Origin of the sequence: Alicyclobacillus suci, from assembly GCF_017329615.1 — a bacterium.
Lineage (GTDB): Bacteria > Bacillota > Bacilli > Alicyclobacillales > Alicyclobacillaceae > Alicyclobacillus > Alicyclobacillus suci.
Genome location: NZ_JAFMTW010000001.1, coordinates 1 through 113,269, shown reverse-complemented (window position 1 = coordinate 113,269; position 113,269 = coordinate 1). Strand labels below are relative to the sequence as shown.

Sequence of the window (113,269 nt, the reverse complement as noted above, 5' to 3'; positions counted from 1 at the left end):
CGACGTTTGGAAGCACTTGGTGCAAACGTTCGTCCCGTGTCCATCCCGATGTTGTCGAGCGGCGCGTTGACAGATTGTGCGGCCGCGTTATCTGGAGCTGGGGTCGGGGGTCAGAGAGCGCTTCGAGAGGAGGCACCTAGTGTCGTCCAATACGTTCAAGCTCAACAAGCCCGGTCGCGCTTGCGCGCACAGATGAATCGCGCGTTCGGCTCAGTAGACGTGTTGGTAGCCCCGTCGTTGACCGTCCATCCGTCCGATGTGAAGTCTGCGGTAGAAGGCGATGTACGTGGAGGGGCACAAGCGTGGCTGCACCAGTTGCAACCTGCGAAGTGGACCGGTTTTCCGAGTTTGCATGTCCCATATGCACGGCGGGACGGTGCATCGGTCAGTGTGCAACTCATCGGCCCGGCATTTCGTGAGGGCTTACTACTCAAAGTCGGTTACGCGTTGGAAAAGAGCAGGTCTCAGGCGGGAGCGGATGAAGCTGTTGAAATGCAGACTGCATGACAGCGCTGAGATATAAAACGGCGCCCAAGGAGGAAACTCCAAGGGTGCCGTGTTTGTCTTCCATTTGACAGGTATTGGCGTAACAGCCGTCAGGACGGTTGCTGCGTTGTCTTGGCATGTTCGGTTGTAGAGTCGTTCGTGAGATGGCTTAAGTTCACGTCCGGCATGCGGCGGCTGAGAAAGGCGCGCCGGGCTAGTGCCTCTGTATCGTCCGCTAGGGGTTCGAGTTCCGGGGAGTGCCCTGCGTACGCCAATGCCGTGGCGAGCACGGCGTCGGCGAACTGCGGATTTTTCGGAAGCAGCGGTCCGTGAATGTACGTTCCCCAGACGTTCATGTGGTGAACGCCCTCGAAGCCGCTCTCGCCATCGTTGCCGTGCCCGTGCAGCACTTTTCCCAAGGGCTCGTGATGGTGGACTGTGCGTCCGCCATGGTTCTCAAATCCCAGGACGATACCGTATTCTGTTTCAATTGCGACATTGCCGATCAGTCTCGGGAGACCTGTTCCAGCGCTTGTATACATGTCGAGCACGTCCAGCCCCGGGATTTTTCGGCCGTCCGGCAACTGGTAATACGCGCCAAGCAATTGATACCCACCGCAAATGGCCAACACCGGCAGCCCATTTGCGATAGCTCGCGCGAATTCGTCTTTGTGCTTGGCCAAATACGCTCCGACAATCTCTTGCTCTCGGTCAGAGCCGCCGCCCAACAGCACGAGGTCGTATGCAGCGAGGCGTGGCTGGTCGTGGTGTGTCACCTCGTGGACCACCGCTTCAATGCCGCGCCACCGCAGGCGCTGCACAAGCGTCAAAATGTTGCCGCGGTCCGCGTAGAGGTTCAATAAATCAGGATACAGATGCGCGATATTCAGCGTTCGCTCGCTCATTTTCTCTCGCCTTTGCCGTTAGATTGTGTACCGTCTTGTGCAGCAGGGTGTAGGTACAGATTGCAAAGACCGGTACGTGTTGGTGTTTGGCCGACTCAATCGCCGCTGCCACCGCTTCGTCCATGTCTTCGATAATTCGGATGCGCGACGTGTCGACGCCGGCGTATTTTAACCGCAGCGCCATATCTTCCGCTCGAAAGCCACTCGTGATGAACGAGACAATCTCCTCGTCCTCTGCAAACAGTTCAAAATCCGCGTCCCACAGCCAAGAGACGTCGCGGCCGTCGGCGGCGAGATCATTAATGCCAATGACGACCAGCTTTTGGCCAGGTTCCGATGTAATGGCTTGGATCACGCTGTCACAACCGGTTGGATTCTTGACTAGATTCAGCGTGACAGGCGCCGCCGTGTCAAACGTCTGCATGCGGCCATCCGGCGGGTTGTAATCGGCCAGCCCTTCGTGAATAGGGCCTGCCCACAAGCCGGCTACGCGCGCGCCACTGGCCGCTGCCAAGACGTTGTACGCGTTGTAGAGACCTTGTACGGGCATGGTCAACTCGATGTCTGGCACTTCCTGTTCGCGAAGCGTCAACGACTTGCCGCGGTAGACGCCGATGAATTCCGGGTGTGGCCGCGAAAAATCGCACGCCGGGCAGCGGTAAAGCCCTAATTGGCCATACCAGAACCCGTCGTAGGTCAGTTCGTGGCCGCAGTTCATGCAGAACTGCCCGTCGCGCATTTGGCGGCGTAAGCCGGTGCGGGCCGTGTCGCGGGACATGCCGTAGTAGAACGTCTTGCGGCTCGCGCGCAGGCCGAGGTTGCGGCAAATCGGGTCATCTGCGTTCAACACCAGGCAGGCGTCCGTCTTGCGGATGGCGGTGAACAGTTTTTCGACTGTGACGTCCAGCTCTCCATAGCGGTCAAGCTGATCTCGAAACACGTTCGTCACGATAATCAGCACAATTGGGAGACTGTCCGCGATGCGTGGGAATGTCGCCTCGTCGACTTCCAGCACGGCTGTTTTTGCACGCAGTCGCCCTGTCCAGCTGGTGTGCTGCAAAAATGCCGTGGCGATGCCTTGCACGAGGTTCGCGCCTTTATGGTTGGTGATGACAGGTTCCTCGTGTTGCATCATCGCCGCTAAGAGTGAGGTGGTCGTCGTTTTGCCATTGGTACCGGTCACCACAATCACGCGCTCTAGCCGTTTGCCAAACCACGCAATCAGGCGCGGGGAAACCTTAAGCGCGATTTTGCCGGGAAAACTGGTGGCATCCATCCCGCGCATACGCAGAAGCCAGGTAACCAATTTGCCTATCCAAATGCCGAGCATGACTGTCGTCCTTTCCGAACAATCGGTGTGTCAGTGTTTCCGCATGTAGTCGAGTACCAACCGGTCGATGGTGGCCTCCTCTGTCCAGCGGTCGTCAAAGTTCTCTGTCAGGAAATACTGCTGCAACTGCGACTGGGTCGTCTCGTCGTACTCCGCTCCCGCTCCCGCCTCGTACCCCTTTTGCCGCAGCAAGTCGCGGACTTCGTCCAGCGTTTCGCCCGTGAGCGGGATGACGTCTTCTGGTTGCGTGCGGCCAAAGTACAGGCGCTGCAGATGCAAAAGTCGGTCTAATTCGTGGATGGGGTCGGCGTGGTCGTCTACGCGAAGGTCGATAAAGCGGTCATTCAATCCGCCGTAGCCACCGCCTTCCTTCGCGATGTAGAGCGCCGCGGATTGCATCCCACGCTTGTCCCCGCCTGCGGCTTGTGCGAGTGACAGGGCCCGAATCATCCGATCCGCCAGCGCCCCCTCAGATTGAATGCCTTTGACGAGGCCTTCGACGACTGCGGCGGAGGCGAGGATGTTCCCTTGAGCGGCAAACCCTACACCGGCGACTCCGCCTGCGTACGCGAAGCAACCGCTCCCAGTATAGGTTGCGCTTTGCCCCTTTGCGTCGACGATGCCAACTTGGCGGGATGCGCTGTCCGCGTCGTCTCGAATTAATTCGTCAATTACCGCCGAAGGGTGCATGCCGCGCTCGAGTCGTTCGAGTCCGCGCGGCCCGTAAGTCGTATTGGCCCAGCTTTGTGTGGCGATGGCGCCAACGCCAGCTTTGACCCACGGCACGACAGAGCCGACAGCTAAAAATTTGGATTGCACGCCGACGCCGATTTCACCTGTGGCGGTATCGACAGCCACGATGGAGAAGGTGGCGACGGCGGGTACTTGATTGCGTTTGGGGGTTCTCGACAAGACGGTCAGCTCCTTCGTACGACCTTTCAGGTGGATTATACTATAATATAAGGACCGAAAGCGTCGGTGAAAGGATGAAGTCTACATGTTTACGGAATCTGCTATTGAGGTAAACAATAAACAGCAATTTTACAACCAACTAGCTACCCAACTTCATCACCTCATCACTGGCGAGGCAAACGCCATTGCCAACTTGAGCAATGCGTCGTCCTTGTTGAATGTGTATCTGCAGGATATCAATTGGGTTGGATTCTACCTCTGGAGCGAAGCTGACAATGAACTAATTCTTGGCCCTTTTCAAGGGAAGCCAGCGTGCATCCGCATTCCGGCGGGCAAAGGTGTCTGTGGATCAGCCGTCGTATCCCGGCAAACTATGGTCGTGGAAGATGTGCACGCGTTCCCGGGGCATATCGCGTGTGATCCGGCGTCGAGGTCAGAAATTGTCGTACCGATTGTCGTGCAGGATAAGTTGATTGGCGTGCTCGATATCGACAGTCCGCGCGTGGGTCGCTTTGATGAGGAAGATGCCACGGGCCTTGCGCAAGTGATGGAGGTTTTGTGCAAGCACACGCAATTTTGAGGTAATCGCCCGATGGGTTGACACCTTTAATGGGTACCTGAAGGAGGAGTATTTGTGGTTTTATATGGCTACCGCCGTTGCTCGACTTGTCGCGATGCGCTGAAAACCTTGCAGGAAAGCGGCGCACAGGTCGAGTTTCACGATATTGTGGACATGCCGCCGAGCGAGGAGATGATTCGCACGTGGATGGACAAGTCCGGGCGCCCGATTGAGGATTTTGTCAACACGCGCGGCATCGTGTATCGCGAACGAGATCTCAAAAACGCCAAGTTTACAGAGGATGAGTGGGTTCGCGAACTATCGCAAGACGGCAAGTTGCTCAAGCGCCCGATTTTGGTCACGGACCAGGAAGTATTCGTCGGCTATCACGAGGGCGCTTACCGCCGAATCGCTTTGGGGGCGGGCGCGTAAGATGCCCCGGCTTTTTTTCGGCCTCGAGTTGCCCGCCGACTGGAAGTCCAGCTTGCATCAGGTGCAGACGAGCCTCCAGGCGCGCCACGTCCACGCGAGCGCCTGGAGCAATCCAGAACTCTTACATATCACGGTCTTGTTTTTGGGCGTAGTGGAAGACGCCGACCAGGACGCCATTGTTGAAGCTGGCGAGCAGGCCGCGCGCCTGGTCACGCCCATCCGGCTGACCACCGGCTCACTCGGCCAATTCTCCCGCAACAAGGTGTTTTGGCTCGGCCTCTCCCGAAACGACTCTGACTGGGACAAACTTCAGGCCCTCCACCAGGCAGTCAAGGGGGCGGTGTTAGAGCGTCTCCCGCTCGATCTCGACGAGAAGCACTATCGCCCCCACATCACCCTGGCTCGCAAGCTTTCTACGCAGGTCGACGTCGAGCGGCTACCCACGCCGGCGCCACTGTCGGCGGTCATTCCCGACCTGTGCTTGTTCGAATCGACGCGCATCGACGGCCAGCTCCAGTACCCCGTGCGGGCCCGCTTCGCGCTGTCGGCTGCTGCGCCAGCCCAAGGCCATGGTGATGCCGCCTCGGGCTTACGCTAGTTGCGCTATTCCAACTCTATGCGCGTAGGTGCGTATAGGAGATGTGGGACATCGTCGTAGGGTACGGTAGTGAAGAATAGAGCATCGACAGATTCATGCTCGAAGGTTCTTGTGAGCATGTAGTAGTTCCAATAGACTAAGAGAGGCGTTACACAGAGGATAGTCACCACCAACCAAAGCGCCACAGTGCAAACACCCGCTTTCTTGCAGAATGCTGACAGCCCCAAACCATCGCTGCCAGCGATGACGACCACGGATGTCGTCCCTACCTACGGATAATCATATATACTCAGTGTTGCAATCCTGAGAGAATTCCGTGAACCCCGTGTAAACGGTATGTGAAAAATTGGTGTTTTGCACGTGTGGCAGGCCTCGCTGGCCGCCCATTCGTGCGGACGTTACGACGGATTCTGCGCGCGCTGCTGCGCCGCTGCGTAGTAAATCAGGCCCATGGCGTCGAGGCGGATGTCGATGTCGAGTGCGTCAAGATTCGGAGGGAAGTGTCCTTGGGCTTCGACATCGGCCATGAGAAGGCGCCGCAGCTCGTCCATGACTGTTTCCAGCCCGATGCCTGGCATGTAGATTTTATTAATCATCGCCGCATAGGCGTCTGCCAAGCGACGGGTATCGTGAATCGCGGCGGCTTTGGCCGAAGCGCCGAAGTGGGTGTGATAGACCCAATCGAAGGGTAAATCTTGCAACATGGTGAGGGTGTGGTGGATGGCAGTGGGATCGAAATCGACAGGCGAACTCGACGGTGCGATGAATTCAAACGGGAACCCGGTGAATCCGGTGCGATAGCGGATGCCCACAGCGTCACCGGCAAAGAGTACACCGTCCTCTTCGCTGAGGATGGTGAAGTGGTGCTTGGCGTGGCCGGGGGAATCGAAGAATCGAAGCGTCCGGTTGCCGATGGACAAGGTCTCTTCGTGATGGCGAACCAAAATGTTGGCTTGCGGGACTGGCAACATGCTGCCGAAGAGTGCATCTGTTTGCCGCCCGTAGACCTGCGCGGCACTAGCCCAGAGTTTGCTGGGATCCGCCATGTGTCGGGCGCCGCGCGGGTGTACGACCAATTTCGCCTGTGGGGCGAGGGTGAGGAGGTGGCCAGCGCCGCCGGCGTGATCGAGATGGACATGCGTCACAATGACGTACGCGAGGTCCTTGGGCGCCAGACCTAGTGCCGCAAGGCCGTGGCACAGGGCATCGTGGGACGGGGCCGCGCCCGTCTCGATGACTGTCGGGCGTTCGTCGAGAATCACGTAGGCCCCTGTGCGACACGGTCGGCCCTGCTCCAGCAGATCAATCTGCCAGATGTCCCGACACATATGCACCGGTTGGGGAAACGCCTGAATTTGCATCAGCGACACTCCTATCTGCCACTTGATTGAGCGATTCGTTAACGTTTATTCTTCCGACTTCCTTTATTTCCATCGCGCTCTCGCTGTCCCGACCGCCCCTGTCGACTCGCCGCTGATTCCTGCTGGGCTTTCCAGGTGAGCGAAATGTTTCGCCGAACAGGCTCCTGTGATGCTTTTTGCCTGCCCGTTGACCCGGCGTTGGATTGCCATGGTGACAATCTCCGCGAGGACAGCGCAGTCACCTGCGCGGGGCGCGATTTCGATTTCTGATTCCGCTGTTGTCCAAGCCTTGGCAACGGCTCGCCTCTATCCGCTCGAAACGCATCTACGGACACAATTTCGGCCAGCGAATCGACGTCTGTCGCGGTTTCCAGCGTCTCGCGCGAGACGCTCATGAGGATACCCATGGCGAACAAATTGAGTACGATAGCTGTCCCGCCGTAGCTGATAAACGGCAGTGGGATACCGGTGACCGGCAGCAGCCAGGTGACTGCAGCGAGGTTGATAGCCGCCTGAATGATAATGGTGCTTGTCAAACCGATGGCGAGCAGCGCCCCGAATCTGTCCCGTGCGTAGCGCGCAATTCGAAATCCTCGCCATACGAGTACGGCGAAGATAGCGAGCAGTCCGGCGTCGCCGAGCCAGCCCCATTGCTCTGTGAACACCGAGAAGATGAAGTCGGTGTAAGCTTCCGGCAGATACCCGGTGGCCATGATGCTGTTGTCGAACCCCCGACCCGTCAGCCCGCCGTTGGCGATGGCCGTGAGCCCTTGAATCAATTGGTAGCCGGAGGTGCTTTGCACATTCGGGTCAAACGGATGAAAAAACGCATCCAACCGACTGCTCCGATATGACGCCAAGCGAATCATTAGGTACCCCACAGGCGCCAACACGCCGAGCGTCACAATAATCGGCCGCATGCGCAGCCCGGATGCAAACATCAACACAATCGCCGTGCCGAACAGCGCCATCGACGTCCCCATATCGGGCTCGATGAACACCAGCCCCGTCAGCATCAGTACCACCATAATGGCGGGGCGGAATGCTCGACGCGAATTGTGCAGAACGGTCATTTTCTTCGTCAGCAAAAACGAGAGGTAGATTACGGCCACGATAATCGCCACGGCAGACGGCTGTAAGTGGATGCTCGACGCACCCAGCCAACGCGTCGCACCGTTACTGCTGTGGCCCACACCTGGCACTAACACAATAATCAAAAGTCCCGTGGCGATAAGCAGCAACTTCGGCGCGTGCCTGAACCACGTGTGATAAGGCACATATGTGATGACCCCGAAGACGCCGAGGCCAAACAATCCAAACGCGAGTTGCCGGATAGCCATATGCGCCGCGGAGGTATCATGCTGCAAGTCATAAACCGTGCTGGCGGTAAAGACGGTGATTATGCCGATCCCGGTGAGCATGAGGACCACTATCATGAGTATGTAATCTGGTTGATGTCGTTCGGTCCGCAAATGGAACACCACCTTGTCACGCAGACAGTCCAATTATCTTTCGACATGCAGCGACGTTTTCCCTTCCAAACGGCGGCGCGATTTCCACATCAATTGCGAAGTGTGGCAGATACGCTGTTGCGTTTGCGAAAATCTGCGGCTGAGGAGACGAGGCGCTGCCGGGATGGCATGTGGCGCCGGGCGTGTCGGGCGCCATAATGCCGCAATCCCGATGCGGTCCTATTGTGCGGGGGGCCTTGGTGGGCACGGGCTCAAATCGCGCATGATTTCTGCATGATTTGCGCACATCGGCAGATGCAGGGCACATAGTGCATGAATTTTGTCTTATTCCCGCCACTGCCGCCCACCAACGCCCGCTACCTCCACCGCCGTCCTGACCACCCTACCACCAGTGCATGCCGATGGCTGTAATCCCGATGATGGCTGCGAGGGGAATCGCGATATGCCAACCACCGCCTCCACCTGGTGGTGGTACTGGAGGGCCGCCAGGGCCGAGCGGCATTTGCCGCAGGGCTGCGTCTGGCTGCAAATAGGACATGGGTAGGGCGCCAAGTTGTGGATTTCGCGCTGGGACGTGCCCAAGGATGATATGATGTCTGTTGAGATGAACAATCACGCCTTCAAAACGACCGTATCGCGTATGCAAGTGAACGTGCTTGCCTAGGTATTCGCGCACGTGACGATGCGTAACCATGGATATACGCCTCCTTTTCGACACTGCCTAGCTTATGGGGCACGTATCCCGGATGTATCGGCGAACGCACAGATTGTCCGGTGTGGCACGACGTCCTGCACAGACTGTCCGTCGTCGTTTATAATTGGGAGGGATTGCGCAATGTCCGCGCATCGGCGCACTGAGACTGCGGAGTTTCTGACGATGGCGCACCGCGGAGCGTCACGCGTGGCGCCTGCGAATACGTGGCCAGCGTTTGAAATGGCGATAAAAATGGGCGCCAATGTCATCGAGACAGACGTCCATTGGACGAAGGATGACCAATTGGTCATCTGTCATGATCCAATGGTTGATGGCGTCACGGAAGGCACCGGCTATATTCGCGATTTAACGTATGCGCAGCTGTGCGCGCTCGACTTTGGCTACCGATTCACACGGGACGGCGGGGAAACTTTTCCGTTTCGCGGAAAAGGCGTTCGCATTGTGCGCTTTGCAGAGCTCTTGGAACGGTTGCCTGACGTGCGGGTCAATGTGGATTTAAAGCCGGCTCGGCCACGGGTAGCCGCGTTTTTGCAAATCCTCGATGAGCACAAGGCATTTGAGCGCGTGATGTTGGCGTCGTTTTCGCATCAGACACTGGTGGAGGCGCGAGCGCGGAATGCGCGTATCGCGACGAGTGCATCGACGCGCGAAGTGCTGGGGTTTCTCCTGCGCGGGCCGGAACTTCGGCGGGCCATGGGGTATAAGGCGAAGGTCCCGTATTTGGCGTTACAAGTGCCGCGCACAGTTTGGGGGCGGCCGCTGGTCAATCGCAACTTTGTCAGGCGTGCACATGCCATCGGCGTCCAGGTTCACGTGTGGACGGTCAATGACGCGCGGCAGATGATAGATTTAATGGAGGCGGGCGTCGACGGAATCGTCACGGACTGCCCGGATATTTGCAGGTCTTCGCGTGCGAAGTTTTTGGCCGGTTTGGCCAGATGCTCTAAATGAACGGACATTATCCGACTCGAACACGGAGGTAACTGGTTTGGAAATGCTGCGTCGCAACATTCGTGATTTGGACTTCACCGTGTTTGGCGTCCTTTTGTTGCTGGCGGCATATGGCACGATTGCCATTGACGCTGCGACACATAGCCATGCGAATCCCTATATTCCAAGTCATATTATGGTCAATCAAATTGTCTACGAAATCGTTGGCGTGCTTGCGCTATTGGCGACGACCGTCTTCGACTACCGGGTACTGCGCAAGTATCGATGGTGGCTGTATGGGATATCTAGCTTTTTGCTCCTGGTCGTCTTTGGTTTGCCAGCGCGCAACGGCGCACACTCCTGGATTGACCTCAAAGTCGTCACCGTACAGCCGTCGGAGTTGGCCAAAATCGCGCTCATTATCTGGTTGGCCGCGTTTATGGCGGATATCGATGAGAGCGAGATGCCCGACTATCGCCTGCGTCGCGTTTGGGTTTTGGCGCCCATCGTGCTCGTGCCGTTCGCGTTGACCTTCGAAGAGCCAGCCTTGGGACAGGCGTTGGTTATCATTGCGATGTCCTTGACCATGTACACGGTGTTCGCGAAGCGGACCCACTTTGCGATGATTATGCTGCTCGTGCTGGTTGTCGTCATCGGCTTCAGTGTGGCGGCCGTGATGTTTTCGCAGCAGTCTGAGGTGTTCATCAACCAAGTACTCGTCGATAAGCTGCATATCTTGAAAAGTTATCAGGCGGATCGAATCACGACCTGGCTCGACCCGAATTACGACGTGCGCGATGCTGGTTACAATATCCATATGGCGCAAATCGCCATCGGTAGCGGCCAATTGTTTGGTGAGGGATTGTTTAATGGCATTGAGACAAAAGGTGCTTGGGTGCCGAATCAGTGGACAGATTATATCTTCTCAGCGATTGGTGAGGAGTTCGGATTTGTCGGGGCGGCGGTGCTCGTTCTCTTATTCCTGATATTGATGTATCGTTTAATCAAGATTGCGGCGACGACGGATGATCCGTTTGGAATGTACATGGCCATCGGTGTCATCGGCATGTTTTCCTTCCAGGTGTTTGAGAACATTGGCATGGACATGTACCTGAGTCCGTCGACGGGTATCACGCTGCCCTTTATCAGTTACGGGGGTACTTCGCTCGTCATTGACTATGTGGCTGTTGGGCTGGTGCTCAGCGTTGGTGTGCGACGTCGTAAATTACGCTTTGATTAAGGTGAGAAATCAGGGGTAAGGAGAGAAAGCAGTGGATATCCGCCTAGCAGAACGAATCAATCGATTGCCCGCGCAATTTTTTGCGGCATTGACCAAGCGCGTCGCCGAAGTGCAGGCGCTTGGTCACGATGTCATCAACCTCGGACAGGGGAATCCGGATTTGCCGACGCCGAAACATGTGGTTGAGGCGTTGCGTACAGCCGTGTTAGACCCTGCGACCCATCGCTATAGCCCGTTTCGCGGACTGCCGCGCTTAAAGCTGGCGGTTGCGGATTTCTATGCGCGCACCTACGGCGTCGAGTTGAATCCGGAAGAAGAAGTTGCCATTCTCGTCGGCGGGAAGACGGGCCTCGTGGAGATTGCGGAATTGTACCTGGACAAGGGAGATCTGGCGTTAGTGCCTGATCCCGGTTATCCCGATTACTTGAGCGGCATTGAGTTGGCGGGTGGAACGGCAAGGCCGATGCCAATTACGGCGGATAACGGCTACTTGCCAGATTTGGACGCGCTGTCGCCAGCGGAGTGGGCGCGGGTGAAGGTCTGGTATTTGAACTATCCGAACAATCCAACCGGGGCAGGGGCCACGCCGGAGTTTTTCGATGCGGTGATTGAGCGGGCGAAGGCACACGATGTCGTCGTCGTGCACGACTTCGCTTACGGGGCCATTGGCTACGACGGCGTTCAGCCACTTTCGTTCTTGCAAAGACCTGAAGCGAAAACGGTCGGCGTCGAGATTTACACCATGAGCAAGACTTACAACATGGCCGGTTGGCGCGTGGCGTTTGCGGTAGGCAATAAAGATGTGATTGCCCATTTGAATCTTATCCAAGATCACTACTATGTCTCGATTTTTCCGGCAGTTCAGGAGGCGGCTGTGGCGGCTTTGACGTCAGATCAGGCGTCGGTTGAAAAACTGGTTACCACCTATCAACGCCGTCGCGACGCATTCATCGCTGAGGCTCAGCGGCATGGGTTGTTGGTGCCCGCGCCAGCGGGCTCATTCTTCTGTTGGCTGCCGATTCCCAAGGGCGTCGATTCAGTGATGTTTGCCGAAGAATTATTGGTCGGGGCACACGTCGCAGTCGCGCCTGGTCGTGGGTTTGGCGAACACGGTGAAGGGTATGTGCGCGTAGGGCTTCTCAATACGGAGGAGCGGTTGCGCGAAGCCGCTGCTCGAATCGCGGAGTTTGTACATAGACGCTATGTGTAGGCGGGCGTTGGCCGTCATAAACACGCGTCGCGACAGGCCCAGGCGGGTGCCAGGGGCTGTCGCGACGGATACTGAAGTACGCGGGTATCGTTCGTGTTAGATGTGCTCGTCGTCATCCGGATCCCACGTGCGTGGCGGTTTGATGGAGAAAACGAGGAAAAGTATCCCCACGATGAGCATCAAAATTCCCCACCAGAGGTTCAAATTGAACGATATCGCCCGCGGTTGGTGCGCAGTGACCAGTCCGTAAATGCCCAAGAGCAATCCGTAAAATGTGAAGATGATGCCGAGTAGCCGGCGCAAATCGAGCATAGCTGGTTTCTCTGAATCGTTCATGTTGACTCCCCCTTACCAGAAGATGATGTCCAAGGCGACGAATAATGCCAGCGAGATACACGCTAAATACCCAGGGCGCTTATACCACCGCAAATGTTTGTAAGAAGGGTACTTTTGCACGCCATAGACGATACCTTTGAGTTCTTCGTCTGTCTTTGGCTTGGTAAATAGGCTGACGAGAATACCAATAGCGGTTGCGACCACCCAAACCCAGAACGACTGCCAGAACGTCTTTGCGTTTGGCGTGGCAAAGTGAAACGGCAGTGCCCAGTAGAAAATACAGGCGAAGATGATGCCGGACACCAGTGAACTAAATCCGCCCCACGCGGTGGTGCGCTTCCAAAACATGCCGAGTAGGAATGTCGCGAAAATCGGTACGCTGAAGAAGGAAAACAGCGTTTGCATGTAGTCCATAATACTTGGGAAACTGCCAGCGATAAACGCGGTGAAAATCGACAAGATCATGCCGACTGTCATCGCTAGGCGACCCATCCAGACATAGTGGCGGTCGGACGCCTTTTTGTTAATGTACGCTTGATAGATGTCGTACGTCCACACGGTCGTAAAGGCGGTGATGTTGCCTGCCATACCCGTCATGAAGCTGGCAAGCAGTGCCGTGATACCCAGTCCAATCATGCCGGTTGAATAGTATTTCGCCATGAGCATTGGCAGTGCCATGTTATAGCTCGTTCCGTCGTGTCCAATATGCGGGAAGACGGCGAGTGCAACTAACCCGACGACAATGTCGACGAGGGGGACAAACACTTTAATGAATGATGCGTATATGGGTGTGACCTGCGCGGCCCGCATGCTGCGCGCGGCAAAGGTGCGTTGGACGACGAGAAAATCCGTGGTCCAGTAGGCGAATCCCATCACGAAGCCCAGGCCAAAGACGACTGCAAACCAGTTCGTTCCCAGTGCGTTGTGAGCGGTGCCGAGATCGGCCCAAACGTGGCCATAGTTATGCGGAATATGAGACACCAGTCCGTGCCAACCGCCGAATTTCACTAAGCCGATAATGGTGAGGGGCAGAATTCCCAGACAGATGAGAAAGAACTGCGTCACCTCGGTGAAAATGGAGGAGGTCAGCCCACCTAGGAAGACATAGGCGAGGACGACGACCGCAGACACGATGATACTCACGACCAATGACCAGCCTAACAATGCCTGTAGCACAATGCCCATGGAATAAAGGCCGATACCGGAGACCAATACGGTCATCACGGCAAACGAAAAAGCGTTTACACCACGTGTCGCCTCATTGAAGCGGAGTTTCAGGTACTCGGGTACTGATCTCGCCCGGGACGCCCAGTAAAATGGCATCATGTAAAGACCCATGAAAATCATCGCGGGAATGGCGCCAATCCAGTAAAAATGCGTCTCAATCATGCCATATTCCGCGCCGCCGGCACTCATGCCCAGCACTTCCTGCGAACCTAGATTGGCCGACATAAAGGCAATACCGGTAATCCAGGCCGGAAGTGAGCGGCCGGAGAGGAAAAAGTCTTCACCGGTTCGGGTGTATTTGCGGAGCAGCCACCCGACCATTAAGACAAACACAAAGTACGCGAGAATGATGACATAATCGATAGCGCTTACGTGAAATAAACCTTGCAATTGGGATACATCTCCTTTCAGTTGTAGTTCGACAATGCGGTGCGTCAAGCAGTAGACTGAATTTCGTGGAAGCGCTTCAATCAGCAACACTATATCATATATTTTCAAGTTATGATCTATTCTTGGATAATTTCTGATTGATAAATGATAATTTATGCTGATTACATGAAAAAACAAATCGAAAACATGAACAAAGGTGATAACATATGATTAAAAGTGATAATCGAAGTCGGGGGTGGATGCATGTATCCGGCGCAACGTCGTGACGCACTTGTTCGGTTGCTATCTACAGAAGGGTTTGTGTCCATTCACGATTTGGCCACGCGATTCGACGTCTCGGAAATCACGATTCGGCGCGACCTCAAGGTATTGCAACAACAAGGGTTGGTCGAAAAGGTCGTGGGCGGCGGACAGTTGACCAAGAGCGCGAATGAGCCGACTTTTATGCATAAACGCGTCCTTCAGCAAGCGGAGAAGGAGCGCATTGCGACTGCGGCACTGACGCTCATTGAGTCCGGTATGACTATCGGACTGTCCGCAGGGACGACTACCTGGACACTTGCGAACCGTTTGCGGTACGGCATTCGTGGCATTGAGCACCTGACATTTGTCACCAATTCTACGAATGTCGCGATTGCGCTGAAATCGAACGGATGGGATGACATCCACTTGACCGGCGGCCATTTTCGCACCCCGTCTGACGCGCTTGTCGGTCCATTGGCGGAGGAGACCGCGAGAAGGCTACACACGGATCTCCTGTTTCTTGGCGTTCACGGTGTCGATCTCGTCGCGGGCGTGAGCACGCCCAACTTGCAGGAGGCTTCGATTGACCGGGTGTTGATGGAGCGCACCGAAACGGTTGTTTTAGTGTTTGATCACACGAAATGGGGCATTCGCGCGCTCGCACATCTGGCGACATTGGACGAAGTCGATGTCGTCGTGACAGACGAAGGGGACAATGCGCGCGAAATTGCTCAACTTCGTCAACTAGGTCCGGAAGTTTTGACCGTTTCAAGCTCGCAATCGGAAGGAGTCGACAACCATGGCAGAACTGCGTTTTAATCCATTGTTGCGGGATTGGACAATGGTCGCTTCAAACCGGCAAAAGCGTCCGAATATGCCGAAAGGCGACTGTCCGTTTTGTCCAGGGTCAGGCAAGGTCCCTGATCACTACGACGTATACAAATACGACAACGATTTCCCTGCGTTATCGCCGACGCCACCTGAACCAGATGAGGTTGCCACAGGTTTGTATCAGACCGCCCCGTCGTATGGCAAATGTGAAGTAATTTTGTATTCACCAGACCATCACGCCACGCTGCCGCAGTTGCCGGTTTCGCACATTCGCAAGCTGGTGGATTTGTGGGCGGACAGGTTTCAAGCACTTTCTCAGGACAATCGCCACAAATACATCTTGATTTTTGAAAACCGTGGACCAGAGGTCGGCGTGACGATGCCGCACCCACATGGGCAAATATACGCCTACCCCTATGTGCCACAAAAGTTGCGCGTGGAACTTGAATCCTGTCGAGACCATCATGCACAAACTGGACATTGCCTCATCTGTGACATTAACCACGAGGAGGCGTCGTTCGCCGAGCGGATGCTTATCGAGACGGACGCGTTTGTCAGTTACATTCCATTTTTTACGGATTATCCGTATGGAGCGTTCATCTCCAGTAAGGCCCATCAATCGAACATTCTCGATTTCACGGACGCAGAGCGCGACGACTTGGCGAAAATACTCAAACTCGTGACGGCTGGGATGGATGCACTGTTTGATCGGGAGTTTCCATATATGATGGTCTTGCACCAGAGCCCGGTCAATCTTCCCAATGGGTTGGATGCGCCAGGTTTTGCGGCGCCGGTTCAAGTGGCGAGTGAGGATGGGGAAAAATCGGTCGAAAGTGAGGTTGACACCTTTTACCATTTTCACATTGAGTTCTATCCGCCGCTGCGGGCCAAGGATAAGTTGAAATATCTTGCGTCGTCCGAGACAGGGGCGTGGGCGCCGTGCAATCCGCTCGCAGTAGAAGACACGGCACGCGTTTTGCGTGAAGTTATCATGCGGAAGAAGGAGGAGCTTGGGATTGATTAACGAGACGGCGGTCATGCAACAATTGGCGCATGCCAAATCTCGATTTTTAACGTGGTCGCCCGGTGGCGTGGGGGATGTCCGCGTGTTTTACGCACCGGGTCGCGTGAATTTAATTGGGGAACACACGGATTATAACGGTGGTTACGTGCTTCCGGCGGCGCTCGACATGGGAACGTGGGCATTCGTCCGGGCGCGCGAGGATGGTGTCATTCGGTTTGCGTCGACCTCTTTCGCGCCAATCGTGGAGACGCCCGTGGAACAGATAGTCTATCGTCAAGCGGATGATTATGCGAACTACCCAAAAGGCGTCATTCACGAGTTTCAGAAACGGGGATTCGCGGTACCGGGGTTTGACGTGTTATTTCATGGAAACTTGCCGAACGGCGCTGGCCTGTCGAGTTCTGCGTCGATTGAGGTCGTCACGGCGGCAATCGTAAATGCGTTGGTGCGCGCGAACCTGTCGCTTGAAGAAATGGCACTCGTGTCGCAGGCGGCGGAGAATCAATTTGTCGGTGTCAACTGCGGCATTATGGATCAATTTGCGGTAGCCATGGGTAAACAAAACCACGCGATTTCTCTTAACTGTGACACGCTTCACTACCAGTTGGTGCCTGTCTCACTCGATGGAGTGACCGTGGTTATTGCCAATACGAATAAGCGTCGCACGCTGGCGGACTCAAAATACAATGTGCGTCGGAGCGAATGCGAACAAGCGCTGCGGGAACTGCAAAAAATCCGTCCGGAACTCAGGACACTTGCGGATATTGGCGAAGAGTGGCCAGAACTCGAGCCTTATATAACGGATACCACGCAAAGACGGCGCGCGCGTCACGTGGTGCTCGAAAATCAACGTGCGAAACGGGCGGTGCCGGTGCTGAGGGCGGGTGACACAGCGCGTTTTGGAGAGATGATGAACGCGTCGCACCAGTCCTTGCGCGACGACTACGAGGTGACCGGGCCGGAGCTCGATGCATTGGTCGAGGCGGCGTGGTCGGTCGAGGGTTGTATCGGATCGCGAATGACAGGCGCCGGTTTCGGTGGGTGTACGGTCAGCCTAGTTTCGACTGATTGCCTGGAGAAGTTTATGGCAGTGGTCAAGGCACAATACGTCGCGAATATTGGCTATGAGCCTTCGTTTTATGTAACCGGTGTCGGGGATGGCGTTCAAGAAGTCACGGAGGAGGTCTTACAATGTCTGTCTTAGTTACGGGTGGAGCAGGCTACATTGGGAGTCATACCGTGGCCGAACTCGTCGCGCACGGCGAAGCGGTTGTGGTGGTCGACAACCTGTCGACAGGTCATTCGGGTGCCATTTATGCGCTGGGGGTCCCTTTTTATCACATGGACATTCGCGAGACGGAGCGCCTGCGTGAAATTTTCAGTCGACATGCGGTTGACACGGTGGTACATTTTGCCGCCAATTCGCTGGTAGGCGAGAGTGTAGAAGACCCTCTGAAGTACTATGAAAACAATGTTGCAGCGACCGGACGGCTGCTTATGGCGATGGTCGAGTCTGGCGTGCAAAACATCGTGTTCTCCTCGACGGCCGCGGTCTATGGTGAGCCAGCGCGTGTGCCGATTGCAGAAGCTGATGCGACTTCGCCGACAAATCCGTATGGCGACACGAAATTGACGATTGAGAGAATGCTCGATTGGTCCTATCAAGCGTATGGGCTGAAGTCGATTCGCCTCCGATATTTCAATGCCGCAGGCGCACACCCAACGCTGCCGATAGGGGAAGATCACCGACCGGAGACGCATCTTATTCCAGTGGTGTTGCAGGTAGCTTTGGGGCAGCGCCAACACGTCGCCATCTTTGGTGACGACTACGATACGGAAGATGGGACTTGTGTGCGCGACTACATTCACGTCATGGATTTGGCGAGTGCACATCGCCTGGCTATTGAGCGGCTGCGCAGTGGCAAAGGAACTGCGGAGTCATTCAATCTGGGCAATGGGACAGGCTTTTCTGTTCGCCAAGTGGTTGAGGTATCGCGGAAGGTGACGGGGCACCCGATTCAAGCAGTGATTGCTGCCCGTCGCGCAGGGGACCCGGCCCGCCTTGTCGCCTCATCCAGCCTGGCACAGTCCACGCTGGGTTGGACGCCGCAGTTCGCTGATTTGGAGACGATTGTCGCGAGCGCGTGGAACTGGCATCGTGCACATCCACAAGGTTTTGGGGAGTGAATGATTCACTCCCCGTTTCCTTCTATAAAAAATAGGGTCACCCTATTCCGTGCCTTACAGTCCTCTTCGCGACGCTTATGGCCGTTCCGGACCTTCGCCTATCTGGGACTTTTGTCGGAACTTATCTGCTAGTTGAATCAACCAGATGTGGTGATATGGCTCTTGGTAGAGCACGGGTTCAATTCTTCGGTCTCCTGGGCCAATTTTGTACATCCAGACCGTCGTTTGCTGACGAATGCCTTCGTGCATGCGGATACCGAGGTGAATGGAATCACGGTATCCGTTTTTATACACAATCACGCCCAATTGTCCATGTAGTTCCGCGACCATTGGACGGTACCGCGGGTTGCGAAAGACGGGTGCGCTAAACCATGGCGTGTAGCCATTCGCATCTGTGCGCAACCGCTGTTCGGTCTCAATGACGACGACTTCTGCATTCGAGATGGGCTGGCGAGACCTGCCGTCAATGACACGCACGCGCAATTCGGCGGTCTTCCGCTGGGTGTACCCCCAACTTGCAGGGCCGTGCGGTGCTCTTCCGGTTCCCTGGCCAATCGACGCTGAATTGTTATTGTTTGCAGATCCGGCCCCCGGTGTAGTGCTATTTTGCCCGCCCGTGGCGCCCGGTGGTGTAGTGCTATTTTGCTCGCCCGTGGCGCCCGGTGGCGTAGTGTTATTTTGCCCGCCCGTAGCCCCCGGTGGACGGCCTGTGCTGTTGTTGGTTGGTTGTGTCGGCGTTTGCCCGTTCGCCGCGTTGTCCGTGCCGTTGCCAATGGTTGCGATGGCGCCTGTGAGGCGGTGTGCGGACGGATGTGGATTTGCCGGTATGGAAATCGCCACCAACGCTGCCGCAAAGCCGCAAAGAAGTACCGTCTTCATGGAAGGAAAGCGTTTCATCGGCTGTGACTCCTAACTTACTGAATTCTGTATAACGAGCGATTTACGTAGTAAAACTGCAAAATTTGCTGGAAGGTTTGCCCTCGTTCTGCCCAGTATTGAGATCCCCATTGCGCCATTTTTTGTGCGTTGCGGTACTGCCAGTTCGGATCATTTTCAATACCCGCGCGGTAATTTAACTCGATAATTTGACCCCCATTGTCGGCGTAGGCTTGGTTCTGAATCGCATCGAATGCCGCGTTTGTCGTCGGTTGTGCAGATAGATAACGAAAGTGTTGGAAATTTGTCGTGTTGTCCACGTCAAAGGTGAATCCATCAATGGTCACCGGATGAAGATGGTGGTACCAAGCGAACATTTTGATGGCCATGGCGCCGGCCTTCAGCGATTCGGGGTTCCACGATGGGAACCACTCATTTGGCAAAACGTCCTCACAGTACTCTAGGAACGGGACGGATTGGACGTAGATGATGCGCCCACGCGGATCCGGCTCTCCGCTTGGGTTGTTTTCTCGAATGGCTACGCGCATCACGGACGGCACACTTGTATTCCAAATGGTCTGTTGTTGGGCTTTCGCCTGTGGCATCGCGCCGACCGTCAGCGCCGCGACGGATGTCCCTGCGACACTGAGTGCCACTGCTACTTTCGCTGTACGGGTAGACACGTCTTTTCCCTCGCTTTGCTGGGAATTTTGATGTTACTTTACCCAGTGCGTCTCCCCTCATACATTTTGGTTTGAAGAAATGTGACATTGAATTTTGCAAACGGTAGAATGAGTGCAAACGTCGCGAAATGAGGTGCCGTGTCATGCAGAAACTCAATCTTACAGGTAGTGCTAAACACCAGACGGATGATCAGATGAAAGGCCTCTCCGCAGTCTTTATCGACGGGGATGAGGTGTTTGTAGATAACGGTGCAATTCACGCTAAAAGTAGACTCGAAGTCGGAATCAAGTTTGTGTCTTCGCTAGAAGAAGTTCCGAATCCAAGGCATATTGAGGGAATTTGGATCACGCTCAAACGTCAAGCAAACGGCCTAGGCTACACGGGGGCTATGCCATTTGAATTATGGATTGACTCAGACAGCAAGTTGGGGTACAAAAAACTGTCGGATCATGTGAATCAAATGGATAAAGCGGTTCGTGGGAACGTCGATTTATCGAGACTGTCAAAGGAAGCGGTCGTGAAGGCCGGGCAGTTTTTACAAACCGTTCGGGCCGATTTGTGGGAAAATGCGACAGATGCGTTTCGAGCTGCGTTTTCTCAGGCCGAAGACTAGGAGGCAACGGAGTTTTTGAATCAGAACGAAACACCGCTATTTGATACTTTACTTCATCATGCACAGCGCAAACCTGTGCAATTTCATATCCCGGGCCATAAACACGGGCGCGGCATGGATGAGCGATTTCGCTCCTTCGTGGGTGATCAGGCGCTGTCTTTGGACTTAATAAACATCGCACCGCTCGACGACTTGCATCATCCAACCGGTGCGATTAAACGCGCACAGGACTTGGCTGCACAGGCGTTTGGTGCGGATTATACATTTTTTTCGGTACAGGGGACGAGCACGGCCATCATGGCAATGGTGTTGTCCACGGTTGGCCCTGGGGATAAAATTCTCGTGCCGCGAAACGTTCACAAATCGGTGCTGACGGCCATTATTTTGGCCGATGCCCGGCCAGTTTTCCTGCTTCCGGAGCTAGATCACGAGTTCGGTATTTCGCATGGCTTGTCGGTGGAGGTTGTCGCAAATGCGCTGGTCGAGCACCCAGACGCACGGGCACTGGTGGTCATCAATCCCACCTACTTCGGGATTGCGGCGGACCTTGAGCGCATTGTCGAGGTGGCGCACAGCTATGGTGTGCCCGTGCTTGTGGACGAGGCCCACGGGGTGCATACGGGGTTTCATGGGGCGCTGCCGCTGTCAGCGATGCAAGCGGGTGCTGATATGGCAGCGACCAGTGTGCATAAATTGGGTGGGTCGATGACCGGATCGAGCATCTTGAACGTGCGTGAAGGCATGATTGACCCGCGTCACGTGCAAGTTGTGATGAGCATGTTGATGACGACATCGACGTCTTATTTGCTGCTCGCTTCACTGGACGTGGCGCGCAAGGAACTCGCTGAGCACGGACAGGAGCGAATCGCGGCAGCAATCGATTTGGCGTTGCAGGCGCGGGGTCGTATCAATGAGATCCCAGGCTTGCACTGTCTAGACGAGTCGCGCCTCAACAGTTCTGCGGCGTTCGCGCTTGACCCGACGAAGTTGACTGTCTCTGTTAAAGACCTTGGGGTCACGGGCTATGATGTCGAACGAATGCTGCGGGAGAACTACAATATTGAGGTTGAATTGAGTGACTTGTATAACATCCTTTGCATCATCTCTTGGGGCGATGAGCAGTCGGACATCGACGCTTTGGTCGAGGCGCTGACGGAAATTGCCAAGACGTATGAAGAGCGCCATGGCAAACGCGAGGTCGTCGTGCAACTCCCGTCGATGCCGACGCTCAAAATGTCGCCGCGGTCGGCGTTTTACGCCAAGACCGAAGTGGTTCCTCTGCAAGAGGCGGTCGGCCGTACAATGGCGGAGATGGTGATGGTGTACCCACCAGGCATCCCAATTTTGTTGCCAGGAGAGGTCATTACGCAGGATAATATTGACTATATCGAGGCGAACTTGCGGGCGGGTCTACCTGTTCAAGGGCCGGATGACCCGGAAATCCGCATGATTAAAGTGGTGAAAGACGACAAGGAGGGGTAGCGATGACGGAGTTACACGTGGGCGACGCCGCGCCAAATTTTTCTACCATCGACCAAGATGGAAATACGGTTACGCTTGAAGGGCTACGTGGACAAGTTGTGGTGCTTTATTTCTATCCAAAAGACGATACGCCGGGCTGCACGAAAGAGGCCTGCGCGTTTCGCGATTTGAATGCGGCATTCGCGGAAGCTGGCGCTGTTATTTACGGCGTCTCGCGTGATACGGCCAAATCACATACCAAATTTCGCGAAAAATACGGGTTGAATTTTCCGCTACTCGCCGACGAAAACAGCGAGCTGTGCGAGGCATACGGCGTGTTGAAGGAAAAGAATATGTACGGCAAAAAAAGTATTGGTATTGAGCGCACGACGTTCATCATCGATGGCGCGGGCAACATCGCGGCGGTTTTCCCAAAAGTGAAGGTAGATGGGCACGTGGATGAGGTATTAGCCAAAGTTCGCGAGTTGGTTGGATAGGCTGTGGATGCACTGACGCGCATCCGCGCGTATAATAGGAGGAGAAAGGGGAGTGACGAGATGATTACGCTCACGGAAAGTGCGGCAGACAAGCTGCGTGAGATGATCGAATCGCAGGGACCCGAAGAGGATGCGCTTCGCTTGTACACGAAGCTAGGCGGTTGCACAGGCTATAGTTATGGGATGGCACTGGACGCTGCGAAACCGGATGACCACGTGTTCTCCATTCACGGCGTCAAAGTCGTGATTGATTCGGAAAGCCTCGAACTACTCGATGGTTCGGAGGTCGATTATATTGATGATTTGACCGGACAGGGCTTTAAAATTAACAATCCGAATGCGACCTCCATGTGTGGGTGCGGATCGAGTTTCCGCACGGCTACGAAGGCGGGTCAACCCGGATCTTGTGACTGAACAAATTTGTCGTACGAGAAGGGCCTGTGGGCGAATCGCCCTCGGGCCCTTCTCGTATCTGGTATGGAGCGATGATTCGTGTTTGAGAAAGTCTTAAAAGACCCTGTGCACGATGAGATTCTATTTGATGACCCGCTTTTGTGGAAGTTGGTCAACACATCGGCTGTTCAGAGGCTTCGTCGCATTCGGCAATTGGGCACGTCCTATATGACCTATCACGGCGCGGAGCACACGCGCTTTGCACATTCGCTTGGCGCGTATGAAACGATGCGACGGGTACTGATTCATCTCGAACGCGAGTGTGGGTGGCCGAACGAACAAAGGCACCGGCAACTCGCGCTTGCGGTCGCGCTGCTCCATGATTTGGGACATGGTCCGTTCTCGCATACATTTGAATCGATTCTCGGTGTCCATCACGAGTTGTGGACACACCGCATTATGTTGGAAGACGAGCAACTGCGAACGGTACTCGACTCGGTAGATTCGATGTTTGCGAAAGATTTGGTTTCCATTCTAAAGAAGGACGGCCGGTTTCCGGCAATTGAAGCTCTCGTGTCCAGTCAGTTGGATGTCGACAGGATGGATTATATGTTGCGCGATGCGCTGTCGACAGGTGTGTCGTATGGGCAGTTTGAGTTAGCTCGTCTGATTCGCTCCCTGACGGTGCGAGATGACCATGTCTATGTGAAGCGGCAATCCCTGCATACGGTGGAACAATATTTGCTTGCGCGGTATTTTATGTATGTGCAGGTGTATCTGCACCCTGTGACGGTCGGGAGCGACGTATTGGTGGAAAACATTTTACGGCGTGCCAGAGACCTGGTGAGCGAGGGAATTTCGATTGAAATCCCGGGGGCGTTGCTCGCGGTTTTAATTGGCAAAGACGTATCTGTCGACACCTATCTACAACTAGACGAATCTGTACTGTTGTATGCGTTTCACCAGTGGTCCCGCTCCGATGACACCATTCTGGCGGATTTGGCGGATCGCTTCTTAACGCGCAGACTGTTTGCACCGATTGTGCGGGACGAGCCATCCGTGAGTGAGTGGGCATCGCTGCGCACCATGGCGAAGGCGATGGGATTTCCTCCTGACTATTACGTCACTGAACGCGTGTCTACGATACCGGGATACGAGGTGTTAGGGCAGGGGCTGACCTTATTGGATGACTTTGACGGCTACTCAGACTTGAGTCAAGTGTCGAAACTGATTCGAACACTTGTCCCAAGTCAAGAACACCGGTTGTTTTTGCCAAAAGAGATGTTGGAGAGCGAGAATGAATCGCTGTCAAAGCGGGTTCATTCCATCGTGTTTTTGCGACCCTGAGGCTTTTTCCGCCGAAACCAGAACCAGACCACGGCGGCTACTAAGATCAGCGCACCAGCGTATGTAAGGGGTTTTAGTTTCTCGTCAATGACATCCCAATGTGCATGTAATTGGAAGCCTGCATAGGTCATGGCAAAGTTCCATGGAAGCGAACCCAATGCGGAGAACACGAGAAAGCGCCAAACAGACATGCTGGCAAATCCGGCGGGCAGCGAGACGAAGGTGCGAACGGCTGGCACCATTCGACCAAAGAATACCGTGAGTTCACCAAAGCGGCGAAACCAGGTTTCCGCGCGCTGCAGGTGCTCAGGACTGAGTAGGACGTAGCGTCCGTACCGCAGAATCAGTGGGCGTCCACCGTAACGGCCGATGGCATAGGCAATCAGTCCGCCTAGCACGTTAGCAACCGTACCAATGACGATAACCCACCAGAAATTTAAGGTGCCTTGCGCCGCCATAAACCCGCCGAACGACATGATGACTTCGGACGGGATTGGAATGCAGATGCTTTCAATCAACATCAGAAGAAAGATGGCTGTATTTCCGTAATGGGAGATCAGCACACTAAGGCCGGACAAGTTGAATCCTCCGTTTCCTGGATATCCTAGTAACCAGACTTGGTTATCGTACCGCATCTTTCGGAAAAAGTGAACGTTTCGCCCAGGGGCGCCTTCGACAAGAATTGACGTTGACAAGGGTTTCGATTATCCCCAAAATGATGAGGATGGCTTGGAGAATTTAATGTCAGCACGCTCCACGTCTTGAGGCTGACGCAGAAAGTTGAGGGTTAATGCATGTCCCTGCTTCACGGTATTTTGAATGTCGTGTACGTGTTCATGCAGATTTTCACCGGGGCTATTGGCGTCTATCAGATTGTCATGTCTGTATTTGGAATTTGGCACCGGCGAGAAAAGGTGATTCACGGTCCTAAAAAACGCTTTGCCGTCGTCATTCCTGGCCATAACGAAGAGCGGGTTGTCGGTTCGCTCATCGACAGTTTGAAGGCACAGGAATACCCGGCTGAATTGTTCGACGTGCATTTGATTGCAGATAACTGCACAGATCACACGGCGGACGTCGGGCGCCTCCACGGTGCGATTGTGCATGAACGGACGGACAAGGAGAAGCGGGGTAAGGGTTTCGCAATAGAATGGATCTTGGAGAAATTCCAGGCATCTCACAAAGACTATGATGCGATTGTCATGTTTGATGCGGACAACCTAGTCGACCCTTCGTTCTTGACCATCATGAACGACAAATTATGCCGCGGTCACAAGGTGATTCAGGGGTACTTAGGGGTAAAAAACCCGTTTGATTCCTGGGTCAGCGTCTCGATGGCTATCTCTTATTGGTTCAGTAACCGCATGTGGCAAAAGGCTCGACAAAATTTGCGTTTGTCGTGCTCATTAGGTGGCACTGGCCTATGTATTGATTACAATTTGTTGCAAGAGATGGGTTGGGAAGCAACTGGATTGACCGAAGACCTAGAATTTGGCGTCCGCTGTGTCGAGCGCGGTGTCGTGCCGATTTGGGCGCACGATGCCAAGGTGTATGACGAGAAACCCACCGATATCCTGTCGTCTTTTCGACAACGCCTGCGTTGGATGCAGGGTCACTTCCATTGTGCGCGGTACCATATGGTTCCCTTGCTGAAACAGGGAATTCGAGAGCGCAATATGGTAAAACTTGACGCCGGCATTTATTTGTTTCAACCTGCACGGTTTTTGATTTTGTTCTTGACGTCATTGATGATGCTGTTACAGATTTCCACGCCAAAGGATACGGTGATGAGTCACATCACGAATCTTTTACCAACGGACTTTTGGGTAGGCGTCAACGTTTTTATGTACTTGCAGATGCCATTGGCGCTGCTCTTGGAACGAGTCAACTGGCGCGCATATTTCGGTTTGGCAATTTTACCACTGTTTTTGTGGACATGGGGTCCTGTGACATTACAGGCGTTCTTCACCAAGGCCAACCGCAAGTGGTCGCACACTGTGCATAAACGGGCTATTCGGCTAGACCAAATCCGTAGCCGATAATCCCATCGGAGGACTTCGGTACGCTTTTCAGAGGGACGCACCACATGTTGTGGTGCGTCTCTTTTTCATTGTTGCTCGTTGTTGGACCCTGCTGCACCGATGCGCGCGAGCGCCTCGGTCACGGCCATGCCAGGGGTTATGCCGAGCGCTTCGGCGGCCTGCGTGCAACTTTCTACCTTGCCGTCCAGTAATTCCTGCATGGTTTTCACACCAACCGCGCGAGCCGCGATGATGCCTCTGCTCGCTAGTGTTTCGCGAAGCAGGGTAATATCTAGAGCGCCGCACATGATATAACCGACTTGATTGCTGACGACAAGCAAATTGGTCTTGGGCAAGGCCACATGAGTGGCTGTAAAGCGATATCCCTGTACCTCAATGGGGGTAATGTTCACCATGTGTATTCCTCCTTCGCACTCTGTTGTAACGTATTCCGTGCAATGCGTCGCCGTTTCCCGTTTTGCAAGTGTTTTGCACCTGTTCGAATGCGAGAGATGTGGTACCATAAGCCTGTTGTAAAATTTCACGAAGTTTGAACAAATGGGGGGAGCCGAAGTTGAGTTCGCGTATTCAAGTGATCCAAGAACTGTGCGACGTGCATGGCATTTCAGGTTATGAGTCGAATGTGCGAAAGGTGTATGAGAAGTTGTTAGCGCCATTGTCGGATCGAATCGAGCGCGACAACATGGGCGGCATCGTCGGTGTCAAAGAAGGCGATGCCAATGGCCCACGGGTGCTTATCGCAGGTCATTTGGACGAAATCGGGATGATGGTCACGAGTGTGACGGATGAAGGTTTCCTCAAATTTCAAACGGTCGGCGGCTGGTGGTCGCAAGTGATGTTGTCGCAGCGTGTTGTTGTGCAGACGCGCAAGGGGGACATCATTGGCGTGACCGGATCGAAACCACCTCACATCCTGCCGGCGGAGGAGCGGAAAAAGGTCGTTGAAACAAAGGATATGTTCGTCGACATCGGGGCGTTTAGCCGCGAGGAGGCGGAAGCGATGGGCGTTCGTCCAGGCGATGCGATTGTCCCCTGGAGTCCGTTTACACAGATGGGCAATTCAAAGATGTTCGTCGCCAAAGCGCTCGATAATCGGCTAGGCTGTGCCACTGCTGTCGAAGTCTTGCGTGAACTGCAAGGGACACAGCATCCGAACGTCCTGTTTGCAGGTGCCACAGCTCAGGAAGAAGTTGGTCTGCGGGGTGCGAGGACATTGATTCATCGCGTGCAACCCGACATCGCGATTGCACTGGACGTCGGGATTGCCGGGGATACACCGGGGATTCCGACTGACGAACGGGCGCATTTGGCGGACGTCGGAAAAGGTCCGCTGTTGATGTTGTTTGATGGCTCGATGATTCCAAACAACCGGTTCCGCGATTTCGTGTTGGATACTGCGAGCGATGCCAAGATTCCGGTGCAATACGAAACTTTGAGCGGTGGCGGTACGGACGCGGGTGCGTTCCACCTACATGCTTCTGGGGTACCGAGTGTTGCCATTGGCCTGGCTACCCGATACATACACAGTCATAATGCCATTTTCCACGAGGATGATTTTGAACACGGCGTGCAGTTGCTCACCGAGTTAGTCAAGCGTTTGGACAGTACAGTAGTCAAGGATATTCAACAATGGTAAAGTGATTGTGGATAAAAGGGCGCCCGTGAGGCGCCCGCCCTATCGGGGAGGGCAACACATTCATGTCAAATGTCCCGCACTTTGTGCATGGTCTATGGAGCAATTCGCCGCTGATGGCTGCACTTTGTGCTATTTTAATCACGCAATTCCTCAAGGCGCCGATTCATTTTGCGCGCACGCGTTTGTGGGATGCCCACAAAATGATCGATGCAGGGGGGATGCCGAGTTCACACGCTGCGGGCGTCGTGGCACTCGCTGCAGCGCTCTGGTTTGTCGTGGGACCCCAGTCGCCAGTGTTCGCGACTGCAGTCGTGTTTGCCGCCATTGTCTTGTATGACGCAGGGGGAATTCGTAGGCATGCGGGCGAACACGCGACGTTGCTCAACCGTATCGCCATGGAGTTTGCACAGCGTCAGAGTCAGGAACCTGCAGCCACAGAACAGACGGAAGGCGAGCAGTTAAAAGAAATTCTCGGGCACGAACCGATGGAGATTTTTGTTGGTGGTTTGATTGGCCTTGCCATTGGCATTGGTTTTGGTAAGTGGTGGTGACGTGCATGCGTGAACAGATGAAGCCATGGCCAAAGGCCTTCGGGTTTCACATGGATGAGGACAAGGCGCGAGCACGGCCACATTCTGTACTCGTCTTTCCTGTGCTTTTTCACAATATAGTTTGGGTGCATCATTCACGACGCGGGTGGGAGGTACCAGGGGGGAAGTTGGAGTCCGGTGAGGACGTTTTGAGCGCCGTACGCCGTGAGTCGTACGAGGAGGCGGGGCTCACCTTGGGCCACATCAGTTGGGTTGCAGAATATCAGATTCTCGTCGAGGGACAAGCCGTTCCCAAATGGGTGTATTTGGCTGACGTCATCGACGTCCAAGCCCGGCCTACGTGGTCCGAAATCGACGATGTGCGCTTGTTTCATCCAAACCTGAGCCCGGATATGGCTAAGGTGTTTGACTACATAAGCCCCATCATGAAAGACATCGTCTATGAGCGCGCTTGGCCTGTAGTGGCCCGCGCGGCGAAGATAGGGAGTGTCGAGGAAGCATGTTTATAACCGTTGCACACAAGGAGCAGATTCAGAGTTGGTTAAATGGACTCGACGAGCGCACGCGGTGGATGCTTGCGCTTCGCCAGCGAGAAGACGCTTGGGAGGAAGACTTGACGTGGCGGCTCGCTGCCGAGCGAGCCTTACATACGAGTGTCGAATACGCGACGGATATTGCGTCGCTCATTATCGACGCGCTCGTCATGCGTGACCCCGGCGGGTATGCGGATATTTTAAAAGTGCTCGTCGAGGAAGACGTATTGCCAGCGCAGTGGTTCGACGACATCAGCGGGATTTTTGATTTGAGAGCTCGTTTCATTCGCGACCACGCCAACGTCAAGCCACCAGAAGTCCGGCAGGCAGTTTCGGCGTATGCGCCCTTGTTTCCGCCGTTTGCTGAGCACATCCGCCGCTATGTTCAGCTGTGATGAAATTGTGTATGACTAATTGGATGGACGTCGGTTCCTGCGACCGGCGTAAAGACCTCGACTTCACAGTTGTGTTTTACGCCAAATTTGAGCGCAGTCGAGCGGCTGTCGACCAAGACGTCGATGTGGTGGCCGCGAATGGCGCCACCCGTATCTTCGGCGACTCGCCAGCCTACGCCTTCAATGTGTAGGAGCGACCCATAGGGAATTACGTGTGGGTCGACTGCTACGGTTCTGTCGGTCGATGCAAATGTTCCCGTCGCCGTAATGCCGTATCCAGGTTCTCCAGGTGATTTGCCTGTGGACTGCCGATCCAAATTGTATGCCGTAAGCAAGAATGTGGATCTCGTCGGACGGTATTGATCTAAGTCGTATGCCTTGCCATCCACGACAACCGCCCGCTCCGCGAAACTGAGATTTCGTTGTGTTTGAGCGGATGCCACGTGACCAGGGACATCTACCAGGGTCGCCGTAAGGAATGTGAATGCAAACCAAAACTGACGTGTAAATCCCTTCTGTATATCCATATCTCTACAATTTCCAGATTGGATGGCATCATACAAACCAATTTGTGGAAATGTGAAACTTGTGTGGCAGTTTTCTGTGCCAAAAATCCCCGTTACGATTTTAAAGAAAACTTGTTATACTTCTACTTGACTTGTTTAACCGTTATGCGATTTTATTAAACTTATGCAGATACTCTCTTTGGCCTCTCTAATATTTTCCATACATGCTTGCTACGCTGTTAGATAGGTCTGATGATGGTTTTAAGGGAAAGAGGGGAAAATTGTGTCGAAAGTGCTCGAATCGACAGACTTACAGAATGTACTTGAAGTGAAAGACTTGCAGATTGAGTTTAAGGTCGATGAACAATACTACAAAGCTGTTCACGGTGTGAACTTTCACATCGCGCCAGGTGAGACTTTGGGTCTTGTCGGCGAATCCGGCTGTGGTAAGAGTGTTACGTCGATGTCCATCATGCGTTTGTTGAAGGATCCAACCAAGGTAAGCGGACAGATTATCTATCAGGGACGCGATTTGCTGAAATTGACAGAAAATCAGATGCGTCAGGTTCGAGGCAACGAGATTGGCATGATTTTTCAGGAGCCGATGACTTCGCTCAATCCCGTTCACAAAATTGGCCGACAAATCGGAGAAACGTTGCTTTTGCACCGTGGCATGAGTGCTAGCCGCGCACGCAAAGAATCGATTGAAATGTTGAAACGTGTCGGAATTCCGCGAGCGGAGCAGATTGTTGACGAATATCCTCACCAACTATCCGGTGGGATGCGTCAACGTGTGATGATTGCCATCGCGATGGCGTGCAACCCGTCGCTGCTCATCGCCGACGAGCCGACAACAGCGCTCGACGTGACGATTCAGGCGCAGATTCTCGAATTGATGAAGCAGTTGGCCAAGGAAAATGGCACGTCAATTTTGCTCATCACTCACGACTTGGGTGTCGTGGCTGAGACCTGTGATCGCGTTGCCGTCATGTACGCTGGCCGAATTGTTGAAGAAGGTTCAGTTCGTAAGATCTTTAAAAATCCACAGCACCCGTACACGCGGGGACTGCTCAACTCGATTCCGAAATTGACGGGCGAACGCAAGCGCCTCGAGCCGATTGAAGGCAACGTGCCATCGCTTCGCAACATGCCTGACGGTTGCCGGTTTGCACCACGCTGTCCGTTCGCGATGGACAAGTGTGTAGCGCATAACCCAGAACTGTTTGAGGTGGAAGATGGTCACCGGTCGCGTTGTTTCTTACAAGAGGGGGGTCAATAATGGCGCAGGGAACACCACTTTTGGAAGTCCAGGGATTAAAAAAGTACTTCCCGATTAAACGAGGCGTGTTCCGCCACACGGTCGGACACGTACGCGCCGTCGACGGCGTGGATTTCACGCTGCGGGCAGGCGAGACGCTGGGCGTCGTCGGGGAGTCCGGTTGCGGAAAGTCGACGATGGGGCGCAGTGTCCTTCGCTTGATTGAACCGTCCGCAGGTAATGTGATATTTGAGGGCAAAGACGTCACGAAGTTGTCTAAGTCGCAGATGCGGGCCATGCGTCGAGAGATGCAATTGGTGTTCCAAGATCCGTATGCATCGTTAAACCCACGCAACACGATTGCACAGACGTTGATGGAGCCAATGCAGATTCACAACATTGGTACCCGTTCTAGTCAGATGGAGCGCGTTCGTTCCTTGCTCGACCGGGTCGGATTGGACCCAGAATACGCGAACCGCTATCCACACGAATTTTCTGGTGGTCAGCGCCAGCGTATTGGGATTGCGCGAGCGTTGACACTGAATCCAAAGCTCATCATCCTCGACGAGCCTGTCGCCGCACTGGACGTCTCGGTGCAAAGCCAGGTGCTGAACTTGCTGGATGACTTGCAAGAGGATTTTAACCTGACTTATATTTTCGTCGCGCACGATTTGAGTGTGGTTCGCCATATCAGTGACCGCATCATGGTTATGTATCTTGGAAACATGGCGGAGTCGGCCGACAGTGATGAACTGTTTATTGATCCGCTTCATCCATACACACAGGCGCTTTTGTCGGCTGTCCCGATTCCTGACCCAGACGCAAAGCGCGAACGCATTATTCTGCAGGGAGATTTGCCGAGTCCTGCGAATCCGCCGAGCGGCTGTCCGTTCCACACGCGTTGTCCGATGGCGATGGACGTCTGTAAGCGAGAAAAGCCAGTTTGGAAGGAAGTCAAGCCAAATCACCAAGTGGCCTGCCACCTATACTAAACAGAGTTTATCTCGGTGGGCGTAGGTACCAGGGTAAAGGGAGGTAACATTATGTCGACAAATGTAGGTGCAGTGGTACAGGCACCGACGAAGGCTCGGACAGGAAAGTTTAAGAAATCATTGAAGCGTTATCCGCTCGTTTATCTCGGAGCGCTCATTATCGTCATTATGGCGCTATTAGCGATTCTTGCGCCGTGGATTTCGCCGCATAGCCCAATTGCGACATTTAACAATGCGCTTAGTGAGCAAGGCATTCCGGTAGGACCTTCGCGAGAATTTCTTTTAGGCGCTGACGGCAACGGTCGCGACGTACTCTCTCGCGTGTTGTGGGGCGGACGAATTTCGCTTTTGATTGGTTTATTGTCGATGATCATTAACTTGGTCGTAGGTACTGTTTTAGGGCTCATCGCCGGCGTGTTTGGCGGTTGGGTGGATGCGCTCGTCATGCGTATTACGGATACTGTGCTCGCCTTTCCGTTCTTGTTGTTCGCTTTGGCGCTCGTCGCAATCCTTGGCTCAAGTCTTTGGAACATCTTGTTGACTATCGGTATCCTCGGTTGGGGCGTCATGGCCCGCGTCGTTCGTGGACAAGTGTTGCAGGTGCGTGAGCTTGAGTATGTACAAGCCGCACGGGCACTGGGTGCAACAGAGTGGCGCATTATGTTCCGCATCGTTCTGCCGAACGTCTTCGGCCCAGTGATTGTCTTGTCGACGTTGCAAGTGGGTGCGAACATCTTGGCAGCTGCAGGTTTGAGTTACTTGGGTATGGGCATTCAGCCGCCAACACCAGATTGGGGCGGTATGATTCAAGATGGTTTGACCACGTACACCTACGCGCCATGGGAGATGTACAGTGCAGGTATTGCGTTGGTTATCACGGTTGTCGGATTTAACATGTTGGGAGACGGACTCCGCGATATTCTTGATCCACAGTCCGCGACCCGTCAATAAGGTAGGAAGGAGGCGTCCACGTGGGTGCATATATTATTCGCCGCATTGGGCAAGCGATTATCGTGCTCATCGGTATTTCCATTATCGCATTTTTGTTGCTCTACGCAGTTCCTGCAGACCCAGCTCGCATTATCGCAGGTCCACACGCAACTCCGGATGTGGTGAATCAAATCCGTATCAATCTCGGTTTGAACCTTCCAATTTGGGAACAGTATTTGAAGTATATGGGCAATTTGCTGCATGGTAACTTAGGAACGTCCTATATCTTCCATACGTCTGTTATGTCGCAAATTAGTAGCCGCATGGGCCCAACCGCCGAGTTGGCGCTCGGTTGTTGGATTATGGAACTCATCATCGGGATTCCGCTTGGCATTTACACGGCGCGCCACGCGAACAAAGTTCGCGACGTCGTGATTAGCGCCTTGGCCCTGATTGGGATTTCGCTTCCGGTTTACTGGCTGGGATTGCTCTTACTGTTTGCCTTCGGCTTTAAGATTCAAATTTTTCCGCTCGGTGGAACGGGTGGGATTTACTACTTGATTCTTCCGTCCATCACCTACGGTATCACGGGTGCCGCGTACTACATGCGTCTGCTGAAGTCCACGATGTTGGACGTCATGAACCAAGACTATGTTCGTACGGCGCGCGCCAAGGGTGCTAGTGAACGGCGTGTCATTTATCGCCACGTGTTGCGTAACGCACTGATTCCAGTGATCACGTTTGCGGGTATTGACATTGGTACCTTGCTTGCCGGTGTCGTGCTGATTGAGGAGACATTCAACTGGAACGGTATGGGTATGTTGGCGTATCAGGCGATTGGTAACCAGGATATCCCTGTCATTATGGGCACCGTGCTTTTGCTTGCCGTATTCGTGGTCTTGTTCAACTTGATAGTTGATATCGTATATGGATTTGTTGATCCCCGTATTCGCTACGACTGACACATTTCGACAGCAACAAAACCGAGCCAAATTGGCTCGGTTTTGTTTTTTTCTTATTAAGCCGGAATAAATGGAATCGACAAAAGTGACAGATTTCTACGAAAAAATACTTGAGTAGCAATCATACTTAATTTATAATTTAACCAGTTTTGATGATTGTAATCTTCGGTCAATTTTCCTAGTATGCGTATGATATCTACGAAACTTGGATGACATTCACAGAAGGTTGCACAGGACACGATATAGAAATGGGGGAAATGTGATGTCGTTGTCATGGAAGAAGGGGCTCGGCACAGTGGCTTCCATCGGGATGATTGGGGCACTGTTGGCTGGCTGTGGCACAAACAGCACCTCGCCAGCGAGTAGCAATGGAACGAGTGCCGGTGGGACATCGTCGGACAATTCGAAGCCAGTCGAGGGTGGTTCCATTACACTAGATAGCACCCAGGCTGTGCCTGATTTAGATCCGGCAGTGGCGTTTGATACTACATCTGCTGAAGTAGACTATGCCGTCTATCAACAATTGGTTACGTATGATAAGGGAAGCTATAATATCGTAGGTGACCTGGCTAAGAACTGGGAAGTGTCCCAGGACGGCAAGACATATACGTTCCACTTGCGGGATGACGTGAAGTACTCGAATGGCGACCCGATGGTCGCATCCGACTTTGTCTTCGAGCTAGAGCGCCTGCTTGACAAGAAAATGCAACCGAAACCATCCCCAGGCAGCCAATTCTTCCTGGACATCGAAGGCGCACAAGCCTATTACGACGGTCAAGCGAAGACCATCAGTGGTGTGAAGACGCCGGACGACCACACGCTCGTCATCACGTTGGTCAAACCAGAGCAGTTCTTCCTCAAGATTCTCGCCATGCCGTTCCTCTCGGCTGTGGACCCGAAATTTGTGAAACAGGTAGGCAACGCCAAGCTGGACACCAGTGAAGCGATGGGTACGGGACCGTTTGAGGTGCAAACCAATAACCAAAACGAAGTTGTGTTAGTCCGTAATCCGAATTACTGGCAAAAGGACAGCGACGGAAACAAGCTTCCGTATCTTGACAAAGTCACCATCAACGTCAATAACAACGAACAGGTCGACGCACTGCACTGGGAGCAAGGACAGACTGCGTTTATGAGTCCATGGCTCATGGGTGGAGATGGTATCCCGCCTTCCGCGTACCCAACCATCATGACCAAATATAAGAACGATGTCTTAAAGCAACCTCAGAACTCGATTTACTATATCGGATTGAATATGAAACCGACGCTCGATGGGAAGCCAAATCCGCTGAGTAACCTCAAGGTTCGTCAGGCCATTGAGTACGCGACGGACGACAGCCAGTTCATCAAAATCAATAACGGCGCTGTCGAAGGGCTCAACCAACCGCTTCCGAACACGATGGAGGGTTACGTCAAAAACCTTGATCCGAGCGCGACCTATAAGTACGACGTCAGCAAGGCGAAGGAGCTCATGAAAGAAGCAGGGTATGCTAACGGGTTTACGGCGGAATATTGGAACGAAAACAACCCGACGGACAAGAAGGATGACCAAGCTTTCCAATCCATGTTGAGCCAAATTGGTATCAAGTTGGATATCCACGAAGTGACGTGGAAAGACTTCCTGACAAAGGCGATGTCCGGTACAGCGCAAATGTACTGGTCTGGCTGGCAGCAGGACTTCCCAGATCCGTCGGACTTCTTGAACACCTTGTTCAACTCGAACCAGATTGAGCCTGGTAACAACATGAACAACTACTCCAACCCACAGGTCGACCAATGGTTGAACGAGGCGGAATACTCGACCGATTCACAGCAACGCGACGAACTGTACGCGAAGGTCATCAACAAGGTGATGTCCGACGCCGCGTGGGTACCGACCATTCAGAACGTCGGCTATTACACGATTCAACCTTGGGTACATGGCTTCTACACCAGCCCAGTCATGTATGACCCATTCGGCACCATCTGGGTTGACCCAGGTCACAATAGCTAATCTTTGCAACAAAGTATAAAGTATCACAAAAGTCGGCTCCGCTTGCGGGGCCGACTTTCACATTGGTCGTATATCCAGTACGCTTTAGTGCTACATGAATCTTACCTTTCACACATGAGCCATTAGCTCAGTCGGTAGAGCACCTGACTTTTAATCAGGGTGTCCCGCGTTCGAGTCGCGGATGGCTCATTCCGCAATTCCACACCATTCATAGTTGACATCAAGCCTACCCATCTTGTATATTATCTATTGCAGTCTTTGATTGCTTACTTTTGCGGAAGTGGCTCAGGGGTAGAGCATCGCCTTGCCAAGGCGAGGGTCGCGGGTTCGAATCCCGTCTTCCGCTCCATACATGTCGTGCTCCATGCACGACACCACCGTGGAGAGGTGGTCGAGTGGTTTAAGGCAGCGGTCTTGAAAACCGCCGTGTTCGCAAGGGCACCGTGGGTTCGAATCCCACCCTCTCCGCCAAAAAACATTGATATGACGCGGTTTTTGAGCATTCGTTCATCGCCGCGTCTTTTCATTTTTCAATGTACTTCTACCTTTTTTCTACCCTTCGTGTCTCGAAATAGTTTTTCTGATATTCGTGTTGCGTAGTAGTTCGCCAAATAGATCGGCCGCTTGGCGCTGCAAGCCTGGGAGTACATGGCTGTAGGTATCGAGCGTGATTTGGACCGTTGCATGGCCTAGCCGTTCGGACACGATCTTGGGGTTAACACCCTGTTGCAGCATCAAACTGGCATGGGTATGTCTCAGGTCGTGGAATCGAATTCTCGGAACATCAACGTTCTGCAGGGCGCGGTACCATGCGGTATTTACTGAGTTGGGAGACAACGGATCCCCAAGCTCATTGGTGAATACCCAATCGCTTACCTTGTAACCTGAACCGATCAAGAGTCTGTCCTGAGCTTGCATTGTTCGTTGAGCGCGTAGAGCTTCGACAGCCTGCGATGGCAGTGCGATGTATCCGGCGGCTGCGGTCTGTCTTGAGTTCCTTCACCACCGGCTGCTTCTTCACGTAATCCAGGGTTCGTTGCACACTAATGTATCCGCGTTCCATGTCCACGTCTGGAATAGGCACTTGCAACACCACTCTTCTAACTCTATCCTAGGGTTTGGTTAAGAATCCTGGGGAGATGAGAGAGGATGTTGAAAGTGCCACAGCAACAGTATATCAAGTTTCTCTACAAAAATGGGTGTCAACATCGGATTTAATTCCTCAAAAAAATCGGGTAGATTTCCCCAAAAACATCGGTTTTGATTTCCTCAAAATCATCGCGTAAGATTCCCCGGACATATGTTCGGTTAGTCTCTCACCTCTTCTCGCAGGGCATGGGTCACGCCCGCCTTGAGTTTATCCTTCATTCGGTAACTATTCCCGCGTATGTTGACCGTTGTCGCGTGGTGAAGCAAGCGATCAAGTAAAGCCGACGCCAACACCTGATCCCCAAACATGGCCCCCCAGTTGGTGAAACTTGTATTGGACGTGATAATCATCGCCCCTTGTTCATACCGCTCCGAGACCAGACGAAAGAAGTTTGCTGCATCCAGCGCGTCCAGTGGCAGATAACCAACCTCGTCGCAGATGAGGAGTTTCGGTTGGATGTACACCTTCAATCGCTTCTCTAAGCGGCCCTCCTGATGTGCTTTTCGTAAATTGGCGACCAACCGCTGCATGGTGACGAAATACACACTCATTCGGTTTTGCAAGTCCTCCATCCCCAGTGCCACAGCCAAATGTGTCTTCCCATTATGGAAGAATTTCCATAACGGGAAGACCCACTTGGCCATTGCCTGAGGAATGGAGGCTTGTCGACGAGGTCATGAGGTCCGGTTTTTCCGGGTACACGACTTGGTGGCCACGCTGCAGGACAAGTACCAAGCCGGCACGCTGCGTCGGTTCCTGAGTGAACTGCAAAAGGCGGAACTGCTCATTCTGGACGAAATGGGCTTCGTGCCCTTTCACAAGCTGAGCTGCTGTTCCACGTGATCGCCGACTGCTACGAGCAACGCAGCGTGATTGTGACGTCAAACCTCGAGTTCGGACAGTGGGACACTGTCTTTGGGGACGCCAGGCTGACCGCTGCCTTAGTGGATCGCCTCGTGCACCACGCACATGTACTGGCTTTCACAGGCGACAGCTACCGTCTGCAGCATGCGCTATCTGAGACAAAGTCGTCGTAATTTTCTGTACTGCAGTGCCTATGCACAAATCCGTGTCGTTTCTCTGCATTTTTTGCTTGCGAAAAACATGTATTTTTCGTTGGATGTAAATATAGACCGCGGCAAATCAGGCGCGTATAATTTTGACGTGAAAGCTACTTGGTCAGGATTTGAAAGCGTTTTCTATTTGGGCTGGAACACTGAGTTAAACGCAAAGGAAGTGATGAAAGTGCAGGCTTCGTTGTTGTATGGAAAACAGGAACTCGCCGTAGAGGTCCCTAACGGATCCGTGATTATTGAACCAAAAGATCTAGCGAGTTTAGAAAATGATAAAGAAGCAGTACAACAAGCATTGAGACATCCCATCGGCACGCCCGCATTACGAGAAATGGTGAAATCCACGGATAAAGTTGCCATTGTGATTAGTGATATCACACGCCCAACCCCAAATCACAAACTGGTTCCTTGGCTGCTCGAGGAGTTGTCACATGTTCCGTTAGAGAACTTTGTGATTATAAACGGCACGGGAACGCATCGTGATCAAACGAGGGAAGAGTTTGTGCAAATGCTGGGAGATGAGGTTGTCGACAAGGTAAACGTCATAAACCATCATTGTCACAATAAGGATGAGTTAGTCAATGTTGGACGAAGCCGTTTTGGTTGCGATGTCTATCTCAACAAAGCATATGTAGAGGCAGACTTTCGCATTGTCACAGGGTTTATTGAGCCGCATTTCTTCGCGGGTTTCTCCGGAGGCCCGAAGGGTATTATGCCCGGTATTGCAGGTATTGAAACGATTCTTACGTTTCACAATGCCAGAATGATTGGTAATCCACTGTCGACGTGGGGAAATATGGTGAACAATCCACTGCAGGAAATGGCTGGCGAGGTCAATCGGATGTGCAAGCCGGATTTTCTGCTCAATGTTACGTTAAATAAATCGAAAGAAATCACAGGGGTTTTTGCAGGGGAGTTGTTTGAAGCGCACCGCCTTGGATGTGAGTTCACGAGGCATCATTCCATGATTCCAGTTGAGCATCGATTTGATGTGGTGTTGACCTCAAATTCTGGATATCCACTTGACCAGAATTTGTATCAGGCCGTAAAGGGAATGAGCGCGGCTCAGAAGATTGTCAAACATGGGGGGACGATTATTAGTGTATCTGAGTGTTCAGACGGTATACCCAATCATGGGAATTATGCTCAAATCCTACAGATGAGGAAGACGCCAGCTGAGATCCTGGACTTGATTAATGACCCCAGTTTCCAGGAGTTTGATCAATGGCAAGTGCAGAAGCAAGCGGTAATTCAGGTGTGGGCCGACGTATATGTGTATTCGTCCCTGCCAGACGAAGATGTATGTAAAGCCATGTTGCGCCCCACGCATGATATTGAAAAAACGCTTCGTGAGCTAGAGCAGAAGTATGGACCTGAGATGTCGGTCGCGGTCTTGCCTTTGGGACCACTGACCATCCCGTATGTAAAAGGAGAGTCGTAATTCGCTCGTTTGTTCGCGTGAAGTTTTCGAGAAAGTTGGTGTGAATTGTGAAGATTAAGCGATCGATTGAGCGTGTGCCTGGGGGGATGATGCTCGTCCCTTTATTATTTGGTGCAGTAATTCGTACGCTGTTTCCTCATCTAGCTGACAATGCCGTGTTCAAGTCATCGTTTACTGGTGGGTTATTGACCGGCACGCTTCCGCTTCTTGCCGTGTTTTTCATGGCTGTTGGAGCGAATATGCGGATTCAAACAGCGGGGTACGTGCTGAAGAAAGGCATTGCAATGTGGGCAGGAAAGGTGTTGTTTGCGGCACTCATTGGCCTTGTCATACGGCTGGTTGTACCGGACCAGAATCACATGTTTCTGGGGTTGTCTGCACTCGCGATTATTGCTGCGTTTACCGACACCAATGGTGGTATGTTTATGGCTCTCATCAATCAATATGGTAAGCGCAAAGAAGATATCGCCGCGTATTCAATTATGTCACTCGAGTCAGGTCCTTTTTTTACGATGGCAATTTTAGGGGTGGCTGGTCTGGCAAACTTTCCTATCCTAGCATTTGTTTTCGTTCTCTTACCTATGCTTGTTGGCGTGGCACTTGGAAATTTGGATGAAGAAATGCGTGTGTTCCTGGGGAAGGCGCAAGACACCATGATTCCAATGTTCGCACTCGCCATTGGGTTTGGTATTAATTTTCGACAAGTCGTGTCGGCCGGCGCCGCAGGTATTGTGTTAGGGTTAGGTGTGATTGTGTTGACTGGAGGGCTGTTGTGGATACTCGATCGCGCTACTGGAGGCAACGGCGTTACCGGGATTGCGGCTGCTACGACGGCTGGCAATGCTTCGGCTGTACCGGTGGCGGTTGCTGCGAGTTATGCCGGATATCGAGGGATTGCATCGGAGGCGACCGTGCAAGTTGCGGCCGCCATCATTGTAACGGCGATTTTCGTTCCAATCATAACAGGTTGGTTTGCGCGTAGGGCAGAATGCGTAGAGGCGAGTAAAACAATTGGGAAAAGCTTGGTGGATTGAGCATGAACGCTGCAATGTCACGCGCATCCGTCTTATGTGGTAGGTTGAATCTGCGTCGGGCAATCGATTTCGGTTCGTTTCATACTTTTGAAGTAAAGGGTGACCTTCAGTGAAGGTAGTCATTGCACCGGATTCATTTAAGGGTTCTTTGTCTGCACAAGCTGTTGCTGGTGCGATGGCTGAAGGCGTTCGTAAGGTTTCTCCATGCGCTGCAGTCGAACTTGTTCCGATTGCAGACGGTGGCGAAGGAACAGTCGACTGTCTGCTTGCAGCAATTGGTGGGGAAAAGGTCGAGGTTCAGGTGCATGATCCGCTTGGAAGACCCGTCCTTGCGCATTACGGGATACTCAAACACGGAACTGTTGTGCTTGAAGTTGCGGTGGCTGCGGGGCTGGGGTTGATTAGCGATGGGGAACGTGATGTCCTGCACGCGAATACGGCTGGTGTTGGGGAATTGATTGCCCACGCTTTGGATGCTGGGCGTACTTCGTTTGTGATTGGACTTGGAGGCAGTGCAACGAATGATGCTGGTATTGGCATGCTTCACGCGCTTGGGGCTCGGTTTTATGATGTAGAGGGTCGTGAGCTACCGCCAACACCAGAGGCGTGCCTTCGATTGGCGCATATCGACACAAAAGGGATGCATCCCAAACTAAATGATGCGACCATTCGCGTCGCATGCGACGTGTCGAATCCCCTATGCGGCCCGCTGGGTGCAACCGCAGTGTACGGTCCGCAAAAGGGCGTGACGCCCGATTTGCTTCCAATTCTCGATAAAGCGCTCGAGCAGTTTGCTATGGTCGTGCAACGGGATTTGGATTTTCCTATTTTGGATTTCCCAGGGTCTGGCGCTGCGGGCGGTCTGGGCGGTGCGTTTGGCGGTGTCATGAAGGCCGAACTCGTACAAGGCATTGATTTGATTCTACAAGAGTGCGCTTTCGATACAACACTTGTCGATGCCGATTTCGTACTCACTGGTGAAGGGAAGACGGATAGCCAGACTGTCCACGGAAAAGCTGTTCAAGGTGTTGCCATGCGAGCGAAGCTACAGGGCATTCCGGTCTTTTGTGTCTCAGGCGCCGTTGCGGAAGGGACGAATGAGTTGTATGAATGTGGTGTTACAGCGCTGTTTTCCATTACCCCCGGTCCAGTGTCACTTGTGGAATCAATGAATTCGACCTATGAATACCTGGTTCGAAGTGTTGAAAATATTACGCGCGTATATTTGGCAGGCCGGCATTAACGCGCACCGCACTGTGCACCGCCAAAGGAGGTGGCGGCATTCAAATCGTAGCGAGTATGAATTGTAAAGCTTTTACGAGCAAAATGACTTCGTGTATGATTATATTGTTTCACCCAAAAGGTGCTCCTTCCTAGCGAAGATGTGGTTCTTGACAAACTCATCTGAGCCATACGGGGAGCACCTTTTCAATGATTCACACCAATTCATGAGGACACAATCGTCGAAATCCGGGTTCATACATCTTTTTATGGGAGAGTAGATATGCATAGGGTTCGCTTGGGATCTTTAAACCTATTACTCGACTATCCACAATATTCCAAAAAGGTATTGAGCCGAATGCTAGCAAGTCTAGGAGACCAAATCGGATGGATAGCATTAATATGGCTTGTTCTTCATGTAAGTAATAACCCATACAGTATTGGCATAGTAACATTACTGTACCAAGTTCCGCAGGCTATAATGAGGCCTTTTGCGGGGCTTGTTTTGGATAGATATCCCCGTGCTCAAATTATGGCACTCACAAATATTTTGGTAGGCATTTTATTCCTTTTAATTCCATTATTGGCATCCAAAAACGATTTAATGGGCATTTATCTAATAACGCTGTTCATTGGGGTTTTCCTGCCATTCGATACCACTGGAGTAGAGTCCCTAACAAAGGAACTAATACCAAAGGACAAGCTTTTGCAGGCTAATTTTATCAGCCAGTCTGAGTGGCATGTTGCTTATTTAATAGGACCAGCTTTAGGTGGAGTCTTGATCTCACGTATTGGAAGTTCCTGTGTCTTGTATGTTGATGCTGGTACGTTTTTTTTTGACAGCGATACTATTAGGGACGATTAGATGTAAAAAATTCAATTTACACAAACAAAAACCCCAATCAATTCGGACTGAATTTCTTTCAGGATTAACATATCTGCGCAAAAAGCCAGCACTGATATCTCTTGCTTCTATTACCTTCATGTTCAATTTTTTCTATGGGCCATACGAGGTAGTTCTCCCCTATGTTGTTTTCCGCAACTTAAAAATGCAGAAAAACGCGGCGCTCCGATATACCGCGTTTTGCATAAAAATACAGGATTGGACAGGTGTCACTGTTGAACATAAGCCCCCTTTAGTACAACAAGAGTGACGGCGATTCTAGGGGTGAAAAGCGGACACCGTAATGGTTGCCCGCTGAACAATCCAGTAGAGTCATGTCCACATCGGTAGCAGCGTTTCTGTACGGTCCGTTGCAGGCGCGGGAGTAACTGAAAGCGAAGATATTTCATCACGCCACTCTGGCGTCATGTCCACATCGATCGCAGCCAGCGAATCCTCAAGCTGTTCCAAATTTCTTGCCCCGATAATGGGTGCTGTGATTGCAGGATGGGACATCACCCAGGCAACTGCAAGTGTTGCGGGTTTTATGCCATGTTCCGCAGCATAGGCAGTAAATCGGTCAGCTACAACAAAATTCATTTCATCCGCATAGCGATCCTTAAATCTTTTATCTTCAACCAACCGTCCTTGCTCTGGTCGTTTATTCACCCCATATTTTCCTGTAAGGAGTCCGCCTCCTAAAGGACTATATGAAATAACTCCAATTTGTTCGGAAAGGGCGAGAGGCAAAATTTCGACCTCAGCTTGACGTTTCACCAAGTTATACATAGGTTGTATTAATTCGAAACGAGCAAGCTGTTCTTTTGCAGAAATCCCTAATGCCTTGGCTATTTGCCAGGCTGCCCAATTGCTTACCGCTGGATAGAGAATCTTACCTTGTGCTTGAAGGTCATCAAGTGCACGAAGTGTTTCTTCCATAGGAGTATTCGGATCAAAAGAATGCACAAAGTAAAAATCAATGCGATCCGTTTTTAAGCGTCGTAAGCTCTTTTCAACTTCAAGCATGATATGACGACGGGAAAGTCCCCCAGCATTAATGTCTTTTCCAGCTGGGAAAAAAACTTTTGTAGTGAGTACAATTTCATCCCGACAATCCGCAATACACTCCCCAAGTATTTCTTCAGACTGCCCTTGGCTATAAACGTTTGCAGTATCAAAAAAGTTAATACCGGCCTCACGACAACGCTTAAACATTGCTTTTGATGTTTCTTCATCAGCGTTTCCGCCAAAAGACATCGTACCAAAACATAAACTGGAGACCTGAATTCCTGTTTTCCCTACTGTGCGATATTTCACAACAAGCCCTCCTCATGCAACCGTTTGTGAACACATGGGGTCCAGCATTACCAGCAGCCCCGATGGTTACACGGTTTCCATCGTGCTGATGTCGATCACGAACCGATACCGCACGTCGGAAGCCAGTACTCGCTCGTAGGCCTCGTCGATTTTGTCGGCCGAGATGACCTCGATCTCGGGGGCAATGTGGTGTCGGGCGCAGAAGTCCAGCATTTCCTGGGTCTCGCGGATGCCACCGATCATCGAACCGGCGAACGACCGGCGCTGGCCGAGGAGAGAAAACACGTTGAGTGACAACGGCTCCGCAGGAGCACCGACGTTGACCAAGGTGCCATCCAGAGCCAGCAGCGAAATGTAGGCATCGATGTCGATCTTCGCGCTCACCGTGTTAATGATGAGGTCAAAGGAACCGGCAAGCTTCTCAAATGTCTCCGGGTCTCTCGTGGCATAGTAGTGATCCGCGCCGAGCCGCAGACCGTCGTCTTTCTTCTTCAGCGATTGTGACAGGACGGTGACCTCAGCGCCCATAGCGTGCGCGAGCTTAACGGCCATGTGACCGAGCCCGCCGAGGCCGACGACCGCTACCTTCTTGCCGGGTCCGGCTCCCCAATGGCGCAGCGGCGAGTACGTCGTGATACCGGCGCACAGCAGAGGTGCGGCGACGTCGAGCTCGATACCGTCAGGGATTCTGAGGACGAAGTCCTCGGTCACGACGATGTGGGTGGAATAGCCGCCCTGGGTGCGCTGGCCGTATTTGTCGACGTCGCCATAGGTAAGGGTATTTCCCTTGAGACAGTACTGCTCCTCGCCCTTGCGGCAGTTCTCGCATTCGCCACAGGAGTCAACCATACAGCCGACACCGACCCGGTCGCCGACGACGAACTTTGTGACCTCGGTGCCGACCGCGGCGACAATTCCGGCGATCTCGTGGCCGGGAACGAGGGGATATTCCTCCGCCCTCCATTCTCCGCGAGCATGGTGAATGTCAGAATGGCAGATGCCGCAGTACTTAATCTCAATGAGGACGTCATGGGGGCCGAGATCACGGCGTGCGATCGTGGTCGCTTTGAACGGCTCTCCCGGACCAAAGGTGGCGCGTGCGTTGGCAGTTATCATAACAAACAAACCTCCTGCTATCGCTTTTATTTCCCTTTCGAAAACACTTCTTTTGCGATCATAATGGCAGACATCGCCTTCGGCCATCCGGCATAAAAGGCAAGATGGGTAATCACTTCAATGAGCTCTTCTTCCGAAAGTCCGTTTTCTTTTGCTTTGTTCAAATGGAATACCAGTTGTTCTGTACTTCCGCTTGTTATCAAGCTGGCGATGGTAATCAAACTGCGGTCCCGTGGGGAGAGCCCCTTGCGCTCCCATACATCACCAAACAAAACATCATCGGTTCATTGCACAAGTTTCGGCGCAAAATCTCCAATCATTTTCTGTGCACCAGAAGGTTCTTTTGAATTTGACATCTTAAATGTCCTTCTTTCATTTTTTAACGCTTGTTCTGTCGCCAGCCAAGATTAGAGCTCTTGTCGCGTAGGACGAATAATCATCTCATTAATGGCCACATCAGATGGTTGTTCAATTGCAAAAGCAATGGCACGAGCGATGCTCTCAGCATCGATAGCACCTTTATAAATTTCATCAATTGCAGATTTTAGTTCTAAATCTGTAATCGTTTCGGTTAACTCAGTGCTAACTGCTCCTGGTGAGATAATGGTTGTACGAATATTGTTGGCAAACTCTTCTTTACGGAGACCTTCCGTAATCGCACGTACAGCAAATTTTGTACCACTATAAACCGAACCTGCCGGTCCTATTAAGTGTCCTGCTATTGAGGACATATTAATAATATGTCCTTCTTTTCTTTCCCTCATGGAAGGAAGCACAGCCGCAATACCATAGAGTACACCTTTAATGTTGACATCAATCATCCGGTCCCATTCGTCGATTTTTTTCTGATAAAGAGGTGATAGTGGCATTAATCCGGCGTTATTGACCAAGACGTCGATTTTTCCAAACTCTTTCAGAGCAAACTGAGCCAGCTCTTCCATTTGTTCATACGAAGTCACATCGGTCACTTTATAAACCGCTTGACCACCTTTGCTTTGAATTTCTTGTTGCAGTTTTTGTAAACGGTCTTCACGACGAGCCGCGAGAACCAATCTCGCGCCTTTAGAAGCAAGTTCTTTTGCAGTAGCTTCGCCAATTCCGCTGGAGGCACCGGTAATAATGACAACTTTCCCTTGAATATTAGACATAAGAGCTAACACGATCCTTTCTTGTAAACACTGACAAATTTGGATGTACAATAATTAACTTCCCTATATCCTAGATGCCCATTCATACAATGAACAACGACGCATTACTGTACATCTGTACATTATTATAAATGGGTGCATAATGCTTGCAATGGTTAAATGAACGGCATTTGTTCATTAATGAACAGTTGAATTTCAATTGTTCATTATCAACTTTTTAATGAAAGTCCGATCACACCAACAATGATCAGCACTGTAAAAAATATTTTACTGACGTTAATCGGTTCTTTAAAAAAGAGCATTCCCATAACGGCAGTGAACGCAATGCCAAGTCCCGACCAAACAGCATAACCAATAGATACGTCAATTTTTTTTAAAGCGAAGTTCCAGGTAACCATGGATCCTAAATAGAAGACAAACATCAAAACAGAAGGAAGAATTCTTTCGAATCCATGCGATAATTTGGTGCTAAGTGTACCTAGAAATTCAAGCACGATTGCAAAAAATAACAGTAACCAACTCATTCCCTTTGTTTCCTCTCCGGGGATTTTGCCACTACCGTCACTTCGTCGCCACGCGCTTTGAGAACGTACGGGTAAGCCCGAAGGATACGGATGCGATGAAGAAAGCGATCGCGACCGCAGCGGCGCCGATCCAACAGATCGCCAGTATCGACGAGCCCACGGCGATTCCCCCGATGGCGGCACCTGCGGCAAAGCCGAGCTGCACGAAGGAGCTGTTCAGACTAAGCACGATGCCGGAGGCTTCCGGAGCGAGTGAGAGTAAGTTGAAGTTCTGGGTCGGTCCGAACGTCCAGGTAGCGATCGCCCAAAGCATGAGCAACGGGATGGCGACGACGGTCGATCGGGCGACGATGGACAAGAGCGCGAGAATGAGGGCGTGTACGACCATATCGCCGACGAGCGTGCGGGCAGTGCCGATCCGATCTGACAGGAAACCGCCAAGCTTGGATCCGATCAGGCTCGCGATGCCCAAGGCGAAGAGAATGACGCTCACTTCCCGTTCATCCATCGCCATGACGGAGGTCAGGAAGGGCGTGATATACGTATTCATCACCGAATAGCCGATAAACACGAAGAACGTCACGCCGAGGGCGACAGCGATCTTTGGATTCTTTAATAGGGCGAATTGCTTGCCGAGAGGGACGGGCGCTTCGCCTTCCTCAGATGGAATCGCCCGTGCGACGGCGAAGATTCCAAGCAAGGTGAAGAATCCAATTCCCCAGAAGATCACCTTCCAATCGTACGCCGCAGCGACCACGCGCCCGATGGGAACGCCAAAGACGAGGGAGGCACTGAAGCCCAGTGAGACGTTGGACATCGCTCGACCCTGCCGCCCGGGAGGCGCCAGATTCGCAGCGGTGGCATAGGCGGTGACGACGAAGACGCCCGTTCCCACCCCGAGTACGACGTACGAGACCATCAGGAAGCCAAAGCCCGGAAGGGCGACCGTCGAAACGATGCCTAGTAATATGATGGCGAGAGCCAATAGCAATCGCTTGTGTCGATCCATCTTCGCCGTCGCCACCATGACGACGGGCGTGCCGATTGCGTTGGCAAGCGCGAATACGGTGATAAGCTGTCCCGCCGCCGATACCGATACGCCGACGGAAGCAGCGACTTTGTCTAGAATACCCACGATGACGAATTGTGACGTGCCAACCAAGAAGCTGATCAGGGTTAGCATGTAAATTTTCCAGGTGTTGTTCATTGTCTCCAACCTACTCCTCACGATTTTGCAAACGAAAAGCGGACAACCGTTTGGGTGTCCGCTGGACAATCCATTTGTGGAACTATGTCCACATCGACAGTAGCGCGTTTTAAATAAATCAACCAAAACCTGACTACCCGTTATTTGCCCGTTCTATTTGCGTATTCTGAACCTGCCGGATAGCGATCTCCCGCAATCTCGATTTTCGAGAGCGCGTCGTTCAAATCACTTAGTTCCTCGGGAGTCAGCACAACGTTCACTGCACCAAAATTTTCTTCCAGGCGCTCCAATTTGCGCGTGCCGGGAATCGGAACAATCCATGGCTTCTGGGCAAGCACCCATGCGAGTGCGATTTGAGCCGGCGTTGCGTTTTTCCCTGCAGCAATCTTCTTTATCAGTTCGACCAAAACTTGATTTGCTTCGAGATTCTCCGGTTTGAAGCGAGGAACAATGCTGCGGAAGTCGGATTCAACGAATGTTGCATTCTTATCAATTGTTCCGGTAAGGAAGCCCTTGCCCAGCGGGCTGAATGGAACGAAGCCGATTCCGAGTTCCTCAAGCGTAGGCAACAGTTCTTCTTCAGGAGTTCTCCACATCATTGAGTATTCACTTTGAATTGCAGTGAGCGGCTGAACTGCGTGTGCACGGCGAATCGTTTGCACTCCTGCCTCCGAAAGCCCCCAATGCTTAACCTTACCTTCCTGGATCAGATCTTTCACGACTCCCGCTACCTCTTCGATTGGCACCTCCGGATCAACTCGATGCTGATAGTATAGGTCAATCGCTTCAACTTTAAGGCGTTTGAGCGAGCCTTCGACGGATTGCCGAATGTGCTCCGGTTTGCTGTCAAGCACCTGCTTGCCATTTACCATTTTGATACCGAATTTGGTGGCGATGACCACCTTTCCCTTGAATGGGGCAAGCGCTTCTCCTACGAGCTCTTCATTCGTGTATGGTCCGTACACTTCGGCAGTGTCAAAGAAAGTAACGCCACGGTCAATCGCCGCATGGATCAGCGAAATCATCTCATTCTTGTCTGATGCCGGACCATAACCATGACTCATTCCCATGCAACCGAGCCCGATAGCAGAAACTTCGAGTCCACTTTTTCCTAATTTACGTTTTTGCATCATTTATCTTCCTTTCTGTTGACAGGCAATTTACCGCTCTTGACGCGTAGGACGAATAATCATCTCATTAATCGCGACGTCAGATGGTTGTTCTATTGGACATAACAGATGACACGATCCTTTCTGGCGCATATTGAATGCACAGTAATCGACTTCCCTATATCCAGCTTCCCACACATAATGAACGTTGATTAATTAATGTACGACTGTCCAATATTATAAACGCACGCATGATGCTTGCAATGGTTAAATGAATGCGATTTGTTCATTAGTGAACAGACGAATGATAATTGTTCATAAACCTCACTGCACCCAAAAAAGGCACACCAATATTTTGGCGTGCCTTCTCGTCAACTCATTAACGCACAGGTTTGTTTACCCCCAAGCTGCGACGAACTTCCAATTCGGGCGATGTAGCTAATTTAACAACCAAGGCTGCAACACTCTTACGCGATACTTCATGCCCTTTGAATGGTTCGCCTTTCTGAGTTGTCTCGTAATCAATTTCATCTTTATTGGTAAACCATCCGGGTCTCAAAATCGTATAGTCGAGGTCTGATTCTTCAATAATAGTAGCTGACCTTCGATATGGTTCTAATATGCTTCCATACTTTTCTCCCGGGACTTCATCATAAATTCCCATTGAACTGATCCAAATTAGACGTTTAACGCCAGTCGCGTTCATTGCCTCCACAATGTTTTTTGCCATTGGTTCCAGATTGCCAGCTAGATTGGCATAGACAACATCCTGTCCAATCATGACTTCTTTTAATTTTTCAATATCCATAACATCGCCTTCGATGATTCGAACGCGGTTTGAATCAATGTTTCTGAGTCTGCGCGAGTTACGCAGATAAAGCGTCAACTGGACATCCGTTTCGTTTAGAAATAAATCAATAGCAATCCGTGCGATTCCGCCGTTTGCTCCAAGGATCAAAACATTACTCAAATTCAAAACTTCCTTTCAATAATTTGGATGTACATGAATCGACTTCCTCATATCCTGCTTGCCGATAAAAAGACAATCCTGATTGGCTTGCCTCTTCTTCGCACTTCATTTCGTTGTGTTGTATATGAGCACTAAATATCAAGTTTACGGTTACTGAGCCATTTCACGATTTCAGGATCGTTATGTGAAAAGAACAAGCTCTTTTTCGTACTTGGGACACTTAGAACACGGGTCATAATAGTCATGTTTTTTCTCACTCCTTAGCACTGGTAAAGCCAAGCTACTCACATATAATGGACATTGATATTTTAATGAACACCTGTGTAGTATTATAAACAGATGCAGGATGCTTGCAATGGTTAAACAGAGCACATTTGTTCATTAATGAACAAATGTATTATAATTATTCATAATCCTAAAGGAAGTTTGGTGACCCAAAGTGGATAGACGAATACTCAAAACTCAAGAAGCGTTAAAGAGAGCGGTTATTGGACTAATGGCTGAAAAAAACTTTGATGACATTACGATACAGGATATTTCCGACAGGGCAAACGTTAGCCGAGGAACCATCTATCTTCATTACGTTGATAAATTCGATCTACTGGATAAGCTTATTGAAGAACACATTAACGAACTCCGGGAAATCTGCGAATCGGCAGATGAAATGGATTATAAAGATGCGAATCTGCCCTGGTTCGAATACCTTGAACGTAATTATTTATTCTTTTCGACGATGTTGGCCAGCAAAGGTGCCCCTTATTTTCGTAATCGGTTCGTTGAGTTTCTCATCGAAGAGTTCAAGGATGAAGTGGATACAACAAAAGGAATAAATCATGGATTAAATGAAGATGTTGTTCTTCAATTTATCGTGACGTCTTATGTAGGGGTAGTGGAATGGTGGATCACGAATGGAATGCTTTTGCCACCTCATGTTATGGCAGAACAAGTGGGGTTATTGTTAGAGAGGAATCTATAAGTTAGAATGGTTTTTTCACCTCGAATCTCACTGCTAATCGTCTCATCTGTCCTGCGCAAGGCTGCCAATCCGGCAGCCTTGAATTCCGATTGTGTATTGATACTCACCTATGATTGGGACCCCTTCTGTCGCTAAACTGCCCTATAACGCAATAAGATGTCACTATGCTTTTGCATGGATATGCAGAATACACGAATAAAACAGCACGGCGTTGTTCTGCAAATTAGAACCGCGGAAAACACCCCTATGTCTCGACAGTATTGTTCAGTGGACCGACTTCCTTGGGTCTTTTATGGACGTTATTTGCAATAGGCGCTGCATCGGGGAGCTTCGTCTTTTCCTATAAAGAATGGAAATTTTCTACTACAAAATCATTATTAGTTATTATTATACTTTGGGGAGTTATTACATTGGTTTTTGCATATGCATCATCTTTGCTTCTTGCATCAATCTGTATGGTTATCGCCGGAGTAATTTTCTCGCCTTGGGATGCTCTTGTTACCACTGCAAGGCAAAACTCAATTAGTTTGGAATTACAGGCTCGAGTTTATGGAGTTACGAGTTCCATTACTACTCTAGGTATGCCTTTAGGTGCATGGCTGACAGGACTTGTACTACCCTATTACGGAAAAGAAGTAGTAATGACCGTTGCCTCAATCGCAACAATATGTTTAGGGCTGCAAGGATTTACTTGGTCTATATTTCGTCAATTAGATGGATAAGCACATTTGCATGCTCACGTCTTCCCAAGATATGATTGGGAACCAGAAGAGAGGAAGTTTTATCCCGTTTGGCAGTATCCAATAGAAATGTGGACCATGCCAGCAGTACAGTATTGTGATGAGAAGCATTTATCTTTACGGCAACAAATTGCGGCGAAACTGACCGTTTTGATGGAGAAGGATTAAAATGTCGATCAATAAATTTGTGGCAATCATCTTGAATCATAGGGTGCATGATCGACAGAGGATTTACAATTATCAGTTGAGCCGTAAAACCCCTAGCTTCAGCCATGGGGATATCAGGCGCTCGCCGCTAGGCGAAAGTATCTAATCTTTACACCGTAGTATGATAAAATGTAAATATGAGGAGAAAAAGAGCTTACCGATACCGTTTCTACCCAACAGAAGAGCAAAAACAAATTCTCGCCAAGACATTTGGCTGTGTTCGCTATGTCTATAATTGGGGCTTACGCCTCAGGACAGATGCCTACTACAACGATAGTAAACGTCTGTACTATAAAGATTTGTCTGCTCAACTCACGGCACTGAAACGACAGAAAGAGACGGTATGGCTCAATGAAATATCCAGTGTCCCTCTCCAACAGGAGTTGCGTCATTTGGATCGCGCCTTCATCAATTTTTTTGAAGGGCGTGGAGAATATCCGACATTCCACAAGAAGCGTGGAAAACAGTCTGCGACATATGCGGCATCTGCATTCAAGTGGAATGGAGAACGTCTTACGCTGGCGAAGATGTCAGAACCGCTCAATATTCGGTGGTCGCGTGATTTTGTTGGCACTCCTTCCACGGTGACAGTATCTAAAGACTCAACGGGTCGCTATTTTGTATCCATTCTTGTTGAAGAAGAAATTGAGCAAAAAGAACCTGTGAATACGCAAGTTGGTATTGATCTTGGGCTTACGGATGCGGTCATTGTTTCAACGGGCCAGAAGTTCGGAAATCCGCGTTTCTTTCGCAAGGACGAAAAAAGGTTAGCCAAGGCACAAAGACAACTTGCAAGGAAACAAAAAGGTTCCAATAATAGGGCAAAAGCGCGTCTCAAAGCTGCCCGTATTCACGCCAAGATTGCGGATCGTCGTTTAGACTTCCTGCACAAACTCAGTACGCGGTTAATCAACGAGAACCAAGTGATTGCCGTCGAGCGTTTGCAGGTGAAGAATATGATTCGAAATCACCATCTTGCAAAGTCAATTGCTGACGTTGGATGGGGTGAATTGATACGGCAACTCGAATATAAAGCGGATTGGTACGGTAGAACGCTCGTCAAAATCGACAAGTTCTATCCATCCAGCAAGCGTTGTTTTGACTGCGGTCACATCATGCCGAACATGCCACTCCACATTCGCAATTGGACATGTCCTGAATGTGGAGAGCATCACGACAGAGATGTAAACGCCGCGCAAAATATCTTAGCGGCTGGGCAAGCCGTATTAGCCTGTGGAGAAGCAGTAAGACCCGCTCGAAAGCTGAAAAGCCAACGAGAAGGCAAGCCTCAACGAAGCAGGAAAGCCAACTAGTGATAGTTGGAATCCCCTGCCTTTAGGCATGGGGAGAATGTCAAGCCAATCCAGTCTCCTCGTGAGAATCGTTCTTGGTGGATAAAGAAAATCAATGCTATCTTGCTTTGAAATTTGGTTCGCCACCTAGTGTACACCGGACAACGAATGGATCTAATTTAGCTACCGTCCATGGGATAAAAGAAATTCAGGGCCCTGCGTGTTCTATTCAGTCTAAGCGCAGAAAACCACCGAGGACCTCGTGTTTTTACGGAACCCTCGGTGGGAGTAAAAGGAATTTGTACATCTTAGCGATTTTATATTTTGGTCGTTATGCTTTCCGTCGGCTGCTGGTTGGCTGTAGTCTCACGTTTATAGTTCATGTACAGGTAAAACGGTATTCCCGCTAGTAAGAGTAAAAATCCATACATAACTGTTTTTGCACCTGAGCCATAAATCGCCCAGCCCGCATAGATAAAGCCGAGCAGAGGGATCAATGATACTTTGATGAACTTGGACACATTGACCGTGCCATGCATTTTCTTCATTAATCGAATTTCGGAAGCGGCCGTCATAGCATATACGGGGAGATAACTCAGTGTAGCCAGTAAGACCACAAAATTAAAGGCTGAGTTAAAGCTCTTCGTATAATTCATCAACAGTAATATGTTCGCTAAGACGGATCCAATAATCAGTGCCATGTACGGCGTCTGGTATTTGGAATGCACTTTAGCAAATGGTTTCGGGAAGACGCCGTCCACGCCAGCTGCGTAAGCAATGCGGGCGGTGGATAGAAGCCACCCTACGGTAGTGCCCAAGATACTGACGACAGCAGCTACCGTAATCAGTCGACCAATCCCTGTTCCGAAAAACTGAGCAAGAATGTCCGAAATTGGGGCAGAACTTCCTGCAAGAGCTCTCTGATTCATTGCACCCATAGCAAAGAAGTTGATGGCCATATAGAGTACCGTCGCAATCGATATTCCAAGAATCGTGCTTCGGCGTATGTTTTTTTGCGGATTGCGAATTTCTCCTCCGGCAACTGTAGCACTTTCGAGACCGATGAAAGCCCAGAGTGTCGATGACGCGGCGACAGAAATTGCGCCAGGACCCTTGTGCGCCGGGAATAACGGCGTCAGATTGCTTGGGTGAAAGTGAAGCGCTGCAACGATGATAAACCCTAAAAATAAGGCAATCTCAAACGCAGTGATGGCTGTTTGGATTTTCCCTGCCAAACGTACGCCTAAGATGTTAATTAGGGTGAATATCCAGAGAATCGCACTGGTTGTAATGAATCCAATCAGATGATTGCTGGCAATCGCCGGTATGAGATTTCCTGCATAGCTTGCGATTGCAAGAATGACGGCGACATTTCCAATCCATGAACCATTCCAATACAGCCAGGCATTGATAAAGCCAATGAAATCGCCAAAGCCTCGTTTGGAAAATTCATAAGGTCCACCGCTTTGAGGATAGCGTGTACCTAAATTTGCAAACGACAATGCTAGAAATATTGAACCCATGCCTGTCAGTATCCATGCAATCATCGTTGAACCGGGTCCAGATTCTTGAGCCAGTGTAGCAGGCAACATAAAGATTCCGGAACCCATCATGTTGCCAGCGACTAACGCCGTGGCGATGAATAGTCCAATGCCTTTTCTGAGTTGATTTTGGTTCTCCACGTGGGACGGCATCTCCTTAGAAATGTAGAATTATACATTTGCAATTGCATTTTGATTTAACCTTAGATAAGGTAACATATCAGCGTTGCTTTATTCAAGTGCAGTAATGACGTGATAAAGCAAGCGTCCGATGCGCATAATCGTGATGGTCATTGTGGCACTGGTACATGTTTTTTAGTGGACTGTGGGAATGAGGAAGGGAATACAACGGTGTCCTTGTTTTTATCAGATTATCTATGGTCGACCAATCACTGTCGATTGGTCGACCGTTGCACATGTGTGTTGGAAACGTCACTTAGTCTGTGAGGGCACCTTGAGGACCGAAGAATTCGTAATGAATTTGGTTGTCCGGAACGCCCCATTCTTTGAGCGCGCGGTACATGGCCTTCATAAAAGGCGTCGGGCCGCAAAAGTAGAAATCGGAATCTACAGAAGTGATTTGTTTTAACCAATTGAGATTGACAAATCCTTCTTTGGCGAAGTATCGATGTGCTTTGTCCTGTTCACGCGGCGTTTCGTATACCACATGGTAGTGTAGGCTCGGATTTGTTTCGGCTAAGGTATTTAGGTCCTCTTGCAATCCGTGGAGTCCACCATGAATGGCTGCGTGGATATATGTGACGGGGTGTCCTGGTTGTTCTTGTAACAGTGTTTTGACCATGCTCACCAACGGTGTCATGCCAACGCCACCACTTAAGAAGACAACCGGTTTAGTAGCGGGTTTGTTCATCACAAAATCTCCAGAAGGCGCACTTGCATAAAGCACGTCCCCTTCGTTCACATGTTGATGCAAATAACTAGAAACAATCCCAGCAGGAATGTCCCCGCGTCCGTCTTCGCGTTTTACACTGATGCGGTAATACCCTTTTCCAGGCGCATCTGACAGACTGTAGTGGCGTCGTTGTGTGTGTGTTTCCTCTGGAACATCGACTTTGAATGTTATATATTGTCCGGGATGGAAATCTGCAATGTCCTTTCCATCTTGGGGCACTAAGTAAAACGAAGAGATAACTTCACTTTCTCGCACTTTTTTTTGCACGACAAAAGGCCTAAATCCGTGCCAGCCACCTTTTTGCGTTTCAACTTCCCGATACATTTCTTGTTCAACACTGATAAATACGTCGGCAATGACCCCATAAGCCTGGGCCCAAGCGTCGATAATGTTATCCGTGGCTGCATCTCCCAGCACTTCTTTAATGGCTTTTAGCAAGTTTTCTCCGACAATCGGGTAATGGTCTGGAAGAATACCTAGTGCGCGATGTTTATATGAGATCTTCTTTACAGCGGGAAGAATTTCTTCTAAATGATCGATGTGGGCGGCGGCAGCATATACTGCATTTGCCAACGCGGTTTGCTGGTTGCCTTTTCTTTGATTCATTTTGTTAAAAATGTTGAGTAACTCGGGGTGGTTTTCAAATAGGAGTTGATAAAATCGCGTTGTGATGGCAGTTCCGTGTGTTTCGAGAACAGGCACAGTCGATTTGATGATATCCCTAGTTTCTTGACTGAGCATTTGCAGGCCTCCTCGTATGTGATTAAAGTGTTCGTCCAGTTGCGATTATAATGGTGATGAAGATATAAAGATATATATAAAATACATCTTTTGTGGCTGTTTTTTGGACAAATGTATTTTCAGGCAATTGAGTCGCGAGTATGCGTGAAAATTGATTAAGCCAAAAAAGGTTTGTTGCACATCCCTGAAATTGATATGTCCTCTTTTATCACATTTGACAATACTGAAAGAGGCTTTGTGATATCCGACGATGGCAGATCCGGCTGGCGAACCGGATCTGCTGTCGTATCCGTATCAATTGTGCGGTGTGTAAATTTCGGTCTTGCCGCTGTTCAGCCAGTCAATCAGGACACTTTGCGGAGGAATATGATGGTTTTCCGCAGAATATGTCTTGTCCGAGTAATTCGCAATAATCTCCAGTTGATTGCCGTAAGTCGATTTTTGCACGAGGCGGTCACTTGTCAACCAACTGAAATTCGTCATTGGCAATTCAGCGGCCTTCTGCTCGACTGGAGACCAGACTTTGTAATAGCTCGAGATCTGGTCTTTTTCTTGGTTCCACGTGTCCAAATTCAAGTGATACAACGGGGGCACGTCGTACAGTAATTCGGTGAGCGAACGGGTATTGTCCGCACCTTGAATTTTTAGGCTTCCACTTAGCCAATGATCAGATGCGATGACCGAATCGTGGAACACGAGTTCATACATCGGCAAATTGTATTCTGGGTTGATGAAGACGTCGTAATAAAGTTGTTTGATGGGTACTGGCTTCATAAAAATCGTTGGTGCTTCCGGCGGCCAGTAGGAGCCCCAATCGTATGGTGAGGATTTGTCTTTCATGTCGGGATCCATCCAATTGAACGCAGGTGTCACCATTCCTTGCGCAAAGTCCACAGACGATGCAGAAAACCAGTTACCCTCCTCGGTACCGACGACCATGTTTTGATTGTCGAAAAACTGCAAGCGTTGGATAATGGCGTTCATCTGCTGCTGTTCTGTTGCGGGATGGGTCTTCGAATAGTCTTCATAGAAAGTAGCGTCTCCATCGGAATCGACAAACCACGAATTGAACTTGATGTTGTTCATAATCGAGGCGAATCGCTGTTTTACATAGGGCATCATGATGGTCGGTTCAGTTGCGTACCCTTGACCTTGGAACCCAGCCACTTTTGTACCATCTGCGTTCACGATGGCGCCATTTTTGTACAAAGATTCGTTAAAAAGGGCTGTGTCAAACGATGAATTCGCCGGGTTTTGCGGATCTTGTACCGTCGTGTAAGAATCGTATGTCGCGACAAGGTAGCCTAATGATTCGGCTTGCTTGACGAATTGCGGGTGTCGATAACCCATTTCCCAGTCCGAGAGCCCTAACCATAGGTGGTTTAAACCCGCGGCGTGAAGGTCGTTTACCATCTGGGTCGAGACGCCGTCGCCCCACGCTGGCACAGGGGAAAACTGGCCAGGAAATGCATCGTATAGCAATTCATCGTTCAGTTGATACAGACTCGTTTCGTTGAGGGACGATATGGGCTTTTGTAAGAGATTTTTTGCGGTTGAGTCGAGATTTACATGTTTCCAAGCCGCCTTTTGATAAAAATTGCGCATATCCAATAGTGCACCAATGTCTTCGGTAAGTTGGGTCTTTTGATAGTTGTCTGCGTAATCCTGGGATACAATTTGCGAAATTGCATTCTGATCGTCTTTGCTTAAAAGCTGCCAGATGCGCTTTCCTGGTGAGTTGCTCGTTGCTGTCGAAGCTTGCAGAATCGATTTTGCAAAAGTGACCCAGTTTTTCACGTCTGCCGGCGAGAATTCGTCGCTGCCCCAAAGGTAGACGAAGGCGGACCCGAGTAGTTTCTGTACGGACGGGTTCTTTTTAATTTTCTCGCTGAGTGTTACGAATTGATGGTTGTCGATGAGTGTCTGACGGTAGATTTCCGCAGGTTCATCGGGGTTATTGCCACCAAGATAAACGGCCATGCCATATGGCTGATTGATTGTTTTTTGCGTGAAATGATGTGTGATGCCCATTCCTAATTGCGAGTCGTCATTGGCGAATTGGACATCGTCATTGAAAGGATTGTCCACTCGGTACGTCATTGTGTAATTCTTCCCCTGAACACCCCAGAAAGGCATGGAGAGAACATTGTTTAATTCGTCGTTTTCATTTTTGGTTAGAAACTGAATCCACGTTTGATTGTGCGTGGGTACGTAGCGCCCTTCCGCTAGAGGGAGCATCATTGCTGTACTGTCGTTGTCTTTTCCGAGAACTGGCCAAGTGATGGATGTCTGTTTGCTGGCGTTTATCTTTACTTCCAGACATTTGTTCACAATTTGTACGACAACCGTCAATCCTTTGCTTGGAATCTCCCAGCTTGCACTGGTGCCATTGGCCTTCACATTCCTCACTTGTAGTGCCGGCTGCGCTTCGGAAATCGTCTCAAGTGATTGCCTGTTTACGCCCATCTGGAACTGCAGTGTGCTTGGATGGATCACAATTACGGCGGCGCCCGTCTTGAGTTGAATTGGTTGCCCAGATACCGGACGTTCGTCGGAACTCGGTTGAATCTTCGTCGCATTTGATGTGTTCTTCACCGCCGAGACGATAGCTGCAGCGGTGGGTACGGGTGTTGTGCTTGACTTTGTTGAAGAGGCAGTATTCGGTTGCGCGACTGTTGGTGTACAGCCGGCAAGAAGTAGTGTACCTACGCTGATTACTGATAGTGAAAGTTTGGGAAATCTTTTTTGCACGACAGGTTCCTCCGAATGATAGTTTGATGAGTTGAGTGTCTTCTTCGCATAGGATAGTATCACGATGTACATCGTGATACAAGGTATTATATTTTCGTGTATAATGCATGTAGGTATCGAGCGGGATCGATGGGCGTTGCGTCTGTGGCAACGGGTGTCGAGAAGTGATTGGGAAAGCAGGTATTGCCGATGGATAAGGAACTGTTGAAGGGAAGTTTGGATCTTCTGTTGCTGTCACTGATTTCGAAAGAAGATCAGTATGGTTACGACTTGGCGAAAAAAATCAAGGCGTTCAGTAACGACTTATATGAGATTGGGGAAGGTACTTTGTATCCCGCGTTAAAGCGGCTTGAGTCAAAAAAGGCGATTGAGTCGTATTGGGGAGCGTCTGACACGGGCGGTCGGCGAAAATATTATCGTTTGACGAAAGAAGGCAGTAGGCTTCTTGAAAGTAAGATGTCAGAGTGGAATTTCCTTCACCAGTTGATTGAACTTTGTTATCGGGAAGGGTAAGGGCATGGATTTTCAAACGTATGTCATCAATGTGACGGAGGGTCTTCTGTGCTCTAAGCGCGAGGCACAGGCGATTCGCGATGAGTTGATGGATCATTTGGAGATGTTGAAAGCGGAGTTCATTGGCGAGGGGCACGATGAAGAAAAGGCCGTTGAAATGGCAATACGTGCTTTTGGGGATGAAAATACGGTCCGCGCCGGTTTGCTCGATTCCCTCCCATTGGTGGACAAGTATTGGCGCTGGCGGGTGATGGGCGCGGGGGTTGCCTACGTCATTGCGCTGGTTTACGTGCTGCTGCTCGACCCACAACGATTCGTAGAACGTTCGTTTATCCGCGAGCGGGAGTCACGATTTCCGCAGTATAGCTATGTGTTTCACAATGGTGTCTTATTTCACACGATTCAGCGCTACTTTGTGGATTTTCACGACTATGGATTTTATGTGACTTTTTCAGTCTTAGGTGGAGATATTCTGCTTTACTTGCCGTTGGGACTATTTTTGCCACTTGTGTACGCAGAGTTTCGGCGGGTTTTGCCGTCTTTGGCGCTCATCTTCATCGTCAGCGTGTTTATGCAATTGATTCAAGGCTTTTTTCAGCTCGGGCGATTCGATGTCGACGCGATATTCCTGAATTGCATAGGCGGAATGATGGGTTATGGCTGTTATCGGCTCATTGCCTATGCTGTGCGACGTTATAAGCGCCGCCTCACGAGTTCTTTACGAGTTGAGTAGTTCGCTGGGCAATCTATCACAGCCGACGAGAAGAAACTTGTGCCACTGTATGACATTGTTTCAGGGAGGTGGGCCAAATGCAAGATTACGAATTGGATTTTATTGTTCACGCTTATTCGTGGCCGGAGATGGATACAACGGTTCAGCCATTACAGTATGGCGAAAATAACACTTATGTGGTGAATACGCCAGGCGGAAAGTACGTGACAAGACGTTACAGACAAGGTAGGTATTCAGTACACGAAATTCGCGCGGAACTCGAATGGATGGAACGGTTAGGAAAATATATTGCGATACCTAGGGTAATCAGGAATCGGTACCGTGATTCAGTTTCGAGACTGGTCATGCCCAACGAAGAATTCTTCTATGCAACGTTCGAATTTATCGAAGGTGATATCATAGAGCATCCAATATCTCTCGATTATTACAATCTCGGTCGTTTGATGCGGAACATACATAGCAGTGCAGATTTACTTGTAAGTGAGTTCACCACTGAATGGCAAGCGTGGAATCGCCCAGTGTATGATTTGCAATGCACAGTTGAAATGCCCTTGCGCAATTTATTAAAATTCAGCGTTTTGACCGAGGCGGATAGGAATCGGTGTGTTAACATTGCAAAGGAACTGAGAAGTAGCTTTGACTTTCTTCGTCCAATTCAACAATTCATTCATGCGGACATACATTTTGGGAACATTTTGGTAGCGCCAGATAAATGGTATTGCCTCGATTTTGATGAATGTGGATTTGGACACCGAGCGATGGATATCGGTGTGATACGGTTACATCTCAAAAATAACGAAGAATCTCAGGACTACTGGGGACATTTTCTAGATGGATATGGGGGCGGATTTAGTAGGGAGGAAATTTCTTTAGGAACCGCTCTTCGAATATTCTACATGGCTGGAAAAATTCCGCTGCGTCAGGACATAGAGCATTTAAGGCAGCGACCAGACGAGCGGATTCGAAAGTATTTGAGATGGATTGAGTCAGAAATTTTTGATTAGGCTTGTGTAATCGCCTTGTATTCGAATGAGACCGCGACGGATTTACCGTATGCGGTCTTTTTTATCTTTAACTAGCTCGGGATGTTTTATTATGTTTGAGTACAATTCTCATTTGTCGAAGTTCCAATTTTAACATAGAAATAAGTGCGACTCGTTCACGCGCGTCGTCGAAAAACTCTCCTTCACCACGCTGGATTTCTGCAATAGACTGCTCCACATGGCGAATTGCTTGCAGTAGTTCATCTCGAGAATAAGATGTGTACGGATTCTTGCTATTGGAGTGATATTCGATGGGTTTACGACGTTTGTCGTTATACACGAAAATGTGCTTCCATTTCGTCGTTGAACCACTCTCGGTTACCCAATGACCCGGCGCAAGCTTTTTCGGATCTAGGATAGTAGGCCGGTTAATTGATTTCATTCGATCACCTCAATAACCTACAATACCACACAATTTAGGTGTACGAGAATGAGACAAAGAGGAAAATTCACGTTGCGTTGGGTTTTGTCGCGCTTGGATAGACGACTATCAAGCGTTGTCCGGATCCCGCAATTTACCATAATGTAGGTTGTTTATGTTTCGATTAGCACAAACTAATTATTGACGTTAGCTATATCAAACTGTATCATTTGATTTGTAATGGTGACTAAATTAGTCACCATTTACTTAGATGTACCGATGTTGGATTCACTCCATTGAATAGGGGGATCGTGATGCATCGCTTACATACGGACCGGTTAAATATTGGCTATGGTGATCGGTTGATTGTTCAAGATCTAACGATTGATATTCCTGACAAGAAGATTACTACCATTATCGGTTCGAACGGTTGTGGTAAATCGACGTTGCTAAAAGCATTAACGCGATTGATTTCGCCTCAGTCGGGCGCGGTCTATCTAGACGGCGAAAGCATTTCCAAAGAAAGTACGAAAGATTTAGCCAGGAAGATGGCGATTCTTCCGCAGTCTCCGGAAAGTCCGAACGGGCTTACGGTCGCAGAACTGGTTTCGTACGGTAGATTTCCGTATCAAGGGGCATTTGGTCGTTTGGCTCAAAAGGACCTTGATGTCATCCAGTGGGCAATGCATCAAACGGGCGTCTCGGAGTATCGGCACCACTCGGTCGATTCTCTGTCAGGGGGTCAGCGACAGCGCGTGTGGATCGCGATGGCACTAGCTCAGGAAACAGACATCATCTTTTTGGATGAGCCGACGACCTATTTGGATATGGCTCACCAATTGGAAGTTCTAGAACTGTTGCAGAAGCTCAATCGGGAGCAGGAAAGAACGATTGTGATGGTGCTTCACGACATCAATCAGGCTGCGCGCTTTGCCGACTATATCATTGCCATGAAGGATGGGGAAATCGTCAAGGCGGGATCGAGTGAGGAAGTTATCACGGACGACGTACTACGCGCAGTTTTTCAGATTCGTGCTGTGATTGGGCGAGATCCACAAACGGATAAACCGATGTGCATTACGTATAACTTGCTGAAGGAAGAGGAGAACGATGAATACAATGAGGTTGCGCACGATGAGGAAACTGACGGTATTTCTACCGATGCTTTTGTTACTCTTAGCGTTCGTTAGTGGCTGTTCGGCCAGCACGTCGAGTAACACGAGTGGCTCGGTGACGAGCCGTGCGACTGACATGGTCACATATCAGTCGGAAAACGGCCCCATTCAAGTACCGGCTCACCCGAAACGAGTGGTTGTGATAGATATTGATCCGGGAGATGTCATGAAGCTGGGAGTCCATGTGGTTGGTGTAGACTCTTGGGCAGAGCAGAACCCGTATTATAAACCCTATTTAAAAGGCGTTGCAGAGGTGTCGGCGGATGACCTCGAGAAGATTGCTGCACTCAAGCCAGACTTAATTATTTGCTATTCCACTACCAAAAATATTGATAGGTTACAGAAGATTGCGCCTACAGTGGCGTATACATACGGAAAGCTAAACTATTTGCAGCAGATAGTAGCCATTGGAAAGCTGGTAAATCAGGAAGCTAAAGCGAAGGCATGGGTTGCGAGTTTCCAAAAGCGCGCGACGGCTTTGGGGGAGAAAATTAAAGCGAAGATTGGCGATAATGCGACCGTGTCGGTGGTTGGAACATCGGGGAAGCAGTTTTATGTATTCGGTAATAATTGGGGCAGGGGAACGGAGATATTGTACCAGGCCATGCATCTGAAGATGCCGACTATCGTCCAAGAAAAGGCACTGAAGCCGGGGTATTATAATATTTCACAAGAGGTTCTTCCGCAATATTGTGGAGATTATGTCATTTTGAGTTTAGAGCCAGGCTCGGACACTTCCTTTGAGAAGACACAGGCATACAAGGACATTCCGGCTGTGAAAAATCATCATGTATTTGTAGTGAATGATGTGGCGTTCAGCCATACTGATCCGATTTCGTTGGATTATCAATTGGATTTCTTTAAAAAGGCATTCCTCGGACAGTGACTCGTCAGCATGCGGAAAATGCGAGGATAAAATGACGATGCGAAAGAATTTGTTTAGCGTTACGTACAAATTAATCATTGGAATATTCGTGCTGATGTTGTGCTTTATCTTGGCGATTCACGCAGGGGCCGCGAAGATTACCATACCGGATATCTGGCTTGCCCTTACCTCTCATGAGAATAACGAGGCCGAGAACATTATTCGCGAGATTCGCCTTCCCCGTGAAGTGGGGGCGATTGTTGTGGGGGCGGCGCTGTCTGTCTCGGGAGCAATCATGCAAGGCATGACGAGAAATCCACTCGCAGATCCGGGATTGCTTGGCTTAACGTCAGGTGCGAACGCAGCGCTTGCGTTAAGCATTGCCTTTGTTCCTTCGATGAATTATATGGGAATTACGCTTGCGTGTTTTGTCGGAGCCGCGCTTGGGATGTTGATGGTCTTCGGAATTGGCGCTGCGAAAAAAGGTGGGTTTTCTCCCTTTCGAATTGTTTTAGCGGGCGCTGCCGTGTCGGCTTTTCTGGACGCTGTCGCACAGGGCGTTGCACTGACCTTTAAAATCTCAAAAAGTGTGTCGATGTGGACCGCAGGGGGATTACTTGGAACTTCGTGGGATCAGCTCGAGGCCGTTGTTCCATTTATTATGGTAGGAATTTTCGTTGCCATGCTTTTGTCTCGCCAGCTCACGGTATTGAGCTTGGATGAAGACATTGCGGTTGGCCTAGGACAAAGGGTCACACAAGTCAAGGTGATTCTCTATATTGTAATCGTGTTGTTGGCAGGTGCATCCGTTGCGCTCGTTGGCGATTTGACCTTCATTGGGCTGATGATTCCGCATATGGTGAGGGCAATCGTGGGGACGGATTACCGCTCAATCATTCCAATGTCAGCGGTTTTCGGCGCGAGTTTTTTGTCTCTCGCGGACACGCTTGGCAGAACCTTGAATGCTCCTTACGAAACACCTGTAGCGACGATTATCGCAGTATTGGGCCTACCCTTCTTCTTATTTGTCGTGCGTAAAGGGGGCAAGGCGTTCTCGTGATACATCCAGCAGTTGTGAGGAAACAGAGATTGATTCTGATTAGCCTAATCGGACTTACCTTACTGACCGCCTTTATTGGGTTGGGACTCGGCAGTTCGGGTGTTTCCTATCGTGAAATCGTCCCGACTTTGTTCGGGCGTGCATCGTTTGATGATAGCTTTATTTTATACGGTATTCGTTTGCCACGTATGCTCATCACGATTTTGTCTGGTATGGCGCTCGCGGTCTCTGGAGCGATTTTACAAGGTATTACGAAAAATGATCTGGCTGATCCGGGCATCATTGGTATCAACTCGGGTGCTGGGGTGGCCATCACGGTTTTCTATTTATTTTTTCCGATTGACGAAGGGACATTTTCGTACATATTGCCCGCCGTTGCGTTTGTCGGCGCTGTTGTTACGGCCGTTTTTATTTATGTTTTCTCATACCAGCGAAAGACGGGACTTGAACCCGTCAGGCTAGTCCTTGTCGGTGTCGGTTTTTCGTTGGCATTGTCAGGGTTGATGGTCATTCTGATTTCCTCTTCTGACGACGAAAAGGTCAATTTCATCGCGCAATGGTTGGCGGGCGATATTTGGGGAACGAGCTGGCCGTTTATTTGGGCCATTTTGCCTTGGCTCGTCGGATTGATCCCGTTCACGCTGTATAAGGCGAATCGGTTGAACATCCTGGGCTTACATCCGAATGTGGCGAGGGGTGTCGGTTTGGCGATTGAAAGAGAGCGCCTAACGCTACTCTTTACCGCCGTCGCGTTGGCAGCGGCAGCGGTCTCAGTCACGGGTGGCATAGCGTTTGTTGGGTTGATTGCGCCGCACCTGGCGAAATCTCTCGTCGGTCCGAGGCATCAATTATTTTTGCCAATTGCGTTACTCATGGGGGGCTGGTTGCTCTTAGTCGCTGACTGTATTGGGCATAACGTCGTTCCACCGGATGGTATTCCTGCCGGGGTGATGATTGCGCTCATTGGTGCGCCATATTTTATCTACTTATTGTTGAAAAAGTAGTTGGCATTTCCGAGTTTGTACCCGGAAATGCCAACCTTTGATGCTTTGTATCCCATTATATTACCCAGTTTCCCTTGCGGAACAGTGGGATAATCGATCCGTCCGCCGTTTCACCGTCGATGTCGAGTTCAGATGAACCTATCATGAAATCGACGTGGGTAATGCTGTCGTTCGCGCCGTTCGCGTACTGCTCCTCTTCGGACATATCTTTGCCTCCGACAAGGCACGTGGGGTAGGCTTTGCCAATGGCGATGTGGCACGATGCATTTTCGTCAAATAAGGTGTTGTAGAATAACTGGTTTCGATTCGAGATGGGGGAGTCTACCGGAACCAGCGCAATCTCACCGAGAAAATGGGAACCCTCATCGGTCTCAATTAATTCCTTCAGCGTCTCGTAGCCGGTTTTTGCTGTGTAGTCGATGATACGACCATGTTCAAACGTGAGTGCCAGTTCTTCGATGACAACGCCGCCATAGGCGAGGGGCATCGTGCTTTTGACAACGCCGTCGACCCCGTCGCGCTGAGGCAGTGTGAACACTTCTTCTGTTGGCAAATTGGCCACAAACCAGTCGTTCTGGGCGTTGACACTGCGAGCGGCTTGCCAGAAGTGACGCTTGGGGAGAGTGACTTTGAGATCTGTGCCAGGACCTTTGTAGTGCAGGCGCTGAAAGTGGTTGTCATTCAGAAACTTTGCGCGTGCTTCGAGGCTATCGAGATGGGCGTTCCAGGCTGCGACAGGGTCATCTTCGTTCATTCGCATGACATCGAAAATAGCGTCCCACATTTTTTGAACGGCTACTTCTTCTGAGTCGCCAGGGAACATTTTTGTCGCCCACTTCGCCGTAGGAATCGAGCACACCAGCCAACTTACACGGTCTTCCATGAAGTTTTGCATGAATTTTTTCATAGCGGCGCCGTGTGCTTTGGAATAGAGCGCAATTTTTTTGGGATCAACGTCGGCCAAAAGATCTGGATCTTCTGCAGCGATGGTTAGAAATGCGGTGTTGTTATCACATTCTTCTTCGCCTTTTTGAACAACCCAATTGGCGATACGTTGCAGATTTTCTTCAGATTCTTGCTTTAGGCGGATTTGTTTGATGATTGGATCACTCCAATCAATGTTTACAGTGCCCGCACCCGCCGCGTAGGCACGCGCGGTCAGAATGCGGACGAATTCAGCGGCCTCAATAGGGGTTCGAATGGTTAACGGTTGGCCCGGCTGAATGTTGAGGCCAATCCGAATGAGAACGTCTGCGTATTGTTCTAGCTGCTTGATGGTCGGCATGAAGGTACATCCTTTCTTCTGTGTGGTCATGACATCGGTTTTTATTGTACATGACATGCGAGGATATTTCCCGCAAGGCTTCATGATCAGGATGGAGCCAGAAGATATTTTGTGGGTGTTATAATCACTCTGATGGAGTGCAGGAACGGATTGTACGAATAGCGGCTAGAATTTGAAGGGGACCGGTTTGCGGGCATCGTTGAAACGCCGCAAACCGGACTTATTTTGTGTGATTTTGGTAAGAGACTGTGATCAGGCGGTATGGACGGCAACGGGTGTTGTTTGGGCGCGTACCACTGTTGCCGGCAGTGCTGTAGACAGGCCTATGGTGAACATAAACAGTGCCGCCAGCCATGATGCAAAACGGTTCTTTATTCTAAACATTAGATCACCCCACGAATAAGACGGCTTGTTTTGGGCCCTTTACGATCCCGACGCTAGGAGTGACTTGCGCAGGCGTTTGATATCACTGATGGGAGGCAAGCCGAACATGCGCGCGTATTCACGGCTAAATTGGGATGGACTGTCGTAGCCCACGCGAAAGGCGACTTCGGCTGCATCGGTTGCCTCTGTCAGCAAGATGCGGCGGGCTTCCTGGAGTCTCACTTGTTTTTGATATTGTAACGGGCTCATTGCCGTGACATCTTTAAAATAACGGTGCAGTGACGAAGGGCTCATGTGAGCCAATGTCGCTAGCTCCTCAATCCGCAGTGGTTGTGCGTAATCCCGCTTAATTTTGTGAATGACTTGTGCAATTCGATATGAATGGCTGCCAGTCATCGCGATTTGCTTTAAGGACTCCCCTTGGTCGCTATTCAAAATACGGTACAGAATTTCTCGCGTGATGAGTGGTGCAAGCACTGGGATGTCAACAGGGGTGTCCAGCAGGTTGACTAGTCGCATTGCGGCGTCCAATAAGCTGTGGCTCGCCTGACTGACATAGAGCCCTCTACGTGTACTTTCAGTCTTTTGCGGCGTTAAATTGGATTCTTTCATCACATCCAGCACCTGATGGGGGTCAATTTCCATCCGTATACACAGGTACGGCATGTCTGGGCTCGCTTCAATAACCTCGCCTGAGACAGGTAGGTCAACGGATACGACGAGGTAGTCGGACGGCCCGTACAGATAGCTTTCGTCAGCTAACATGGATATTTTTTTGCCCTGGACGATAATGCACAGCGCTGGTTCGTGCAGGGTGTACATCGGCTCGGTGACTTGTGAACGCCGAATGAGGCGAAGTGATGGGATGGCTGTATCGTGAAATCCGTCGTGGCTGCAAATTTGAGTGATCCTCTTCGCCAATTTCTCTCGTGTTTGTTCCATCTCACGCATCTCTTCTTGTACTGTGTGTACTTGATTCAACCTGCTCCCCTCCTGATGAACACCTGTATTCATGATAGCGGCTGTGCCTGCTTTACTCAATTGGTTTTGGAGGATTAGGTATTCATGTGCGAGGAATGGAATATCGCAATCCGTTGTTGCCAGTTCAACGCGTCTGCTCGCCCGTGCGAACGGCCATCTTGTCGATTCCGGCGAGAAATTGCTTAAGTACCTCTGATGGATTCCCGCGACGCCAAGCGACGCCCATCTCTACTTGAGGCGCTTCACCTGTGATGGGCAAATAGCGGACGTCGCGCGTGTGAACGTGCTGTGTCGATCCCGGTAAAATACTGACCCCAATCCCTGCAGCCACGAATCCGACGACGGTCTGAACCTCTGTCACCTCAAGGCGAATGGTTGGGCTGACCCCTTCTTCGTGAAAAAGTGTCACGATGCTATCGTATAGGCCAGGCCATATCGATCTCGATACCAAAATGAGTTGTTCCCTCCGCAGCTGCTTCATAGTGATGGTTTTCTCCGCAGCTAAACGATGGGAGACCGGAACGACTGCCACGCATTGGTCTCGCCGAATGGTGCGAACCGTCAACGCTGGATGGGACGTCGGTGGGCGTAGCACGCCCACGTCGATGGTGCCGTTTAGCAATGCGTCAACTTGCTCTGGCGTGGGCATCTCGTGCAGAACGAGATCAACATCAGGGTACTGGTCTTGGTACGCGCGAATGACGTTTGGCAACACATCGTATGTCGCGGAACCAACGAACCCGAGAACGAGCCTGCCCATTTTGCCTAGTTGCGCCTTTTGCGCCATCTGTCCTGCCTGTTGAAGTAAGGCCAAAATGTGCCGCACCTCACCGAGATACACGCGCCCTGCGTCCGATAATTCGACACGGCGATTGGTTCGATGAAACAGGCGTACACCGAGCTCATCTTCGAGTTGGCGTATTTGTTGGCTGAGGGGTGGCTGCGTCATTTCCAGTCGCGATGCGGCACGGCCAAAATGTAATTCTTCTGCTACCGCGATAAAGTACTCCAATTGCCGAAGTTCCACATTGGATTCCCCTTTACAATCGATTTGTTTTACGACTTAATTAGGCGTTTTTTATATATTAGACGAACATCATGATGAAGCATATTCTAAACGAGAAAGGAGGGTTTTGATTGTTTGCGACTATATCATCTAAAGTGTCGTGCATTTTTTGGATGATCCTGCAAGTCGCGTGTTTGTTTGGACTTAGCGAGATCGGTACATGGATATCCAAGGTGTTGCACGCACCAATTCCAGGAAGTATTTGGGGACTCATTATCTTATTTCTGTTGTTGAAATTCAAAATTGTGAAGCTGGAATGGGTTTCATCTGGAGGCGACTGGCTCATTCGCGAAATGCTGTTGTTCTTCGTTCCGTCTTCGGTTGGCATCCTCTCCTATGGGCACCTGATGCTGCATCAAGGCATTCAAATTGTGGTGACCATCGTCACCAGCACAGCACTCGTTATGGTCTTTACCGGAGCTATCGCGGAAACCATATGGAAGTCGAGACAGCGACGGAAAGTGAAGTCAAGATACGCCAAAGAGGAGGCTTCGTCCTGTTGATGTGGGTGGGCTTGATGATGACGGTGCTGTTCTACTGGGGATGTAAAAAATTATATAAAAAAGTTCGATTTGTATTGCTTAATCCAATGATAACGTGTCTGATCGCCATTATCGTGGTATTGCTCTGTACACATATGTCGTATTCGACGTACTTTTCTCGGAGCAAATTGTTGGCAGACATGCTTAACCCAGCGACGGTCGCTTTGGCTATCCCGCTGTATCGCCATTTTGACGTACTGAAACGGCACGTTGCAGAATTTCTGCTCAGTTTGGCGTGCGGCGCGACGGTGGCAGTGACTTCCTCGGTCATGCTGGCGCGCGTCATGCACTTGAATGGAAACATTACGCTTAGTGTCGCGCCGAGATCAGTCACAACGCCCATCGCTATGGATATCTCGCAGACGCTGGGAGGAATCCCTGCGTTGACTGCGGTGTTCGTAATTATCACGGGATTGTCCGGCGTGATTCTCGGTCCCTTGATTATTCGCGTCTGCCGAATTCAGTCGTCCGTCGCCAAGGGCACACTGTTCGGCATGGGCTGCCACGGACTGGGGACAGCTCGCGCCTTCGAGATTGGACAGATGGAAGGCACCTGCGCGAGTTTGTCGATGGTGACTGCGGCATTTATCACGCTCGCGCTGGCCCCGGTGTTGGTCCCATTGTTGGGTATGTGAATGGCTTGCTATCGCCTTCACAACCATTTTTTGTCCATCATGACGGACGAAGGCAATCCGCCTTCGCCGCCAGTGGAAAACTTACGCCTACAGCGCAAGCACCGCCACCGTAAACAGCCGGAGCGCGTGTTGGTAACATCCTAATAGCTGTCGGTGAAGCTAAATTCTCCGTTCACCTTGGTTACCTGAATATCAGGTATGGAGCTCCAATTGAGATAGGTGTTGCCATCGTCGACAACTCCTTGCACGGTTTGCCCCTGAATGGAAAATTTACCGTTACCGAGATACTTGTATGGAATGCCCCACTTGGACAACGCTGTCCATAGGAGATAGGTCTCATTGTTGACTGCGATAGCAGAAAACGCCTGGCCGTCCACTTCCACATTGACGCTAGGATATGACGGATTGGCGACCGCTTTTGCGGCTGTCTTTGCAACACTTAAATACTTTTTGTACGATCCGTTTGTATACGTACTCCATGCCCGCCAATTTGTTCCATGGTCGCTGATAGAATACGCCATTTTCGCGTTATCACTTGGATCATAAAGGGCGGAGGGGTTTGCTGTGTCGTGTACTTTATTGATTTGCCACAGACCCAGACAGGTATTTGCAGGACTGGTCGCGGAAGGGTTGAATGAAGATTCGCTGCCGGCAATCGCGACCGCGGTAACCAAAGAATTACCTCGAAACCCTGCATCATAAGCGTAATGCGCCACTTGCGCCGGAGGTAGATAAGTCATCGGTTCGTCCTTTCGTGATAAAATGGAGAATTTTGATGATCTGTGTCGAATTTTGAACAGATGGCATCTGTCCAGCTATAGGTTCGTGCGACATTCATTCGTTTTGTGGGTATCAACGGTCATCTGTTAAAGTTCTTATTTTTTTCAACGTAATGCGGTAGTATAGCGGTAATCGCTTTCTTATACTCTGCATCAAAATGATGGCGCTCGCATTCATCGAAAAGGGGATGAATCTCGGTCGGCCAATGTCGTGTGTTTTAGGAGGATGTTCGATGTCGCAATATACGCTGGATTGGAATCAGTATCGCGCGTTGGCCCGTACTGCGATTGCAGAGGGGGCTGTTTTATTAAGAAATGAACAGGACACGTTACCGATAAAGGCTGGTAGTACCGTATCTGTCTTTGGCCGAAATCAGTTCGCCTATTATAAAAGTGGAACGGGTTCAGGTGGCATGGTCAACGTCACGCATGTCACGACGCCGTTAGACGCTTTGCAGCGTTGCGACGAGATTCAGTTGAATGACGAATTACTTCAAGTTTACGAAGCATGGTTAGAAGACAACCCGTTTGATAAAGGAACGGGTTGGGCAGGAGAGCCGTGGTCGCAACAAGAGATGCCGGTTTGTGACGAGATTGTTTCACAAGCTGCTGCCAAGTCTGACTTGGCGCTCATTATGATTGGGCGAACAGCCGGAGAAGACAGGGATAATAGCGCAAATCCGGGCAGTTACTTGCTCACGGATACAGAGCGGGACATGCTTCAGAAAGTTTGCAGGGCGTTTGAGAAGACTGTCGTGGTCTTAAATGTCGGAAATATCATCGATATGCAGTGGGTATCCGAATTTCATCCTAGTGCCGTCCTCTACGCATGGCAGGGTGGAATGGAGGGCGGGGACGGGCTGTTAGACGTGCTGATTGGTCAAGTAGCCCCATCCGGTAAACTGGCGGACACAATTGCGCAATCAATTGATGATTACCCGTCTACCGTAAACTTTGGTCATGAGGACAAGGCTATCTATCAAGAAGATATCTATGTTGGCTATCGCTATTTTGAAACCTTTGCAAAAGATAAAGTACTCTATCCCTTTGGGTTTGGTCTATCCTATACCACGTTTCAAACAGAGGTTGTAGCAGCATCGGAATCAGATGGTTGTATTGAAATATCTGTAAAGGTTTCAAATACTGGTCCTGTCCCTGGCAAAGAAGTCGTTCAGATTTATGTAGAAAAGCCACAAGGACTGCTGGGGAATCCAGCTCGTAGTCTTATTGCCTTCGCGAAAACGAGCACGATTGAGGTCGGCGCAAGTGAAGTATTAACTTACTCCATTCCAGTCGGGGATTTGGCTTGCTATGACGATGGGGGTGTAACGGGCTATCAATCCTGCTATGTTTTGGAATCCGGTACGTATCGTATCTATGCGGGCACCGATGTTCGATCCGCCACGCCTTGTTTTGAATACCAGGTCGACGCGCTGCGCGTGATTTCGCGTCTTAGCGAGAATATGGCACCGCTCACTGCGTTTACTCGAATGAAACCGGTATCTTCGGAAACGGGTTATATCGTGACATTTGAAGAAGTTCCTTTGCGCACGGCGAACAGCGAAGCGCGGCGCCTTGCTGAGCGCCCGAAAAATCGAGAATACACAGGAGACAAAGGGTATACACTGGTCGATGTCTATCATCAAAAGGTGTCTCTGGATGCTTTCCTAGACCAACTGACAGATGATGATTTGGCTTGTATGGTTCGTGGGGAAGGGATGAATTCGCCAAAGGTCACACCAGGCACTGCGGGTGCTTTTGGCGGGGTATCAGACCGGTTGAATGCGTTTTGCATTCCGGCAGCCTGTTGTTCTGACGGCCCTTCGGGGATTCGCATGGACTGTGGGACGACAGCGTTTTCGCTTCCGAATGGAACACTGTTGGCTTGTACTTTTAACTTGGCGCTCATGGAAGAACTGTATGAGATGACAGGAATGGAACTGCGTAAGAACCGAATTGATACGCTGCTTGGTCCAGGGATGAATATCCATCGCAATCCACTAAACGGGCGGAATTTTGAATATTTCTCCGAGGATCCATTGCTTACAGGCAAAATGGCTGCGGCGCAGTTAAAAGGGATGCATCGTGTGGGTGTAACTGGAACGCTTAAGCACTTCTGCGCGAACAACCAAGAGTTTCATAGGCATGACCTGAATTCGATTGTCTCGGAGCGAGCGTTGCGGGAAATTTACCTCAAGGGCTTTGAAATCGCGGTCAAAGAAGCTGGGGCCTATGCTATCATGACCACCTACGGGGCAGTTAATGGCGTGTGGACTGCGGGACTCTATGACCAAAATACGCGTATTCTCCGCGATGAGTGGGGATTTAATGGTGTGGTCATGACTGATTGGTGGGCCAAAATCAATGATGAAGGGGGAGCACCATCCAGGAACAATACGGCCGCAATGATTCGTGCGCAAAACGACCTGTATATGGTCGTCGAGCAACCGGATGCCAATCCAATGGATGACAATACGTTGTCTTCACTTGCTGATGGGTTGTTAACACGAGGAGAATTATTGCGTAGCGCCGCCAACATCTGCCGATTTATCATGCGGTCTCCAGTGATGGAACGGGCACTTGGTATCGCGGAACGCTCTGTGGAAGTCGTTGGGCTAGATGAAGCGAGCGATGAGGAATTGGACTTTGATATGCCATATCAATCGATTGTCGATGGTGGGCAAATCAGCTTTGAAAACATTGACACGTCGACAGGAAGTTCTCATGTATTCGCGGTGGCGCTTGAAGAACCTGGTAAGTATGAAGTGACCGTCACAGCTCGCTCATTTGCTGGAGAACTTGCCCAAATGCCAGTCACTCTATTGCAAAATAATGTGCCATCGACGATGTTTACGTTTAATGGAACGGGCGGACAATGGGTATCTTTTACAAGAGAAGTGTTCTTTTTCAACAAACACGCGTATTTGAAGTTGTTTTTCGGGTTAAGTGGGTTAGAAATCAGGGACATCACATTCAAGCAATTGCAGCCGTTTCACATGAAGGATGCGTAATTGGCCGTTGCTGCACAGTGACTGATGAAACGACAAGGCCCCACCGTTCCGGTAGGGCCTTGTTCAGCGAGTGGGGATTGCGTTGTGTGCCAATTGCCAAACGACAATCTTATTTGCGGTTGGTGGACAGCGCAATGAGGGGTCTCAGCGCGATACCGATGGAACTTCCTACGATTGCACAAATCATCCAAATCCAACCATGTAGACTGAAGGAAGCAATGCCATCGGTGTAGGCGCCGATGTTACAACCGAACGAAATACGAGCGCCGTAACCCATAATGATGCCACCTAAGGTCACGCCGATGATCATGCGGGCTGGGAATCGGCGAAAATATGGACGTGGCATTTTACCTGCCACAGCGGCTGCAAGTAGTGCACCGAACATGACAGCCAGGTCCAAGATGGTCGTTGGGTCAGAGAGAACGGATGAATGTAATGCATGCGCGTTTGCTGGTGTCTGCCAGTATCCCCAGCTTGTCACAGGAATTCCGAGCCAAGTTCCCATTTTTGCGCCCCACAGGGCAAATGCTGAAGTGACCCCCCAAGGTTTACCCGAGAGTAAGAGCACGACTGCATTTCCGAGCGCCAACACGATGGAACCAGCCAATAGAGACCATGGTCCGCGGAAAATGCCATTTAACCCTGACTTACCGCCAGCAACCATTGACTCAATTTTGCCGTGCTTTCTGCGTTCGATGATAATGGTCGTCACGAACACAATTGCCATGAGGAGCACATTAAACAGGAATCCCCCGACGTCGCCGAATGTCATCAAAAATGATACCGGCTGAAAGTGGGGCGTGGACTGCCACCACGCAAAGTTCCAGCTGCCAAGAACAGAGCCGATGACAAAACCGATGATAGTCAAAATACCACGTACATCGCCACCGCCAGTGTGATAAAGCGTACCAGAAGCACAGCCATCAGCAACTTGCATACCGATTCCAAACAGGAATGCACCTGCTAAGAGCGAAAATCCGACAGGATAAACATAGCCAGCTACGGCGTGGCCGAATGCATGTCCAACTAAGAGAATCGGTAAAAAGACAATATTTGCGATGAGAAACATGACCATCTGCGCACGTATTCCGACACCTCGGCCATTGGTGAGGAAGTTGCGCCAGGATGAGGTGAATCCATAACGCGCGTGGTACAGGGTGATACCTAAAATCCCGCCCACCAGATAAAGCAGTGCCATGGTCCAGGACACTGCGAATCCTAAATAGAGTGTGCCGACGACGAATAAAATGAGAGCAAAAGCTGTAAATCCACGATTGATTTTGGGACTACCGTTGTCAGATGTGGTACGTGTTTGCGTATCCAGGCTGACATATTTATCGGAAACAGCCAATGAGGCTCCCCCTTTCATATGCATGATGTATATACCTTACAATAAATGAGTTGGTTATTCAAATAAAATAAATGGGATTACAAGGGATATCCTTTTGGGAATTAACATGGAGGTATTTTGTCTGTCAACGGAATATTAAGGAATCTGAAAAATATATATCGGATCAGGAGACGTTAGGCCCCTGAAATAAAGGGGGAGACTAACATGAAAGACATCATGGTTGCCCTGAAAATCGCCGCATTGCTGCTTCAAATCGCATCCGGTATGGTACGTCTGGTTGGCCAATGGAAGCGCAAGAAGCAAGAGCGGTCACGCGTGTAAGGTGGAGCTTACACAGTTTTTGACTTAGCGAATTCACGGGGGCCTACGCCTTCCTTTTCCTCGGGAGTACTTCTACGTGCCAGCACTCTAAATGTATGCACCGAACAGGACCCATATCCCATCGTCTTGGGAAATCGATGAACTCCCTCATCTCTCCTCGTGGCCTCACCCAAGATAGCACTTTTTGCAGTTTATTTTCCAGTATAGGAATAAACGTCAAAAAAGCGGAGAATTTATGAAAAAACCAAACGGATTATGGAGGGGTTTATCTGGCCTTTTCGTCCTTTTGTTCACTGTCCATTATCTTGATTATCACCTTCGTGGTGACGAAGAAGCACCTGCATTTGTTTGAAATTATGTTTATTTGGATGTGTGCTATGATTCTCGATCACAATGTCATGACGGTTGTAACACTCAATTTGGGGATGTATCAATTCACTGAATCACCATCTGATTATTTGGCTCTGACATTGGTTCGAATCGTTATTTTGCCCTTGCTGATTGTATGGTACTTCGATATCACGTCTATGAAAGCGTATCAAAAATGGATTTGGCTCCCCGTTGGCATTGCTGTGTTAATCGGCGTTGAGTATTTATCGGATGTGTTGGGGGTCTTTGAACATACGCGGTGGAATCTTTGGTGGTCCGTCATTGAGTGGTTCGCCGTCTTTGTCGTACTGAATTATGCCTGGCTTTGGTATCGCAAGATGCTGCGAAAGGAGAGGGGATAATTGTTACCGTTGCCGCTTCGGTTTGATGGGAATGAATGGTTTATTATTTTGTGCACGGTATTCGGGTTTTTATGTGTCTCACTTTTGCCGAAGAGATATCCTCGTGCAGTATCGACACTTGTCGTCCTGTTTGTCGTTTCAGTGGCTATCGTCTTAGATCACTCTATTATGACCCCGCCATTGGACATGTATGACATCAACGATTATAAGAAATATGAATTGATGGATGTCGTCACGTATTTCATGTATAGCCCATTTGCGCTGCTTTCGGTCTACCTCTATGACAAGTTTCATCCGAAAGGGTTTGCGCTGGTCGGGTACATCATTGGGTGGTCAGCGCTTGCGGAGTTTTTTGAGTGGCTGGCGACGCTGTTCCACGTTTACACGTACACGACGTGGAAATTACCCTATTCATTTTCTGTGTATCTAGTTGCGACGACGCTTCAAATGGTGTTTTTCCGGTACACGATGAAATATTACGACCGGCATAACCTAAAGCCTGAAACATCACCACAATAGTTCGATGTTGTACAGGTTTGTTGATGCGTGTCGCTGGCGAAATGGCAACTGTCAGGTGCGATTTGTCATATCTCGATATCGTTGTTCTCGCCACGGGTCACCGTACAAATCGTAGCCGCGTTGTTCCCAGAATCCTAGCCTAGGCTCGGCCAACAGTTCGACACCGCGAACCCACTTGGCACTTTTCCAAAAATATAGGTGTGGAACAATCAGTCGAACTGGGAAACCGTGATCCCGTGATAGCACCTCGCCGTTGTGCTTGTACGCCAGCATGACACCTTCACGTAGTAAATCATCGACTTGTAAACTGGCTGTATAGCCGCCTTCCGCGTGTACCAACGCGTAATTGGCTTCTGGAGCCAAGGTGACGAGGCTCATGATGGTATGCAGTGCAACGCCCTCCCAGTCATTATTTGTGTGGGACCATGTGGTCACACAATGGGCGTCACTTGTCGAGGTATACTTCGGCAGTTCCATCAAGTCATTCCAAGTCAGACGAACTTCTTTGCTTACCAATCCAAATAAACGGAAATCCCACGTATTCAGGTCAATTTCCGGTACGGGGCCAGAATGGATGACGGGGAATTTTGAAGTTTCCACCTGACCAGGAGGTAACTTGTTCGTTTGTGGTTTGGACATGGAACATAACCTCCCTACAACATCGTTTCCATCACGGCGCCGGATATTGCGTCGTTTAAATGACTCACAAGGATATAAAACACGTAGTCCTCCTACTGTGCAGTAGGAGGACCCAAGAAGAACATACCAGTGATGCTACAGTCATAACAACACCATATCGGAAAGGTTATCGGAAAGCAACTTCTGGATTGAAGCGCTTGGTTCGAGCGCTACCTGGTAGGCTGGACCAGATGTTAATTTGCCATTTTTGTTAAAACGGTTTGTTCTTCTTGAGGGATAATTTCAACATAGCGCGTTGATCCCTTTTTCACAATGCGAGTGATGCCACCGAGTGCTTCTTCTGTCTTGTGAACGCGACGTTCCAGTACCGGCACGCCCCCAAGAAGTGCTGTGGCGAGAATGATGAGTTTGGCGAAGACGATAAAATAGATCCAAATAGGTGCTTGCATGTGATCAAACCCCTTTATCTGTGAAGTAAAGCGCCTACTTCACAGTAAACCCGGGGTGGGTTGAAGGTAACTAGCCATCCGGGTAGGGTTTGTGTATAAGATGTGAGAACTCATTTGACTTCCATACACGCAACAGAATGTCGAGGAAAAACTAGTTGTTGTTGTCTAAGGATTTATATTTTACGGCCAATTCGACGCGATTTTTGACATGTAATTTATCGAGAATGTTCTTGACATGGAATTTCACGGTGTTGTGTGAGATATTAAGTCTCTCGGATATCTCTGGGTTGGTGGCGCCTTGGAATAAACAACTGAGCACCTCCAATTCTCGAGGGGTAAACATTTTTGCGTTGACTGGTGACTCGTGTCCCGGTTGAGTCGCCTCAGACGCCTCCTGGTCAGATACCAAGGGCGTCCCTCCAAGCAACTTTAGAATGGCTGCCGTGAGATGGTTGATGACCAGATATGGACTCGCTGTGTCGGAATCGCTGTGTGTTGAGGAATCGACATCAACAATGACCTCCTTCTTTAGTGATTCCATACCATCCTCCACGTAAAATTGGAGAACGAGGCGAATCTTGTTGGTTGATTCGGTGTTTGGCATGGATGAATCCTCGTTCTGCATAACGACGCTCCATTCGTTTGGTGGATAATACATATTCTCATGATTTACTTCTGCATAGATAGTTAAAATCTTTGTACGACACAAGAAAAAGAGAGTCAGCGAATGCGCAAACTCTCTTGGATGCACTGATTGATTCGGCCCATCTTTAGGCGTCTTTCACTGTCCGCAACCTTTTACTGCTGGCTTGTGTTTCAGTTTTTTGAATGAGCCGGCGGATGAAGAACGACCCAATAAGGGCCAGGACTGCAAAAATACAGCTTACAAGGAATGCCTGGTCGATGCCATGCACCGTCGCCTCTTTGTACGCTTGTGCCATTGCGGAGGGGGTCGTCAATGGGTGGGCGGTGGACGACGTGAGACTTTGATACTGGCTTTTCGTACCTTGTGTCATCACCGTGACGAGTAAAGCCGTTCCAATGGCACCTGCAACCTGTTGCAGGGTGTTGCCCATCGCTGTGCCATGCGCGTGTAAGCGACTTGGCAGCTGATTCAACCCTGCAGTCATGACCGGCATCATCAATAGGGACATCCCTGCCATCATGATGGCGAAGGTGGCGATGAGCGTCGAGTAATGGGTCGTCGCGGTTAGTCGCGAAAAACGATACATACTCCCCAATGTCAAAACTGATCCGACGATAGCGAGCGGGCGGGCCCCGATTTTATCGAATAACTTACCTGTAATCGGCGACAGAATGCCCATGATGGCTGCGCCAGGCAAGACCAGCAGGCCGGATTGGAGAGATGTGAAGCCATGGACATTTTGCAAATATAGCGGGAACAGTAGCATGGATGAGAACATGGCCATCATGACCATGACATTGATAGCGGTCGTCAGGGAAAAGATGCTGTAGCGAAACACCCGGACTTCCAACATCGGTTCTTGCATTCGAAGTTGTTGAATCGTAAATGCGGCGAGCGAAAGGATGCCAATGGCGAGTGAAATATAGACTCGTTCATTGCTCCATCCCACGTTACCCGCTGTACTAAATCCGTACAGAATACCCCCGAAGCCTAGCGTTGATAAAATCAGCGATGGAACGCTGATAGATGTCTTGCGCGTCTCCGTGAAGTTTCGAAGGTACAGGGCGGCGAATAGGAGATCTAAAATCGCCACTGGCAAGACGACAAAGAATAGAATCCGCCAAGAGTGGTGCTCGACCAACCATCCAGACAGGGTTGGGCCAATGGCTGGTGCGAATGTGATGACAAGCCCCATAATGCCCATTGCACCGCCGCGCTCGTGTGGTTCGTACATGGCGAGAACGGTGGTCATCAACAATGGGAGCATAATCGCTGCGCCACTGGCTTGCACGACACGACCGACGAGCAGAAACGCCAAATCGGGTGACACGGCAGCAATCAGCGTTCCTGCCGAAAAGAGCCCCATGGCCGTCAGAAATAGGGTTCTGGTACTAAACCGCTGAATCAAGAATGCACTGGCGGGAATTAAAACGCCATTGGTGAGCATGTAGCCTGTGGTTAGCCACTGCGCTGTCGTGGTCGAGATGTGCAATTCTCTCATGATGGATGGCAGCGCCACGTTTAGTAACGTTTCATTCAAGATGGATACAAACGCCCCTGAAATCATGACAACCATGATTAGGGTTCGGTTTAGGTGCGGTGCACGCTGGTTTTGCATGTTGAAGGCATCCTCCTAGCTTGTGACGAACAACTTGTTCTGATTTTGTCTTTTTATCAGTGTCTTATTGAATGTGGTTACGTCGGGTTTTTGTCTTTTCAATGAGGATGGGGGAATTTGCTGAAGCCATCTTCGCGTCTCCTCCCACTAAGATACAGTAACATATGTTAAATTAACACTTGTCGCTGTATGTGTTAATCTAACATATAGGAGTGGACGATTACAACGACTTCACAAAAACTTAAAGGTGATGCACGTGTTTGCGGAAATTTTGATTTTGGGTCAACTGTTGTCAGGTCCAAAGCACGGTTACGAAATCAAGAAGGACGTTCAGGAGGCGCTTGGTGAGGCATTTGAGATCAATAATAACCTATTATATCCAGCTTTGCGGCGTTTTCTTGAGAGGGGAGTCATCTCCAAGGAAGTTGTGAAGTGTGAAGGGAAGCCTGATAAGAACGTGTATTGTTTAACCGATGCTGGGGAACGCGCCTTTCAAGCGCTGATTTGTGAATTCCCTCGTAAATTTGCATCGAGTGACAATGAATTTTTGGTACGAGTAGCATTTCTTTACAGGCTGGATTATAAAGCACAGCAGGAAATTTTACAGAAGCGAAAGGATGTTTTACACGAAAAACTGATGTACTATCGGAGCATTGAGTGTGTGGCTCCAGAAATGCCTTTCGCGATGGAGGTCGTCCATTTTCAAAAGGCGCGCGTCGAACATGAGCTGGAATGGATTAACAGTTTGCAACGCAAGACACGCGAGAGAACAGAGTGATAAAATTGTTGACTATCATGTTGACATGTGAGAAGTTATATTTAAATTGAATACAGGTAAATCTTTGCTGCGGATTGTTGACAATATTGAAATCGAAATAGAGTAATAAATTGTTGTCTTAAATGCATATTATGTAAGCGCTATCTTTTTGGGTGGGTATGTTTACCATTCGGCAGGTTCCTATTACAGGCCTCTTGAGTTGAGGGTAGGGGGATTTGGATGAGCTCGATAGCAATCTCTTCAAGAAACTATCGAAGCATGTGGACGCTGCTGTTTATGGGGTGGATGGTGAGTGCGGCAGATCGTTCTATTTCGGGACCTGTGGTCACATGGATGATTGAACACAAGGTAGCATTCTTGCTCGCATCGGCTCATCCATACGCGTTAGGGGGGTTGATTGGGAGTGTTTTGTTTACTGGCTATATGCTGATGCAATTTCCCGGCGGGTATTTGGGAGATAAGTTCGGGCACCGCCAGATTATTGCTATTGGTTTATTACTCGGTGGTTTAGGAACGCTTGTGAGCGGCTTGCTGGCTACGCTCATCGGATTTGTTGCGGTGCGTGTGATTACCGGCATTGGGGATGGAATGTTTTTTGCAAATGACCGTACTTTGGTCGCAGAGGTGACGCCCTTTGCAAAACGCGGGTTAGGTATGGGGGTGGTGATTACTGGATTTTCAATTGGTGCCACTTTGGAGACGCTGTTTGCTCCTTCTATGATTAATTGGGGGTCAGCGGTGTTTGGGGCAAACGAGGGATGGCGAATGCCTTTCTATTTGATAGGTGGACTTACGCTTATCCTAGGTGGTTGTATGGTTTTGTATTTTCGACGCACGCATACGTTACACACCAGCAAGTTTTCATATGCCGCAGCAACGTTTGGAGTAGGCAAATATGGTGTCGTGTTTTTCATTATTATTCTGGCCATATTCATGATTGCGGATAGAATCGGAATCTCAAGTTGGGGAACAGCAGTCATTGAATTGGTTTTTGCTTTAGCGCTCATTGGATTTACATTTCTAAACAAGGGGAAAGGTTTATCTTCTGTATTAAAGAACAAAGATCTCATGTTACTGAATATTGCCTCAATTGCTGTGTTGTGGAATTTGTGGTTCTTTACTTTCTGGTCGGTGTCGATTGTGTCCGATGGCGCACACAGTTCGTTTTTGCAGGCCGCTTTGACAGCGGCGTTCAATGGTGTCGGTGGTATCCTAGGGTATCCAGTCGGAGGATGGCTATCTGACTATGCTATTCGTAAGGGATGGAGTCGGAAGCCGTTTTTGGTTTCTTTTACGTTCATTCAAGGAGTTTTGACATTGGTTTTCGCAATCTATTTATACCAAGGCGGAAACTCGCTACTCGTTATGGGTGTACTTTTGTTTATCACGAGTCTTTTCTTTAACTTCATGCAACCAATTCAGCATGCTATGGTATCTGATTTTTCATCTTCAGTGCAACGGGGTTCAGCCTTCGGCATGCTTAATCTGTTCGGTGAAATGGGTGCGGTCATCTCTCCTGCATTAGGTGGAACCCTCCGTGATGCTACGGGCAGTTGGAATTCTGCTGTGTTGCTCGACGCAATCGTGGTTTTGGTCAGTGTGATATTGATGCTGTTTGTCAATCAAAGGAGGGCTATGTCTAAACTTTCTAACGGCGAAGCAGCAACGGTGTCCTAGTGTCTGTGTTTATTCGATGCGTGTTGTGCCGCCGAATCATTGTCTTCCGTTTAATTCAGCTGACAGTGTAAAGTGACCGATAAGGTGCGTCAGGAGGAATCGCTCATGCAGAAATATACAACGAGTACTGCATTTTTGGAAGCGCTGTCAGAGGCGGGGGTATCATATATCTTTGCCAATCTTGGTAGTGATCACCCTGCGCTGATTGAGAGTCTGGCGGAATTTGAGAAATTAGGGAAAACGCATCCAAGCGTCATCACGTGCCCGCATGAAATGGTCGCCCTGAGTGCGGCGCACGGATATGCACAAGTGACGGGGCAGCCGCAGGCGGTGATTGTGCATGTGGAATGTGGTACGCAAAACCTCGGTGGTGCGATTCATAATGCAGCCAAGGGCAGAGTGCCCGTGTTGATATTTGCAGGCGCCTCTCCGTATACGGAAGAAAATGAGCTAATAGGAAGTCGTAATGAATATATTCATTGGGTTCAGGACGTATTTGATCAACGAGGAATCGTAAGAGGCTATACGAAGTATGACAACGAGATTCGAACGGGCACCAATGTCAAGCAATTGGTACACCGTGCGTTGCAGATTGCAAAGAGTGATCCCAAGGGACCCGTTTATTTAATGGGGCCTCGTGAGGCAATGGAGCAAGAGGTATCCCCGGTGGAGATAAACACCACTTTGTGGGGGCCGGTTGCACCAGCTGGATTACCTCCTGCAGGGGTCAGGGACATTGTTCATGATTTACTTTGTGCGAAGAAACCTTTAATTGTGACGTCTTATGTTGGGCGCTCTGTAGAAGCAGTTGATGAGCTGGTTCGCTTATGTGATAGTCTGGCCATTCCGGTGATTGAGTCCGTCCCTAATTTCATGAATTTTCCATCTGACAATCCAATGCATTGTGGTTATCAGTGGAACGGGGATAGGCATGAATTGTTGTCAAACGCTGATTTCGTGCTGGTCATAGATAGTGATATTCCCTGGATACCCACGACGAATAAGCCGGACAACGACTGTGTTGTCTATTATATCGATGTTGATCCGCTGAAGAATCAGATGCCTCTTTGGTATATTCCCGCAAAGCAATTTTTCGCGGCGGACGCGACAATCGCCTTACAGCAGTTGAACGAATGTGTTCATTCCATCGCAAATCTGGACAATGGATTTATTCGTACGAGGCGTCAACGCGTGACGGACTTTCACAATCGACAAAGAACAGAGTGGCAAATAGGCGAGACTCCTCGTGACGATGTCATTACGCCGGAATATTTAACGTCGTGTGTCCGGGAACTTGTGGACGACGACACGATTGTGTTGTCGGAGGGGATTACGAATTTTTCAACCATATGCAAACATCTTCGCGCGAATCGAGCAGGTATGTTGCAGAGCAGTGGAGGCGGGTCGCTGGGGTGGAATGGGGGTGCAGCTGTCGGCATAAAGCTAGCATTGCCTCAAAAAACGGTTATCAATTTGGTAGGTGACGGAACTTATATGTTCAGTGTGCCGTCGTCGGTTCACTGGGTGGCAAATAAATATCACACCCCATTCCTTACAGTAATTTATAACAACGGTGGATGGAAAGCACCGAAGATGTCTACACTCGCGGTACACCCGAAAGGCGCTGCGGCACAAACCAACCTGTTTTATACCGACTTTGATCCACAGCCGGATATGGCGAAGATTGCCGAAGCGGCAGGGGGCGCTTTTGCCCGAAAGGTGAAGGAGCCGGGTGCATTGCTAGATGTGTTGCAGGAAGCACTGGCTGTGGTTCAGGGTGGTCGTTCTGCCGTAGTAGACGTTCAACTCCCACATCATTCGTCAACTCTATTGTGATAGCGCATTCATTATCATAAATCATGTTTGAGAAAGAAGGATGAACATGGCTGAACCTATTACTGTACATGCCATCATCAATGGAGAAAAGGTCAAAACGGAGAAGACTTATGCGAGAGAAAACCCGTCGAATCCTAGTGAAGTCGTGGGATATGGCCCTGTGAATACTCGGGAGGATGCAATCCGGGCCATTGAGGCAGCGTCCGAGGCGTTTATCCCTTGGGCGCGTACTTCCATTGATGAGCGGATTGAACGCGTGCAGCGAGCCATTGACAGGTTGCAGGACTCCGCGGATACATTGGTGCAACTACTCTCCCGCGAGCATGGCAAACCGCTGTATGACGCGGGTGGTGAGATGTTCGTGACGACGCTATGGATGAATCACGCGTGCTCTATTGCAAAGGAAGTGTTACAAGATAAGGTTGAAATTCACGAGGCAGGCAAAACGATCATTACCCGTGATCCGGTTGGGGTGGTTTCGGCCATTTTCCCGTGGAACTATCCGCTTGCCTTGTCCACGATTAAAATTGCGCCGGCACTGTTGGCGGGCAACACCATTGTTTTAAAGCCGAGTCCCTACGCACCGCTCGCAGTCAGTAAAGCTATTGAAATGATGGCTGAGGAATTCCCGCCAGGTGTTATCAATTTGGTTCATGGGGACTCTGATGTGGGGGTTGAACTGACTTCCCACCCGCTCGTTGCAAAAGTTGCCTTTACGGGTGGTACGGAAACAGGAAGGCAGATTATGAAGACAGCTGCAGGCACGCTCAAAAATGTGACGTTGGAGCTAGGTGGCAACGATGCGGCAGTGATTCTTCCGGACTTTGATGTTCAAGATGCACGCGCAATGCGCCGTTTGGTCATTTCCAATTTCCTGACGGCGGGACAAATATGCATGATAGCAAAGCGGGTTTATGTCCATCGTTCCATATATGACCGATTTGTCGAGGCATATATCACAGCGGCCAATCAGTGGATACGCGTGGGGGACCCGTTTCATCCGAATGTAACGATTGGACCGGTTAACAATAAACGCCAATTGGAGTATGTGAAAAGTCTCGTCCATGATGCAGAGCAGCACGGTGCAAAAGTCGTTCCGCTAGGCAGTATCGTCGATGTGGATGCATTTCATCAAGGATATTTTATGCAACCTTGCCTTGTGTTGAACGTGGATTACGATGCACCGATTGTCGTGGAGGAACAGTTTGGGCCGACGGTTCCTGTGTTGCCTTACGACGATGAAGAGCAGGTGATTTCACTGGTGAACAATAGCATTTATGGACTAACGAGCTCCGTTTGGGGAGAAGAAGCGCATGCGCTGCGCGTCGCGCGTCGCATCCAGGCAGGTACGACAATGATTAATACTGCGGCTATCCAAGGACTTGATATTCGCTTCCCGTTTGGTGGCGTAAAACAATCGGGGATTGGCCGTGAGTATGGCGTAGAAGGGTTAAGTGCTTATACGGAACTGCATGTGATTAACATTCCTACTGTAGGCGAGCTTCCGAATATCCCTGAGTGACAGCATCTTGCTGGGGAGCGGGTGAGCTAAACCAACCGAACTGAAATATGACGAACCAAAAGGCGTGTCGTCATGGATAAATCGCTATGCGAGTGGTCAAGTGGGTGTATCAGGCACAGCCCCTGACCAGTGTATGGCGATTTTTTTTGTCGTGCTTCTTTGGGTGGTCCACAGACAGCTCATTGCGCCCAGGGGAGATGAAAATATTCCGTATTATGCAGCGCGAAATGATGAGGAATTTGAGAAACTTTGTGCATGGTTGTGCTGTTGTGGCTGGTGAAGCGCGCAAGATACAATTTAGCCACAAAGAATTGTAAGCGCTATCATAGGAGGTCATAACACGATGATTGACAATCAGACGTTGCAGCGCATTCAAGAGAAGTTGGACGAAGGAAAATTGCCTCAATGGGTGAAGTACGATGCAGATATTTTTCAAATGGAGATAGACAAAATATTCGGAACGACATGGAACTATCTAGGGCATGTTTCGGAGCTACACGAGCCAGGAAGTTACGTGACTCGCTGGATTGCCAACGACCCGATTCTGTTGACGAAGAATAAAGACGGTGAGATTCAGGCGTTTTTGAATTCGTGTACGCATCGAGGTGCAAAACTCTGTACAACGGACTATGGAAATAGCAAGGCGTTCACGTGCCCATATCATGGATGGACTTATGACTCTGATGGACAGTTAATCGGCGTAACCGCAGGGAACAAAGTTTATGGAAAAGAGATGGTTCGCGATGAATGGGCCTTGCGGCCAGTACCTAGACTCGAGATTTATGCAGGTCTTATTTTTGGCAACTTGGACGTCAACGCGATGCCTTTGGAATCATATCTAGGCAATTTGAAATGGTATCTCGATATTTTGGTAAATCGCACAGAGGGTGGGCTAGAGGTGCTTGGCGTTCCACAGCGTTGGGTTGTCCAAACTAATTGGAAAGTTACCGCAGAGAACTTTTGCGCGGATTCTTACCATGCTTTGACGGCGCATCGTTCAACCGTGGAAATGGGAATCAGTCCGGATTTTGTATCGCAAGCTGGTTTTGGTTATCAAATTAAGCTGCACCATGGGCATGGACTCAATCTAGTCCTCAATCCGCCTGGGATGGATAGTTTTAAATATCAAGGACTGCCGAATCAGTTATGGCCATTGTTTCAACACAAGTTAAGCGCTGATCAGTTGAGTATTCTGGAGCATCTCCAAGTTCATGTTGGGAATTGTTTTCCGAATTTGTCGTGGGTGAGTATTCCGCAGAGTGTTGGTCATGAATTTGTGACTACATTTGTCAATTTGCGAGTTTGGCGGCCCATTGCGCCGGATAAAATTGAAATTTGTTCTTGGGTCCTGATTGATAAAGAAGCACCAGAGGCGTACAAACACCAGGCGAACCGCGCATATATCATTTCTTTTGGTCCGTCTGGAACATTGGAGGAAGATGACTGCGAGATTTGGACGAGAATTACTGAATGCAGTAAAGCGTCTATGGCACGCGACAAAGACCTCCGATACGACAATGTCCTCAATTATCTCATGGGTTTTGATAGGGTGCAGCCGGATGAAAACTTTCCGGGTCCCGGCGTTGCCTATCCTACATGGTTGTTAGACACGTCCATCCGGAACTTCTGGGAGGAGTGGCTCCGATTGTTGCGGGCGAATTGACCCGTGTATTGATTCGGAGTCATTTAGAATAGGAGGAGTTATGATGGGAGTGCGAAGAACACCTAGGGTCGATTGGGCGTTACTCAATGAGGTTACACATTTTCTCTATTATGAGTCGTCTTTGTTGGACAGGAGACAGTACGAGGAGTGGCTCGCATTGTTGACCGACGATGTGATGTATCGGGTTCCTCAACGCACGACGCGTGAGCGGAAGAAGCGCAACGATACAATCATTGATGAGACGGCATTTTTTGAGGAAGATATATATTCAATCCGGCTGCGAATCGCGCGTCGGGCTATGAAATCCGCTTGGGTGGAAGACCCCCCAGCCCGAAATCGGCACTTTATTTCGAATATTATGGTTGAAGAAGTGGCGCCAGGCGCACAGGAAGTAGATGTGCGGAGTAATTTCCTCATATTGCGCAACCGAGGACAAGCGCACGATGACTACAGAGTATTTGGTGAGCGCCTGGATAAATTGCGGCGAGTAGATGATGAATGGAAGATTTGCGCTCGTGTCATCTACCCGGACCAAGCTGTGCTGAGTATAATGAATCTCGATTTTATGTGATAGACGTGGGAGGGGAGGCACCGCGAGAACATCTGCGGTGCCTTGCCACTTACCCTACGCGGACGGATCGGACAATGACCGTTTGACCGACTGCAAGGTTGATTATGCGTGTGCGTGTCACGCGGCGCTTGCCACTTTTGACGAAAACGGTGTTGTTGAAGCCACGGTTGATAATCAGTGCTTCACCTACAGGTAGCCGAACCGTGATGGTGTTCATTGTGGCGTGCCCACGGGTAAAATTGCGGCTTTGTCCGGCGAGTAGTTGTACGGCAGTTACCATCTGTAATCCCCCTTTCGCAAGCATTAAATGCTTTTTTTGTGAAGCTTGTCTCCGCAAATAGCCGGCGGGGGGATTTTTTGGAGTGGTTCAGGGCAGTCGCATGTATGCGGCTGTCTATTTTGTATGCATGGATACATTGGATGAGCCTTCCTGGGCGCGCGGACTGCTACATGGTTGAATTTGTAGTATGGTGGTATGTGTTGCGTGTGATGTTTGGGTGGGAGGTCGTCTACGTTGATCCTTTGGCCGATGGTCATTGTTCAATTTTTTATGAGCGCGGCACTCACAGTGATGTCGCCGTTTTTACCGTTATACCTCGTGCAAATTGGCGTGCATCCGCTATCCCAAGTGGACATGTGGTCTGGCGTGCTGACGTCGGTCAATTTTCTCATGGCTGCGTTGATGTCACCCGTTTGGGGCGGTCTGTCTGATCGCGTAGGACGTAAGGCGATGGTTCTACGGTCGAGCGTGGCAATTTGTGTTTTTACTGCTTTGATGGGCTTCTCACACAACGTCTGGGAATTGTTGGCTCTTCGTGTGCTGATGGGGATGTTTAGCGGGTTTTCGGCGTCCGCTATCGCGCTGGTGGCGACTCAGATAAACGAGGAAAAACTTGGTTTCGCACTGGGGTGGTTGAGTTCGGGACAACTTATCGGTGGTCTAGTCGGCCCGCTTCTTGGTGGCTTGATGGCAGATTGGCTGGGCAATTATCGGTTTGTGTTTTTCTGGACATCCGGTATCTCGTTGTTAGCGGTGTTGATTACGTTGGTGGTCGTACGCGAACGAAGTATTCGAGGCGCAGGTGACGGTGGGCATGCGAGAAAAAGACAGCCGATTTGGCGACAGTTGATGACGCTTCGCGAGATTCATGGTTTGTTTCCAATGTTTATGGTTTTATTGCTGGCGCAGTTTGCGGCTCGCGCTGTGCAACCGGTAGTTACGTTGTATGTTAAGGATATTGCAGGTAACGTGCAGTATCTGTCGACGCTTGCTGGTTTCGCATTTTCTGTGACAGGCATTGGCGATCTCATCGCATCTCCATTTCTCGGCAAACGCAGTGATAAAATTGGTTATAAGCGCGTGTTGCTGATTTCAATTTTGGGTGCAATGATATTTACGATTCCGCAAGCATTTACGCATTCCATATGGGTATTTCTTGCGCTGCGCTTTGCTCTGGGCATGTTTATGGGAGGCATTTTGCCAACGGCCAATGCGCTGGTTGGTCGTTTGGCGCCTTCCGAAGATAGAGGGAAAGTTTATGGACTCACGAGTAGTTGTACGTTTTTGGGGAGTTTTGCGGGCCCTCTTGTCGGTGGTTTAGTGTCTGCGAGGTTTGGTATTTCAACGATGTTTTATATCACGGCTGCGCTTTTGCTTATTAATTGGATGTGGATTGCCAAGTTCGTGCGGGAACCGTCTGAGGAATTTGTTCAGCGCGGTTGATGTTGCGATGGTGGCCAAGAGACGTTGCGTTATAGTGTGCCAATTGGAACTTTGAAGCAAATCCACTGATGACCATCATGGACAGCACGTCGGTCAACAGTGTTTTTTTGTGTGCAGTAGCAGTATGGGAAACATTGGATGGGTTTGACCAGAGGAAAGGCACCTGGAGGTTTCACTGTGGTGTTAGGGGCAGCACCTGCGGGGACTGCCCCTGTAGCCACATGTGCGTGTTATACGTTACCTCAGGCGGTTTTTCTTAAACTCCGGGCGAGTTCAAACAGCGCACGAATGACGATACAGACAGCTGCGAGATAATAGAAAATAAGAACAATGATATGAGTCGGATCCACCTGTGTTAACAGGGAGATGATGATCAGCGGGAAGACGCCGGTTAAAACCGGGCGCGTGACTATGTCGCCGACCCCACTGAGCGATGCACCTTTCCACAAGTTAGACACGATGTTCACGACCACGGTAAGACCGAGAACAATGAGGACGATTTGAAACGTCAACAGCATTGCCGCGTGTGCACTCAGAACGGATAACACTTGTGTCACCTCCTTCAGCACATTTTGTCTTACAGTAAACCGTATGGCGGTGGAGATTGTGGTGTCACGACGAATGCCTAATACGTAAGGCTTGTCGTGCAGTGCCTATATTCGACTAAAAGATTGGAGAAAAACACGTTCTTCGACGTCATGGGACAGACTTCGACATGGTTCCTATGTTATTGTCGTCTAGCCTCATTTTTTAGTGGTAAGGGGATAACTTCGTGGTACAGATGACGACAAGAGAGATGATTGAAGCGTTGAGGGTTGAGATGATGATGATGGCAGAGGAGAGAGGGAGTTTATTACATCCAGACGTCATTAGAATCAGTCAAAAGTTGGATGTCCTGATTGGACAAGTGCAACAAGCTCATTTTCAGGCCTATCGTGCGAAACTGATGCGTAATAAGTGGCTCATTCGTCCGTTGTGGGCTTCGTTTTACCGCTATAAATCCCGAGCGGCGAGACTCTCTCGTTACTACTTTTAAGGGCCGCAGGATTTGGAGAAACATGCGTGCGTTACGATGGTGTACAATGTGGATCAACGCTATAGTAGGGTGTTGATCAAGTGGATTGGATTTTACTTTTCGTTTGCTTGGCTGCGGTTTTGTTTTACCTCACCTTTGTTTTGCCAACCCAGTGGTTGAAAATTGAACGTATTCGCTTGCCGCTTCATGCGGGTTTAAAGATCATTCAAATTAGTGACCTTCACGTGGAGCGCAATCGAATTCGCCCGGAGAAAATTCGCCGCGTTATCGAAGCAGAGCGTCCGGATTTCTTGTGTTTGACAGGCGACTTTTTGGATAAGCCGACGTCGTTTATGTTGTTGACTCCATTTTTGAAAATGATCCAATCGACCAGTGTGCCGGCATATGCTGTGCTTGGCAACCACGATTACAAGCTGGAGCGCCCGGAGGAATTGATTCGTTTGCTAGAGGCGTTTGGCATCCGGGTCCTTGTGAATGAGGCTGCGGAGCTTCAAGAGGTTTATCTAGTGGGTGTGGATGATTTCGATTCGCAACATAGTGACGTTGACGCATCGTTCCAGTTTGTCACGCCGCGTAAACCGGTGATTGTGATGACCCATGATCCGACCATCACGTTGTTTATGGAAAGGCGCTATGACTATCTGTTTGCCGGTCATTTACATGGCAAACAGTTCAATTTGCCGTTCTTTTTCAAAGTGAAGGATATGGGGCCACTGGCGAGATCGGGTGTTTATAAGGGACTACACACCATGCCACACGGTATGTTGTACATCTCGAAAGGGGTGGGGCAGTCGGGTTATAATTTCCGTTTCCTTGTTCGCAGCGAAATTACAGTGCATGAATTGTAATGTCGATAAATTTCACCCCATGTAGGACGTAATCGCTCATAAACGATTGAATAGGACAGGTATCGCCAGGGAAGACCCTTTCATTTGGCGAATCTGCGCGGCACTTGTGGCAATACCCCAATAGATTGGCCATTGTTTTGTCCTTGAAGCCATACCGACAAGTCGTATTTGGATATGAGGATGCGCTGGTCAAGCCGATTGGCTGGCAGACAGTTTTGGCGCACGAGTTCGTAAACTGTTACGACGGGAAGGCGCAAGATCTTGGCGACTTCGTGAACGGATAGCATGTTTGTGTACATTTACAGCCCTCCTGTCGACTTGAATCGATTGCATCGTTGCCCTTGGATATATCTACTAGCATGCCCGGAAATAAGTAGTTCAAACACAGCGCCAACGTTTGTGCAGATACCGACAATTCAAGTTTGACTGGCGGGCACCCTCCGTGCGTTTTTTGAGTATGCTTTCAAAGCCGCAGCAGTTTCGCGTGCATTTTGCATACTTTCGGTTAGGGGGGTACTGTCATGGGACAAAGGATTTATGTGTCGTCTGAAGGACCCTGGGAACAGGTGATTGGTTATCATCGCGCAATTCGTGTGGGAAACCGTGTCGTCGTCGCTGGTACAACCGCAACCAAAGGCGAAGAGATGATTGGCGTTGGCGATATGTACACACAGGCTACGTACGTGTTGAAAATTATTCGAAAGGCACTCATGAGCGTAGGGGCCAACATGTCTGATGTTATCATCGTACGAATTTACGTGACGGACATGTCGCGGTGGCCGGATGTAGCGCAAGCCCATCGCGAAGCGTTTGTGAATACGCGTCCCGTCACGACAATTGTTGAAGTGGGGGCGTTGATTGATCCTCGGTTACTGGTAGAAATTGAAGTAGAGGCAGTCGTGGCTGACTAGGTGTCCCAGGTCATCAGACAAGTTCACATTTTGAGGCTTACAGTCCACGAAGATGTGCGATAATATTGCTAGCGAGTGTTGGAGAGAGGAGTAGTCCGTTTTGAACATCATAGAGGACTTAGAATTCCGCGGCCTGATTTATCAGGTGACGGATAGAGACGAATTAGAAAAACGATTGCATGAACAGTCCGTTCGGCTCTACGTCGGGTTTGATCCGACGGCCGACAGTTTACATATCGGCAGTTTGTTACCTATTTTGACGTTACGGCGGTTTCAATTGGCTGGCCATAAACCCATTGCACTGGTGGGCGGGGCGACTGGTTTAATTGGAGATCCGAGTGGTCGAAAACAAGAGCGTACGTTGAACGGGCCAGAAACCGTAAAGAATTGGACGAAAAAGATTCAGGCGCAGTTGTCGCGTTTTATCGACTTTGAGGCCGGGGACAACGCGGGGATGGTCGTAAACAATTATGACTGGACAAGCGAGATGGGCGTCATTGAGTTCTTGCGGGATATTGGAAAAAATTTTAATGTCAATACAATGCTCAACCGTGAATCAGTTGCATCACGGCTTGAGAATGGGATATCGTTTACGGAGTTTAGCTATATGTTGCTACAGTCCAACGACTTTTTAGAGCTGTTCCGGCGCTACGAGTGTGTGCTGCAAATTGGTGGGTCAGACCAGTGGGGGAATATTGTTGGCGGAATTGATTTGATTCGCCGCGTCACAGGTGAGCCAGCATATGGACTCACGATGCCCCTGATTACAAAAGCGGATGGAACGAAGTTTGGCAAGACTGCGTCAGGTGCGGTGTGGCTGGATGCCGAAAAGACATCCGTGTATCAGTTCTACCAGTTCTGGTTGAATACACAGGACGAAGATGTCATTCGCTTCTTAAAGTACTTCACGTTCCTTTCGCGCGAGGAGATTGAAGCACTGGAGCAGGAGGTCGCCAATCATCCTGGGGCGAGGTTGGCACAGAAGACGTTGGCGGAAGAAGTGACCACGTTGGTTCATGGTAAAGCGGAAACCGAACGGGCCATTCATATGTCCAATGTACTTTTTTCGGGGGATATTAAGAGTCTGACCGTGGACGAATTGCAGCAAGTATTTGAAGGTGTACCTTCGATGACACTCCCCTCCAGTCACGAAAAGGACATTATTTCCCTCTTGATTGCGAGTGGGGCTTGTCCGTCGAAGCGCCAGGCGCGTGAAGATGTTACGAACGGGGCAATTAGCGTGAATGGCGATAAAATCACAGACGTTAATCGGGTATTTTCGCAGGATGAGATGTTTGGTGGTCAATTTTTGGTCATTCGCCGTGGTAAGAAGAAATATTTCTTGGTAAAATTTGAATAGTGCACAGCGATAGTTCTTGGAAACGTTAGCTGCATCAGGTACGGTTGGCGGTCTCCGGCGGACGATATTTACCGAGGCATTCGCGGTAAAGGGCGTCGGAGACCGCCCTCTTTGCGTGGTTGTCGTGAATAGGTCTAAATTTTTCCTGTTAACTTAAGAAATAACCCTGCCCATAGGCAGAGGCAAATGCCAAGGATCATGCCAATCAATCGATCTTTCACGAAGCTCACCTCTGCTGTGTGATGTCACCAGGATGCGGTTAATCATGTATACGCGGGGCGAGACTAAAATTTCGGGGTATCACCTAAAATTTCTTTGCTTTTGATGGTCATGTTCGCCGTTTGTGATATGTTTTCGCTTTGACTATGATGGAGGTCTGAATTCGCTTGTCAGATGATAAAGGGCGGGGATGATATCGTGTTATCGCAGGAAAAACTAACCCGGTTAAATCAGCTTGCGCACAAGGCAAAGAGTGGCACACTAACTGATGACGAGCTGTCTGAACGCGACATACTGCGCCGTGAGTATCTGGACAACTTCCGTGAGCAATTCCGCGGTCATCTCGAAAGAATCCATCTTGTGGACGGTGAAGATGAAACAAATACCAAACCACAGTAGAGATGGTCTAGGATAAGGGTTGTTTCGTGCGCGAATTGGGTGTAGCGTGGATGGGGATGCCACTTAAATCTTACAGAGAGAGCGCATATATGAATCGTTCATCATTTCAACTGAATTCGCGCGCGGTCGTCTGGTGGATGCTGACCGCTACAGGTGTGACACAGACGACGCAGTTTATGGTCATGCCGTTTATGGCGTTGTATATGTCTGTACACACGCATGCCACAGCGAGTGTAATTGGTCTTGCTGTGGGCAGTATTTCTCTTACCACAACATTGTTCAGTTTTTTTGGCGGCGCATTGGCAGACCGACTCGGCCGAAAATGGGTGATGGCAGTCGCGATGTTACTTAGCGCACTGGCGATGATGGAGTTTGCAAACGCACAGGCAATTTGGGCGTTTTTTGTTGTCAGTGTGTTGACAGGCTTGTCACGTGCTTTATTTGTGCCTGCATCACAGGCGATGTTGACGGATTTTACGGAGCCAGAGCGAAGAGCACACGTGTTTGGCATGAGTTACTGGATGAATAACATTGGCGCGGCAGTAGGGCCCATCATTGGTGGTGCTTTGGCGGACATAGCGCCGCGCCTGACGTTTTATATCGCTGCCGCTATCAGCCTCGCGTATTTGTTTGTGATTGTGTCAGTATTTCCAGAAACTAATCGGAAATCAGGCGGCGGATCGATAGAAGTGAAGTTGGGAACCGTCGTGGAGACGCTGCGGAAAGATAAGGCGCTTGTCGTGTTTATTGCGGCGGGTATTTTAACGAGTGTGGGTTACTCGCAATTCGATACGACATTGCCGCAGGTTTTACAGTCGCTATTTGGCTCAGAGGCTGCTTCACGGCAGTATTCGTATATTTTTGCCGCGACAGGACTGGAAGTTGTGATTCTTCAATTTATTGTCACACGGATGAGTGCTCGCTTTGGTACGGGGAAGGTTTTATTGGTCTCACAGGTGATTTATGCGTTGAGCTTTTTCGGTATTGGCGTATCTGGAAATTTTGTTCAATTTCTCGTTTGGTCGATTATTCTGACGGTTGGGGAGGTACTGGCGGCGCCACGTCTCGCTCAATACATCAGCACACTGGCTGATGAGAGAATGCGCGGTGCATATTTTGGTGCCAATTCTTTATCCAATTTAGGATACTTCCTCGGACCATTTATCGGGGGCCTTTTATTGCGCCACCTGGGCGCCATGTCGGTATTTTTCACCGTAGGGTGTTTGGCGCTATTGGCAGGCCCTTTTTATAACGCATCGCATCGGATATATGTGAACCATGCGCATTCTAAAGGCGGAAAAGTGACCACTCCAAGGGCTGACGCAGAAAAGCGGCGGGACAGTCGCATGTGATTGATGAACGTTTACCAGCCAGTGCCGAAGTAGTGAACCGTTTGTTCGCACCAGGCTCGCCAAATGCTCGCACATAACTTTGAAGTGTGTCGCACCAAGACGGTCATGGATTCACCTCGTTTCTCCATTGGCCAAACCCGAAGTAGTTCGGGTGAATGGGTGAATGAAGTTTCGCGGCTTGTCCCGTCGCCGGGTGTTTCATGACACAGTTTGTCTCGGATTGACTTGGTTTATGCGATTACATATGTATTTCTTGTAAAAACGGAGTGCGATTCGCTTGGCGAATAGGCACTCCGTTTTTTTGCACGATTCCATTGGAAATCCCCTGAATGGCTCGTTACGACGTTGCTATTGGTTTGTCGTGTATCCATCGGCATCCCAGATTAAAACATCTTGCGAACAGCGGAAACGTGTTTAGACCAATACGAACCGGGCTTGATGGAGATATAACCGACCTTGCCCAACCCGCCGCCTTCTTGCAGGACCTCATTGTTTCCAGCGTAGATGCCAACATGGTGCCCTTTATCAAAAATGACCAGATCACCCGGGCGGGCTGCGCTGCGCGCCTCGTGCCAACCTACACTTGTATATTGAGCACGTGAGGAGGTGGTCATCTTATAGCCTAGCGCGTGATGGTACACATATGAGGTGAAGTTGGAGCAGTCAAAACCGTACTGCCCACGGTCTTCATTGTGTCCCCAAATGTATGGCGTTCCCATCTTGCTTTTGGCCACATTTAACACGGCATTTTCCTTTTGCTGTGTCGTTGCAGTTGTTGCTGCCTCAGGGTGAATCTGCTTGTCCATTGTCACGCCTGGTGGGAGCGCCGTAGATGCGCTCGCAAGTGGTGTAAAGACTGCAAAAGAGCAAGCCACTGTGCCTGCCATGCCTGTTAACATACGCTTTAGCAAAGCGTTCCCCCCTATCGCCTCCGAGGTTAGTTGACGGATTCGGGCGGGAGTCGCCCTAGTGCGAAATGCACATTCACCCCTGTGTTGCTTATCCCCCGTACCTGACGAATCAGGATTCGGCGTTATTTGATTTGCATGGACAGGCTAACATGGCCGCTCTTTTATTGCATTGTATAAATACCAGCACTGTTGGTAGAGATGTCTTTCACAGGTTAAATTCCTCACGCATGCATAAAAAATTCATGTTGCGGGGTAGTGCACTTTATTTCAGCGTCAGTGTCGCGCTGTTACCAATCATCGCAGTGCCGTCATCGTTCTGGTAAATCACTCGGATGATACCAGATTCACCGACCAGGTTGGAATTATAGTGGAAATCTATCGTTGTTCCATCGCTATTCAGCGAGAACCCTGGGCTCTGACTTCCGCTGGTGGCTTGACTCAGGGTATTTACCACGGACGAACCTTTATTCGGAATGAACTCCAGTTCGACAAGACGATAATTTTTTGGCGGATTTGCAATCGAGAAAGTGACATGTTGTCCGGCTTTACTGTCAATGACAACACCAGGTGCTGGCTGTGTGGCAGCCATACTGTTGACGGTGCCCTGCGGCCAAAAAACGGAGATATGATCTACATGGTCACTGATTTGCCCATTTGTCTTGGAGAAGACCCACAACAGTTGGTAGTCGGGACCAGCAGGGTATAGGTAGATTTGTGAGTCAGAGGTCTCTCTGATGACACCGGGCTTACCAAGCACGTCCTCGATATCTGAGAGTGTGACGGCCTGTACGGTAGGGGAAAAAGAACGAACGTCAAATAGTTGATCTCCTTTATTGAGACCAAATGCAGCATCATGAGCAGGGTAGCTCGCATAAATGCCAGCGCCTGCCGCATTTTGTTGGGTGGGTTGTCCCCATGCTTTTACCACATCGTCGAGATTCGTTTGTAGTTTATAGGGTATACCATATGCAATTCCGGACACAGCGGAGTTCACAATGTTTCGGACGGTTTCTTGTGCCGTGTCAGTCGAGGTGGCCTGCGTGTTGGACGAGCTATCCACTGTAGACGTGGTATTTGGATTTGAAGATCCGGTTCCGCTCGACGTCGGATTCGATGTCTGTCCAGATGGTTCATTGGACGTTTGATTTGACGTATGATTAACCGCCGTGGACTGCCCACTGATTGTGTTGGATTGTGATGTTTTACTGGCACATCCCGTGACGAGTACTTCTGAGACGAGTGCAATGCCTAAAACAAAAGCCATCCAGTGAGGACTTTTACGCACAATGACATCTCCTATCTCGTGAATCAGGTTCACGATGTCTTGGAATTCCCGCGTTTGTGATCAAACGCGGGTGACATGTGTTTGATTTGATATGATGCGTTCATGAATGTGACGATGACCCCACGCACTATGTTACAAAAGTCGACTTTTTTCATGGCCTCAAAATAATGCTTGACTGAACGTAAGAGCTCATTGTATGATATCGCTCGTGACCTTGAGGGCCCATAGCTCAGCTGGCTAGAGCGCACGACTGATAATCGTGAGGTCGGAGGTTCGAGTCCTCCTGGGCCCATCAGTGTCCTGAAAAAGTTGTTGCAGTGCAGTAGAATAAATGATATAATGTTTTTCGTTGCTCAAGATATTTTTGTGCCCTTAGCTCAGCTGGATAGAGCGTTTGACTACGAATCAAAAGGTCGGGAGTTCGAATCTCTCAGGGCACGCCACATGCCGAAGTGGCGGAATTGGCAGACGCACACGACTCAAAATCGTGCGGGAAACCGTGCCGGTTCGAGTCCGGCCTTCGGCATTACTTTGGGGGTATAGCTCAGCTGGGAGAGCACCTGCCTTGCAAGCAGGGGGTCGTCGGTTCGAATCCGTCTACCTCCACCACATTCCTCGATAGCTCAGCGGTAGAGCATCCGACTGTTAATCGGAGGGTCGTAGGTTCGAATCCTACTCGGGGAGCCAATTTGGCCCCATGGTCAAGCGGTTAAGACACCGCCCTTTCACGGCGGTAACGCGGGTTCGAATCCCGCTGGGGTCACCAGTGGACGGTTAGCTCAGGGGGAGAGCACTCGCTTCACACGCGAGGGGTCGGCAGTTCGATCCTGCCACCGTCCACCATCTAAATCATTTTAGCGCGGGGTGGAGCAGTTGGCAGCTCGTCGGGCTCATAACCCGAAGGTCGCAGGTTCAAGTCCTGCCCCCGCAACCACGTGGAGCTGTGGTGTAGAGGCCTAACATGCCTGCCTGTCACGCAGGAGACCGCGGGTTCGAATCCCGTCAGCTCCGCCAATCTTGTTTATGTACACAGTGCACGAATTGTAAGATGTATAACAAGTGGCGATAATAAGTTTGTCTTTCTATTGTAGTGTTTCGTACATAACGAGAAAAAAGCCCCGCAGGTATGCGGGCCCATAGCTCAGCTGGCTAGAGCGCACGACTGATAATCGTGAGGTCGGAGGTTCGAGTCCTCCTGGGCCCACCATGAAGCTGGTGGGCTTTTTTTGTGTCCTTTTTCAAGTGTTATCTGTTGACTCCATGCGGGTTGTCATGTACCGTTATTTATGAGTTCAGTTGAGGCAGTTGAGATGAGTGTAGTGTCCATTACTTCGGGCACTCGAGAGGAGTTAGTGAAGTGTTATTAGTTATCGATAATTTCGATTCATTCACTTACAATTTAGTGCAATATTGTGCCGAATTGGGCTGTGAAGTTATGGTTCGAAGAAATGACACGCCTTTGCATGAACTTCAGCAATTGAACCCGTCTGCCGTCCTGGTCTCACCGGGTCCATGTTCCCCTCTGGAGGCGGGTATCTCTATTGAGGCAATTCAATATTTCTCTGGTCGCGTACCTGTACTCGGTGTTTGTCTTGGGCATCAGTCGTTAGCTGTCGCATTTGGCGGCCGGGTGACCCGGGCTAAGACGCCGATTCATGGTAAGACGTCGATGATTCATCACAACGGTGATGCGCTGTTTCACGATGTTCCATCCCCATTTCGCGCGACTCGATATCATTCTCTCATCGTGGATGCCTCCACGCTTCCTAACACCTTTACAGTGACTGCACATGTTGGAGATATCATCATGGCAATGCGGCACGAACCGACTGGTGCGCTAGGGGTTCAGTTCCATCCAGAGTCCATTCTCACAGATTGCGGAAAGCAAATGCTTGAGAATTTCTTGAGAATCGCGGCTTAACTAGAAAGTTATCGCGGCGTCGAAGGGATTTCGGGTGTTCTTGTCGTGGTGGTACAAGATGGAGAGGAGTCCGTGAGCGTGCAATCTTATACGTATGCAAATGTAGCTAAGGTCGATCCCTTTTATTTATACCTTCATGCAACATCTTTGCTCGGCGAGGGGCAGGCCTTTCTTTTGGAAGCCGGGCGTGATGATGAGAATGCAGCCTATCAGATGAGTTTGCTCGGGGTGTGTCCAGTTGTTGATGTGCAAGTGAAAGATGGACTCGTTACAATGAACGCGATTGCCGCCCTTGAACCGAGCTTTGCGGATTTGCCGGATGCTGTTGAGGAAGTGAAGTCACCCGGTGTATGGTCAAGCGTCGTCAGTGGTTCACCACGCTACTTTCGACCGGCTGATGCGATGGCTTTTCTCGAGGAACTACGTATTCGACTGCAAGCGCTTTGCGCACGTGACATGGAGGAGCCGTTTAGCGCTGGCTTTCTTGGTTACGTCGGTTACGACGGCGTACATTATTTGGAACGATTGCCGAAGACGGCCCATGATGACAGGAATGTACCTGACATCCGCCTGCAGTGGCACGCCGGGATATTGCAGTGGGGCGGCTCAGATCTTACCTTCCACTTCCAGGATTTAATTCTCGACGTCACGCGCGACCAACACGATGGCGTGGGCAGTTCACTTAGGCACAGAATCGACGAATTTGCATCAATGGTGGCGCACGTTGCGAAGGCGGGCCTCGAAGAACCTAAGGAATTGTCTGATGCAAAGGCGGTTGCAGGAGAAGGCAGTCGACAAGTGCCGTCTGTGCAGTACGACGTCTCCCAGGAACGGTACTGCGCCAATGTAGAGCGGGCACGCGAGTACATTGCACAAGGGGACATTTTTCAAGTGGTGCTTTCCACGCGGCTGCGTATTGAGGGCGCTCTTCACCCTTACGCAGCCTACGATGCCCTGCGACGGTTGAATCCTTCGCCCTATATGTTTGTTGCGGAATATCCGGGCATGCGTCTGTACGGCGCTAGTCCAGAGGTTCAGTTTCGCGCGCTGAACGGGGCTGCGGAAATGAAACCTATTGCTGGGACGTCGCGGGGCCGAGGGGGGTCACCGGAAGAAGACGCGGCACTCATCGAAGCGCTGAAGGCAGATGAAAAGGAATCAGCGGAACACGTGATGCTAGTTGATCTCTGTCGGAACGATCTCGGTCGAGTCTGCCTCAGTGGATCCGTACATGTTCCTGATTTTATGGTGGTCGAGCGTTACTCTCACTTGTTTCACCTCGTGTCGCGCGTGCGCGGCACACTGCGACCCGACGTGAGTGTTTTCCACGCCCTTCTCTCGACGTTTCCCAACGGCACGCTCTCTGGCGCGCCGAAGATTCGGGCGATGGAAATTATCGACGAGCTCGAGACGTTGCGCCGGGGGCCATACGGCGGGTTCATCGGCATGGTGGACGCGATGGGGAATGCCAATACGGCCATTATCATCCGCTCCGTATTAGAACTGAAGGGGACGCAGTACGTACAGGTGGGCGCGGGTATCGTGCTCGACAGCGTTCCCGTACGCGAATGGGAAGAGTGTCACCACAAAGCAGGGGCAATTCTGGATGTTTTGCGCGGGAGGCACCTTGTCTGAAACATCGCCCGCGCGTGTCTCACCGGGTGGTTCCCTTGTCAAGAGGGGACTGTTCGGAATATCTGGATCTGGGCGCCAAAAAATTTGATTTCACTATTGCACAAATGTGCAAGTACGTGTTATTATACTAAACGTCGCTTGCGTCCGTAGCTTAGTGGATAGAGCGCTGGCCTCCGGAGCCAGAGGTCGGGGGTTCGAATCCCTCCGGACGCGCCACTTTTTGTAGACGGGGAAACCCTTGAAGGATAAGGCTTCTCGGCCAAAACCGAGAGGCTTTTTTCTTTGCTTAAAAATCGCGTGATCTACAAATGATCTACAAATTATTTTCGCTGCTTATCTCGCCCCTCATCATATCCTCAAGTTTTTTGACTGCAGTCTCCTGTAGACGGCGAGTAACGTGACTGTAAACGTCTGCCGTTACGGCGATAGAAGAATGACCTAGCCGTTGTGATACTACCTTTAAATCCACACCCGATTCAAGTAACCATGTTGCATGTGTGTGACGTAAGTCGTGAAATGTCACAACGGGTAAATCCAATTTCGTGAGCGCAACCTTCACACCTCGTGCAAAAATATGAGGGTCAGGAACCTCTCCATCTGGTAAACGTACGACGTACATATCATCCGACCAAGGTTCTCCAGCGAGTCGATGAAATGCCTTTTGCGCATCGTACCATAGTTTCAATTCGCGCATCACCATATCAGGCACGACAATATCGCGCTCGCTATCCGCTGTCTTTGGCGTGCCTACAATATCTTTCCCGCCTCTGCGTTGCCTTGCGCGTCTAATGTGTAATACGTGAGAGTCCCACTCGATGTCATGCCATTGTAACCCCGCCACTTCACCGCATCGCATTCCGGTGTATATAGCAAGGAAGCACGCCCTATACGCCCCTGGCCGACGTGGTTTAAGCCATTCCAGCATAGTTTTTGCCTGCTGTACAGAAAGGACTGTACGGCGACGCGTACGACGTTCTGGGGAGTTTACGCGCTCCATGGGAGACTTGGTTAGGTACCCGTTTTTAACTGCATAATTTAAAGCGGTGCGCAACACCCGATGAATACGATGAACAGTAGTTGATGCGAGTGTCGTGTTGTATTTATCATATAAGTTTTGAATATTTACGTGTGAAAGCTTGTCCAATCGAATCTGCCCTATGTGAGGTTCAATATAGTGTTCACACGTATACTCGTATGTCCAGCGAGCGCTGGGTTTCATGTCCCTGCAATGATCGTTAATAAACTGCTTCAAAAATTGCGTTACAGTGAGGTCTACAGGAACATTTCCATTCTCCAACTTCGATAGGTGCTCGCGCATTTTTTCGTCGGCTTCACGTTTTGTTTTAAACCCGGCTCGCCAGATTTGTTTATACTTTCCCGTTACAGGATCACGACCGACACTTATGATGTAACGATAAGTGTCTCCGTGTTTAATGATACGCCCTGTTGCCATGTTCAATATCCTCCTTATCTTCAAGTTTCGAAATCAGCACCCCCAATCGAATGCCTCTTCTTCCACCTCCATGAATTCCACGAAATCCGCTTTGATGATCCCATCGAGCACGCCGACTACAATGAAATCATTACGATGTCGCTGTTCACTAACCACATCTCGCGCAGTCCGCAATATTGGTTCTCGTGATTGGATACCCTGCAAGATGCGCAATGTCATATCGTTCCCAAACGCGACGCACACCACTTGCAGTTCATCGTTTGGCCAGCCCTGCTCACGGAAGATGGCATAGTCGCCGATGCGAAGTCCGGCAGTGTCAAGACCGTCATCTACGATTTCAATCGCGAAACGTTTGTAAGGTGCATATGACTTTACGGCGAGTTGCGGTGGGTTAATGAATGGTTCGACATATGTGATATGCAAGCTAGGGATTGCCCCGTAAACGCTCACTGGATAAGCACTCATCTCGTCATCCCCTTAATCAATGTGTCTACGTCGGCCTACGAGTTGTCCGTTCTTAAACATGAGTCGCGTATGACCAATCCACATGGAATTGTCATAGTCACGGCCAAATTGTGGCGTGTGTTCGTACCAAAGGAGTTGCTTGTACTTGGCGATTCTCGCTTTGCCCATCGCTGGCGTCAGATGGAACAATTCTGATATGGCCGCAGCCGCCAATCGTTCATCATTCGGCATCGACTCCGATTCGAACAGCTGCCTAATCATGTATATAGGAGCGAGCAATTCCGCTGCTAATACATTCGCTTGGCGTTCTTGGAGTTCTATGAACGACGGTGGTAGATGTAATTGGGAGCCAAAATGCAAAATGATGTGTGATATTTCATGGGCCAATTCATCGCGTTGTTCCTCAAGTGATAAACGGCTATCCACTTGAGCAATGCGCGTTTTAGTGAATGCCTTGCTCCCAATTGGACAAAATCGCACTTCGATACCAATCGCATCTGCGATATATTCAAAATCAATTTGCGAAGGTACATGGATTGCCAATCCGTCATATAAAGTCCGTGTAAACTTCTGTACATTCGTTACCGCGTCAGATGTCTGTAACATGATGTCTACCTCCATGCAAACATACGTTCGGTTTTATGGGGTAAATGAAGGCGGCAACGTTGTCGCTACCGCCGAAAGTTATTTCTTTCGCCCGCGCATGAGCATTTTCACTGTTTCAATGAGCTCGCGCTTTTTCTCTTCTGGGTCCTTCAAAAAATCCTTAAAAGCAACTTCTTCCTTCAGTTCATTTAGGAACTCAATTTCCTCGGGAGAAAGGTCACTAATATCAAGTCCTAGATCAGGGTCGATATGTGGTTCTTTTCCGCTGACAAGATAATCAATAGTCACCCCGAAGAACGCAGCCAAACGTTGAAGGAGATCTAGAGAAGGTTCCCGCTCGTCTCTTTCATACATTCCTATGGTACTTGGGCTTATTTGAAATTTTTTACCCAGTTCCTCTTGCGTTAAGGATGATTTGGTTCTGAGCTCGCGAAGTCTGGCTCCAAATGAGGCCACATATGCCAGCCCCTTTCCAAATACATATTAACACGCAACGTGTGAATTTGAATTAAATCGCACGAAATGTGTTGACACAACACGAAACGTGCTGTAATCTGTGTTTGTACCACAAAACGTGCGATTGGAGGTGAGGGGATGAATCGGATTATCGCTGAGCGTCTTGTTTCACTCCGTGGCACAAGATCCCGTGAAGAAGCGGCTTCTGCTATAGGCATCAGTGTCAGTGCTCTGCAAATGTATGAAAATGCGAGACGTATTCCGCGAGACGACATTAAGGTTAAATTGGCGGAGTACTACGGAGTATCTGTTCAAGAACTTTTTTTTGACAGTCAATCGCACGAAATGTGCGATTCCGTGAACACAGCTTAAGGAGGCGTGACATGGAAACGGGCATTCGTAATCTCGATGACCTACCGCTCGTGTTTGATTGCAAGAAGCTCGCTGAGATTCTGGGTGTTTCAACATTCACTGCGCGAAACATTATGCACTCTCCTGGGTTTCCAGTGGTGATTGCTGGCCCGCGTAGGCATCGCATTTACAAAACAGCGTTCATCAAGTGGCTTGAAGAACAAGCTGAGGCTGGATTTAAGGTTCAGCACTGATAGGAGGTGTGATATGAGACCCGAGTTGGAACAAACGATTGAGTCACTATGCCAGTGGATTAGGGACCGCGCCGAACAGGGATACTCCGGCGAAGAGCTAAGAGTCTTGCCGGAGATCATTGCGAGTACAGCACAACTTATATCAGTTGCTTTGAAGGTTGAGCATTAATCTCCATTGGAACTTCCAGCTTGTTTAATTCCTTGAGCAATCGTTTGGAATGTTTCCGATATTTGTTGAGCGATGTAACGGTTAAAGTCTTCTTCACTTTGCCCAGGCTTTCGTTTCAAAGATAGCAAAGGCAGTGCAGCCAAAGTAAGTTCCTTTGTTATTTGTTTTTGTTCAGAAGTTAAGGACATATTTTCACCTCCTCCCGTGGGTTGATGGGTGGCACCAAACAACTTCCACATTCAGGAGAGTGAATCCTTTGAACAGTAGCGCTTATCAAATTGTCAAGGAACGGGGTAGAGAGAATGAACGATTTGATGAACTTCGATTTCAGCGGTAGGCAACTTCGGGTCATTGTTGACGGCCCTGAACCTTGGTTTGTAGCGAAGGATGCAACAGAAATCCTTGAGCACACAAATACAGCGATGGCCCTAAAGGGATTGGACGATGACGAGAAGGGTGTAAAGAGAGTTTATACCCTTGGCGGCTATCAAGAAATGGCTGTAGTCAGTGAACCTGGTTTATACAAACTCATTTTGCGCAGCCATAAAAAACAAGCGAAACCATTTCAACGTTGGGTAACTCATGATGTGTTGCCATCTATCCGGAAACATGGGGCATATATGACGCCGGAAAAGATTGAACAGGTGTTATTAAACCCCGACACCATCATTCAGTTGGCGACTCAACTAAAAGAAGAACGGGAAGCAAAACAGAAACTTGAGGCTCAAATCGAAGCGGACAAGCCTAAGGTTGTATTCGCGGAAGCCTTCGTCACAAGTGATGATCTCATCCTCGTTCGGGATTTCGCCAAGATCCTGCATCAAAACGGTATCAACATCGGCGAAAAGCGTTTGTTCATTTACCTACGCGATAACGGATATCTGATTAAGCAAAAGGGCTCCGACTGGAACATGCCTACTCAGAAGTCCATGGATCTAGGGTTGTTTGAAATAAAAGATACTCTCGTTCATCACAACAGCGGGCGTGTGACTGTGAATAAAACACCGAAGTTGACCACGAAAGGTCAGTTTTACTTCATCAATCATTTCAAAAAGAAAATGGTTGCTTCGGACATTGAAGTGATACGGCAATGAATCTCGCAACTGAGTTTCATCCGGTGCCGGTACCTAAGTTTAAAAGTAAGAAGTCTACGTACACGCCGGCGCTCAGGGATCGAATCAAAGAACGGGACCAGTACTGCCAATCATGTGGGGCGCCTGGGGATGAAGTGCATCACGTAATCCCGCGCGGTCGGTTCTACCGAAAGTGGTACACGTTCGATGATGTGAACGATGAACGGAATCTGATGTATCTCTGTTGGCGGTGTCACCATAGAGCAACGACCGACAACACAGAACTGGAACGGTTAATAAGACTGCAAGAGAAACAATTTGGGAATCTAAGGCGTGAATTTTAACAGGAAGGTGAAGCGAATGAACAATCAAGTCTACCTACACATTGGTAACGGTGGCGTGTCGTTCGAAGTGTACGACGACATTAGCGAAAATGGAAGTTTTGGTCCGACGATTAAAGTATCGGCTGTCCATTTTGGTAATCAGACTAACGAAATGAAAATTCACGTTACAAAGCGGGGATTACAAGCTATCGCTGACATGTTTGCTGAAGCGGCGTCTGAGGATTTCAGTAAGGAGTATGTCTGCGCCGCTGATTATGAGGATAAGAGCAAACAATCTGGTCGTTTCGTGGCAAATTGCAAGTTTGAAGATGAAGACGAGAGTGACGGTGACTCATTTATCGATGCGGAACACTAAGGTTTCGTGCCGATGAATTTCTTGATACCGGTGATTCCAGACCACGATACTCCGCCTTGCAATTCGGCGATAAACAGTTTGTCTTCCTTGCCGATGAAAGGTTTCAAGAGAGATTTAAGAGTTGCGGTGTTATCGTCACTCCAGACGAGCCATACCGATTTCTCGATTTCGATTGAAGAATCGGTTAAACCTTCAATTTTCTCGATGAGTTCTGTATAGACATCTTCGGTTCCGAAATGAAGGTCATAGGCAACGATTTTAATGGACATTCTTGTCACCTCCCTTCGAGGGAATCAAGGAACGCCTGCAATGCTTTCCTTTGATCAGGGGTGAGACGTTTAGCGGCCTCCACAAGACGCCGAAGGTCTGGTTCTAGCTCGTCCTGGTCTTCGGCGAAGAATTCAGCGAGGGTTAAATTTAGCGCCTCGCAAATGCGCTCCATTAAATCAACGGTCGGACGCATCTTGCCGCTCTCAATCTTGCTAATTGTCGACTGAGACATATTAATCCGTTTTGCCAATTGATACATGCTTAGATTCTTGTCTGTCCTGGCCGACTTTAGCCGATTTCCGAGTTCCATTGGGTCCAAATCGATCACCCACTTAGTTTACTAAAGGAATTATACAAGCTGAATTTGCAATAATAAACTTTCCTATAGGACTTGTTATTTTAGTCGTATAGGAATATACTAAATTCATCAGAGAGGAGGGTGCATGTGGGCGTTCAAATTGCAGAAATTCGTAAACAAAAGAAAATGAGTATTTACGCACTCGCCAAGAAGGCCGGGGTGAACCAGTCGTACTTGTGGAAGTTGGAAAATAACGAACGATACAACCCAAGCATGGCGATTCTGCAGAAACTTGCGGACGCTCTTGATGTAAGCGTCCTTGATTTGTGGAAGGAGGAACAACACTCGTGAATATCACCGAAGCGGAACTCGAAGCAGTGATTAATCGAAAGGTTGAAGAACGACTTGCAGCACTCCGCGTTTCTTCTTCCTCAACTCGTCTTAAGACACCTTGGGATGATGTGAAATCAGCTTTCGAATCACAGATTTCTGATGTCCAGATCGACAGCGTAGACCACTATCAACTCGTCAATGCTCTGTCGACGATACTACGGCATGGTTTTGGTATCCGTATGGTTCGGTTTTTGACGGACAAGCAGAAGCCTATAGCTATGGAACTGGCGGACACAATTGCTCGATTTGTCACTGACAACAGACAGTCGGAATCTTGACTCACATGAATCTAGGCATGCGTTGAGGCTGCTGTGTTTTGGAAACAGACAGGCTAATCACAACCTTCACATCATTGTCTGGAGATGATAAGTGGTCGGCCAAATCTTCGGCGATTGTTTGAAGAAGTTCGTATGTTTGCTGCACGTAGGTTTCCATGGTCATTCTCCTTTGGCTTTGAGGATGCCGCACCCGTCACAGATAAACAGGCCAGACAGAGGGTATCTGTTGCGGCTTTTGAGAGGGGGGTGATGCATTGTGAAACGGGGTGTGTTGCTCAAACTCGCCAGAATCTTTGCGGGTAAGAGCCAGCTAGAAGTCGCAGAACGCTTCGGAGCTGACCAAAGCACGATTTCGCGGATTGAGCATGAGGATATGTACATCGATTATGCGATGGAGTTGCGCTACATAGATGCCTGCGGAGGCCGAAAAGTACTTCAGACCATGCTTGATGGCATCCAAAAGTTGCTCGACCGAAGCGACAACAACCATCTGCTGTTAGCTTAACTGGAACGGGTGCATATGATATGCGGATTTTGCATACGGCATGCAAGTTTCAAAAATACACCGGGGTTGTAGGTACAGAGCCATATAGATGCGGTGGTGAAAGCCGTGGATCGGATAAAAGAAGCCTTAGAAAAGGCGAGACCCGAATGGGAAGCAGTACTGAAACATCAAAAAGGCTCCCGCGCCAACGAGAGCCACAAGAAAAACACAGATATCAAAAGCATACCACAACGTGATGGAGGTGCGGTAGATGCGTAATTGCGAGTTATGTGGCGACCAACCCGGTATCCATACAGTGCACTGGGACGATACAACGGGCGGCGAGATTAAGGTGTGCACGGATTGCCGGGATGACGGATTTGTTCACTGTCCTCGGTGCGATGAGTGGGACAAGCCCGAGAACCATGGCCCATACATCATCTGCAAGTGGTGTGTGGAGGAGATTGTCACCGCGCATGAGCGTCAGGCTGGCTATGGGAAGGTGACAGCATGAGCGACGTACACGGGCGTATCACAGGTTGTCTGCATCGGTTACAGGACGCATATGACGAGCTGCAGCACCCCAACACCGATATCGCGTTTCGGCTACAGAGATTGCAGGAGTTTATTTCAACTGACGTGCCCGCGGTTATCGCGGAACTTGAGGAGTGCCAAGCGGCCCTCGATAGACAGGGGGTGCGCCGTGTTGTCAGAACCCGAACGGTTGGGCATCTGTCGCGTGTGCTGTAACGGAGTCACAAGCGATAAGCCGCACATACAAGACATGTTGGACGGCCGTTATTACCACGCGGATTGCACGGACTACAAGGAATCGGAGGAGATAAACAATGGCAACTAATCCTTTGTGGGATGTCGAGTTAGATGAATTGAACCAGCAAGAAGCCCAGGAACGCTTTCGTGTGACAGACAAGATGTCGGCGAACTGGTGCCTTCGGAAACTCCAGGCCTTGCAAGCTAAGGCCAATGAGGTCAACGAACTGGCCAAAGCGGAGATTGAGCGCATCACCTCTTGGAGGGACAAAGAGCTGGAACAGGTCAACAAACACGTCGAGTTCTTCCAAGGTCTACTGACTGAGTGGCACATGCAACAATACGAGGCCGACCCGAAAGTTAACAAGAGCATCAAACTTCCTTACGGCACGCTCAAGTCACGCACGACCAAGCACCAACCGTCCAAGCTTGATGAGGCTGCGCTATTGGAGCACGTCAAGGCAACGGATGAGGCTTTCGTGAAAGTCATCGAGACCGTCGAGTGGGGCGAGTACAAGAAGACCCTATCCGTCATCGAAGTGAACGGGCAACTTGCGGTAGTCGATGCCAATGGTGAGTTGGTGCCGGGCGTCGCGGTCAAGGTCGGCGGCACGACGTTTAGCGTGGAGGTGGCTGAGTAATGGCGATAAGAGAACAGAGTCTTACGCCGGTACAATCATCCCCTTCCAACGGCCTGATGATGGTTGTGGATTTCTCGGTCCTTAAACAACGGATAGCACAGCTACAACAGTTTGTTAGGGAGTACATGGTTGCTGGCGAGGATTACGGAATTATCGAAGGAACTGGCAGCAAGCCAACTCTTTTGAAGCCTGGCGCTGAAAAATTGTGCGATGTCTATGGTCTATCGGCTGGCGAGGCCGATATCGAGTTCACGCGGGATGATACGAAAAACCCAGTCTACATCAGTTACCGCGTGTCTTTGCCACTGATCAGTCGAATGGACGGAAGAATCATCATGGTTGGTGTCGGATCGGCGAATTCGTGGGAAAAGAAATATCGCTGGCGTTGGGTTTTTGAAAACGAGCTTCCGCCCGGCATGAGTCCTGATGGATTGAAAACGAAGACTGGAACCAGTCGTAATGGGCGTCCTTGGACACAGTACAGGGTTCCGAATGATGAGATAGATGACATCGACAACACGCTTTTAAAGATGGCAAAAAAACGAGCTCTAATTGACGCTGTGCTGTCAGCTACGAGAAGTAGCGCTCTGTTTACGCAGGACATCGAGGATATGGATTCGATGACTGTGCGACAACAGGATACGTCGACGCGTGATGAACGCAGGCAACAGACGCCACGTCAACAGCCGGGCTACTCTCAAGCGGCTACCGATGCCCAATTGGCCCTTCTTGAAAAGAAAGCCAAAGCAAAAGGTCTCGATGGTGCTGCCTTTAATGAATGGGTGCAAGAACAAACCGGCGCGCCCGTCGAGCAACTCACTAAGAAAAATGCGTCTGCGCTTATTGATGCAATCCAGAATTATCAACCTCCTGCGAAAGGGGAGAGTCCAAGTGGGAATGCCGCAGCACAAAGTGATGACCCATTCGCAGATGAGGCGGTCGACATCTCGGAAGACGATCTCCCGTTTTAAGCTACGTAACGTGTTTGCGGCTCTCGTACTCCCAGTGGCCGGCGCGCTCTTTACGGGCGCCCTGGTCTACGGAGTAAACAAGGGCAACGTCCCTGCAGACACCAAGACCACGACATACATAACAGTCCCTGGTGACTCGTTATGGACCATCGCTGGCCGGTTTGACACCAGGGATGATAGGGACGCTGTGGTGCAGTGGATAGAGCGTGAGAACGGCATAGGTGCGGATATACAGCCGGGGATGACGATACAGGTGCCAGTGGGCGGTGGCAGATGATGCTTGAAGACTATTTGAGTCGATACGTAAGCATTATACAGGGCAAAAAGGGTGTCGATCGTGACCGTGCTTTGGCGCTCCTGATGACTGACATGGAACGTGAGTACGAAATCCCTCTGCTATACAACCGGACATGGGTGCAGGAGAACAAGGCGGCTTACAAACTCTATCAGATGATTTCGGATGCGAGGGTGATGACATGAAAGTGAGCACAAAAGACATTGAAATGGTGGCAATTGAGTTCATCCAACAGATTGTCTGGAGCTACGACCGTCACGGCCCATGCGTATATGACTCGCCGCGTAACAATATCGACGAGTGGTTAAACACACATTACCCGGAGTTCATTGAACACAGGTTCGAAGTGATTAAATCCGTTCGCCGAAACTGGGATACCCACAAGCGTGTGGGAGTGGCTAGGTAATGCACTCACGACAAGATCTGTACATGATTATCAAGGCATTCACGGGCCAGAACAACAATCTTGTCATCCCTACAGAGTTAATACGTTTCGTCGGCGATGTGAACAGCGCTTTGCTTTTAAGCCAAATCATCTACTGGTCAGACAAGACCGAGAGTGGGTGGATGTAC

Annotated in this window: 124 protein-coding genes, 14 tRNA genes, 2 pseudogenes and 1 riboswitch (1 of these 141 cut by a window edge); of the genes and pseudogenes, 91 read left to right on the top strand and 49 right to left on the bottom strand. The window is 50.0% G+C overall.

Translation table 11 applies throughout. From position 1 onward, the window contains the following. Window positions 1-507: the final stretch of an amidase family protein gene (locus J3482_RS00705; protein ID WP_206921916.1), read on the top strand. The gene continues 768 nt to the left of window position 1, outside the view; the window shows 507 of its 1,275 coding nt (coding positions 769-1,275); its start codon lies beyond the left edge, outside the window; the stop codon is at window positions 505-507. 89 nt (window positions 508-596) lie between these two features. Here J3482_RS00705 and J3482_RS00700 read toward each other — a convergent pair whose 3' ends face one another. The 3 genes from J3482_RS00700 to J3482_RS00690 are packed head-to-tail and all read right to left on the bottom strand — an operon-like array spanning window position 597 to window position 3,633. Next, a complete protein-coding gene (locus J3482_RS00700) occupies window positions 597-1,391 on the bottom strand; it encodes a type 1 glutamine amidotransferase (protein WP_146822489.1) in 795 nt (264 codons plus the stop codon). Beyond that, window positions 1,351-2,721, bottom strand: coding sequence for a Mur ligase family protein (locus tag J3482_RS00695; RefSeq protein ID WP_146822490.1), 1,371 nt, complete (start codon window positions 2,719-2,721; stop codon window positions 1,351-1,353). Before J3482_RS00695 ends, J3482_RS00700 begins: the two co-directional genes overlap by 41 nt. Window positions 2,722-2,751: 30 nt before the next feature. Beyond that, a complete protein-coding gene (locus J3482_RS00690) occupies window positions 2,752-3,633 on the bottom strand; it encodes a DUF1028 domain-containing protein (protein WP_146822491.1) in 882 nt (293 codons plus the stop codon). 85 nt (window positions 3,634-3,718) lie between these two features. Here J3482_RS00690 and J3482_RS00685 point away from each other — a divergent pair, with 85 nt between their 5' ends. Genes J3482_RS00685 through thpR form a run of 3 tightly spaced genes read left to right on the top strand, consistent with a single transcriptional unit; the run spans window position 3,719 to window position 5,222 of the window. Continuing rightward, window positions 3,719-4,213 carry a free L-methionine (R)-S-oxide reductase MsrC gene (locus J3482_RS00685; protein WP_146822492.1) on the top strand — a complete coding sequence of 165 codons (495 nt, stop codon included), beginning with the start codon at window positions 3,719-3,721 and terminating at the stop codon, window positions 4,211-4,213. A 54-nt stretch (window positions 4,214-4,267) separates the two neighbouring features. Beyond that, window positions 4,268-4,624: an arsenate reductase family protein gene (locus J3482_RS00680; protein ID WP_146822493.1), complete on the top strand. Its 357-nt coding sequence runs from the start codon at window positions 4,268-4,270 to the stop codon at window positions 4,622-4,624. A gap of 1 nt (window position 4,625) precedes the next feature. Continuing rightward, entirely contained in the window at window positions 4,626-5,222 is a 597-nt protein-coding gene (gene thpR, locus J3482_RS00675; RefSeq protein WP_146822494.1) for an RNA 2',3'-cyclic phosphodiesterase, read from the top strand. A gap of 398 nt (window positions 5,223-5,620) precedes the next feature. Here thpR and J3482_RS00670 read toward each other — a convergent pair whose 3' ends face one another. The 3 genes from J3482_RS00670 to J3482_RS00660 all read right to left on the bottom strand — a co-directional run bounded on the left by J3482_RS00670 (window position 5,621) and on the right by J3482_RS00660 (window position 8,749). Then, window positions 5,621-6,583 (bottom strand): MBL fold metallo-hydrolase, encoded by a 963-nt coding sequence (locus J3482_RS00670; RefSeq protein WP_146822495.1) that lies wholly within the window; start codon window positions 6,581-6,583, stop codon window positions 5,621-5,623. Window positions 6,584-6,621: 38 nt separating this feature from the next. Next, entirely contained in the window at window positions 6,622-8,064 is a 1,443-nt protein-coding gene (locus J3482_RS00665) for an FtsW/RodA/SpoVE family cell cycle protein (protein ID WP_223204102.1), read from the bottom strand. Window positions 8,065-8,437: 373 nt separating this feature from the next. Next, window positions 8,438-8,749 (bottom strand): hypothetical protein, encoded by a 312-nt coding sequence (locus J3482_RS00660; RefSeq protein WP_206921915.1) that lies wholly within the window; start codon window positions 8,747-8,749, stop codon window positions 8,438-8,440. Window positions 8,750-8,890: 141 nt separating this feature from the next. Between J3482_RS00660 and J3482_RS00655 the strand changes: the two genes are divergently transcribed. Genes J3482_RS00655 through J3482_RS00645 form a run of 3 tightly spaced genes read left to right on the top strand, consistent with a single transcriptional unit; the run spans window position 8,891 to window position 12,150 of the window. Further along, entirely contained in the window at window positions 8,891-9,721 is an 831-nt protein-coding gene (locus tag J3482_RS00655; protein WP_236017720.1) for a glycerophosphodiester phosphodiesterase family protein, read from the top strand. Window positions 9,722-9,764: 43 nt separating this feature from the next. Next, window positions 9,765-10,940 carry an FtsW/RodA/SpoVE family cell cycle protein gene (locus J3482_RS00650; RefSeq protein ID WP_223204103.1) on the top strand — a complete coding sequence of 392 codons (1,176 nt, stop codon included), beginning with the start codon at window positions 9,765-9,767 and terminating at the stop codon, window positions 10,938-10,940. A 31-nt stretch (window positions 10,941-10,971) separates the two neighbouring features. Further along, complete coding sequence (locus tag J3482_RS00645) at window positions 10,972-12,150, top strand: pyridoxal phosphate-dependent aminotransferase (protein ID WP_206921914.1); 1,179 nt, start codon at window positions 10,972-10,974, stop codon at window positions 12,148-12,150. Between the two features lie 96 nt (window positions 12,151-12,246). Here J3482_RS00645 and J3482_RS00640 read toward each other — a convergent pair whose 3' ends face one another. Beyond that, on the bottom strand, window positions 12,247-12,486 hold the full coding sequence (locus J3482_RS00640) for a hypothetical protein (RefSeq protein WP_021295850.1): 240 nt from the start codon (window positions 12,484-12,486) through the stop codon (window positions 12,247-12,249). A 12-nt stretch (window positions 12,487-12,498) separates the two neighbouring features. Continuing rightward, window positions 12,499-14,103 carry a sodium:solute symporter family protein gene (locus tag J3482_RS00635; protein WP_146822499.1) on the bottom strand — a complete coding sequence of 535 codons (1,605 nt, stop codon included), beginning with the start codon at window positions 14,101-14,103 and terminating at the stop codon, window positions 12,499-12,501. Window positions 14,104-14,346: 243 nt separating this feature from the next. On the opposite strand from J3482_RS00635, the gene J3482_RS00630 reads away from it, so the two are divergent. From J3482_RS00630 to galE, 4 genes are read left to right on the top strand one after another with little or no spacing between them, the layout of a single operon-like run. Next, window positions 14,347-15,165, top strand: a complete 819-nt coding sequence (locus tag J3482_RS00630) for a DeoR/GlpR family DNA-binding transcription regulator (RefSeq protein WP_146822529.1) — start codon at window positions 14,347-14,349, stop codon at window positions 15,163-15,165. After that, window positions 15,146-16,201 (top strand): galactose-1-phosphate uridylyltransferase, encoded by a 1,056-nt coding sequence (gene galT / locus J3482_RS00625; protein ID WP_206921913.1) that lies wholly within the window; start codon window positions 15,146-15,148, stop codon window positions 16,199-16,201. Before J3482_RS00630 ends, galT begins: the two co-directional genes overlap by 20 nt. A 13-nt stretch (window positions 16,202-16,214) precedes the next feature. Then, complete coding sequence (locus J3482_RS00620; protein ID WP_146822530.1) at window positions 16,215-17,405, top strand: galactokinase; 1,191 nt, start codon at window positions 16,215-16,217, stop codon at window positions 17,403-17,405. Continuing rightward, the gene (gene galE, locus J3482_RS00615; protein ID WP_206921912.1) at window positions 17,393-18,388 is read left to right on the top strand and encodes a UDP-glucose 4-epimerase GalE; all 996 of its coding nucleotides are present in this window, start codon (window positions 17,393-17,395) and stop codon (window positions 18,386-18,388) included. Before J3482_RS00620 ends, galE begins: the two co-directional genes overlap by 13 nt. A gap of 75 nt (window positions 18,389-18,463) precedes the next feature. On the opposite strand, the gene J3482_RS00610 is transcribed toward galE, so the two are convergent. Both J3482_RS00610 and J3482_RS00605 read right to left on the bottom strand, forming a co-directional pair. Continuing rightward, on the bottom strand, window positions 18,464-19,285 hold the full coding sequence (locus J3482_RS00610) for a hypothetical protein (RefSeq protein ID WP_206921911.1): 822 nt from the start codon (window positions 19,283-19,285) through the stop codon (window positions 18,464-18,466). Window positions 19,286-19,302: 17 nt separating this feature from the next. After that, window positions 19,303-19,947 (bottom strand): SpoIID/LytB domain-containing protein, encoded by a 645-nt coding sequence (locus J3482_RS00605; RefSeq protein WP_328702620.1) that lies wholly within the window; start codon window positions 19,945-19,947, stop codon window positions 19,303-19,305. A 143-nt stretch (window positions 19,948-20,090) separates the two neighbouring features. Between J3482_RS00605 and J3482_RS00600 the strand changes: the two genes are divergently transcribed. From J3482_RS00600 to J3482_RS00580, 5 genes are all read left to right on the top strand, one after another. Further along, window positions 20,091-20,561: a YwhD family protein gene (locus J3482_RS00600; protein ID WP_146822503.1), complete on the top strand. Its 471-nt coding sequence runs from the start codon at window positions 20,091-20,093 to the stop codon at window positions 20,559-20,561. A gap of 15 nt (window positions 20,562-20,576) precedes the next feature. After that, the gene (locus tag J3482_RS00595; RefSeq protein ID WP_146822504.1) at window positions 20,577-22,043 is read left to right on the top strand and encodes an aminotransferase class I/II-fold pyridoxal phosphate-dependent enzyme; all 1,467 of its coding nucleotides are present in this window, start codon (window positions 20,577-20,579) and stop codon (window positions 22,041-22,043) included. Window positions 22,044-22,045: 2 nt separating this feature from the next. Beyond that, window positions 22,046-22,519 (top strand): thioredoxin-dependent thiol peroxidase, encoded by a 474-nt coding sequence (gene bcp, locus J3482_RS00590; protein WP_146822505.1) that lies wholly within the window; start codon window positions 22,046-22,048, stop codon window positions 22,517-22,519. A gap of 60 nt (window positions 22,520-22,579) precedes the next feature. Then, entirely contained in the window at window positions 22,580-22,933 is a 354-nt protein-coding gene (locus J3482_RS00585) for a HesB/IscA family protein (RefSeq protein WP_146822506.1), read from the top strand. Between the two features lie 78 nt (window positions 22,934-23,011). Next, window positions 23,012-24,259: an HD domain-containing protein gene (locus tag J3482_RS00580; RefSeq protein WP_206921910.1), complete on the top strand. Its 1,248-nt coding sequence runs from the start codon at window positions 23,012-23,014 to the stop codon at window positions 24,257-24,259. On the opposite strand, the gene J3482_RS00575 is transcribed toward J3482_RS00580, so the two are convergent. Then, window positions 24,232-24,837: a DedA family protein gene (locus J3482_RS00575; protein ID WP_206921909.1), complete on the bottom strand. Its 606-nt coding sequence runs from the start codon at window positions 24,835-24,837 to the stop codon at window positions 24,232-24,234. The two genes, J3482_RS00580 and J3482_RS00575, sit on opposite strands and share 28 nt — an antisense overlap. Window positions 24,838-25,053: 216 nt before the next feature. Between J3482_RS00575 and J3482_RS00570 the strand changes: the two genes are divergently transcribed. Beyond that, complete coding sequence (locus tag J3482_RS00570; RefSeq protein WP_206921908.1) at window positions 25,054-26,301, top strand: glycosyltransferase family 2 protein; 1,248 nt, start codon at window positions 25,054-25,056, stop codon at window positions 26,299-26,301. A gap of 65 nt (window positions 26,302-26,366) precedes the next feature. Here the strand turns inward: J3482_RS00570 and J3482_RS00565 are convergent, their stop codons facing one another. Beyond that, window positions 26,367-26,696 (bottom strand): YunC family protein, encoded by a 330-nt coding sequence (locus J3482_RS00565; protein ID WP_146822510.1) that lies wholly within the window; start codon window positions 26,694-26,696, stop codon window positions 26,367-26,369. A 158-nt stretch (window positions 26,697-26,854) separates the two neighbouring features. Here J3482_RS00565 and J3482_RS00560 point away from each other — a divergent pair, with 158 nt between their 5' ends. The 4 genes from J3482_RS00560 (at window position 26,855) to J3482_RS00545 (ending at window position 29,416) form a co-directional block, all read left to right on the top strand. After that, entirely contained in the window at window positions 26,855-27,937 is a 1,083-nt protein-coding gene (locus J3482_RS00560) for a M42 family metallopeptidase (protein ID WP_146822511.1), read from the top strand. Between the two features lie 62 nt (window positions 27,938-27,999). After that, window positions 28,000-28,488 carry a divergent PAP2 family protein gene (locus J3482_RS00555; RefSeq protein ID WP_146822512.1) on the top strand — a complete coding sequence of 163 codons (489 nt, stop codon included), beginning with the start codon at window positions 28,000-28,002 and terminating at the stop codon, window positions 28,486-28,488. A gap of 5 nt (window positions 28,489-28,493) precedes the next feature. Beyond that, the gene (locus J3482_RS00550; protein WP_146822513.1) at window positions 28,494-28,997 is read left to right on the top strand and encodes an NUDIX domain-containing protein; all 504 of its coding nucleotides are present in this window, start codon (window positions 28,494-28,496) and stop codon (window positions 28,995-28,997) included. Then, window positions 28,988-29,416 carry a DUF86 domain-containing protein gene (locus tag J3482_RS00545; protein ID WP_206921907.1) on the top strand — a complete coding sequence of 143 codons (429 nt, stop codon included), beginning with the start codon at window positions 28,988-28,990 and terminating at the stop codon, window positions 29,414-29,416. Before J3482_RS00550 ends, J3482_RS00545 begins: the two co-directional genes overlap by 10 nt. Here the strand turns inward: J3482_RS00545 and J3482_RS00540 are convergent. Then, the gene (locus J3482_RS00540; protein WP_146822515.1) at window positions 29,407-29,943 is read right to left on the bottom strand and encodes a 3D domain-containing protein; all 537 of its coding nucleotides are present in this window, start codon (window positions 29,941-29,943) and stop codon (window positions 29,407-29,409) included. The genes J3482_RS00545 and J3482_RS00540 overlap by 10 nt on opposite strands. A 262-nt stretch (window positions 29,944-30,205) precedes the next feature. Between J3482_RS00540 and J3482_RS00535 the strand changes: the two genes are divergently transcribed. The 8 genes from J3482_RS00535 (at window position 30,206) to J3482_RS00500 (ending at window position 36,528) form a co-directional block, all read left to right on the top strand. Next, window positions 30,206-31,201, top strand: a complete 996-nt coding sequence (locus J3482_RS00535; RefSeq protein WP_328702618.1) for an ABC transporter ATP-binding protein — start codon at window positions 30,206-30,208, stop codon at window positions 31,199-31,201. Beyond that, complete coding sequence (locus tag J3482_RS00530; protein WP_021295828.1) at window positions 31,201-32,172, top strand: ABC transporter ATP-binding protein; 972 nt, start codon at window positions 31,201-31,203, stop codon at window positions 32,170-32,172. The genes J3482_RS00535 and J3482_RS00530 overlap by 1 nt, the downstream gene beginning before the upstream one ends. A 51-nt stretch (window positions 32,173-32,223) precedes the next feature. After that, window positions 32,224-33,123 carry an ABC transporter permease gene (locus J3482_RS00525; protein ID WP_021295827.1) on the top strand — a complete coding sequence of 300 codons (900 nt, stop codon included), beginning with the start codon at window positions 32,224-32,226 and terminating at the stop codon, window positions 33,121-33,123. 20 nt (window positions 33,124-33,143) lie between these two features. After that, window positions 33,144-34,064: an ABC transporter permease gene (locus J3482_RS00520; RefSeq protein ID WP_021295826.1), complete on the top strand. Its 921-nt coding sequence runs from the start codon at window positions 33,144-33,146 to the stop codon at window positions 34,062-34,064. A 262-nt stretch (window positions 34,065-34,326) separates the two neighbouring features. After that, window positions 34,327-36,057 carry an ABC transporter substrate-binding protein gene (locus J3482_RS00515; RefSeq protein ID WP_146822516.1) on the top strand — a complete coding sequence of 577 codons (1,731 nt, stop codon included), beginning with the start codon at window positions 34,327-34,329 and terminating at the stop codon, window positions 36,055-36,057. Window positions 36,058-36,173: 116 nt separating this feature from the next. Continuing rightward, window positions 36,174-36,246 (top strand) — tRNA-Lys (locus tag J3482_RS00510). Between the two features lie 85 nt (window positions 36,247-36,331). After that, a tRNA-Gly gene (locus tag J3482_RS00505) sits at window positions 36,332-36,406 on the top strand. 32 nt (window positions 36,407-36,438) lie between these two features. After that, window positions 36,439-36,528 (top strand) — tRNA-Ser (locus J3482_RS00500). Between the two features lie 81 nt (window positions 36,529-36,609). Here the strand turns inward: J3482_RS00500 and J3482_RS21745 are convergent. Both J3482_RS21745 and J3482_RS00490 read right to left on the bottom strand, forming a co-directional pair. Then, complete coding sequence (locus J3482_RS21745; protein ID WP_369123478.1) at window positions 36,610-37,017, bottom strand: tyrosine-type recombinase/integrase; 408 nt, start codon at window positions 37,015-37,017, stop codon at window positions 36,610-36,612. Window positions 37,018-37,365: 348 nt separating this feature from the next. Further along, a pseudogene (locus J3482_RS00490) lies at window positions 37,366-37,809 on the bottom strand (ATP-binding protein); the annotation flags it as partial. 22 nt (window positions 37,810-37,831) lie between these two features. Between J3482_RS00490 and J3482_RS00485 the strand changes: the two are divergent. The 5 genes and pseudogenes from J3482_RS00485 to J3482_RS00465 form a co-directional block, all read left to right on the top strand. Beyond that, window positions 37,832-38,244: pseudogene (locus tag J3482_RS00485) on the top strand (ATP-binding protein); the annotation flags it as partial. 208 nt (window positions 38,245-38,452) lie between these two features. After that, the gene (gene larA / locus J3482_RS00480) at window positions 38,453-39,721 is read left to right on the top strand and encodes a nickel-dependent lactate racemase (RefSeq protein WP_206921906.1); all 1,269 of its coding nucleotides are present in this window, start codon (window positions 38,453-38,455) and stop codon (window positions 39,719-39,721) included. Between the two features lie 47 nt (window positions 39,722-39,768). Next, window positions 39,769-40,755: a 2-keto-3-deoxygluconate permease gene (locus tag J3482_RS00475; RefSeq protein WP_206921905.1), complete on the top strand. Its 987-nt coding sequence runs from the start codon at window positions 39,769-39,771 to the stop codon at window positions 40,753-40,755. A 109-nt stretch (window positions 40,756-40,864) separates the two neighbouring features. After that, on the top strand, window positions 40,865-41,998 hold the full coding sequence (locus J3482_RS00470; RefSeq protein ID WP_206921904.1) for a glycerate kinase family protein: 1,134 nt from the start codon (window positions 40,865-40,867) through the stop codon (window positions 41,996-41,998). Window positions 41,999-42,259: 261 nt separating this feature from the next. Next, window positions 42,260-42,841: an MFS transporter gene (locus J3482_RS00465; RefSeq protein WP_206921903.1), complete on the top strand. Its 582-nt coding sequence runs from the start codon at window positions 42,260-42,262 to the stop codon at window positions 42,839-42,841. 351 nt (window positions 42,842-43,192) lie between these two features. Here the strand turns inward: J3482_RS00465 and J3482_RS00460 are convergent, their stop codons facing one another. From J3482_RS00460 to J3482_RS00425, 8 genes are all read right to left on the bottom strand, one after another. After that, window positions 43,193-44,176, bottom strand: coding sequence for an aldo/keto reductase (locus tag J3482_RS00460; RefSeq protein ID WP_206921902.1), 984 nt, complete (start codon window positions 44,174-44,176; stop codon window positions 43,193-43,195). 66 nt (window positions 44,177-44,242) lie between these two features. Further along, entirely contained in the window at window positions 44,243-45,292 is a 1,050-nt protein-coding gene (locus J3482_RS00455; protein ID WP_206921901.1) for an NAD(P)-dependent alcohol dehydrogenase, read from the bottom strand. Window positions 45,293-45,318: 26 nt separating this feature from the next. Continuing rightward, window positions 45,319-45,564 (bottom strand): carboxymuconolactone decarboxylase family protein, encoded by a 246-nt coding sequence (locus J3482_RS00450; RefSeq protein WP_328702616.1) that lies wholly within the window; start codon window positions 45,562-45,564, stop codon window positions 45,319-45,321. A 135-nt stretch (window positions 45,565-45,699) separates the two neighbouring features. Then, complete coding sequence (locus J3482_RS00445; protein ID WP_206921900.1) at window positions 45,700-46,440, bottom strand: SDR family oxidoreductase; 741 nt, start codon at window positions 46,438-46,440, stop codon at window positions 45,700-45,702. Window positions 46,441-46,649: 209 nt separating this feature from the next. Continuing rightward, window positions 46,650-46,964, bottom strand: a complete 315-nt coding sequence (locus J3482_RS00440; RefSeq protein ID WP_206921899.1) for a DMT family transporter — start codon at window positions 46,962-46,964, stop codon at window positions 46,650-46,652. A gap of 37 nt (window positions 46,965-47,001) precedes the next feature. Continuing rightward, the gene (locus tag J3482_RS00435; RefSeq protein WP_206921898.1) at window positions 47,002-48,171 is read right to left on the bottom strand and encodes an MFS transporter; all 1,170 of its coding nucleotides are present in this window, start codon (window positions 48,169-48,171) and stop codon (window positions 47,002-47,004) included. Between the two features lie 140 nt (window positions 48,172-48,311). Continuing rightward, window positions 48,312-49,301, bottom strand: a complete 990-nt coding sequence (locus tag J3482_RS00430) for an aldo/keto reductase (protein ID WP_206921897.1) — start codon at window positions 49,299-49,301, stop codon at window positions 48,312-48,314. Between the two features lie 358 nt (window positions 49,302-49,659). Next, on the bottom strand, window positions 49,660-50,250 hold the full coding sequence (locus J3482_RS00425) for an SDR family oxidoreductase (protein ID WP_206921896.1): 591 nt from the start codon (window positions 50,248-50,250) through the stop codon (window positions 49,660-49,662). A gap of 496 nt (window positions 50,251-50,746) precedes the next feature. On the opposite strand from J3482_RS00425, the gene J3482_RS00420 reads away from it, so the two are divergent. The 3 genes from J3482_RS00420 (at window position 50,747) to tnpB (ending at window position 53,486) form a co-directional block, all read left to right on the top strand. Beyond that, on the top strand, window positions 50,747-51,226 hold the full coding sequence (locus tag J3482_RS00420; RefSeq protein WP_206921962.1) for a TetR/AcrR family transcriptional regulator: 480 nt from the start codon (window positions 50,747-50,749) through the stop codon (window positions 51,224-51,226). Between the two features lie 281 nt (window positions 51,227-51,507). Next, window positions 51,508-51,948, top strand: coding sequence for an MFS transporter (locus tag J3482_RS00415; protein WP_206921895.1), 441 nt, complete (start codon window positions 51,508-51,510; stop codon window positions 51,946-51,948). Between the two features lie 362 nt (window positions 51,949-52,310). Further along, entirely contained in the window at window positions 52,311-53,486 is a 1,176-nt protein-coding gene (gene tnpB / locus J3482_RS00410) for an IS200/IS605 family element RNA-guided endonuclease TnpB (protein ID WP_206921894.1), read from the top strand. Window positions 53,487-53,782: 296 nt separating this feature from the next. Here the strand turns inward: tnpB and J3482_RS00405 are convergent, their stop codons facing one another. The 3 genes from J3482_RS00405 to J3482_RS21440 form a co-directional block, all read right to left on the bottom strand. Beyond that, complete coding sequence (locus J3482_RS00405) at window positions 53,783-55,147, bottom strand: APC family permease (protein WP_206921893.1); 1,365 nt, start codon at window positions 55,145-55,147, stop codon at window positions 53,783-53,785. A gap of 295 nt (window positions 55,148-55,442) precedes the next feature. Further along, window positions 55,443-56,660 (bottom strand): NO-inducible flavohemoprotein, encoded by a 1,218-nt coding sequence (gene hmpA / locus J3482_RS00400; RefSeq protein WP_146821910.1) that lies wholly within the window; start codon window positions 56,658-56,660, stop codon window positions 55,443-55,445. A 294-nt stretch (window positions 56,661-56,954) separates the two neighbouring features. Beyond that, the gene (locus tag J3482_RS21440) at window positions 56,955-59,411 is read right to left on the bottom strand and encodes a glycoside hydrolase (protein ID WP_206921892.1); all 2,457 of its coding nucleotides are present in this window, start codon (window positions 59,409-59,411) and stop codon (window positions 56,955-56,957) included. Window positions 59,412-59,600: 189 nt separating this feature from the next. On the opposite strand from J3482_RS21440, the gene J3482_RS00390 reads away from it, so the two are divergent. The 3 genes from J3482_RS00390 to J3482_RS00380 all read left to right on the top strand — a co-directional run bounded on the left by J3482_RS00390 (window position 59,601) and on the right by J3482_RS00380 (window position 61,661). Then, window positions 59,601-59,924, top strand: a complete 324-nt coding sequence (locus J3482_RS00390) for a PadR family transcriptional regulator (RefSeq protein ID WP_146821946.1) — start codon at window positions 59,601-59,603, stop codon at window positions 59,922-59,924. 4 nt (window positions 59,925-59,928) lie between these two features. Further along, window positions 59,929-60,657 (top strand): VanZ family protein, encoded by a 729-nt coding sequence (locus J3482_RS00385; protein ID WP_146821912.1) that lies wholly within the window; start codon window positions 59,929-59,931, stop codon window positions 60,655-60,657. A 77-nt stretch (window positions 60,658-60,734) separates the two neighbouring features. Then, window positions 60,735-61,661 carry a phosphotransferase enzyme family protein gene (locus tag J3482_RS00380; RefSeq protein WP_206921891.1) on the top strand — a complete coding sequence of 309 codons (927 nt, stop codon included), beginning with the start codon at window positions 60,735-60,737 and terminating at the stop codon, window positions 61,659-61,661. Between the two features lie 67 nt (window positions 61,662-61,728). On the opposite strand, the gene J3482_RS00375 is transcribed toward J3482_RS00380, so the two are convergent. Then, window positions 61,729-62,082: a hypothetical protein gene (locus tag J3482_RS00375; RefSeq protein ID WP_146821914.1), complete on the bottom strand. Its 354-nt coding sequence runs from the start codon at window positions 62,080-62,082 to the stop codon at window positions 61,729-61,731. Between the two features lie 293 nt (window positions 62,083-62,375). Between J3482_RS00375 and J3482_RS00370 the strand changes: the two genes are divergently transcribed. The 4 genes from J3482_RS00370 to J3482_RS00355 are packed head-to-tail and all read left to right on the top strand — an operon-like array spanning window position 62,376 to window position 66,165. Further along, on the top strand, window positions 62,376-63,251 hold the full coding sequence (locus J3482_RS00370; protein ID WP_146821915.1) for an ABC transporter ATP-binding protein: 876 nt from the start codon (window positions 62,376-62,378) through the stop codon (window positions 63,249-63,251). Beyond that, the gene (locus J3482_RS00365; protein ID WP_206921890.1) at window positions 63,196-64,122 is read left to right on the top strand and encodes an iron-hydroxamate ABC transporter substrate-binding protein; all 927 of its coding nucleotides are present in this window, start codon (window positions 63,196-63,198) and stop codon (window positions 64,120-64,122) included. Before J3482_RS00370 ends, J3482_RS00365 begins: the two co-directional genes overlap by 56 nt. Window positions 64,123-64,153: 31 nt before the next feature. After that, window positions 64,154-65,161, top strand: a complete 1,008-nt coding sequence (locus J3482_RS00360) for a FecCD family ABC transporter permease (protein WP_146821917.1) — start codon at window positions 64,154-64,156, stop codon at window positions 65,159-65,161. Next, complete coding sequence (locus J3482_RS00355; RefSeq protein WP_206921889.1) at window positions 65,158-66,165, top strand: FecCD family ABC transporter permease; 1,008 nt, start codon at window positions 65,158-65,160, stop codon at window positions 66,163-66,165. Before J3482_RS00360 ends, J3482_RS00355 begins: the two co-directional genes overlap by 4 nt. Before the next feature lie 55 nt (window positions 66,166-66,220). Here the strand turns inward: J3482_RS00355 and J3482_RS00350 are convergent, their stop codons facing one another. The 3 genes from J3482_RS00350 to J3482_RS00340 form a co-directional block, all read right to left on the bottom strand. Continuing rightward, window positions 66,221-67,450, bottom strand: coding sequence for an aminopeptidase (locus J3482_RS00350; RefSeq protein WP_146821919.1), 1,230 nt, complete (start codon window positions 67,448-67,450; stop codon window positions 66,221-66,223). 423 nt (window positions 67,451-67,873) lie between these two features. Continuing rightward, on the bottom strand, window positions 67,874-68,785 hold the full coding sequence (locus J3482_RS00345) for an AraC family transcriptional regulator (protein WP_146821947.1): 912 nt from the start codon (window positions 68,783-68,785) through the stop codon (window positions 67,874-67,876). 154 nt (window positions 68,786-68,939) lie between these two features. After that, window positions 68,940-69,842 (bottom strand): LysR family transcriptional regulator, encoded by a 903-nt coding sequence (locus J3482_RS00340; RefSeq protein ID WP_146821920.1) that lies wholly within the window; start codon window positions 69,840-69,842, stop codon window positions 68,940-68,942. A 110-nt stretch (window positions 69,843-69,952) separates the two neighbouring features. Here J3482_RS00340 and J3482_RS00335 point away from each other — a divergent pair, with 110 nt between their 5' ends. Continuing rightward, window positions 69,953-70,384, top strand: a complete 432-nt coding sequence (locus J3482_RS00335; protein ID WP_223204032.1) for a CidA/LrgA family protein — start codon at window positions 69,953-69,955, stop codon at window positions 70,382-70,384. Beyond that, on the top strand, window positions 70,384-71,058 hold the full coding sequence (locus J3482_RS00330; RefSeq protein WP_146821949.1) for an LrgB family protein: 675 nt from the start codon (window positions 70,384-70,386) through the stop codon (window positions 71,056-71,058). The genes J3482_RS00335 and J3482_RS00330 overlap by 1 nt, the downstream gene beginning before the upstream one ends. Window positions 71,059-71,198: 140 nt before the next feature. On the opposite strand, the gene J3482_RS00325 is transcribed toward J3482_RS00330, so the two are convergent. Next, window positions 71,199-71,798, bottom strand: coding sequence for a transglycosylase SLT domain-containing protein (locus J3482_RS00325; RefSeq protein WP_146821921.1), 600 nt, complete (start codon window positions 71,796-71,798; stop codon window positions 71,199-71,201). Between the two features lie 272 nt (window positions 71,799-72,070). Here J3482_RS00325 and J3482_RS00320 point away from each other — a divergent pair, with 272 nt between their 5' ends. Continuing rightward, complete coding sequence (locus J3482_RS00320) at window positions 72,071-74,848, top strand: glycoside hydrolase family 3 protein (protein ID WP_206921888.1); 2,778 nt, start codon at window positions 72,071-72,073, stop codon at window positions 74,846-74,848. A gap of 109 nt (window positions 74,849-74,957) precedes the next feature. Here the strand turns inward: J3482_RS00320 and J3482_RS00315 are convergent, their stop codons facing one another. Continuing rightward, window positions 74,958-76,199: a YeeE/YedE family protein gene (locus J3482_RS00315; protein ID WP_223204033.1), complete on the bottom strand. Its 1,242-nt coding sequence runs from the start codon at window positions 76,197-76,199 to the stop codon at window positions 74,958-74,960. A 665-nt stretch (window positions 76,200-76,864) separates the two neighbouring features. On the opposite strand from J3482_RS00315, the gene J3482_RS00310 reads away from it, so the two are divergent. Continuing rightward, window positions 76,865-77,251 carry a hypothetical protein gene (locus J3482_RS00310; protein WP_206921887.1) on the top strand — a complete coding sequence of 129 codons (387 nt, stop codon included), beginning with the start codon at window positions 76,865-76,867 and terminating at the stop codon, window positions 77,249-77,251. Beyond that, the gene (locus J3482_RS00305; RefSeq protein WP_146821924.1) at window positions 77,252-77,770 is read left to right on the top strand and encodes a hypothetical protein; all 519 of its coding nucleotides are present in this window, start codon (window positions 77,252-77,254) and stop codon (window positions 77,768-77,770) included. 51 nt (window positions 77,771-77,821) lie between these two features. Here the strand turns inward: J3482_RS00305 and J3482_RS00300 are convergent, their stop codons facing one another. From J3482_RS00300 to J3482_RS00285, 4 genes are all read right to left on the bottom strand, one after another. Beyond that, window positions 77,822-78,409, bottom strand: a complete 588-nt coding sequence (locus J3482_RS00300; protein ID WP_146821925.1) for a sulfite oxidase-like oxidoreductase — start codon at window positions 78,407-78,409, stop codon at window positions 77,822-77,824. Window positions 78,410-78,642: 233 nt separating this feature from the next. After that, complete coding sequence (locus tag J3482_RS00295; protein WP_146821926.1) at window positions 78,643-78,858, bottom strand: hypothetical protein; 216 nt, start codon at window positions 78,856-78,858, stop codon at window positions 78,643-78,645. A 151-nt stretch (window positions 78,859-79,009) separates the two neighbouring features. Beyond that, a complete protein-coding gene (locus tag J3482_RS00290) occupies window positions 79,010-79,462 on the bottom strand; it encodes a helix-turn-helix domain-containing protein (RefSeq protein ID WP_188332142.1) in 453 nt (150 codons plus the stop codon). A gap of 166 nt (window positions 79,463-79,628) precedes the next feature. Next, window positions 79,629-81,122: a DHA2 family efflux MFS transporter permease subunit gene (locus tag J3482_RS00285; RefSeq protein WP_146821928.1), complete on the bottom strand. Its 1,494-nt coding sequence runs from the start codon at window positions 81,120-81,122 to the stop codon at window positions 79,629-79,631. A gap of 256 nt (window positions 81,123-81,378) precedes the next feature. On the opposite strand from J3482_RS00285, the gene J3482_RS00280 reads away from it, so the two are divergent. The 6 genes from J3482_RS00280 to J3482_RS00255 all read left to right on the top strand — a co-directional run bounded on the left by J3482_RS00280 (window position 81,379) and on the right by J3482_RS00255 (window position 89,169). After that, entirely contained in the window at window positions 81,379-81,900 is a 522-nt protein-coding gene (locus tag J3482_RS00280) for a PadR family transcriptional regulator (protein WP_206921886.1), read from the top strand. A gap of 219 nt (window positions 81,901-82,119) precedes the next feature. Continuing rightward, window positions 82,120-83,577 carry an MFS transporter gene (locus J3482_RS00275; RefSeq protein ID WP_236017718.1) on the top strand — a complete coding sequence of 486 codons (1,458 nt, stop codon included), beginning with the start codon at window positions 82,120-82,122 and terminating at the stop codon, window positions 83,575-83,577. 105 nt (window positions 83,578-83,682) lie between these two features. Beyond that, a complete protein-coding gene (locus J3482_RS00270; protein ID WP_206921885.1) occupies window positions 83,683-85,413 on the top strand; it encodes a thiamine pyrophosphate-requiring protein in 1,731 nt (576 codons plus the stop codon). 46 nt (window positions 85,414-85,459) lie between these two features. After that, the gene (locus J3482_RS00265) at window positions 85,460-86,935 is read left to right on the top strand and encodes an aldehyde dehydrogenase family protein (protein ID WP_146821932.1); all 1,476 of its coding nucleotides are present in this window, start codon (window positions 85,460-85,462) and stop codon (window positions 86,933-86,935) included. A 343-nt stretch (window positions 86,936-87,278) separates the two neighbouring features. Further along, a complete protein-coding gene (locus J3482_RS00260; protein ID WP_206921884.1) occupies window positions 87,279-88,598 on the top strand; it encodes an aromatic ring-hydroxylating oxygenase subunit alpha in 1,320 nt (439 codons plus the stop codon). A 43-nt stretch (window positions 88,599-88,641) separates the two neighbouring features. Then, a complete protein-coding gene (locus J3482_RS00255; protein WP_188332143.1) occupies window positions 88,642-89,169 on the top strand; it encodes a 3-phenylpropionate/cinnamic acid dioxygenase subunit beta in 528 nt (175 codons plus the stop codon). Window positions 89,170-89,218: 49 nt separating this feature from the next. On the opposite strand, the gene J3482_RS00250 is transcribed toward J3482_RS00255, so the two are convergent. Then, window positions 89,219-89,449 carry a hypothetical protein gene (locus tag J3482_RS00250; protein WP_146821935.1) on the bottom strand — a complete coding sequence of 77 codons (231 nt, stop codon included), beginning with the start codon at window positions 89,447-89,449 and terminating at the stop codon, window positions 89,219-89,221. A gap of 234 nt (window positions 89,450-89,683) precedes the next feature. Here J3482_RS00250 and J3482_RS00245 point away from each other — a divergent pair, with 234 nt between their 5' ends. After that, entirely contained in the window at window positions 89,684-90,892 is a 1,209-nt protein-coding gene (locus J3482_RS00245) for an MFS transporter (protein WP_146821936.1), read from the top strand. Window positions 90,893-91,134: 242 nt separating this feature from the next. Here J3482_RS00245 and J3482_RS00240 read toward each other — a convergent pair whose 3' ends face one another. Then, complete coding sequence (locus J3482_RS00240; RefSeq protein WP_146821937.1) at window positions 91,135-91,440, bottom strand: hypothetical protein; 306 nt, start codon at window positions 91,438-91,440, stop codon at window positions 91,135-91,137. 233 nt (window positions 91,441-91,673) lie between these two features. Here J3482_RS00240 and J3482_RS00235 point away from each other — a divergent pair, with 233 nt between their 5' ends. Both J3482_RS00235 and J3482_RS00230 read left to right on the top strand, forming a co-directional pair. Then, a complete protein-coding gene (locus tag J3482_RS00235; protein WP_146821951.1) occupies window positions 91,674-91,928 on the top strand; it encodes an aspartyl-phosphate phosphatase Spo0E family protein in 255 nt (84 codons plus the stop codon). Between the two features lie 80 nt (window positions 91,929-92,008). Next, window positions 92,009-92,776 (top strand): metallophosphoesterase, encoded by a 768-nt coding sequence (locus J3482_RS00230; protein WP_146821938.1) that lies wholly within the window; start codon window positions 92,009-92,011, stop codon window positions 92,774-92,776. A gap of 80 nt (window positions 92,777-92,856) precedes the next feature. On the opposite strand, the gene J3482_RS00225 is transcribed toward J3482_RS00230, so the two are convergent. Next, complete coding sequence (locus J3482_RS00225; protein WP_146821939.1) at window positions 92,857-93,075, bottom strand: helix-turn-helix domain-containing protein; 219 nt, start codon at window positions 93,073-93,075, stop codon at window positions 92,857-92,859. A gap of 222 nt (window positions 93,076-93,297) precedes the next feature. Between J3482_RS00225 and J3482_RS00220 the strand changes: the two genes are divergently transcribed. From J3482_RS00220 to J3482_RS00205, 4 genes are all read left to right on the top strand, one after another. Further along, entirely contained in the window at window positions 93,298-93,687 is a 390-nt protein-coding gene (locus tag J3482_RS00220) for a RidA family protein (RefSeq protein WP_146821940.1), read from the top strand. A 100-nt stretch (window positions 93,688-93,787) separates the two neighbouring features. Then, window positions 93,788-95,047, top strand: a complete 1,260-nt coding sequence (gene tyrS, locus J3482_RS00215) for a tyrosine--tRNA ligase (RefSeq protein ID WP_146821941.1) — start codon at window positions 93,788-93,790, stop codon at window positions 95,045-95,047. A 417-nt stretch (window positions 95,048-95,464) separates the two neighbouring features. Then, the gene (locus tag J3482_RS00210) at window positions 95,465-95,665 is read left to right on the top strand and encodes a DUF896 domain-containing protein (RefSeq protein ID WP_146821942.1); all 201 of its coding nucleotides are present in this window, start codon (window positions 95,465-95,467) and stop codon (window positions 95,663-95,665) included. A gap of 89 nt (window positions 95,666-95,754) precedes the next feature. After that, window positions 95,755-97,017, top strand: coding sequence for an MDR family MFS transporter (locus J3482_RS00205; RefSeq protein WP_188332144.1), 1,263 nt, complete (start codon window positions 95,755-95,757; stop codon window positions 97,015-97,017). A gap of 383 nt (window positions 97,018-97,400) precedes the next feature. Here the strand turns inward: J3482_RS00205 and J3482_RS00200 are convergent, their stop codons facing one another. Both J3482_RS00200 and J3482_RS00195 read right to left on the bottom strand, forming a co-directional pair. Further along, entirely contained in the window at window positions 97,401-97,928 is a 528-nt protein-coding gene (locus tag J3482_RS00200) for a C40 family peptidase (protein WP_223204035.1), read from the bottom strand. Then, window positions 97,929-98,060, bottom strand: a riboswitch (cyclic di-AMP (ydaO/yuaA leader). It abuts the gene before it with no gap. A gap of 130 nt (window positions 98,061-98,190) precedes the next feature. Beyond that, window positions 98,191-99,213 (bottom strand): YjgB family protein, encoded by a 1,023-nt coding sequence (locus J3482_RS00195; protein WP_206921882.1) that lies wholly within the window; start codon window positions 99,211-99,213, stop codon window positions 98,191-98,193. Between the two features lie 218 nt (window positions 99,214-99,431). Here J3482_RS00195 and J3482_RS00190 point away from each other — a divergent pair. The 13 genes from J3482_RS00190 to J3482_RS00130 all read left to right on the top strand — a co-directional run bounded on the left by J3482_RS00190 (window position 99,432) and on the right by J3482_RS00130 (window position 102,985). Beyond that, window positions 99,432-99,505 (top strand) — tRNA-Ile (locus tag J3482_RS00190). A 74-nt stretch (window positions 99,506-99,579) separates the two neighbouring features. Further along, a tRNA-Arg gene (locus J3482_RS00185) sits at window positions 99,580-99,656 on the top strand. 3 nt (window positions 99,657-99,659) lie between these two features. Continuing rightward, window positions 99,660-99,739, top strand: a tRNA-Leu gene (locus J3482_RS00180). 7 nt (window positions 99,740-99,746) lie between these two features. Continuing rightward, a tRNA-Ala gene (locus J3482_RS00175) sits at window positions 99,747-99,822 on the top strand. Between the two features lie 3 nt (window positions 99,823-99,825). After that, window positions 99,826-99,900, top strand: a tRNA-Asn gene (locus J3482_RS00170). Window positions 99,901-99,904: 4 nt separating this feature from the next. After that, window positions 99,905-99,979 (top strand) — tRNA-Glu (locus J3482_RS00165). A gap of 2 nt (window positions 99,980-99,981) precedes the next feature. After that, window positions 99,982-100,056: transfer RNA gene (locus J3482_RS00160), tRNA-Val, on the top strand. 15 nt (window positions 100,057-100,071) lie between these two features. Then, window positions 100,072-100,147: transfer RNA gene (locus tag J3482_RS00155), tRNA-Met, on the top strand. A gap of 3 nt (window positions 100,148-100,150) precedes the next feature. Further along, window positions 100,151-100,227 (top strand) — tRNA-Asp (locus J3482_RS00150). Window positions 100,228-100,343: 116 nt separating this feature from the next. Beyond that, window positions 100,344-100,420 (top strand) — tRNA-Ile (locus tag J3482_RS00145). Window positions 100,421-100,570: 150 nt separating this feature from the next. Further along, entirely contained in the window at window positions 100,571-101,134 is a 564-nt protein-coding gene (locus tag J3482_RS00140) for an anthranilate synthase component II (RefSeq protein ID WP_146821953.1), read from the top strand. Window positions 101,135-101,212: 78 nt separating this feature from the next. Continuing rightward, complete coding sequence (locus J3482_RS00135; RefSeq protein ID WP_206921881.1) at window positions 101,213-102,769, top strand: anthranilate synthase component I family protein; 1,557 nt, start codon at window positions 101,213-101,215, stop codon at window positions 102,767-102,769. Between the two features lie 140 nt (window positions 102,770-102,909). Then, window positions 102,910-102,985, top strand: a tRNA-Arg gene (locus J3482_RS00130). Between the two features lie 97 nt (window positions 102,986-103,082). Here J3482_RS00130 and J3482_RS00125 read toward each other — a convergent pair. The 4 genes from J3482_RS00125 to J3482_RS00110 form a co-directional block, all read right to left on the bottom strand. Continuing rightward, a complete protein-coding gene (locus J3482_RS00125) occupies window positions 103,083-104,222 on the bottom strand; it encodes a site-specific integrase (protein ID WP_206921880.1) in 1,140 nt (379 codons plus the stop codon). A gap of 33 nt (window positions 104,223-104,255) precedes the next feature. Beyond that, on the bottom strand, window positions 104,256-104,687 hold the full coding sequence (locus tag J3482_RS00120; RefSeq protein ID WP_206921879.1) for a hypothetical protein: 432 nt from the start codon (window positions 104,685-104,687) through the stop codon (window positions 104,256-104,258). A 12-nt stretch (window positions 104,688-104,699) separates the two neighbouring features. Further along, the gene (locus J3482_RS00115) at window positions 104,700-105,293 is read right to left on the bottom strand and encodes an ImmA/IrrE family metallo-endopeptidase (RefSeq protein ID WP_206921878.1); all 594 of its coding nucleotides are present in this window, start codon (window positions 105,291-105,293) and stop codon (window positions 104,700-104,702) included. 78 nt (window positions 105,294-105,371) lie between these two features. Next, on the bottom strand, window positions 105,372-105,749 hold the full coding sequence (locus J3482_RS00110) for a helix-turn-helix domain-containing protein (RefSeq protein ID WP_206921877.1): 378 nt from the start codon (window positions 105,747-105,749) through the stop codon (window positions 105,372-105,374). Between the two features lie 138 nt (window positions 105,750-105,887). Here J3482_RS00110 and J3482_RS00105 point away from each other — a divergent pair, with 138 nt between their 5' ends. Genes J3482_RS00105 through J3482_RS00095 form a run of 3 tightly spaced genes read left to right on the top strand, consistent with a single transcriptional unit; the run spans window position 105,888 to window position 106,523 of the window. After that, on the top strand, window positions 105,888-106,121 hold the full coding sequence (locus J3482_RS00105) for a helix-turn-helix transcriptional regulator (RefSeq protein WP_206921876.1): 234 nt from the start codon (window positions 105,888-105,890) through the stop codon (window positions 106,119-106,121). Window positions 106,122-106,132: 11 nt separating this feature from the next. After that, entirely contained in the window at window positions 106,133-106,354 is a 222-nt protein-coding gene (locus tag J3482_RS00100; protein WP_206921875.1) for a MerR family transcriptional regulator, read from the top strand. Window positions 106,355-106,367: 13 nt separating this feature from the next. After that, on the top strand, window positions 106,368-106,523 hold the full coding sequence (locus J3482_RS00095) for a hypothetical protein (RefSeq protein WP_206921873.1): 156 nt from the start codon (window positions 106,368-106,370) through the stop codon (window positions 106,521-106,523). Here J3482_RS00095 and J3482_RS00090 read toward each other — a convergent pair. Continuing rightward, window positions 106,520-106,711 (bottom strand): hypothetical protein, encoded by a 192-nt coding sequence (locus J3482_RS00090; protein ID WP_206921871.1) that lies wholly within the window; start codon window positions 106,709-106,711, stop codon window positions 106,520-106,522. The two genes, J3482_RS00095 and J3482_RS00090, sit on opposite strands and share 4 nt — an antisense overlap. 114 nt (window positions 106,712-106,825) lie before the next feature. On the opposite strand from J3482_RS00090, the gene J3482_RS00085 reads away from it, so the two are divergent. Genes J3482_RS00085 through J3482_RS00075 form a run of 3 tightly spaced genes read left to right on the top strand, consistent with a single transcriptional unit; the run spans window position 106,826 to window position 108,295 of the window. Beyond that, a complete protein-coding gene (locus J3482_RS00085) occupies window positions 106,826-107,617 on the top strand; it encodes a phage antirepressor KilAC domain-containing protein (protein WP_206921870.1) in 792 nt (263 codons plus the stop codon). Further along, window positions 107,614-107,940, top strand: a complete 327-nt coding sequence (locus J3482_RS21740; protein ID WP_206921869.1) for an HNH endonuclease — start codon at window positions 107,614-107,616, stop codon at window positions 107,938-107,940. The genes J3482_RS00085 and J3482_RS21740 overlap by 4 nt, the downstream gene beginning before the upstream one ends. 16 nt (window positions 107,941-107,956) lie before the next feature. After that, window positions 107,957-108,295: a hypothetical protein gene (locus tag J3482_RS00075; RefSeq protein WP_206921868.1), complete on the top strand. Its 339-nt coding sequence runs from the start codon at window positions 107,957-107,959 to the stop codon at window positions 108,293-108,295. Here J3482_RS00075 and J3482_RS00070 read toward each other — a convergent pair. Beyond that, window positions 108,292-108,564: a hypothetical protein gene (locus J3482_RS00070; protein ID WP_206921867.1), complete on the bottom strand. Its 273-nt coding sequence runs from the start codon at window positions 108,562-108,564 to the stop codon at window positions 108,292-108,294. The two genes, J3482_RS00075 and J3482_RS00070, sit on opposite strands and share 4 nt — an antisense overlap. Window positions 108,565-108,569: 5 nt before the next feature. Beyond that, window positions 108,570-108,875 (bottom strand): helix-turn-helix domain-containing protein, encoded by a 306-nt coding sequence (locus tag J3482_RS00065; protein WP_236017729.1) that lies wholly within the window; start codon window positions 108,873-108,875, stop codon window positions 108,570-108,572. Window positions 108,876-109,010: 135 nt separating this feature from the next. Here J3482_RS00065 and J3482_RS00060 point away from each other — a divergent pair, with 135 nt between their 5' ends. Next, complete coding sequence (locus J3482_RS00060) at window positions 109,011-109,214, top strand: helix-turn-helix domain-containing protein (RefSeq protein ID WP_206921865.1); 204 nt, start codon at window positions 109,011-109,013, stop codon at window positions 109,212-109,214. Next, window positions 109,211-109,534 (top strand): hypothetical protein, encoded by a 324-nt coding sequence (locus tag J3482_RS00055; RefSeq protein ID WP_206921862.1) that lies wholly within the window; start codon window positions 109,211-109,213, stop codon window positions 109,532-109,534. Before J3482_RS00060 ends, J3482_RS00055 begins: the two co-directional genes overlap by 4 nt. A 1-nt stretch (window position 109,535) precedes the next feature. Here J3482_RS00055 and J3482_RS00050 read toward each other — a convergent pair whose 3' ends face one another. Further along, window positions 109,536-109,691, bottom strand: a complete 156-nt coding sequence (locus J3482_RS00050) for a hypothetical protein (protein ID WP_206921861.1) — start codon at window positions 109,689-109,691, stop codon at window positions 109,536-109,538. A 99-nt stretch (window positions 109,692-109,790) separates the two neighbouring features. Between J3482_RS00050 and J3482_RS00045 the strand changes: the two genes are divergently transcribed. The 8 genes from J3482_RS00045 (at window position 109,791) to J3482_RS00005 (ending at window position 113,102) form a co-directional block, all read left to right on the top strand. Then, window positions 109,791-110,039 carry a helix-turn-helix domain-containing protein gene (locus J3482_RS00045; RefSeq protein WP_206921860.1) on the top strand — a complete coding sequence of 83 codons (249 nt, stop codon included), beginning with the start codon at window positions 109,791-109,793 and terminating at the stop codon, window positions 110,037-110,039. Between the two features lie 105 nt (window positions 110,040-110,144). Beyond that, window positions 110,145-110,297, top strand: coding sequence for a hypothetical protein (locus tag J3482_RS00040; protein WP_206921859.1), 153 nt, complete (start codon window positions 110,145-110,147; stop codon window positions 110,295-110,297). After that, window positions 110,290-110,532 (top strand): hypothetical protein, encoded by a 243-nt coding sequence (locus tag J3482_RS00035; protein WP_206921858.1) that lies wholly within the window; start codon window positions 110,290-110,292, stop codon window positions 110,530-110,532. The genes J3482_RS00040 and J3482_RS00035 overlap by 8 nt, the downstream gene beginning before the upstream one ends. Next, window positions 110,529-110,768, top strand: coding sequence for a hypothetical protein (locus J3482_RS00030; RefSeq protein ID WP_206921857.1), 240 nt, complete (start codon window positions 110,529-110,531; stop codon window positions 110,766-110,768). The genes J3482_RS00035 and J3482_RS00030 overlap by 4 nt, the downstream gene beginning before the upstream one ends. 98 nt (window positions 110,769-110,866) lie before the next feature. Continuing rightward, complete coding sequence (locus tag J3482_RS00025) at window positions 110,867-111,430, top strand: host-nuclease inhibitor Gam family protein (RefSeq protein WP_206921856.1); 564 nt, start codon at window positions 110,867-110,869, stop codon at window positions 111,428-111,430. After that, on the top strand, window positions 111,430-112,401 hold the full coding sequence (locus tag J3482_RS00020; protein WP_206921854.1) for a hypothetical protein: 972 nt from the start codon (window positions 111,430-111,432) through the stop codon (window positions 112,399-112,401). Before J3482_RS00025 ends, J3482_RS00020 begins: the two co-directional genes overlap by 1 nt. Before the next feature lie 273 nt (window positions 112,402-112,674). Continuing rightward, entirely contained in the window at window positions 112,675-112,881 is a 207-nt protein-coding gene (locus tag J3482_RS00010) for a hypothetical protein (RefSeq protein WP_206921970.1), read from the top strand. Then, window positions 112,878-113,102 carry a hypothetical protein gene (locus J3482_RS00005; protein ID WP_206921850.1) on the top strand — a complete coding sequence of 75 codons (225 nt, stop codon included), beginning with the start codon at window positions 112,878-112,880 and terminating at the stop codon, window positions 113,100-113,102. The genes J3482_RS00010 and J3482_RS00005 overlap by 4 nt, the downstream gene beginning before the upstream one ends. Window positions 113,103-113,269: the final 167 nt, after the last annotated feature.

Excerpts from the sequence above, each read along its gene's own strand:
- J3482_RS00700 (WP_146822489.1), bottom strand. The coding sequence starts at position 1,391 with ATGAGCGAGCGAACGCTGAATATCGCGCATCTGTATCCTGATTTATTG.
- J3482_RS00695 (WP_146822490.1), bottom strand. The coding sequence starts at position 2,721 with ATGCTCGGCATTTGGATAGGCAAATTGGTTACCTGGCTTCTGCGTATG.
- J3482_RS00685 (WP_146822492.1), top strand. The coding sequence starts at position 3,719 with ATGTTTACGGAATCTGCTATTGAGGTAAACAATAAACAGCAATTTTAC.
- thpR (WP_146822494.1), top strand. The coding sequence starts at position 4,626 with ATGCCCCGGCTTTTTTTCGGCCTCGAGTTGCCCGCCGACTGGAAGTCC.
- J3482_RS00670 (WP_146822495.1), bottom strand. The coding sequence starts at position 6,583 with ATGCAAATTCAGGCGTTTCCCCAACCGGTGCATATGTGTCGGGACATC.
- J3482_RS00660 (WP_206921915.1), bottom strand. The coding sequence starts at position 8,749 with ATGGTTACGCATCGTCACGTGCGCGAATACCTAGGCAAGCACGTTCAC.
- J3482_RS00655 (WP_236017720.1), top strand. The coding sequence starts at position 8,891 with ATGTCCGCGCATCGGCGCACTGAGACTGCGGAGTTTCTGACGATGGCG.
- J3482_RS00650 (WP_223204103.1), top strand. The coding sequence starts at position 9,765 with ATGCTGCGTCGCAACATTCGTGATTTGGACTTCACCGTGTTTGGCGTC.
- J3482_RS00640 (WP_021295850.1), bottom strand. The coding sequence starts at position 12,486 with ATGAACGATTCAGAGAAACCAGCTATGCTCGATTTGCGCCGGCTACTC.
- J3482_RS00630 (WP_146822529.1), top strand. The coding sequence starts at position 14,347 with ATGTATCCGGCGCAACGTCGTGACGCACTTGTTCGGTTGCTATCTACA.
- galT (WP_206921913.1), top strand. The coding sequence starts at position 15,146 with ATGGCAGAACTGCGTTTTAATCCATTGTTGCGGGATTGGACAATGGTC.
- J3482_RS00620 (WP_146822530.1), top strand. The coding sequence starts at position 16,215 with ATGCAACAATTGGCGCATGCCAAATCTCGATTTTTAACGTGGTCGCCC.
- galE (WP_206921912.1), top strand. The coding sequence starts at position 17,393 with ATGTCTGTCTTAGTTACGGGTGGAGCAGGCTACATTGGGAGTCATACC.
- J3482_RS00610 (WP_206921911.1), bottom strand. The coding sequence starts at position 19,285 with ATGAAACGCTTTCCTTCCATGAAGACGGTACTTCTTTGCGGCTTTGCG.
- J3482_RS00600 (WP_146822503.1), top strand. The coding sequence starts at position 20,091 with ATGCAGAAACTCAATCTTACAGGTAGTGCTAAACACCAGACGGATGAT.
- bcp (WP_146822505.1), top strand. The coding sequence starts at position 22,046 with ATGACGGAGTTACACGTGGGCGACGCCGCGCCAAATTTTTCTACCATC.
- J3482_RS00585 (WP_146822506.1), top strand. The coding sequence starts at position 22,580 with ATGATTACGCTCACGGAAAGTGCGGCAGACAAGCTGCGTGAGATGATC.
- J3482_RS00570 (WP_206921908.1), top strand. The coding sequence starts at position 25,054 with ATGTCCCTGCTTCACGGTATTTTGAATGTCGTGTACGTGTTCATGCAG.
- J3482_RS00565 (WP_146822510.1), bottom strand. The coding sequence starts at position 26,696 with ATGGTGAACATTACCCCCATTGAGGTACAGGGATATCGCTTTACAGCC.
- J3482_RS00555 (WP_146822512.1), top strand. The coding sequence starts at position 28,000 with ATGTCAAATGTCCCGCACTTTGTGCATGGTCTATGGAGCAATTCGCCG.
- J3482_RS00550 (WP_146822513.1), top strand. The coding sequence starts at position 28,494 with ATGCGTGAACAGATGAAGCCATGGCCAAAGGCCTTCGGGTTTCACATG.
- J3482_RS00545 (WP_206921907.1), top strand. The coding sequence starts at position 28,988 with ATGTTTATAACCGTTGCACACAAGGAGCAGATTCAGAGTTGGTTAAAT.
- J3482_RS00540 (WP_146822515.1), bottom strand. The coding sequence starts at position 29,943 with ATGGATATACAGAAGGGATTTACACGTCAGTTTTGGTTTGCATTCACA.
- J3482_RS00530 (WP_021295828.1), top strand. The coding sequence starts at position 31,201 with ATGGCGCAGGGAACACCACTTTTGGAAGTCCAGGGATTAAAAAAGTAC.
- J3482_RS00525 (WP_021295827.1), top strand. The coding sequence starts at position 32,224 with ATGTCGACAAATGTAGGTGCAGTGGTACAGGCACCGACGAAGGCTCGG.
- J3482_RS00515 (WP_146822516.1), top strand. The coding sequence starts at position 34,327 with ATGTCGTTGTCATGGAAGAAGGGGCTCGGCACAGTGGCTTCCATCGGG.
- J3482_RS00465 (WP_206921903.1), top strand. The coding sequence starts at position 42,260 with ATGCATAGGGTTCGCTTGGGATCTTTAAACCTATTACTCGACTATCCA.
- J3482_RS00455 (WP_206921901.1), bottom strand. The coding sequence starts at position 45,292 with ATGATAACTGCCAACGCACGCGCCACCTTTGGTCCGGGAGAGCCGTTC.
- J3482_RS00445 (WP_206921900.1), bottom strand. The coding sequence starts at position 46,440 with ATGTCTAATATTCAAGGGAAAGTTGTCATTATTACCGGTGCCTCCAGC.
- J3482_RS00440 (WP_206921899.1), bottom strand. The coding sequence starts at position 46,964 with ATGAGTTGGTTACTGTTATTTTTTGCAATCGTGCTTGAATTTCTAGGT.
- J3482_RS00435 (WP_206921898.1), bottom strand. The coding sequence starts at position 48,171 with ATGAACAACACCTGGAAAATTTACATGCTAACCCTGATCAGCTTCTTG.
- J3482_RS00430 (WP_206921897.1), bottom strand. The coding sequence starts at position 49,301 with ATGCAAAAACGTAAATTAGGAAAAAGTGGACTCGAAGTTTCTGCTATC.
- J3482_RS00420 (WP_206921962.1), top strand. The coding sequence starts at position 50,747 with ATGGCTGAAAAAAACTTTGATGACATTACGATACAGGATATTTCCGAC.
- tnpB (WP_206921894.1), top strand. The coding sequence starts at position 52,311 with ATGAGGAGAAAAAGAGCTTACCGATACCGTTTCTACCCAACAGAAGAG.
- hmpA (WP_146821910.1), bottom strand. The coding sequence starts at position 56,660 with ATGCTCAGTCAAGAAACTAGGGATATCATCAAATCGACTGTGCCTGTT.
- J3482_RS00390 (WP_146821946.1), top strand. The coding sequence starts at position 59,601 with ATGGATAAGGAACTGTTGAAGGGAAGTTTGGATCTTCTGTTGCTGTCA.
- J3482_RS00385 (WP_146821912.1), top strand. The coding sequence starts at position 59,929 with ATGGATTTTCAAACGTATGTCATCAATGTGACGGAGGGTCTTCTGTGC.
- J3482_RS00380 (WP_206921891.1), top strand. The coding sequence starts at position 60,735 with ATGCAAGATTACGAATTGGATTTTATTGTTCACGCTTATTCGTGGCCG.
- J3482_RS00375 (WP_146821914.1), bottom strand. The coding sequence starts at position 62,082 with ATGAAATCAATTAACCGGCCTACTATCCTAGATCCGAAAAAGCTTGCG.
- J3482_RS00370 (WP_146821915.1), top strand. The coding sequence starts at position 62,376 with ATGCATCGCTTACATACGGACCGGTTAAATATTGGCTATGGTGATCGG.
- J3482_RS00365 (WP_206921890.1), top strand. The coding sequence starts at position 63,196 with ATGAGGAAACTGACGGTATTTCTACCGATGCTTTTGTTACTCTTAGCG.
- J3482_RS00360 (WP_146821917.1), top strand. The coding sequence starts at position 64,154 with ATGACGATGCGAAAGAATTTGTTTAGCGTTACGTACAAATTAATCATT.
- J3482_RS00350 (WP_146821919.1), bottom strand. The coding sequence starts at position 67,450 with ATGCCGACCATCAAGCAGCTAGAACAATACGCAGACGTTCTCATTCGG.
- J3482_RS00345 (WP_146821947.1), bottom strand. The coding sequence starts at position 68,785 with ATGCGTGAGATGGAACAAACACGAGAGAAATTGGCGAAGAGGATCACT.
- J3482_RS00330 (WP_146821949.1), top strand. The coding sequence starts at position 70,384 with ATGTGGGTGGGCTTGATGATGACGGTGCTGTTCTACTGGGGATGTAAA.
- J3482_RS00325 (WP_146821921.1), bottom strand. The coding sequence starts at position 71,798 with ATGACTTATCTACCTCCGGCGCAAGTGGCGCATTACGCTTATGATGCA.
- J3482_RS00320 (WP_206921888.1), top strand. The coding sequence starts at position 72,071 with ATGTCGCAATATACGCTGGATTGGAATCAGTATCGCGCGTTGGCCCGT.
- J3482_RS00300 (WP_146821925.1), bottom strand. The coding sequence starts at position 78,409 with ATGTCCAAACCACAAACGAACAAGTTACCTCCTGGTCAGGTGGAAACT.
- J3482_RS00295 (WP_146821926.1), bottom strand. The coding sequence starts at position 78,858 with ATGCAAGCACCTATTTGGATCTATTTTATCGTCTTCGCCAAACTCATC.
- J3482_RS00290 (WP_188332142.1), bottom strand. The coding sequence starts at position 79,462 with ATGCCAAACACCGAATCAACCAACAAGATTCGCCTCGTTCTCCAATTT.
- J3482_RS00285 (WP_146821928.1), bottom strand. The coding sequence starts at position 81,122 with ATGCAAAACCAGCGTGCACCGCACCTAAACCGAACCCTAATCATGGTT.
- J3482_RS00275 (WP_236017718.1), top strand. The coding sequence starts at position 82,120 with ATGAGCTCGATAGCAATCTCTTCAAGAAACTATCGAAGCATGTGGACG.
- J3482_RS00270 (WP_206921885.1), top strand. The coding sequence starts at position 83,683 with ATGCAGAAATATACAACGAGTACTGCATTTTTGGAAGCGCTGTCAGAG.
- J3482_RS00265 (WP_146821932.1), top strand. The coding sequence starts at position 85,460 with ATGGCTGAACCTATTACTGTACATGCCATCATCAATGGAGAAAAGGTC.
- J3482_RS00260 (WP_206921884.1), top strand. The coding sequence starts at position 87,279 with ATGATTGACAATCAGACGTTGCAGCGCATTCAAGAGAAGTTGGACGAA.
- J3482_RS00255 (WP_188332143.1), top strand. The coding sequence starts at position 88,642 with ATGGGAGTGCGAAGAACACCTAGGGTCGATTGGGCGTTACTCAATGAG.
- J3482_RS00250 (WP_146821935.1), bottom strand. The coding sequence starts at position 89,449 with ATGGTAACTGCCGTACAACTACTCGCCGGACAAAGCCGCAATTTTACC.
- J3482_RS00235 (WP_146821951.1), top strand. The coding sequence starts at position 91,674 with ATGACGACAAGAGAGATGATTGAAGCGTTGAGGGTTGAGATGATGATG.
- J3482_RS00225 (WP_146821939.1), bottom strand. The coding sequence starts at position 93,075 with ATGTACACAAACATGCTATCCGTTCACGAAGTCGCCAAGATCTTGCGC.
- J3482_RS00220 (WP_146821940.1), top strand. The coding sequence starts at position 93,298 with ATGGGACAAAGGATTTATGTGTCGTCTGAAGGACCCTGGGAACAGGTG.
- J3482_RS00205 (WP_188332144.1), top strand. The coding sequence starts at position 95,755 with ATGAATCGTTCATCATTTCAACTGAATTCGCGCGCGGTCGTCTGGTGG.
- J3482_RS00125 (WP_206921880.1), bottom strand. The coding sequence starts at position 104,222 with ATGGCAACAGGGCGTATCATTAAACACGGAGACACTTATCGTTACATC.
- J3482_RS00120 (WP_206921879.1), bottom strand. The coding sequence starts at position 104,687 with ATGAGTGCTTATCCAGTGAGCGTTTACGGGGCAATCCCTAGCTTGCAT.
- J3482_RS00115 (WP_206921878.1), bottom strand. The coding sequence starts at position 105,293 with ATGTTACAGACATCTGACGCGGTAACGAATGTACAGAAGTTTACACGG.
- J3482_RS00105 (WP_206921876.1), top strand. The coding sequence starts at position 105,888 with ATGAATCGGATTATCGCTGAGCGTCTTGTTTCACTCCGTGGCACAAGA.
- J3482_RS00100 (WP_206921875.1), top strand. The coding sequence starts at position 106,133 with ATGGAAACGGGCATTCGTAATCTCGATGACCTACCGCTCGTGTTTGAT.
- J3482_RS00095 (WP_206921873.1), top strand. The coding sequence starts at position 106,368 with ATGAGACCCGAGTTGGAACAAACGATTGAGTCACTATGCCAGTGGATT.
- J3482_RS00090 (WP_206921871.1), bottom strand. The coding sequence starts at position 106,711 with ATGTCCTTAACTTCTGAACAAAAACAAATAACAAAGGAACTTACTTTG.
- J3482_RS00085 (WP_206921870.1), top strand. The coding sequence starts at position 106,826 with ATGAACGATTTGATGAACTTCGATTTCAGCGGTAGGCAACTTCGGGTC.
- J3482_RS21740 (WP_206921869.1), top strand. The coding sequence starts at position 107,614 with ATGAATCTCGCAACTGAGTTTCATCCGGTGCCGGTACCTAAGTTTAAA.
- J3482_RS00075 (WP_206921868.1), top strand. The coding sequence starts at position 107,957 with ATGAACAATCAAGTCTACCTACACATTGGTAACGGTGGCGTGTCGTTC.
- J3482_RS00070 (WP_206921867.1), bottom strand. The coding sequence starts at position 108,564 with ATGTCCATTAAAATCGTTGCCTATGACCTTCATTTCGGAACCGAAGAT.
- J3482_RS00065 (WP_236017729.1), bottom strand. The coding sequence starts at position 108,875 with ATGGAACTCGGAAATCGGCTAAAGTCGGCCAGGACAGACAAGAATCTA.
- J3482_RS00050 (WP_206921861.1), bottom strand. The coding sequence starts at position 109,691 with ATGGAAACCTACGTGCAGCAAACATACGAACTTCTTCAAACAATCGCC.
- J3482_RS00035 (WP_206921858.1), top strand. The coding sequence starts at position 110,290 with ATGCGTAATTGCGAGTTATGTGGCGACCAACCCGGTATCCATACAGTG.
- J3482_RS00030 (WP_206921857.1), top strand. The coding sequence starts at position 110,529 with ATGAGCGACGTACACGGGCGTATCACAGGTTGTCTGCATCGGTTACAG.
- J3482_RS00025 (WP_206921856.1), top strand. The coding sequence starts at position 110,867 with ATGGCAACTAATCCTTTGTGGGATGTCGAGTTAGATGAATTGAACCAG.
- J3482_RS00020 (WP_206921854.1), top strand. The coding sequence starts at position 111,430 with ATGGCGATAAGAGAACAGAGTCTTACGCCGGTACAATCATCCCCTTCC.
- J3482_RS00010 (WP_206921970.1), top strand. The coding sequence starts at position 112,675 with ATGATGCTTGAAGACTATTTGAGTCGATACGTAAGCATTATACAGGGC.
- J3482_RS00005 (WP_206921850.1), top strand. The coding sequence starts at position 112,878 with ATGAAAGTGAGCACAAAAGACATTGAAATGGTGGCAATTGAGTTCATC.